90 protein-coding genes and 4 tRNA genes (2 of these 94 running past the window's edge) are annotated in these 115343 nt (G+C 57.7%); 22 read left to right on the top strand and 72 right to left on the bottom strand.

The features are described from left to right. The 3 genes in view from trpC to RDA78_RS21090 are tightly spaced (at most 6 nt apart) and all read left to right on the top strand, a layout consistent with a single transcriptional unit that may run on beyond the window. Window positions 1-234 carry the 3' portion of an indole-3-glycerol phosphate synthase TrpC gene (gene trpC / locus RDA78_RS21100; RefSeq protein ID WP_434051750.1) on the top strand. Its footprint begins 579 nt before the window's first position, so the window shows 234 of its 813 coding nt (coding positions 580-813); the start codon falls outside the window, past its left edge; its stop codon occupies window positions 232-234. Window positions 235-240: 6 nt separating this feature from the next. After that, the gene (gene moaC, locus RDA78_RS21095) at window positions 241-753 is read left to right on the top strand and encodes a cyclic pyranopterin monophosphate synthase MoaC (protein ID WP_434051749.1); all 513 of its coding nucleotides are present in this window, start codon (window positions 241-243) and stop codon (window positions 751-753) included. Then, a complete protein-coding gene (locus RDA78_RS21090; RefSeq protein ID WP_434051748.1) occupies window positions 753-1958 on the top strand; it encodes a molybdopterin molybdotransferase MoeA in 1206 nt (401 codons plus the stop codon). The genes moaC and RDA78_RS21090 overlap by 1 nt, the downstream gene beginning before the upstream one ends. 54 nt (window positions 1959-2012) lie before the next feature. On the opposite strand, the gene RDA78_RS21085 is transcribed toward RDA78_RS21090, so the two are convergent. From RDA78_RS21085 to RDA78_RS21050, 8 genes are all read right to left on the bottom strand, one after another. Next, window positions 2013-3341: an HlyD family type I secretion periplasmic adaptor subunit gene (locus RDA78_RS21085; protein ID WP_434051747.1), complete on the bottom strand. Its 1329-nt coding sequence runs from the start codon at window positions 3339-3341 to the stop codon at window positions 2013-2015. Beyond that, window positions 3338-5086, bottom strand: coding sequence for a type I secretion system permease/ATPase (locus RDA78_RS21080; RefSeq protein ID WP_434051746.1), 1749 nt, complete (start codon window positions 5084-5086; stop codon window positions 3338-3340). The genes RDA78_RS21085 and RDA78_RS21080 overlap by 4 nt, the downstream gene beginning before the upstream one ends. 272 nt (window positions 5087-5358) lie before the next feature. Then, window positions 5359-6159 carry an FAD binding domain-containing protein gene (locus RDA78_RS21075; protein WP_434051745.1) on the bottom strand — a complete coding sequence of 267 codons (801 nt, stop codon included), beginning with the start codon at window positions 6157-6159 and terminating at the stop codon, window positions 5359-5361. 75 nt (window positions 6160-6234) lie between these two features. Further along, window positions 6235-8595 (bottom strand): xanthine dehydrogenase family protein molybdopterin-binding subunit, encoded by a 2361-nt coding sequence (locus RDA78_RS21070; protein ID WP_434051744.1) that lies wholly within the window; start codon window positions 8593-8595, stop codon window positions 6235-6237. Between the two features lie 136 nt (window positions 8596-8731). Continuing rightward, window positions 8732-9223, bottom strand: coding sequence for a (2Fe-2S)-binding protein (locus RDA78_RS21065; RefSeq protein ID WP_434051743.1), 492 nt, complete (start codon window positions 9221-9223; stop codon window positions 8732-8734). A 114-nt stretch (window positions 9224-9337) separates the two neighbouring features. Further along, window positions 9338-10042, bottom strand: coding sequence for an SRPBCC family protein (locus RDA78_RS21060; protein ID WP_434051742.1), 705 nt, complete (start codon window positions 10040-10042; stop codon window positions 9338-9340). Window positions 10043-10265: 223 nt separating this feature from the next. Continuing rightward, window positions 10266-12509, bottom strand: a complete 2244-nt coding sequence (locus tag RDA78_RS21055; RefSeq protein ID WP_434051741.1) for a bifunctional diguanylate cyclase/phosphodiesterase — start codon at window positions 12507-12509, stop codon at window positions 10266-10268. Further along, window positions 12510-14111 (bottom strand): sensor histidine kinase, encoded by a 1602-nt coding sequence (locus RDA78_RS21050; RefSeq protein ID WP_434051740.1) that lies wholly within the window; start codon window positions 14109-14111, stop codon window positions 12510-12512. Window positions 14112-14564: 453 nt separating this feature from the next. Here RDA78_RS21050 and RDA78_RS21045 point away from each other — a divergent pair, with 453 nt between their 5' ends. After that, window positions 14565-15323 (top strand): FadR/GntR family transcriptional regulator, encoded by a 759-nt coding sequence (locus RDA78_RS21045; RefSeq protein WP_434051739.1) that lies wholly within the window; start codon window positions 14565-14567, stop codon window positions 15321-15323. Window positions 15324-15415: 92 nt separating this feature from the next. Here RDA78_RS21045 and RDA78_RS21040 read toward each other — a convergent pair whose 3' ends face one another. Beyond that, window positions 15416-16225: an alpha/beta hydrolase gene (locus RDA78_RS21040; RefSeq protein WP_434051738.1), complete on the bottom strand. Its 810-nt coding sequence runs from the start codon at window positions 16223-16225 to the stop codon at window positions 15416-15418. A gap of 151 nt (window positions 16226-16376) precedes the next feature. On the opposite strand from RDA78_RS21040, the gene RDA78_RS21035 reads away from it, so the two are divergent. Continuing rightward, a complete protein-coding gene (locus tag RDA78_RS21035) occupies window positions 16377-17957 on the top strand; it encodes an acyl-CoA synthetase (protein WP_434051737.1) in 1581 nt (526 codons plus the stop codon). Then, the gene (locus RDA78_RS21030; protein ID WP_434051736.1) at window positions 17954-18820 is read left to right on the top strand and encodes a hypothetical protein; all 867 of its coding nucleotides are present in this window, start codon (window positions 17954-17956) and stop codon (window positions 18818-18820) included. Before RDA78_RS21035 ends, RDA78_RS21030 begins: the two co-directional genes overlap by 4 nt. 915 nt (window positions 18821-19735) lie before the next feature. On the opposite strand, the gene RDA78_RS21025 is transcribed toward RDA78_RS21030, so the two are convergent. After that, a complete protein-coding gene (locus RDA78_RS21025; protein ID WP_434051735.1) occupies window positions 19736-20491 on the bottom strand; it encodes a helix-turn-helix transcriptional regulator in 756 nt (251 codons plus the stop codon). A 672-nt stretch (window positions 20492-21163) separates the two neighbouring features. Between RDA78_RS21025 and lexA the strand changes: the two genes are divergently transcribed. Continuing rightward, window positions 21164-21874 carry a transcriptional repressor LexA gene (gene lexA / locus RDA78_RS21020; protein WP_434051734.1) on the top strand — a complete coding sequence of 237 codons (711 nt, stop codon included), beginning with the start codon at window positions 21164-21166 and terminating at the stop codon, window positions 21872-21874. An 83-nt stretch (window positions 21875-21957) separates the two neighbouring features. On the opposite strand, the gene RDA78_RS21015 is transcribed toward lexA, so the two are convergent. Then, on the bottom strand, window positions 21958-24198 hold the full coding sequence (locus tag RDA78_RS21015) for a ComEC/Rec2 family competence protein (RefSeq protein WP_434051733.1): 2241 nt from the start codon (window positions 24196-24198) through the stop codon (window positions 21958-21960). Between the two features lie 274 nt (window positions 24199-24472). On the opposite strand from RDA78_RS21015, the gene gltX reads away from it, so the two are divergent. Beyond that, window positions 24473-25897, top strand: a complete 1425-nt coding sequence (gltX, locus tag RDA78_RS21010) for a glutamate--tRNA ligase (RefSeq protein ID WP_434051732.1) — start codon at window positions 24473-24475, stop codon at window positions 25895-25897. Window positions 25898-26141: 244 nt separating this feature from the next. Next, window positions 26142-27434 (top strand): citrate synthase, encoded by a 1293-nt coding sequence (gene gltA / locus RDA78_RS21005; RefSeq protein ID WP_434051731.1) that lies wholly within the window; start codon window positions 26142-26144, stop codon window positions 27432-27434. Between the two features lie 147 nt (window positions 27435-27581). Here the strand turns inward: gltA and lpxB are convergent, their stop codons facing one another. The 47 genes from lpxB to RDA78_RS20770 form a co-directional block, all read right to left on the bottom strand. Then, window positions 27582-28760, bottom strand: a complete 1179-nt coding sequence (lpxB, locus tag RDA78_RS21000; RefSeq protein WP_434051730.1) for a lipid-A-disaccharide synthase — start codon at window positions 28758-28760, stop codon at window positions 27582-27584. Continuing rightward, window positions 28753-29655, bottom strand: a complete 903-nt coding sequence (locus tag RDA78_RS20995; RefSeq protein WP_434051729.1) for an LpxI family protein — start codon at window positions 29653-29655, stop codon at window positions 28753-28755. Before RDA78_RS20995 ends, lpxB begins: the two co-directional genes overlap by 8 nt. Continuing rightward, window positions 29645-30442 carry an acyl-ACP--UDP-N-acetylglucosamine O-acyltransferase gene (lpxA, locus tag RDA78_RS20990; RefSeq protein WP_434051728.1) on the bottom strand — a complete coding sequence of 266 codons (798 nt, stop codon included), beginning with the start codon at window positions 30440-30442 and terminating at the stop codon, window positions 29645-29647. The genes RDA78_RS20995 and lpxA overlap by 11 nt, the downstream gene beginning before the upstream one ends. A gap of 6 nt (window positions 30443-30448) precedes the next feature. Beyond that, window positions 30449-30913, bottom strand: a complete 465-nt coding sequence (gene fabZ / locus RDA78_RS20985; protein WP_306143713.1) for a 3-hydroxyacyl-ACP dehydratase FabZ — start codon at window positions 30911-30913, stop codon at window positions 30449-30451. A 47-nt stretch (window positions 30914-30960) separates the two neighbouring features. Then, window positions 30961-31998: a UDP-3-O-(3-hydroxymyristoyl)glucosamine N-acyltransferase gene (lpxD, locus tag RDA78_RS20980; protein ID WP_434051727.1), complete on the bottom strand. Its 1038-nt coding sequence runs from the start codon at window positions 31996-31998 to the stop codon at window positions 30961-30963. An 80-nt stretch (window positions 31999-32078) separates the two neighbouring features. Continuing rightward, window positions 32079-34370, bottom strand: coding sequence for an outer membrane protein assembly factor BamA (bamA, locus tag RDA78_RS20975; protein WP_434051726.1), 2292 nt, complete (start codon window positions 34368-34370; stop codon window positions 32079-32081). Between the two features lie 253 nt (window positions 34371-34623). Further along, window positions 34624-35766: an RIP metalloprotease RseP gene (gene rseP, locus RDA78_RS20970; protein ID WP_434051725.1), complete on the bottom strand. Its 1143-nt coding sequence runs from the start codon at window positions 35764-35766 to the stop codon at window positions 34624-34626. 100 nt (window positions 35767-35866) lie between these two features. Beyond that, window positions 35867-37078, bottom strand: a complete 1212-nt coding sequence (locus RDA78_RS20965) for a 1-deoxy-D-xylulose-5-phosphate reductoisomerase (RefSeq protein ID WP_434051724.1) — start codon at window positions 37076-37078, stop codon at window positions 35867-35869. A 16-nt stretch (window positions 37079-37094) separates the two neighbouring features. Then, on the bottom strand, window positions 37095-37907 hold the full coding sequence (locus tag RDA78_RS20960) for a phosphatidate cytidylyltransferase (protein ID WP_434051723.1): 813 nt from the start codon (window positions 37905-37907) through the stop codon (window positions 37095-37097). A gap of 45 nt (window positions 37908-37952) precedes the next feature. After that, window positions 37953-38714, bottom strand: coding sequence for an isoprenyl transferase (locus RDA78_RS20955; protein ID WP_434051722.1), 762 nt, complete (start codon window positions 38712-38714; stop codon window positions 37953-37955). Window positions 38715-38746: 32 nt separating this feature from the next. Next, on the bottom strand, window positions 38747-39310 hold the full coding sequence (gene frr / locus RDA78_RS20950; protein WP_434051721.1) for a ribosome recycling factor: 564 nt from the start codon (window positions 39308-39310) through the stop codon (window positions 38747-38749). A gap of 111 nt (window positions 39311-39421) precedes the next feature. Then, window positions 39422-40141, bottom strand: a complete 720-nt coding sequence (pyrH, locus tag RDA78_RS20945; protein ID WP_306143721.1) for a UMP kinase — start codon at window positions 40139-40141, stop codon at window positions 39422-39424. A 67-nt stretch (window positions 40142-40208) separates the two neighbouring features. After that, on the bottom strand, window positions 40209-41126 hold the full coding sequence (gene tsf, locus RDA78_RS20940; protein WP_434051720.1) for a translation elongation factor Ts: 918 nt from the start codon (window positions 41124-41126) through the stop codon (window positions 40209-40211). 145 nt (window positions 41127-41271) lie between these two features. After that, entirely contained in the window at window positions 41272-42186 is a 915-nt protein-coding gene (rpsB, locus tag RDA78_RS20935) for a 30S ribosomal protein S2 (RefSeq protein WP_434051719.1), read from the bottom strand. A gap of 610 nt (window positions 42187-42796) precedes the next feature. After that, window positions 42797-43603: a Flp pilus assembly protein CpaB gene (cpaB, locus tag RDA78_RS20930; protein ID WP_434051718.1), complete on the bottom strand. Its 807-nt coding sequence runs from the start codon at window positions 43601-43603 to the stop codon at window positions 42797-42799. Between the two features lie 252 nt (window positions 43604-43855). Then, on the bottom strand, window positions 43856-47359 hold the full coding sequence (dnaE, locus tag RDA78_RS20925; protein WP_434051717.1) for a DNA polymerase III subunit alpha: 3504 nt from the start codon (window positions 47357-47359) through the stop codon (window positions 43856-43858). Window positions 47360-47812: 453 nt separating this feature from the next. Then, window positions 47813-48535 (bottom strand): ABC transporter ATP-binding protein, encoded by a 723-nt coding sequence (locus RDA78_RS20920; RefSeq protein WP_434051716.1) that lies wholly within the window; start codon window positions 48533-48535, stop codon window positions 47813-47815. 16 nt (window positions 48536-48551) lie between these two features. Next, window positions 48552-49856, bottom strand: coding sequence for a lipoprotein-releasing ABC transporter permease subunit (locus RDA78_RS20915; protein ID WP_434051715.1), 1305 nt, complete (start codon window positions 49854-49856; stop codon window positions 48552-48554). A gap of 78 nt (window positions 49857-49934) precedes the next feature. Further along, entirely contained in the window at window positions 49935-51263 is a 1329-nt protein-coding gene (proS, locus tag RDA78_RS20910; protein ID WP_434051714.1) for a proline--tRNA ligase, read from the bottom strand. A gap of 574 nt (window positions 51264-51837) precedes the next feature. Next, a complete protein-coding gene (locus RDA78_RS20905) occupies window positions 51838-52110 on the bottom strand; it encodes a DUF1467 family protein (RefSeq protein ID WP_434051713.1) in 273 nt (90 codons plus the stop codon). A gap of 3 nt (window positions 52111-52113) precedes the next feature. Then, the gene (gene mce / locus RDA78_RS20900) at window positions 52114-52518 is read right to left on the bottom strand and encodes a methylmalonyl-CoA epimerase (RefSeq protein WP_434051712.1); all 405 of its coding nucleotides are present in this window, start codon (window positions 52516-52518) and stop codon (window positions 52114-52116) included. Between the two features lie 44 nt (window positions 52519-52562). Continuing rightward, complete coding sequence (locus RDA78_RS20895) at window positions 52563-54242, bottom strand: ribonuclease J (protein WP_434051711.1); 1680 nt, start codon at window positions 54240-54242, stop codon at window positions 52563-52565. A gap of 42 nt (window positions 54243-54284) precedes the next feature. After that, on the bottom strand, window positions 54285-55058 hold the full coding sequence (locus RDA78_RS20890) for a biotin--[acetyl-CoA-carboxylase] ligase (protein WP_434051710.1): 774 nt from the start codon (window positions 55056-55058) through the stop codon (window positions 54285-54287). A gap of 8 nt (window positions 55059-55066) precedes the next feature. After that, window positions 55067-56506: an NADH-quinone oxidoreductase subunit NuoN gene (nuoN, locus tag RDA78_RS20885; RefSeq protein WP_434051709.1), complete on the bottom strand. Its 1440-nt coding sequence runs from the start codon at window positions 56504-56506 to the stop codon at window positions 55067-55069. A 22-nt stretch (window positions 56507-56528) separates the two neighbouring features. Further along, complete coding sequence (locus RDA78_RS20880; RefSeq protein ID WP_434051708.1) at window positions 56529-58055, bottom strand: NADH-quinone oxidoreductase subunit M; 1527 nt, start codon at window positions 58053-58055, stop codon at window positions 56529-56531. After that, window positions 58055-60073, bottom strand: coding sequence for an NADH-quinone oxidoreductase subunit L (nuoL, locus tag RDA78_RS20875; protein ID WP_434051707.1), 2019 nt, complete (start codon window positions 60071-60073; stop codon window positions 58055-58057). Before nuoL ends, RDA78_RS20880 begins: the two co-directional genes overlap by 1 nt. A 6-nt stretch (window positions 60074-60079) precedes the next feature. Beyond that, window positions 60080-60388: an NADH-quinone oxidoreductase subunit NuoK gene (gene nuoK, locus RDA78_RS20870; protein WP_029063407.1), complete on the bottom strand. Its 309-nt coding sequence runs from the start codon at window positions 60386-60388 to the stop codon at window positions 60080-60082. Window positions 60389-60487: 99 nt separating this feature from the next. Further along, a complete protein-coding gene (locus tag RDA78_RS20865; protein WP_434051706.1) occupies window positions 60488-61102 on the bottom strand; it encodes an NADH-quinone oxidoreductase subunit J in 615 nt (204 codons plus the stop codon). Between the two features lie 91 nt (window positions 61103-61193). After that, window positions 61194-61682, bottom strand: a complete 489-nt coding sequence (nuoI, locus tag RDA78_RS20860; RefSeq protein WP_434051705.1) for an NADH-quinone oxidoreductase subunit NuoI — start codon at window positions 61680-61682, stop codon at window positions 61194-61196. 19 nt (window positions 61683-61701) lie between these two features. Continuing rightward, complete coding sequence (locus RDA78_RS20855; protein ID WP_434051704.1) at window positions 61702-61938, bottom strand: hypothetical protein; 237 nt, start codon at window positions 61936-61938, stop codon at window positions 61702-61704. Further along, window positions 61935-62993 carry an NADH-quinone oxidoreductase subunit NuoH gene (nuoH, locus tag RDA78_RS20850; RefSeq protein WP_319382328.1) on the bottom strand — a complete coding sequence of 353 codons (1059 nt, stop codon included), beginning with the start codon at window positions 62991-62993 and terminating at the stop codon, window positions 61935-61937. Before nuoH ends, RDA78_RS20855 begins: the two co-directional genes overlap by 4 nt. A 15-nt stretch (window positions 62994-63008) precedes the next feature. Next, a complete protein-coding gene (gene nuoG, locus RDA78_RS20845) occupies window positions 63009-65072 on the bottom strand; it encodes an NADH-quinone oxidoreductase subunit NuoG (protein WP_434051703.1) in 2064 nt (687 codons plus the stop codon). 26 nt (window positions 65073-65098) lie between these two features. Next, a complete protein-coding gene (gene nuoF / locus RDA78_RS20840) occupies window positions 65099-66400 on the bottom strand; it encodes an NADH-quinone oxidoreductase subunit NuoF (RefSeq protein WP_434051702.1) in 1302 nt (433 codons plus the stop codon). Window positions 66401-66409: 9 nt separating this feature from the next. Further along, window positions 66410-67642, bottom strand: a complete 1233-nt coding sequence (locus RDA78_RS20835; RefSeq protein ID WP_434051701.1) for an NADH-quinone oxidoreductase subunit E — start codon at window positions 67640-67642, stop codon at window positions 66410-66412. Between the two features lie 81 nt (window positions 67643-67723). Further along, window positions 67724-68908, bottom strand: coding sequence for an NADH-quinone oxidoreductase subunit D (locus RDA78_RS20830; protein ID WP_306143743.1), 1185 nt, complete (start codon window positions 68906-68908; stop codon window positions 67724-67726). 11 nt (window positions 68909-68919) lie between these two features. Continuing rightward, window positions 68920-69525, bottom strand: coding sequence for an NADH-quinone oxidoreductase subunit C (locus RDA78_RS20825; protein WP_434051700.1), 606 nt, complete (start codon window positions 69523-69525; stop codon window positions 68920-68922). Between the two features lie 88 nt (window positions 69526-69613). Beyond that, window positions 69614-70192, bottom strand: coding sequence for a NuoB/complex I 20 kDa subunit family protein (locus RDA78_RS20820; protein ID WP_434051699.1), 579 nt, complete (start codon window positions 70190-70192; stop codon window positions 69614-69616). Next, window positions 70183-70548, bottom strand: a complete 366-nt coding sequence (locus RDA78_RS20815) for an NADH-quinone oxidoreductase subunit A (RefSeq protein WP_306143746.1) — start codon at window positions 70546-70548, stop codon at window positions 70183-70185. Before RDA78_RS20815 ends, RDA78_RS20820 begins: the two co-directional genes overlap by 10 nt. A gap of 469 nt (window positions 70549-71017) precedes the next feature. Continuing rightward, window positions 71018-71094, bottom strand: a tRNA-Asp gene (locus RDA78_RS20810). A 56-nt stretch (window positions 71095-71150) separates the two neighbouring features. Next, window positions 71151-71227: transfer RNA gene (locus RDA78_RS20805), tRNA-Asp, on the bottom strand. Between the two features lie 456 nt (window positions 71228-71683). Further along, a tRNA-Val gene (locus RDA78_RS20800) sits at window positions 71684-71759 on the bottom strand. Window positions 71760-72056: 297 nt separating this feature from the next. Next, a complete protein-coding gene (locus RDA78_RS20795; protein ID WP_306143749.1) occupies window positions 72057-72332 on the bottom strand; it encodes an HU family DNA-binding protein in 276 nt (91 codons plus the stop codon). A 187-nt stretch (window positions 72333-72519) separates the two neighbouring features. Continuing rightward, window positions 72520-74949 (bottom strand): endopeptidase La, encoded by a 2430-nt coding sequence (lon, locus tag RDA78_RS20790; RefSeq protein WP_434051698.1) that lies wholly within the window; start codon window positions 74947-74949, stop codon window positions 72520-72522. 328 nt (window positions 74950-75277) lie between these two features. Further along, a complete protein-coding gene (gene clpX, locus RDA78_RS20785) occupies window positions 75278-76543 on the bottom strand; it encodes an ATP-dependent Clp protease ATP-binding subunit ClpX (protein ID WP_434051697.1) in 1266 nt (421 codons plus the stop codon). Between the two features lie 234 nt (window positions 76544-76777). Further along, window positions 76778-77413, bottom strand: a complete 636-nt coding sequence (locus RDA78_RS20780) for an ATP-dependent Clp protease proteolytic subunit (protein ID WP_434051696.1) — start codon at window positions 77411-77413, stop codon at window positions 76778-76780. Window positions 77414-77612: 199 nt separating this feature from the next. After that, the gene (gene tig, locus RDA78_RS20775; protein WP_434051695.1) at window positions 77613-78962 is read right to left on the bottom strand and encodes a trigger factor; all 1350 of its coding nucleotides are present in this window, start codon (window positions 78960-78962) and stop codon (window positions 77613-77615) included. Between the two features lie 297 nt (window positions 78963-79259). Further along, complete coding sequence (locus RDA78_RS20770; protein WP_434051694.1) at window positions 79260-80633, bottom strand: peptidoglycan-binding domain-containing protein; 1374 nt, start codon at window positions 80631-80633, stop codon at window positions 79260-79262. A gap of 381 nt (window positions 80634-81014) precedes the next feature. Here RDA78_RS20770 and RDA78_RS20765 point away from each other — a divergent pair, with 381 nt between their 5' ends. Further along, window positions 81015-81953 (top strand): aldo/keto reductase, encoded by a 939-nt coding sequence (locus RDA78_RS20765; RefSeq protein WP_434051693.1) that lies wholly within the window; start codon window positions 81015-81017, stop codon window positions 81951-81953. A gap of 264 nt (window positions 81954-82217) precedes the next feature. Here the strand turns inward: RDA78_RS20765 and RDA78_RS20760 are convergent, their stop codons facing one another. The 4 genes from RDA78_RS20760 to RDA78_RS20745 all read right to left on the bottom strand — a co-directional run bounded on the left by RDA78_RS20760 (window position 82218) and on the right by RDA78_RS20745 (window position 85948). Continuing rightward, the gene (locus tag RDA78_RS20760; RefSeq protein WP_434051692.1) at window positions 82218-83270 is read right to left on the bottom strand and encodes a hypothetical protein; all 1053 of its coding nucleotides are present in this window, start codon (window positions 83268-83270) and stop codon (window positions 82218-82220) included. Between the two features lie 571 nt (window positions 83271-83841). Beyond that, window positions 83842-83926, bottom strand: a tRNA-Leu gene (locus RDA78_RS20755). Between the two features lie 82 nt (window positions 83927-84008). After that, window positions 84009-85562, bottom strand: coding sequence for an NAD(P)H-hydrate dehydratase (locus RDA78_RS20750; RefSeq protein WP_434051691.1), 1554 nt, complete (start codon window positions 85560-85562; stop codon window positions 84009-84011). Window positions 85563-85576: 14 nt separating this feature from the next. After that, entirely contained in the window at window positions 85577-85948 is a 372-nt protein-coding gene (locus RDA78_RS20745) for a hypothetical protein (protein ID WP_434051690.1), read from the bottom strand. Here RDA78_RS20745 and RDA78_RS20740 point away from each other — a divergent pair. Beyond that, complete coding sequence (locus RDA78_RS20740) at window positions 85926-86264, top strand: P-II family nitrogen regulator (RefSeq protein ID WP_006934743.1); 339 nt, start codon at window positions 85926-85928, stop codon at window positions 86262-86264. The genes RDA78_RS20745 and RDA78_RS20740 overlap by 23 nt on opposite strands. Before the next feature lie 124 nt (window positions 86265-86388). Then, window positions 86389-87798, top strand: a complete 1410-nt coding sequence (gene glnA / locus RDA78_RS20735) for a type I glutamate--ammonia ligase (protein ID WP_434051689.1) — start codon at window positions 86389-86391, stop codon at window positions 87796-87798. Window positions 87799-87855: 57 nt separating this feature from the next. Here the strand turns inward: glnA and RDA78_RS20730 are convergent, their stop codons facing one another. From RDA78_RS20730 to RDA78_RS20710, 5 genes are all read right to left on the bottom strand, one after another. After that, complete coding sequence (locus tag RDA78_RS20730) at window positions 87856-88902, bottom strand: P1 family peptidase (RefSeq protein ID WP_434051688.1); 1047 nt, start codon at window positions 88900-88902, stop codon at window positions 87856-87858. Between the two features lie 99 nt (window positions 88903-89001). Beyond that, window positions 89002-89910, bottom strand: coding sequence for a phosphonate ABC transporter, permease protein PhnE (phnE, locus tag RDA78_RS20725; protein ID WP_434051687.1), 909 nt, complete (start codon window positions 89908-89910; stop codon window positions 89002-89004). A gap of 75 nt (window positions 89911-89985) precedes the next feature. Next, entirely contained in the window at window positions 89986-90993 is a 1008-nt protein-coding gene (gene phnD / locus RDA78_RS20720; RefSeq protein ID WP_434051686.1) for a phosphonate ABC transporter substrate-binding protein, read from the bottom strand. A 22-nt stretch (window positions 90994-91015) separates the two neighbouring features. Then, on the bottom strand, window positions 91016-91840 hold the full coding sequence (gene phnC, locus RDA78_RS20715; RefSeq protein ID WP_434051685.1) for a phosphonate ABC transporter ATP-binding protein: 825 nt from the start codon (window positions 91838-91840) through the stop codon (window positions 91016-91018). Window positions 91841-92204: 364 nt separating this feature from the next. Further along, on the bottom strand, window positions 92205-92474 hold the full coding sequence (locus RDA78_RS20710) for a tyrosyl-tRNA synthetase (RefSeq protein ID WP_434051684.1): 270 nt from the start codon (window positions 92472-92474) through the stop codon (window positions 92205-92207). Between the two features lie 166 nt (window positions 92475-92640). Between RDA78_RS20710 and RDA78_RS20705 the strand changes: the two genes are divergently transcribed. Together RDA78_RS20705 and tyrS are read left to right on the top strand one after the other, a co-directional pair. After that, the gene (locus tag RDA78_RS20705; RefSeq protein ID WP_434051683.1) at window positions 92641-92859 is read left to right on the top strand and encodes a hypothetical protein; all 219 of its coding nucleotides are present in this window, start codon (window positions 92641-92643) and stop codon (window positions 92857-92859) included. Between the two features lie 232 nt (window positions 92860-93091). Beyond that, complete coding sequence (tyrS, locus tag RDA78_RS20700; RefSeq protein ID WP_434051682.1) at window positions 93092-94345, top strand: tyrosine--tRNA ligase; 1254 nt, start codon at window positions 93092-93094, stop codon at window positions 94343-94345. A 142-nt stretch (window positions 94346-94487) separates the two neighbouring features. Here tyrS and RDA78_RS20695 read toward each other — a convergent pair whose 3' ends face one another. After that, entirely contained in the window at window positions 94488-97745 is a 3258-nt protein-coding gene (locus RDA78_RS20695; RefSeq protein WP_434051681.1) for an AsmA-like C-terminal domain-containing protein, read from the bottom strand. A gap of 225 nt (window positions 97746-97970) precedes the next feature. Here RDA78_RS20695 and bcp point away from each other — a divergent pair, with 225 nt between their 5' ends. From bcp to RDA78_RS20680, 3 genes are all read left to right on the top strand, one after another. Next, window positions 97971-98438 (top strand): thioredoxin-dependent thiol peroxidase, encoded by a 468-nt coding sequence (bcp, locus tag RDA78_RS20690; RefSeq protein ID WP_434051680.1) that lies wholly within the window; start codon window positions 97971-97973, stop codon window positions 98436-98438. A gap of 34 nt (window positions 98439-98472) precedes the next feature. Further along, window positions 98473-99309, top strand: a complete 837-nt coding sequence (locus RDA78_RS20685) for a ferritin-like domain-containing protein (protein ID WP_434051679.1) — start codon at window positions 98473-98475, stop codon at window positions 99307-99309. 135 nt (window positions 99310-99444) lie between these two features. Further along, entirely contained in the window at window positions 99445-100749 is a 1305-nt protein-coding gene (locus RDA78_RS20680; protein WP_434051678.1) for a M23 family metallopeptidase, read from the top strand. Between the two features lie 47 nt (window positions 100750-100796). On the opposite strand, the gene prfB is transcribed toward RDA78_RS20680, so the two are convergent. The 3 genes from prfB to RDA78_RS20665 form a co-directional block, all read right to left on the bottom strand. Continuing rightward, window positions 100797-101928, bottom strand: a protein-coding gene (gene prfB / locus RDA78_RS20675) for a peptide chain release factor 2 (RefSeq protein ID WP_434051677.1) whose coding sequence is annotated in 2 segments (ribosomal slippage) — window positions 100797-101858 and window positions 101860-101928 — 1131 coding nt in all. Because the reading frame shifts where the segments join, the coding sequence is not laid out codon by codon here. Between the two features lie 150 nt (window positions 101929-102078). Beyond that, window positions 102079-104523 (bottom strand): penicillin-binding protein 1A, encoded by a 2445-nt coding sequence (locus RDA78_RS20670; protein WP_434056179.1) that lies wholly within the window; start codon window positions 104521-104523, stop codon window positions 102079-102081. A gap of 187 nt (window positions 104524-104710) precedes the next feature. Further along, a complete protein-coding gene (locus RDA78_RS20665) occupies window positions 104711-106015 on the bottom strand; it encodes an N-acetylmuramoyl-L-alanine amidase (protein ID WP_434051676.1) in 1305 nt (434 codons plus the stop codon). A gap of 673 nt (window positions 106016-106688) precedes the next feature. On the opposite strand from RDA78_RS20665, the gene RDA78_RS20660 reads away from it, so the two are divergent. Continuing rightward, the gene (locus RDA78_RS20660; RefSeq protein ID WP_434051675.1) at window positions 106689-109622 is read left to right on the top strand and encodes an Rne/Rng family ribonuclease; all 2934 of its coding nucleotides are present in this window, start codon (window positions 106689-106691) and stop codon (window positions 109620-109622) included. Window positions 109623-109712: 90 nt separating this feature from the next. Here the strand turns inward: RDA78_RS20660 and RDA78_RS20655 are convergent, their stop codons facing one another. Beyond that, window positions 109713-110876, bottom strand: coding sequence for a pyridoxal phosphate-dependent aminotransferase (locus RDA78_RS20655; RefSeq protein ID WP_434051674.1), 1164 nt, complete (start codon window positions 110874-110876; stop codon window positions 109713-109715). 234 nt (window positions 110877-111110) lie between these two features. Between RDA78_RS20655 and RDA78_RS20650 the strand changes: the two genes are divergently transcribed. The 4 genes from RDA78_RS20650 to accC all read left to right on the top strand — a co-directional run. Continuing rightward, window positions 111111-112526: a M48 family metalloprotease gene (locus tag RDA78_RS20650; RefSeq protein WP_434051673.1), complete on the top strand. Its 1416-nt coding sequence runs from the start codon at window positions 111111-111113 to the stop codon at window positions 112524-112526. Window positions 112527-112582: 56 nt separating this feature from the next. Beyond that, on the top strand, window positions 112583-113371 hold the full coding sequence (locus tag RDA78_RS20645) for a DsbA family protein (protein ID WP_434051672.1): 789 nt from the start codon (window positions 112583-112585) through the stop codon (window positions 113369-113371). Window positions 113372-113675: 304 nt separating this feature from the next. Next, window positions 113676-114149 carry an acetyl-CoA carboxylase biotin carboxyl carrier protein gene (accB, locus tag RDA78_RS20640; protein WP_434056178.1) on the top strand — a complete coding sequence of 158 codons (474 nt, stop codon included), beginning with the start codon at window positions 113676-113678 and terminating at the stop codon, window positions 114147-114149. Window positions 114150-114164: 15 nt separating this feature from the next. After that, window positions 114165-115343, top strand: the 5' portion of a protein-coding gene (gene accC / locus RDA78_RS20635) for an acetyl-CoA carboxylase biotin carboxylase subunit (RefSeq protein ID WP_434051671.1). 168 nt of this gene lie beyond the right edge of the window; the window shows 1179 of its 1347 coding nt (coding positions 1-1179); its start codon is at window positions 114165-114167; its stop codon lies off the right edge, out of view.

Below are 115343 nucleotides of genomic sequence, written 5' to 3'. Positions count from 1 at the left end.
AACCTGAAGACTTTTGAAACAAGGCTCGAGACCAGCGAGCAACTCGCCCCGCAGGTTCCCGCCGACCGGATCGTGGTCGGGGAGTCGGGGCTGTTCACACCGGACGACCTCGCAAGGATGAACAGGGTTGGAATATCAACATTCCTGATCGGAGAGAGCCTAATGCGCCAGAGCGATGTCGCCGGAGCCACCCGGGACCTGCTTGCCCGTTCACCCGTTTCGGCTACGGTCTGAGGCCTCATGTCCGGGGAAGATCAAAGACTGACGCATCTGGATGAGGCGGGCGCTGCCAACATGGTGGACGTCTCGCAAAAGGAAAACACGCACCGGATCGCGGTCGCACGCGGGTCGGTGACAATGCGTGCCGAGACACTCGAACTCATCCGGTCAGGCAACGCGAAAAAGGGCGACGTGATCGGGACCGCCAGGATTGCCGGCATACTCGCTGCCAAGAAAACCCATGAGTTGATCCCGCTGTGTCACCCCCTGATGCTGTCGAAGGTCAAGGTGGACATTGAACCTGACGACACATTGCCCGGACTGGTCGTCACCGCCACCACCAAGGTCAGTGGCCAGACCGGAGTGGAAATGGAAGCGTTGACCGCCTGTTCGCTCACTTGTCTGACGATCTATGACATGGCCAAGGCCGTGGACCGCGGCATGGTGATTGGCGACATTCGCCTGGTGGAAAAGGCTGGCGGGAAGTCCGGGCACTGGACACTCGAAAGAGACGGCAGCGAAGGCGGAACCTGATGAGCCTGATGCCGGTTGCCGAGGCGCTGCAAAAGCTCCTTTCGGATGTTGACACCATAGATACCGAACATGTGCCACTGGAGCAGGCAAACGGCCGGGTCCTTTCGCAGCACCTGGTTTCAAAGCGCACGCAGCCGCCTTTTGCGGCGTCCGCAATGGACGGCTACGCGGTACGGTATCAGGACATTTCCGCCGGCGGTGCTGTTCTGGAGGTCATCGGTGAAGCGTCTGCAGGTCACGGCTATTCAGAACGTGTGGAGAGCCGCCAGACGGTTCGCATATTCACCGGCGCGCCCTTGCCGGACGGGGCTGACACGATCCTCATCCAGGAAAATGCAGAGCGGGAAGACAGCAAGATAACGGTGCTTGAAGTTCCGCTTCAAGGCGCATTCGTGCGTCCGTCCGGTCTCGATTTCCAGGAAGACCAGGTTCTGCTGGAGCCTCCGCTGAAACTGACATATCGCCACCTTGCACTCGCGGCGGCCATGAACCACCCGGAACTGCCGGTCGTCAGGCGGCCGAAGGTTGCCATCCTTGCAACCGGCGACGAGTTGGTGCGGCCGGGTGCTGACCCGGGTCCGGATCAGATCATAGCGTCCAATCATGCCGGCATCGCAGGTCTTGTGGAAGATTGCGGCGGGTTTCCGCTTGATCTCGGCATTTCACCGGATGACCCGGTCGAACTGGCACATCATGTTCGCCGGGCGATTACGGAAAAAGCCGACATACTCGTGACCCTGGGCGGCGCGTCGGTTGGCGATCACGATCTGGTTCAGGACGTTCTTGGTCAGGAAGGAATGGACCTTGCCTTCTGGCGCATTGCCATGCGACCGGGCAAACCGCTGATGGCGGGCAGGCTCGGAACCACCAGGGTCCTCGGTCTTCCCGGAAATCCCGTTTCAAGTCTCGTCTGCGGACTATTGTTCCTGAAGCCGTTGATCCACAGGATGCTGGGTTCTGCTTCCGGTGCGACCGCTCCAAAGCACGCCATCCTCGGGGAGGATATTCCCGAAAACGACCGGCGCCAGGATTATGTACGTTCGACGTTGCACGAAGATACGGATGGGCGGCTTGTTGCGACACCTTTTTCAAAACAGGACAGTTCGATGCTTGCTCTCCTGGCAAGGTCGGGAGCCCTGATCGTCAGGCCGCCGCATGCCCCGGCGCTGAAGGCCGGCTCAATGGTAGACGTGCTCGTCCTTTAAAACCAAAAGGGAGGCCGGTTCGCCTCCCTCGTGTCTAAATCGTCTGTGCGGCAATTACCGCTCGCGCATCGCATGCGCAATCTGATCTGTCACCGGTTTCACCAGGTAACTCAGCACCGTTCTTTCCCCTGTCTGCAGGAACGTTTCGACGGGCATGCCGGGAACCAGTGTCTGGGACCCGAGTTTTTCGAGCTCGGTATCGTCGATGATCAGTTTGGCGGTGTAATAGCTCAAGCCTGTCCGTTCGTCCTGGGTGAGGTCGGCAGCAACGGTCAGAAGTTTCGCATTCAGCTCTGGGGTCGTTCTCTGATCGAAACTCGGAAACCGGATCCTAGCTACCTGTCCTGGCGCAAGCTGATCGATATCAACGGGTTGAACCTGCGCCTCGATGATAAGCTGGTCTTCGCGCGGAACGATCTGCATGACCGTTTCCCCTGGCGCAACAACGCCCCCGATCGTGTGAACGGAGAGCTGGTGAACAAACCCGCTACGCGGTGCCACAATATCAACACGTGTCAATTCGTCTTCGGCAGCGATTTTCTGTTCCTCGAGCTGGGCGATGCGCGAGCGGGCTTCCTGAAGCTGCTCAAGCACCTCGGCCCGGTAGGATTCCTCAATCTGAAGGATCTGGATCTGACGCTCGCTGATTGCCTCTTTGGTCCGCGCGATCTGTGCAATGAGATCGCCGTATTCACCCGATAGCCGTGCCTGTTCCCGGCGCAGCGCCGACACGCGGCTCTTGGATACCAACTGCTTGTTCAAGAGACCGTCGAGATCGGCAAGCTCTTCCTTGATCAGCTCGATTTCGGATTCTTTCGCCGTGACCTGCGCCTCCAGCCCCTCGGACTGTTTGTTGAACTGGCGGATCTGTTCCTCAAGCTGGTTCTTGCGCCCATCCTTGGAGTTCTGGCGCGCCTCGAGAAGTAGCTGCTGGCCTCGTTCGATATCGCCGAGGCTTTCAATACGTTCCTCAGGCCATGAAATAGCTTTTAACTCGTCGCGCTCAGCCTCCAGACGCAATTCCTGTGCCGTCAGTTCCCGCAGTTGCTTGGTGATGACAGCAAGGTTTGCCCGCGTCACGGTGTCGTCGAGACTGAGCAAAAGGTCTCCAGAACCCACAAGATCCCCGTCCTTGACATTGATCTGGCGGACGATGCCGCCTTCGCGGTGCTGCACCTGCTTGATATTGCTTTCCACGACGACCGTGCCGGAGGAAACAACAGCACCGGAGATCTCAGTAAAGGTCGCCCAGCCACCAATGCCGATAACAACGAAGATCGTGACAAAGAGGGAGAAGAACAGATGTTTGCGTACGGTCTTGCTGAGCTCTTCGTCGGCTGGATTGGTTGCAGCCGCTTGCTTCATGGAATCTGAGTTTTTCATCGGGCGGCTCCTGCTCCCTGACGCACGGGCTGAACGGGTTGAACAACTTGCCTCAGCACTTCTTCTTTCGGTCCGAAACCAGCCATCTTGCCGTCCTTGAGACACAGGATCTTGTCGACTGTTGCGATCGCGCTGGGTCTGTGGGCAATCACGACGACAATCGATCCTTTCTCTCGCATCGCTTTGATGGCGTTGGTCAACGCACTCTCACCGATCGCATCCAGATTGGAATTGGGTTCATCGAGAACGACAAGGAACGGGTTGTCGTAGAGCGCACGCGCAAGAGCGAGACGCTGCCGCTGGCCGGCGGACAAAGAGCGTCCGCTCCGGCCGATCACCGTGTTGTATCCCTCAGGCAGGGCGACGATCATCTCGTGGACGTCGGCCAGTTTCGCCGCCTCGATGATTTTCTCCGGTGCCGCGTCTTCGCGAAAACGGGCGACGTTTTCAGCGATCGTTCCATCGAAGAGCTGCAGATCCTGCGGCAGATAGCCTATAAATTCGCCCCGTTTCTTGCTTTCCCACTGGGAGAGCTCGGCACCGTCGAAGCGGATGACCCCGCGCAGCGGCGTCGTAACCCCGACAAGGGCTCGTGCGAAGGTCGATTTCCCCGATCCCGAAGGCCCGATGACACCCAGGCCGTCTCCCGCCTGAAGATCCAGGCTGACGTTCTGGACATAGGGCATCGTCTCGCCGAAGGGGCCGCAAAAGACCTGCTCGACCGTGATTCCTTTAGAAGGCTGCGGCAGATCCATCTTGTGCTCTTCCGCTTCGGAGATCTGCAGAATCTCCCGTAGACGGCGCAACGCCTGACGGCTGGCAACAAAACCGCGCCACTGGGCCACGGCCTGCTCGATGGGTGCCAGGGCGCGCGATGTCATGATCGACGCGGCAATCATGACGCCCGGTGTGATTTCCTGTTGAATCGCCAGCCAGGCCCCCACAGCCAGGATCGCGGATTGAAGGATGAAGCGGATTGTCTTGATCGCCGTGCCAAACACACCCGTCGTGTCGGAGGCCCGGCGCTGTGTCGCCAGATACTCCGTGTTCTGCGCATCCCAGCGGGCTGTCAAGGTCGACTGCATGCCCATCGCAGCCACAACTTCGGCATTGCGCTGACCGCTCTCAACCACCGCAGTCCTTCGGCCTGACTGACCGGCGGCATCCTCTGTCGGTCCGCGGGACATGTACTCGTTCACAACAATCAGTATCGAGATAATGATTGCGCCGGCGAGCCCGACGACACCCAGGAGCGGGTGAAACAGGAACACGATACCCAGATAAAGTGGCAGCCAGGGTATGTCGAAGATGGCGGCCGGACCGGGTCCGGACAGAAACTGCCGGATCGTATCAAGATCCTGCACGGGACGAAGCCGCGCCGACTTGCGCCCCAGGCGGACCGGCAAGCTGTTGGAGACCTTGTAGACGATGCCGGACAGCCTTGCGTCCACGCGCTGTCCAAGACGGGACAGAATGCGTCCGCGAACACCTTCCAGAATGCCGTAGAACATGTAGAGCACGATGGCCAGGGAGCCGATTACAACGAGTGTTGGAACGGATCCGCTCGCAAGGACACGGTCATAAATCTGAAGCATGAACACCGGGCCGGTGAGCATCAGGATGTTGATGACGAAACTGACGATCGCCACGCCCCAGAATGCAGACCGGATGGGCCGGAAAGCAACTGCGACAGGATTTTCCTGTCGCCCGCCGGTTTTGGGAGCCCGCTGATTTGATACCGCCATTTAAACCTCTGTCCCGCCTTTCGGCAACGTGCCGCCCGATCTTCAGGTCAACACTACGTCCTTATGCATCCATTAGACGAATTTGTGTTCTTTTATGGGCCCAAAAATATGGTTTTCCCAAACTCACTCATCGTTTTAGCACAAACACTGTTCTTGTTTCGTCGTCTATATCACACTTAGTTCGTGTCTTTTGTTGCATTCGCGGGAAAAACAGAAAACCCGGCTCGTTTACGAACCGGGCTTTCCAAAGGATGACATTGGTTCAGCTTTTGTCAGCCTGCTTTTTCGACGGCGCGTTTTGCCATGACGGTGACGAGGTTTGCGCGGTAGGCGGCGGAGCCGTGGATGTCGTGCAGCATGGAGCCGGCATCCACCTTGATGGCGGCGACCGCGTCCGGCGACCAGTTGCCGGCCAGTGCCGCTTCCATGCCGTCGACCCGGAAGACGCCGTAGTGGCCCGCCCCGGTCACCGCAACCCGGACCGAGCCGTCCAGGTGCCGGGCCACGTAGACCCCTGCCATGGCATAGCGCGAGGCCGGGTTCGGGTATTTGGCATAAGCCCCCTTCTCGATCAGCGGGAACGTCACCGACACGACGATCTCGTCCTCGTCCAGCGCCGTGTCGAACATGCCGACAAAAAAGTCCTCGGCGCTGAGCGAGCGCTTGCTCGTCACCACCGTTGCCCCCAGCGCGACCAGCGCCGCCGGATAGTCCGCTGCCGGGTCGTTGTTCGCAATCGAGCCCCCGATCGTGCCCATGTGCCGCACAGCCGGATCGCCGATGCCGCCCGCAAGTCCGGCAAGGCTCGGAAGCTTCGAGCGAACCAGATCCGAAGCGGCAACCTCCGCATGCGTCGTCGCAGCCCCGATCGACAGGCTGCCCTCGCCCTCGCAGATGCCGTTCATCTCCGCGATCTTCGTCACATCAACAAGATCGCTCGGCGACGCAAGACGCTGCTTCATCGTCGGCAGAAGCGTCTGGCCGCCGCCAAGAACCTTGCCGTCCTCCGCCTTCGACATCAGATCCGATGCGTCAGCGACCGAACCGGCGCGGTGATAGGTTGTTTCATACATGACGGGTCTCCCCAAACTCTCAATGTCAGATGAGCGGGCAGGCAACGCCTGCCCGAAGAACGTTTCTCTTCAACCTTATTCGGCCGCCTGCTTCTCCTGCGAGCGGCACAGCTGCCACACCTTCTCCGGCGTCGCAGGCATCGTCAGATCGTTCGACCCGATCGCATCCGTGATCGCGTTGATCACGGCCGGCGGTGACCCGATCGCACCGGCCTCGCCGCACCCCTTCATTCCAAGCGGATTGCCGGGGCAAAGCGTCTCGTGCGTCGACAGGCTGAACGAGGGAACATCATCCGCCCGCGGCATCGTGTAGTCCATGTAGGACGCCGTCAGAAGCTGACCGCTCTCGTCATAGGCCGCGTTCTCAAGAAGCGCCTGCCCGATCCCCTGAACAAGACCCCCGTGAACCTGGCCTTCCACGATCATCGGATTGATCACCTTGCCGAAGTCGTCGGCCGCGACAAAGCTCACGATCTCCGTCTTGCCCGTCTCCGGATCAACCTCGACCTCGCACACATAGGTGCCCGCCGGGAACGTGAAGTTCGACGGGTCGTAGAACGCCCCCTCCTTCAGACCAGGCTCCATGCCTTCGGGAAGATTGTGCGCCGTATAGGCCGCAAGCGCCACTTCCGTGAACGACAGCTTCTTGTCCGTGCCGGCGACCTTCAGCTCGCCGCCCTCGATCTGGATGTCGCCTTCCGACGCCTCCATCAGGTGCGCCGCGATCTTCTTCGCCTTGTCCTCCACCTTGTCCAGCGCCTTCACGATCGCGGACATGCCGACCGCTCCGGACCGCGACCCGTAGGTCCCCATCCCGAACTGGACCTTGTCCGTATCCCCGTGAACGATCGACACCGCATCGCTGTCAAGACCGAACCGCTCGCAGATCAGCTGCGCAAACGTCGTCTCGTGACCCTGGCCATGGCTGTGGGACCCCGTCAGGACCTCCACCGTGCCGACCGGGTTCACCCGCACCTCGGCCGATTCCCAAAGACCCACACCGGCCCCAAGCGACCCCACCGCAGCGGACGGCGCAATCCCGCACGCCTCGATGTAGCAGGAAAGACCGATCCCCCGCAGCTTGCCGCGCGAGGCCGCTTCCGCCTTGCGCGCCGCAAAGCCCGCATAGTCGGCTGCCGACAGCGCCGCATCCAGCGTCACGTCATAGTCGCCCGCGTCGTAGCACATGATCACCGGCGTCTGGTGCGGGAACTCCCGCACGAAGTTCTTGCGCCGGAAGTCCGCAGGCGACAGCCCCACCTCCCGCGCCGCCGTCTCCATGATCCGCTCAAGAAGATACGTCGCCTCCGGACGGCCCGCGCCCCGATAGGCGTCAACCGCCGTCGTGTTGGTATAGACCGTCTTCACATTCGCGTGGATCGCCGGGATGTTGTACTGGCCAGACAAGAGCGTTGCATAAAGATAGGTCGGCACCGCCGACGAGAACAGCGACATGTACGCGCCAAGATTGGCGACCGTGTTCACACGAAGTCCGACAATCCGGTTGTCCGCATCAAGCGCAAGCTCCGCCTCCGACACGTGGTCGCGCCCATGCGCATCCGTCAGGAACGCTTCGGTCCGGTCCGACACCCACTTCACCGGGCGGCCCACACGCTTGGACGCCCAAAGGCACACCATCTCTTCCGGGTAGATGTAGATCTTCGACCCGAAGCCGCCGCCCACATCCGGTGCGATCACACGCAGCTTGTGCTCCGGCGCCACATTGTAGAACGCCGACAGCACAAGACGCGCCACATGCGGGTTCTGCGAGGTCGTGTAGAGCGTGTGATGCTCTTCCGCATCGTCGTAACTGGCAAGCGCCGCCCGCGGCTCCATCGGGTTCGGAACAAGACGGTTGTTGCGGATCTCCATCTTCGTCACATGCGCGGCGCCCGCAAACGCCGCATCAACAGCCGCCCCATCCCCGATCTCCCAGTCGTAGATCAGGTTGCCTTCCGCCTCCGGATGCACCTGCGGCGCGCCGGGCGCAAGCGCGGCAACCGGATCGACAACAGCTGGAAGCTCCTCGTAGTCGACAACAACCGCATCCGCCGCATCGCGCGCCTGCGCAGCCGTATCGGCAACAACAACCGCAACAGCCTGGCCAACATGGCGCACAACCTCAGGCTCAAGCGCCCGCCAGCCGCCCATCTTCATCGGCGTGCCGTCCTTGGAATGGATCATCCAGCCGCAGATCAGATTGCCGATCCCGTCCCCGACAAGCTGGTCCCCCGTCAGAACCGCATCAACACCCGGCATCGCAAGCGCAGCGCTCGCATCAAGCCCCGTCACCTTCGCATGCGCATGCGGAGACCGCACAAACGCCGCATGACCCATCCCGGGAAGAACCATGTCGTCCGTATACCGGCCCTTGCCCGTGATGAAGCGCTTGTCTTCCTTGCGAAGCGCGCGTGCGCCAATCCCCTCAATCGCCATCTTCTCTCTCCCAAAACCTGAAGCCGGAAACACTCACCAGACACAAACGCACCCCCTCCTCAAGAGCTGCGCCGGCCGATCGGTCCCCTCGTCTCAAACACGCGGAAAACCCGCTCTCAAAACAAACCCGAAGACCCTATTCGGCCGCCTGCGCTATCCCCGCCATCTGGTCCGACGCCGCCTTGATCGCCTTGACAATGTTGTGATAGCCCGTGCACCGGCAGATGTTGCCCTCAAGCTCATCACGGATCGTCGCCTCGTCAAGATTGCCAGCACCGTGACGGCTGATCATGTCAACCGCGCTCATGATCATCCCCGGCGTGCAGAAACCGCACTGAAGTCCGTGATGCTCCCGGAACGCCGCCTGAACAGGATGAAGCGCATCCGCAGACCCGATCCCCTCAAGCGTCACAACCTCACACCCGTCCGCCTGCGCCGCCAACATCGTGCAGGACTTGACCGCCTTGCCGTCAACATGAACAACGCACGCACCGCACTGTGACGTGTCACACCCAACATGCGTCCCGGTCAGACCACGAACATCCCGGATAAACGATACAAGCAACGTCCGGTCCTCAACATCAGCAGACACTGACTTGCCGTTCAAAACAAACGATACCTTCGACATAAATTCCTCTCCCTCGTCAAATCAGCAGACGCGTCGTTCCGTCGTCATTTTGTTAGCGGCCCTCACCAGAAACGGCTGGCAGAGCCTTCATCAAATCAATCTGTCGCAGCGGGGTCAACTCGCAAGCGCAAGCACCAGAATAAGAATACCCAAAAGCGCCAATCCCCACACCATCGGTCCGCCGAACGCGCTGCGTCCCGCGGCAACTTCGAGATTTTCCTCAGCCTTGTGTAGCGTTTCCTCGACCGCGTGCTCTGCTTCTTCGATCGCATGCAGAACTTCGCCCGGCGTGTCCTCGATCGCTATTCTCTTGGCTTCCTCCGCAACACCGGCATCAAGCTCGTCATCGACAGCGGCGTCTTCGGCTGCCGGCTGTGCGGGTGATCCGACCTGTTCGGTGAACTTGGTGAAAAAGTCTTCCGCCATTTTCTTGGCAGTTGAGTCCACCAATCGGCTGCCAAGCTGCGCCAGCTTGCCACCAACCTGGGCCTTGGCTTCGTAAGTGAGTACGGTCTCGTCGCCCTCTTCCGCCAATCTGACGTCCGCCGATCCCTTTGCGAAACCGGCGACGCCACCCTTGCCCTCGCCCACGATCGTGTAGCTCTCCGGCGCGTTGATGTTTTCAAGCGTGACGGCGCCTTTGAACTTTGCCTTGACCGGCCCGATCTTCGTCGTGACCGAAGCGTTCATCTCGGTATCCGATGTCTTTTCCAGGCTCTCGCAGCCGGGAATGCTGGCTTTCAGAATCTCGGGATCGTTGAGGGCCTGCCAGACAACCTCTCTTTTTGCCGGGATTCGGCGGGTGCCGCTCATATCCATTTGCATCTCCCTTTCAGCCTTAGCGCTGCCCCGTTGCCTGCCGCATTTACCGTCGGGTGCACGCGGGGCGCAGTCTGGCATGCATTGCTATGAGAGCCTGCATTCGCCAGAAATTCAATCACTTATCGCAACAATAAAGGAAAAGCCGACTTGGTGCCCTCACCCTGAAGACAGTTTAGCTGGGAATCAGGCTCAGTTTCAGAGGGCGACCTTGTGTGTCTCGTCAGCCGGCCGCCAGATCGGGACCATTTGCGGCGTTGATGAAGCCATCCAGCTCGGTGCTGGGAATCGGCTTTGCGAACAGATAACCCTGCAGAAAGTCGCATTGCTGCTCCTGCATGATCTTCCTCTGATCGGCAGTCTCCACACCCTCGGCCGTAATGCTAAGGTCAAGCGCTTTGGCAACGGCGATGATGGACCTCACCACCGCCAGGGCATCCGGATCCTGTTCCATGTTCATGATGAAGCTGCGGTCGATCTTGATCCCGTCAAGCGGCAGTTTGCGGAGATAACTGAAAGAGGAGTAGCCGGTACCGAAATCATCGATGACCACCTTCGCACCCTTGCTTCGCAGCCATGTCAACAGCGAAAGGGTAACCTGATCGTTGTTGACGAAAAGGCCTTCGGTCACTTCGAAGACCAGCCGGTCCAGGCCAAGCCCGGCTGACGCGGCCGCATCTTCGATATCCTTGTAGATCCGGTTTGCCTGCACTTGTCTCGGCGACAGGTTCACGTTGAGCCGAACCCGTTCGGAAAGACCCTTGAGCCTGTTGAATTCGGTGAAGGCGGACCTGAACATCCATGCGCCTATCTCCACAATCAGGCCGCTCGTCTCGGCCGCTTCAATCATGCGGGTCGTGTTCAGCATTGCACCCGACGCCGTGCGGAAACGCATAAGCGCCTCGAACGACGCGATCGCTTCATCGGAAGCCTGCATGATCGGCTGATAGTTCAGTGAGAATTCCGCCTGTGCGCCTTTGCCTGTGAGCAGGGATGCGAGCCGCAATCTCTCCAATGCCGCTTCTTGCATGAGCGGATGGAATACGGCGTGATTTGTGAGCCCTTTCTGCCTGACATCATTCAACGCAATCGACGCATGGCGCACGCATTCCTCAGCGCTGCACTCAGCGCCCTCCACAGACGCAATCCCGCATCTCAACTTAAGTGAAATCTGGTTCTCCTCAATCGCAATAGGGTCCTGGAATGCGTCCTCGATCCGCGCAACGATATCCTGGATCCTCACATGCAATCCGCCTTTGAGAAGGATGAGAAACTCGTCTTTTTCCTTTCTTGCGATTGCCAGCGCATCGGGAAACGTCTGCGACAGCCGGTTGCCCGTCTGTTTCAGAACGGCACCGGCCTTTTCATCACCTATTCCATCAACAATGAACCGGAAGCGCTGGATATCGCAATGGATCACAAGAAGCGGACGTTCGGCCATGACCTGGCTCTGGAATGCTTCGAGAAAGCCGGAGAACGTCGACTGACCTGTGGTGCGATCAACATAGGCCAGGTTGCGGATATGCTCCAGAAGACCGGTTTTCTCGTAGCCAAGCGCAACATTGGAAACAAAAAGACGGATGATTTCCGAACCAATCTTTTCGTTCAGAACAGAGATCGGCAATCCAATGAAAATGGCGCCTGAGAGGCCGTTTCTGGTGAGCAGTGGCAGCGCGACACCCTGAGACGTGGAATACTCTGACATTTTGGCAATGCATTCGCTCACGCATTTTCGCACAAGATCTTCGCCGATGATATCAAGAGGCAGATCCAGTTTGTCTGCAAACATTCCCGATCCCGCCAGGACACGCACGTTGGACGAACCCGCTGCGCCCGCTTTGGGAGAAGACTCCATGCCGCACAGCAATCCGTCCACCGGCTCACCGGCCAGCTCTGAAAAATTTTTCAGAACAAGGTCGGCAAACTCATTCAACGCATTTTTCTCAACGATTGCCGAGAACTGTGCGTTCAGCTTCTTCAGTTTTTGCCGATTGCTCTCCAGTGATCGAACAAGCTTGTAGCCACGCAATGCGGTGACAATCGCAGTGATCAGTTTCGTGCGCGAAAGCTCCGCTTTCTCCGCATAACCATCGACATCGAATTTCATGATCACATCGGTCTGCGGGGCGTAACCCGGCTGACCCGTCCGAAGGATGAGCCGTGTGAAACTGTTGCCGAGCTCCGACCGGATCCAGCTCACCAGACCCAGTCCGGCCGTGTCATTTTCCATGACGACGTCGACCAGCGCGACAGCAATGTCATCGTGCTCTGACAGCAGCTCCCTTGCTTCCTGCGCAGACAGCGCATGGAGAAGCTGGAACGACCGGCCGTCGAACTCGCAGCCGTCGACCGCGATCCTGGTGACATCATGCACGTCGGGATCATCGTCAACGACAAGTATTTTCCAGGGTGTGTCTGAAACCCGATGGGATTTCGATTTGGGAGGTGCCAGAAAATCCATGCTCATTCAGGACACCTGCAGTTCTGTGACCTGCGTGCGCAGCTGCGGTGTTTTCAAGGGAATTTCAATCGTGAATTCCGTACCCGATCCAACCTTGGATACGACCGATATCGACCCGTCCAGGGCCTCGGTAACCAACTGGTAGCAAATGGCCATCCCAAGACCGGAACTTCCCTTGCCGAATTTTGTTGTAAAAAAAGGTTCAAACACCTTTTTGAGATTCTTCTCGGGTATCCCCACGCCAAGGTCCTTGCAGCTTAGAATTATTTTGGTCCGGCTCCGGCGGCTCTTCGCGTTGTCCTGCACGTCCAGCACGCGCGTGCGAATGACAACTTCCCCGGTGTTTCGCCCCTCGTAGCCATGTTTGATCGCGTTTTCCACGAAATTGGAGAGCACCTGGCTCACGGCGCCCGGATACCCCTCCAGATCGACATCGGCATCGAGATCGAGATCAAGGTTGAACGATGTCTTTTTCAGGGTTGGCTGGAGTGTGGCCAGCGTCTCGCGGATGATATGATCGAAATTGAAAGAGCGCATTTTCTCGCTCTGCCTGTCTACGGCAACCTGCCTGAAATTTCCGACGAGATCCCGCGCGCGGCCGAGAGTCTTTTCTATGATTTTCGCCGTATCACCGATGCGCCGTATTTCGTTTTCAAGGGAATCCTTGCTCAGGCTTTGTTTCTCGAGTTCGGACTTCAGGAGGTCCGTGGAATCATTGATCGTCGTAGCGGCCATGAGCGCATTGCCGAGCGGTGTGTTCAACTCGTGTGAAACACCTGCCACCAATGCACCGAGCGCGGCGAGGTTGTCTGCCTGGATGAGTTCTTCCTGCACCAGCTTGAGCTGCTCCGTGCGGCGAGCGACGAGTTCTTCCAGATTGGTCTGGTATTCCTGAATTTTCTGCAGATCATTGTGTCTGCGCTGAACCATCGACTGGAGGCTCGATGCCAGGATGCCGATCTCGTCTTCGCGCCCGGGCATGAGTTGCGTAACAGGAGGTTTCTCGATCAGTTTCGGTGTCGAAAGATAAGCGACAATGTCGGTGAGCGGGCGCCCGATCAGCCGTTTGAAGACCGTTCTGATGACGACGGTAAGCAACAGCAGATAGACGACGATGGCCGCCACGATGTAGCCGACGGTCGAAAAGATCTCCTGAGATATTGTATTCCTGTCGATGAGGATGAAGACTTGACCTATCGCATCCTTGTGCAGGATCGTGCTTGGCGATTGCAGCGTGTACGAGAGAGCACCCGCGCGCCGCGCGCCTGCAACGGGGTCACCAAAATTTCCCGTGTCGGGTGTTTCCACCCAAACGCGTTCCACCACTTCGAGGCTTTCAAGACCGCGAATCAACTGGAGCGTCGCTTCCGCGTTGACGGTCCATATGGCCCTCTCGAACGGACGTTTCGTGGCTTCGAAAAACGCTTCCGTCACGCGGATCGCGCGGGCATGCGAGGCATCCCACGTGATCTTGGTCAGAACCCCGATGAAAAGGACGCCCAGAAGTGCAAAAAGACCGAGCGTATAGAGGATAAACGTCCGGGACAAACTGACCCGGCCCGCCTTCTTGGGAGCATATGGCACCGACGCACTGCCGATAACACTCAAGACGTCTACCTCTAGGCTGAACGTGATCCAGTCGGAGACACAGGACAAGGACCGCCCGTTCGTGAGCCTGCATCCGCAGACAGATCACCAAACGGATTGCCAAACCACACCCCAACCCCGATTACAGATTTTGCTTAGGTTTTCTAAATTTTCCATAAAAATCAATTGTAAATTAAACCAGTCAAACCTGTCTTTTCTAAAGGTAATGGCACCGATCGGCAAAAAACAGCAGCCACCTACTTGGTGAAGACAGAAAAATTGTTGAAGCTGATTTCTGGTTCTTTTTCTCAAAAATGAACTTACTCTGAATTGAATGAACTTAAATAATAAAAACACTTTTTTGCTGCTATTTATCTACGTGATTTTCTGTCCCGTTTATGTATAATATTCCATTAGTTCTTGCTCAAGATCCGGTGGACATGAGCGTTTGCTTCGATCAGCCGAGTAGGCGCAATGAAAGAAGAAGACGGACCTCGTTTCGAGCTACCAGACAAGGCCCTCACGGCTCTGCCGACCGGGGCCGTCAAAGACACTGTCGAGCATTTGGGACACAGAATCGCACTTGGACACTATCCCGTCGGTGACGTTCTTCCCAAAGAGGATGAACTTGTCGCGTCGCTTCGCGTTTCACGGACTGTCATTCGCGAAGCGGTCAAGGTTCTGTGCGGCAAGGGGCTGGTGCGAACGGCACGAAGATATGGTTCCCGCGTTTGCCCCTTCACGGACTGGAACCTTCTGGATCCCGACGTCATCCGCTGGCATACGCCCGACTGCCCCATGACCGCGCGGATCTTCGCCGAAGCATCGCAGCTGAGATTCATTTTCGAGCCGGAGGCTGCGGCCCTCGCCGCCGTGAACGGGTCGCGCAACCAGCACGAACGGATCCTGCAGGCGGCAAGAAACGTGCATGGGGATTATGGTGAAGCCGCAATGATCGGTGCTGTCTTCGCGTTTCATTCCACAATACTTCAGGCAACCGGGAACCTGATGCTGACGCATTTCCAGAACCTGATCCACGCGGTTCTTGTTTCGTCCTATGCATCAGGTGACGGCAATTTGCCGGGCGAACCTGCTTTTCGCGAACACCATATCGCTGTCGCCCTGGCAATCCGCGCACAGGAACCCGACGCTGCCCGCAGAAAAATGCGGGACCTGCTCAACTTCGGCGGCGGCGCCGCGCCGTCGGCGGATACCGGTCGCAACATGCTTTAACAGCTGCGGTTGCCCGCTCCGCCCGGCTCCTTCCGGTCACGGAGCGCAAGACACCGGGACCGGTGATCAGCCTCAAGCGGCGTGAGCCGGTATCAAGTGGCAATGAGCGCACGGACCAATTCGCTTTCCAGATCTTTCAGCGCATCGATCACGTCGAAATGGTGCCGACCGGGTTCCACATGAAAATGCGTTCCCGGCCAGGCCTCCGCCAAAAGCCTTGACTGACGCACAAATTCCGGGCGCTCCTGCGCTCCGACCCAGGCAGTGACGGAACAGTTCGAGATCTTGGTTCGAAGCGCCGGGCTCTCGGCGGCTGCAGCGGTGTCGGACAAGGAGAAGTCTTCGTTCATCTTTGTCTTTCGCAACGGTCGCAAGTCATGAAGCCCGCTGATCGAGACAACATTTTCCACCCTGCCCGACGTATCCCCATCAAGCGGCGTGTCATCGCATATCATTCGTGTGACCAGATGTCCGCCTGCCGAGTGCCCTGCCAAGCGAATTGGACCTGCATTGTTTTGCGCGGCAAACGTCACGGCCGAGCCAATCTGTTGCGTGATATCGGCAATGCCGACGGTCGGCGCCAGATCGTAGCTCGGCAGTACTACCGTCCAGCCTTGCATCAAGGCACCAGCAGCGAAGTGCGACCAGAAAGACTTGTCGAACCTCAGCCAGTAACCGCCATGCACGAAGATCACGAGACCGCGCGACGTCCCGTGCGGGTAAAACTGATCGAGTTTCTGCCGTTCGGACGGCCCGTAAGCGGCATCCAGGGACTTGTCCGGCCACCCTGACCGGAAGGCGTTCGCCGCACTTGCCCACTCCTCCGGATAGTCAGCGGCACCCGGAATGTGAGCGCCGTTGGCATACGCATCGTCCCAGTCTGTGGTTTCCGTTTCCGTCATGAAAAATCCTGCATGCAATGAATCTCCGGCGCACATAGTTGCATAAATCTGCCTGCAGGAGGACCGCGAAGCTGACTGACCGGCTTGTCAAGCAAGGCCGGACCGGCCTAACGTCGCAGCGCAACTCCCGAGCCCGGAAACAAGTCGATCCATGATGCAGCGCTGCTCCAACCGCGTCCCAAACCTGTCCCACTACCTGACGAGGAACGCGAGGCGCTGGCCGCTGCGGCCCGCGCTTCACTGGGAAGACAGGAGCTGGAGCTGGGCGGAGCTTGACCGCCGTGTCTCGGCGCTTAGCACAGCGCTGCGCGGCGAGTTCGGGATTTTAAAAGGTGACGCAATCCTGGTCCAGGCGCAGAACTCCAACCAGATGGTGGAAACCATGCTCGCTGCGTTTCGGCTCGGCGCCGTCTGGGTTCCCTGCAATTTTCGCCAAGCACCCGGCGAAACCGCCTTTGCCAGCGTCAAGGCAAAGGCGAAGGTCTTTGTCTGCGACGCGGAATTCAGGGAGCAGGCAGAAGCTGTCAAACAGGAAAGACCGGAGCTCACCGGTGTCATCACGATCGGCGAGAGCGATTTCGGTCTCGACTATGAAAGTCTGGTTTCCGCGCATTCAGGATCCGACTTTGTCAATGAACCCGTCACCTACGATGATCCCTGCTGGCTCTTCTTCACCTCCGGATCGACGGGCCGGCCGAAAGCCGTTGTCCTGACCCATGGCCAGATCGGCTTTGTCGTCGTCAACTATCTGGCCGACCTCTTGCCTGGAACGAACGAGCAGGATGCCTCCCTCGTCATAGCGCCGCTTTCCCATGGCGCCGGCCTTCAGCAGATTGCGCAGCTGCCGGCCGGGACCGCGCATGTCCTGATGCCGCACGACGGATTCAACCCGGCAGTCGCTTTCGAACTGATCGAAAAACACCGCGTGAGCAACCTCTTCACCGTGCCGACGATCGTAAAACGGCTTGTGGAAGATCCGGCAGTGGACAGATACGACCATTCAAGCTTGCGTCACGTGATCTATGCGGGGGCGCCCATGTACCGGGATGACCAGAAAAGAGCGCTCGAAAAACTGGGGCCTGTCCTGGTGCAATACTACGGGCTTGGCGAGGTCACCGGAAACATCACGGTTCTGCGACCGCAGGACCATTCTCTGGAGGACGGACCGCAAGCGCGAATCGGAACGTGTGGCACCGAGCGCACCGGCATCGAAATCAGCATTCAGGATGATGATGGAAACTTGCTGAAACCCGGAGAGACCGGCGAGGTCTGCGTTGTCGGCGCAGCTGTTTGCGCCGGATATCTTGAAGACAAGGCTGCGAACTCCAAGTCTTTCCGCAAAGGTTGGTTCCGCACCGGCGATATCGGCCACATGGACGAAGAACGGTTTTTATACCTCACCGGGCGGGCCTCCGACATGTACATTTCCGGGGGCTCGAACGTCTATCCGAAGGAAATAGAAGAAGTACTTCTCGCGCACCCGGACGTTTCCGAAGTTGCAATTCTCGGAATCCCGGATGCGCAATGGGGAGAGATCGGGCTTGCCGTTTGCGTTGCCAGCACCGGGAAAACCGTGTCGGAGACGGAACTTTCAGCGTTCCTGACCGGCAAAATCGCACGGTACAAGATGCCGGCACGCTATCTGTTCATCGATGAAATGCCGACGAGCGCCTATGGAAAGATTACAAAAAAACTCGTCCGTGAGCACTTGCAGGAAACGGGTTTGATATGAGACGCCCGGCTCCCGAACGACTGGCAGACATCAGCCACCCGGGACCCCGATGCACCGACAGACGTCCCTACCGGCTTTGCAACGCCGAGAAGATTTCGGTTGTCTTGCCGTCCGGTATTCCGTTTCTCGAATCGATTGCAAACTGGATCGAACCGGCCGGTTACGATTCCGCCGTGCTCGACCTTGCGGGGCTGACCCTTGCCCCCTTTGAATATGTCATGCCGGACAGGGCAATCGACGACAGACATGCCGCCTGGTACAGCGACACGAAGCACTCTGTTGGAACTGTTCTTTCGGAAGCGGTCGCGATCGTCGGCCAAAGAGACGGTCACTGGTTCGCCCACATTCACGCCTATTGGACCGAAAACGGCGGGGACCATCTGGGACACCTCCTCCCCGATACCTTGATTGTCGGCGAAGAAAGCCAGATCACCGGCTTCGGCATCAGCGGCGCGATGTTTGTCGCTCGGCCTGATCCTGAAACGGAGTTCACACTTTTTCGGGTTGCCGGCTCACGAGAAGAGGCGAGAAACGCACGTTTCAATGCGCTCATCACGACGCTCGCCCCTTTCGAAGACCTTTCGACAAGTATCCAGGGATTGGGACAAACACTGGGCGCTGCAAGCGTGAAAGTGGCCGGTCTTGGCAGCCTTGCAGGTGCACAGTTTGGGGATGCGCAGCCCATGCGCGGACTTGTCTCGGAAATCCTGCTTCAGAAGGGCTGCAGCGTTGACGCCGGAGGCGGCATGAATCTGCCCGTGCGATGCGTCGACCTGAACGGCCAACTGCATGCCGGCCATTTGCAGGCCGGAGCCGCTCCGACGCTCATTACGTGTGAGCTCCTCCTGATCGCAGATAGATAGCGCGGTTCGCCCGGACATATGCCTCAGACGCGATTCGCGGAGAGATTTGCATGAAAGATGAAAGGTGAAATACGTAACATCACATGCGATATCGCCAATAACAAACAAAGGAATGAAGTAAATAATTGTTTTTCTTGGTTTTCATGTAATTGGCAGCTTCATCAAGTCGATTATTGAGTAATTTTATTTACTTAATATCATGATTTACTAAGAAAACTGACGACAAAATTGAGACCTTCCCTCGAGTCCAGAGCTATTTCCGACCAACTTTGATCATTTGATGAGGATATCCGGATCACGAGGTGATGGGCTGGATATCCTCACCCGTTGCGGAACGCGTTCTAGCGACAAGCATCAAGATTGGCTTGGCCCTGTTTCGTGATCGGTCCGAGTTCCTTGGGCTGGCCAAAGCACCGTTCGAATTGCTTCGCAAGTTGATCGGGATTGAGGATGTGCCGCGACCGATGAGGACGAACAGATTTGCCCCGATCTCCGCGTCGAACTGATCAATGCAGTCCTCGGAGACTGTGTTGCGCTTTTTCCCGATCTGCGGGTTGGTCCTCTCTTTGCCCGCCTTTGCTCATGAGCTGACAGCACCGGCAAGTGTTGATGCAACGGAAACAGGCTCGAGCGATCGACTTCAAACTCTTGGCAAAAAAACACACCGGAAAATTGTTTCACGGCCTTCTGGCGGAAAAATGTCTAGAAAAATTCCGTATCAGTCAGAGCCAATTTGTATTTTCTGGCTTTAAACAATTCAAATTTCGTCCCGAACGGAAGTTGGCCCAGGCATTCGCGTCCAAGATGATGTTCCAAACCAAAATTATGTTACGAAACACCCATTTCTTTGCATGTGATCTTTCGCAGGGTGTCCGATGGCTGACAAGTTGGCCGGTATTCCGAGGCAATGGAATGTCAGCGCAGACCGACATTTGCGTTCGAGATCAGACCGAGTTCATATGCAATTGCAATCATTTGCGTCTTGTTCTGGGCATGCAGTTTGCGATTGAGGGACGCTATGTACCCGGCTACCGTCGATTCGGCGACGCCAAGGATCGTTGCGCATTCGGACGAGGTCTTGCCGCGAGCCGACCAGACCAGGCATTCAATCTCTCTGGTACTGAGCACAAGTTTCTCGCCAAGGTCCCCCATGAGCGCATAAAGGCGGGAGAAGATGTGCTGGCTGATCAGGTGCAAGGTCGCCATTTCCGCTGCTGTTGGCAACGATCGGTTTCCCGAGAATCCGATTGCCCCCCGGCGCCCGGTCTTGTCGTGACATCCGAAGTAGACACCGCGCGGCATTTCATGCTCCATGAACAGGTCGATCGCGGCGTTTTGCTCATGTTCCGGTCTGTCTGTTCCCAGCGTCTCGAGATCATACTCAACCGGAACATCCGTTTTTCGCAACCCGGCGATGATCGGACTGCTTTCCAATAACTTCAGCCGGTCATAAGCCGCCAACAGGGCACCACTCCAGTTGGAAGCAACGATGCAGGGGCGAATCTCTTCGTCCGTCACCTGGGGGAGAAACAGAACCACATAGCTTGCGAAACTGAGATCTTCAGCAATGCGGCGCAGTTTCGAATACAGTTCCGAGGGATTTTTTACGGCGTTGATGGATCTGTAAAGCTCAGACAGATAACCCGATTTTTCTACAGTTGCATCCGCCATAAGAGCCTTCTGGTTTGGTCTTTATCGGTAGCCGAGGATACAAATCAATGAGTTGAATCTGTCGCAACATCCTAAGAGGAAGCGTCGGCACGCAAGACAAACATTAGTGTTTTGTTCTGCTCCGGTCCCCGTCAGAACGGTTTGCCGGGAACCGGCGCAACGCATGCGCAACTGATAATTGCATGACTTAATTAGCCGTGCCAAACGAAATCCAAAAAACCCTATAAAGTTGTTTTCTGATTATGCACCCTTAAGACGTGCTGGTTACAGACCCTGATTTGGGATGTATGCCGGTCGATATCGAGAGCGATGAGCACGGACTTGCAGAGCAAACTCACGCCCAGTTCCGGATAGCGGCGGTTTCAACAGGCTTTCTGCTTCCTGCGCTTTTCGAACCTTCTCCCTAAAGTCGCAACACTCGCCTCGGAACAATCAGGACACGCATGCAGGGTCACGACCGGCCGCAGCCAGCGGGTCGCGAGGAACTGCGACATGAGAGCAAAACCTATTGGCCAATCAACCGGACCTTACCGCCGACGCAAGCCCGGAAGAAACAATCGACCGACCCACCAAGAACAGTAAGAGAACATTTACCCTTGCAGAACACAATAGGAACAGGTACTGTGTTCTTGATTTGTACCAGCCCTCATTTGTGGTCAGGGAGAGCCGAAAATGCTCACGCGCAAGCAGTATGAACTGCTCATGTTCATTCACGAACGTCTGAAGGAAACCGGCGTTCCGCCATCATTTGATGAAATGAAGGATGCGCTGGATCTGCGGTCAAAGTCAGGCATACACCGCCTGATCACGGCGCTCGAAGAACGCGGGTTTATCCGGAGACTGCCGAATCGGGCACGCGCGATGGAGGTGGTTCGCCTGCCCGATTCGATCGCTCCCGGTTTGGGGACCGCGCGGCAACGCGGCAGCTTCTCACCTGAGGTCATCGAGGGATCACTTGGGAAACAGGAGCCGGAGCGCTCCGTGCCCGTGAAGCCGGAGACGGGAACGGAAATCCCGGTTATGGGACGCATTGCGGCGGGCGTGCCGATTGAGGCTATCCAGACGCACAGTCACTCGATCAGCGTTCCGCAGGAGCTTCTCGGAAAAGGCGAGCACTATGCCCTTGAGGTGCGCGGCGACTCGATGATTGAAGCCGGTATCCTGGACGGCGATACCGTTCTCATCCGCAGAACGGAGAGTGCGGATAGCGGAGACATCGTGGTTGCTCTCGTCGACGAGGAAGAAGCGACTTTGAAACGGCTGCGAAAAAAAGGCGCGTCAATTGCGCTTGAAGCTGCGAACCCCGCGTATGAAACTCGGATTTTCGGACCAGGCAGAGTGCGTGTTCAAGGACGTCTGGTCGCCCTCTTCAGACAGTATTGAGCCGGCGACAAGCGCCGGCTGCAAGCGCAGAGGATGCCTCGTCTGGACGGCGTCTCTGATCGTACAGAGTTCGGGTAGCACGGCTATTTCAGCGAGGCGCGTGTCACATCTCCCTGCCGGTGCCACGCACGGGGGGACTCATCGACCGCGAACTCGATCCTGACGACTTCGGTCCTGACTTGGTCCTCGTGAGGACGGTCTGCAACGTTTCCGCCTGATCGGGTCGTCAGAAGCTCACGTGTTTCTGCAGAGAGCCAGAGTGATATGGCACCTCTGACCTGGCGAACGCTCTTGTCCAAAACGATTGGGGCAGAGCAATTCCCGGATACGATCAGGTCGCTCACGATCAGGTCAGCGTAACGGCAATCCTGATAAAGTGCATCCAGTGTCCTGGGCGTCGCAATCAACAGGGGTTTGGCTGGGCTTGAAGTAGGTCGTGCCTGCTCAGACCGGGCATAAGCTTTCACAACGCACCCGAGGTCGTCGCAATGCAGTTGCGGCGATTTTGTCTTGTGCGACTTTATCTGGTGTGGCGGCACCCCCTCGGCTTGATACCAGCTCTCGGTCTGAAAGGATCCGCCGCGGCCCGTCCACTTCAGGGTGCCGCCGGCGTCTCTGGCCGCGATCCGGTAACCTGAAGCTGCGATGTGAACGTCCGGAGAAGGCGAAGCCCAGACCAAACCCGCCCCAAGCGCGAGCGGCACCGCTGCAAGAAGCCGCGACCGGCCGCGCAGCAGGAAGACAGCAAAAACGGCGGCGACAAGGGCCAGCATCTCGAACGTGGTGAGCTGCCCGATCGCGCCGCTTCCTCCGTCCAGCTCTGCCACGAATTGCGCGATGTTCAGAAGAACGTTCAGTCCGAAGGCCATGACGGCAAGTGGCAGCGAAGACAGCCCGAACGGCATCAGGACAAACGCAAGCACGCCCATTGGCATCACCAGAAGCGAAAACACCGGCATCCCGAGCATGTTTCCGACAATCCCAAATGGCGCAACGCGTCCGAAGTGATGCGCGGCGATGATCCCCGTCGCGATCCCTGCCACTAGCGCGGTGACGAAGAGACCGAGCAGCCACCTGCCCGTCGATCGCAGGAACCGGCGTTTCCAACCGGTCTGAGACACACTCTTCAAGCTTGTCCGTTCGGCTTGTTCCCGCCAGGTTTCATAGACTGCGACCAGACAAATGACGGCTGCGAACGACATTTGAAAACCTGGATAAAAAAGGCGCTCGGGAGCCAGCGTCAGGAGGAACAGCGCAGCGAGCGCAACGCTTCGCAGGGTTAGCCCCCTGCGTCCTGTTAGCACTCCGAGAAAAACCAGGGCGATCATGAGGAAAGATCTCTGCGTGGCAATCGACCCACCCGAAATCAGCAAGTAAAAGGCCGCGGCCATCAATGCACATACCGCAGCGAGTTTGTGGGTCGGCATTCGAAGGCTGAGAGCCGGAAAGAGAGACAGAAAGAACAGGAACGCCCCGTAGGTGCCTCCCGCGAACAGCGCCATGTGGAGACCGGAAATTGCGAGGATATGCGCAAGTCCCGCGGCGCGGAGATTGTCTTGTTGATGTTCGCTGATCGCACCTCGATCACCGACGAGAAGCGCAACAGCGAGAGCAGCTTCCGGAGCATCTGCGAGATCGGCCTTGATGCGTGCGGCCAACTTGTCTCTGATCGATTGCACATACGCCGCAATCTGCAATCGGACCGAAATGCCTCCGTGGTCTTTGACGTCCGGCACACCGAAACTGAAACCCGTTGCCCCGATTTGCGAAAAATAGGCCCGGAAAGAAAAATCATAGCCTCCGGGCATCACTGGACCGGACGGTGGAAACAAACGCGCCCGGAACTGGACTTTGTCACCGATCACCGCAGCGGTCGTCGCGGGCACGCGGACGCGAACCCGGGTCGGAAAGACAACGTCTTGCAGGGAGTGTTCATTCACGGTTTCGACGCTGACAAGCAGTCGTGTTCCATTGAGCCGATCTGCCCGTTCGAGCACAAATCCGGTCAGATCGACGGTCATTTCATCTGCCAGGCGCGGGGCAGCGACATATGCCGTCCGGATCGAAGAGAGAGCCCCTCCTGCGCAGAATGCGAGAACAAACAGAACCAGCGGCGTAACGCCTCTTGTCCGGCTTCTCAGAAGTGCCAATCCCGTGACTGCGCAGAACACGACCGAAACGGCTTGCCAGGAAGGCTCGTCCGGGAGCATTGCATAGACGGCGATACCGGCAGCATACGAGAAACTGATCCACAACAACGCGCGGTCTTCCCAGGTTCCGCGTTTCGCTGCACTGACGCCATTGTCCCGGGTACGTGAAAGCAATGTATGAACGGAACGGTTCGCTTCGTTTGAACTGTTGGCCTTGCGCGCGGGATCTACATAAGGGTCAGAAGCACGCGCCGCGTTCCCCAACACGTTGCTGCGTATTTTGACCTGACCTGCCCCGTCATTGCCCGGCATGGATGGACCATCGTCGCCGGACAGCGGGAAGAAACCGCTCGAGCACTGTTTTGCCCCGTTTTCCTGTGCTAAGACCGCGCCACATTGACGGCGCACTCCGCGCAGTTCACCCGATAGAGACTTTCAAAAATACACCATGGCAAAAGAGATCGTTACGCGTTTCGCTCCTTCCCCGACCGGATTTCTCCATATAGGCGGTGCCCGGACAGCCTTGTTCAACTGGCTCTTCGCCAAACACAACAACGGCAAGATGCTGCTGCGGATCGAGGACACCGACAGGGCGCGATCGACCGAGGAGGCGGTTGATGCCCTGATCGACGGACTTACGTGGCTGGGGCTTGACTGGGAGGGCGACCCGATCTCCCAGTTCTCGCGCGTCGAACGGCACAAGGAAGCAGTCGCGCAAATGCTCCGGTCCGGTAACGCATACAAGTGTTACAGCACGCCTGAAGAAATCGAAGCCATGCGCGAAAAAGCGCGCGCTGAAGGCCGCCCCCCGAGATATGACGGAACCTGGCGGGACAGGGATCCGTCCGAAGCACCTGCGGGCATTGATCCCGTTGTGCGGCTCAAAGCCCCCAGTGAAGGTGAAACGGTCATCGAGGATCAGGTTCAGGGACGGGTCGTCATACCCAACAAGGATCTCGACGATCTCATCCTGTTGCGCTCTGATGGCACACCGACCTACATGCTTGCCGTCGTCGTCGACGACCACGACATGGGAGTGACCCATATCATTCGCGGCGTCGACCATCTAACCAATGCGGCGAGGCAGATGTTGATCTTTCAGGCACTCGGGTGGGAAACGCCAGTAATGGCCCACATACCCCTCATTCACGGACCGGATGGGGCCAAGCTTTCCAAACGGCACGGTGCGACGGGCGCCGAAGCCTACCGCGCTCTGGGTTACCTGCCGCAGGCAATGAGGAACTACCTCGCCCGGCTTGGCTGGAGCCACGGCGACGAGGAGATCATGTCGCTGGACGACATGATCAGGTGGTTCGGACTGGACGCGGTTGGACAGTCCGCTGCCCGTTTCGATTTCAAGAAACTGGAAAACCTGAACGGTCACTACATGCGTTCAACGGATGATGCTGAACTCATGGAACACTGGAAGACCTATCTGCGGCATGCGGACAATGGCGAAGCAGTACTCGCCTGGCTGTCGGCAGGCGAAAACGAAATGACCGCGCTGGCCGCCCTGCCAGGTTTGAAGGAACGCGCCAAGACGCTTGTGGAACTGACGGAAAGCGCATCGTATCTCTGGCGCCAAAGGCCACTCGACCTCGATGAGAAGGCGCTGAAAATCCTCAGCGACGATGCAAAGTCCATCCTTCGGGAGCTGCACACCGTTCTGGAACTAGTGAATGGATGGGACGCCGATGCACTCGAAGCAGCCGTCAAGTCCTTTGCCGAACAGAAAGATTTGAAGCTCGGCAAGGTCGCCCAGCCCATTCGCGCTGCCTTGACAGGGCGCGGAACCTCGCCAGGCATCTACGACGTTCTGGTGGCGTTGGGCAGAGAGGAATCGCTTGCCCGCATCAAGGAACAGACAAGCTGACAGGTTTCCACGTACTTGCCTTGTCGGTACATCTGCCAAAGGAGTGTTCCGGCTAGGGTAAGTGGATGCGCAGCTTGCGCGAGCGTCTTTGACCAAAGCGTTATGCCGGGCTGCTTGCGGCACTGCGGTAAATGGGCTACGCAAGACGCGAAAATTTCTCAAGTGCCGTCCGGCGCAGGCTTTGCAGAAGCAAAATCAAGTCTGTTCTGAACAGCACATCAGGATAACACGAAGGGGTTTCTGTATGGCCGAAAACAACGCCAAGCTAAACGTTGGTGGTGGCGACCACGATTTCAACGTTCTTGACGGATCCATCGGGCCGTCAGTCATGAACATCTCGTCCATGTACAAAGACACGGGCATGTTCACCTACGACCCTGGGTTCACTTCAACAGCTTCCTGCGAATCCAAGATCACCTATATTGACGGTGACGAAGGCACCCTGCTTTATCGGGGTTACCCCATCGAGCAGCTCGCGGATCACGGCGACTTCCTCGAGTCGTGCTATCTGCTCCTCTATGGCGAACTGCCGACGAAGGTTCAAAAGGACGATTTCGTAAACCGTGTGACCTATCACACGATGATCCACGAACAGATGAACCGGTTCTTTTCCGGGTTCCGCCGTGACGCCCACCCGATGGCGATCATGGTCGGGACAGTCGGCGCCCTGTCGGCCTTTTATCATGACAGCACAGACATCACCGATCCGCACCAGCGCATGGTCGCCTCGCTTCGCATGATCGCGAAAATGCCGACGATCGCTGCCATGGCCTATAAGTATCACGTTGGCCAGCCGTTCGTTTACCCGCGCAACGATCTGGGATACGCCGCCAACTTCCTGCATATGTGTTTTGCGGTACCGTGCGAGGAATACAAGGTGAACCCTGTTCTCGCCCGTGCCATGGACCGTATCTTCATCCTGCATGCGGACCATGAGCAGAATGCCTCCACATCAACGGTTCGCCTTGCCGGCTCTTCCGGCGCCAACCCGTTCGCCTGCATCGCGGCCGGCATCGCCTGCCTCTGGGGACCCGCACACGGCGGCGCTAACGAAGCGGCGCTGAACATGCTGTCCGAAATCGGCTCCGTCGACAACATTCCCGAATATGTGGAGCGCGCCAAGGACAAGGACGATCCGTTCCGACTGATGGGCTTCGGGCACCGCGTCTACAAGAACTACGACCCGCGTGCGCGGATCATGCAGAAGACGACCCACGAAGTGCTCGGAGAACTCGGCATCAAGGACGATCCGCTCCTCGACGTCGCAATCGAACTGGAAAAGATTGCTTTGAACGATGAGTATTTCATCGACAAGAAGCTCTATCCGAACATCGATTTCTATTCGGGTATCACGCTACGCGCGCTTGGCTTCCCGACGACGATGTTCACGGTGCTATTCGCGCTTGCACGCACGGTTGGCTGGATCGCGCAGTGGAAGGAAATGGTCGAGGATCCGTCACAGAGAATTGGCCGTCCGCGCCAGCTCTATACCGGTGCGACCAAACGCGATTACACGCCGATCGATCAGCGCCGCTAGGGACTGCCTGCCAAAACAAGAAACACCGAATACCCCCGTTTATCCGGGGGTATTTTTTTGACGCTACCTGGCGCTGGGGCGTTGAGATGGCGGCAGAAAGATCATTGAAGTCAATTCGTTAAACCAGAATGGCACACTACCGAAGAGTCATTTTCGCATTGTGTTCATGACCACGTCGGCGGCAGCATCCCGCTGGCTGTGTCCATCCGGTAGTCGCATCAGATCATCAAGACGCGCCAGTTCCGAAAGCTGTGCCTCGCGCTCGGGGCTGTCTTCAAGCAGCAACTCCAGATGCGATGCGAGCACCCGGGCGTCAACCTCCTCGTCCAGGAATTCCGGAATTGTCTTGTTTCCAAGAATGATGTTGGGAAGGACGAAAGAGTCCACGTTCGCCAGTTTGAGAACCCGGTTGAGCTCCTTGAGCCGGCGGAAAAACCAGTCCACACGATACGCAACAACCATCGGCACTCCGGAAAGCGCAAGTTCAAGCGAGACGGTGCCTGATGCAGCGAGAGCGGCATGTGCGCGGCGGAACGCGGCATGTTTGGCCTCCAGGCCGACCACGATCTCCGGTTTGTACCGCCAGTGGGCGGTGCCTTCCCGGATCCTGTCCTCCAGATGCGCCACCGCCGGCAAGAGCACCTCAACATCCGGCAACTCGTCCTTTACAAGCGCAACCGTTTCACCGAAATCGGACAAGAGACGATTGATCTCGCTACCGCGGCTGCCAGGCAGCACAAGAAGAACCTTGTTGGGCGCATCAATGGCGGTTCTTTCATCTTGCGAAGGGCGAAGATGAGCAAGGTTTTCGCTCAAGGGATGGCCGACATAATGGGTGCGCGGTCCGCCCAGCCTCCCGTGCACGTCAGGTTCGAACGGCAAGAGTGCAAGAAGTTCGTCCACATAGGCACTCATCTTTTTTGCGCGACCTGAACGCCAGGCCCAGACGGAAGGAGACACGTAACCGACGATCGCAATATGTGGAGCCCGTTTCCGCACACGCTTGGCCACGTTGTGGGTAAAATCGGGACTGTCGATGATCACAAGCACCGACGGATCTTGCGCAATGATAGCATCGACCGTCTGATAGACGCGCCGGACAATGAGTGGCAAACGTGCCAGGACGGCACTCAATCCCATGACGGATACGTCGGTCATGTCAAAAAAACTCGTGAGACCGAGAGACGCCATCCGCTCCCCGCCGACACCGCAATACCGCACATCGGACCCAAGTCGGCTGCTCAGCGCTTTCATCAGCTCGGAGCCCAGCTGATCACCCGACTCCTCACCCGCAACGAGGCAGATCGTCGGCACGGCCTCACTCATTCGCCGGCCCATCTGAGAGAAGCGAACGATCGACACCGACCACGAACAATCCCGCAGCATCCGCTTTTTGCAGCGTATCTGCCTTGTCCGCTATCAGCGCTCCCCGGGCTTCGACCGCTATTCCGGAAAGGCCCGCGGCGAGTGCAAGATCAATAGTCTTCGGTCCCACTGTCGGCAGGTCCACGCGCAGATCCTGGTTGGGTTTGGCGGTTTTGACCAGAACGCCTGTCCGGCCACGCGCCCGAACTCGGCCACTGGACCTCAACTCAGCGCAGCGCTGAAGCATGGCATCGGTTCCCTCCGCCCCTTCCAGCGCGATTACGCGGCCGCCGACCGCAACCGCCGCCTGCCCGATATCCAGTTCGCCCAGTCTCTCGGTTGCTTTCAGAGCGAGCTCCAGATCATGCCAGTCGGTCTTTGAAGGTTTGACCCGTCCAAGAACTCCGCTGGAAGCAAGCAGCTGCGGTGCCACATCCCTGATACCCACGACGAGAAACCCTTCCTCTTCAAAGAGACGGATGACCTTGGTCAGAAGGCTGTCGTCTCCGCCTGCCAGTGCCCGGATGATCTTGGGCAGTCTTTTCAGAGTACCGAAATCGGCAATAAAGGACATGAAGTCAGGCCTTTTGGAAACGCCGCCGATCAGCAGAACTTCTCTGCAGCCCGTCTTTTTCAGAAAAGCATAAAGGCGGCCGACTTCACCCCAGCCGAGTTCGGCATTCGCCTTGCGTCTGGTTTCCTCGTCGGCCTCACCCTTGATCGCGACAATTCGAAAGTCACGGCCAGCTGTTTCCAGCGCAGCCGCGATTTGCCGCGGAATGACGCCGTTTCCCGCGATGAGGGCCAGGCGCGCATATTGCACATCAGCCCCTTCTGGCATTTCGTCAGTCTTCATTGCGTGGCGTGCAAAACCGCCTGTCTTCCTTTTCAAGGATGAAATCGGTAACGGTTTTTACGAGCGGCTGCTCCGCTGCTTCCGCTGCGACTGCCTCCGCCCTGCTGCGAAGTGTCCCGTCTTCGCTCTCAAACAGGGCACGATAGGCCGCTCGCAGCGCATGGATCTGTTCTCGCGGCAATCCCTTGCGCTTCAATCCGATGAGATTAAGGCCGGCAAGGCGAGCGCGGTCTCCAATGACCGACCCGTAGGGGATGACATCAAACTCGACGCCGGTCATGCCACCGACAATTGCCCCGATCCCAATGCGCGACCATTGTCGGACGGCACTAAGTCCACCCAAAATCACGAAATCGGAGAGTTCCACGTGACCGGCCAGCGTTGCGTTGTTTGCAAGTATGACGTTGTTCCCGACAATGCAGTCGTGCCCCACATGGGAACCCATCATGAAAAGGCCGTTATCACCGACCTTGGTGACGCCGCCGCCGCCTTCGGTTCCGGGACTCATTGTGACGTGCTCGCGGATCTGATTGTTCGTGCCGATTTCAAGGCGCGTTACCTCTCCGGCGAATTTCAGATCCTGCGGCTTGTGACCGATGCTGGCAAAAGGAAAGATATGCGTTCCGGACCCGATGCTGGTGTGTCCTGCGACAACGGCATGCGACTCCAGAACCACTCCATCAGCGAGTTCAACGTTCGGTCCGACGATCGAGTATGGACCGATACGAGTTCCCTCGCCGATCACGGCCCCGTCTTCAACGATGGCCGTTGGATGAATTTCTGTCATTTTTCCTCACGCATCTATCAGCATCGCACTGACTTCCGCTTCTGCTACCTTTTTGCCGTCCACCTGAGCGACCGCGTCGAATTTCCAGATGTTGGCGCGTTGCTTGATTTTCTTGACATGAAAATGCACCTGATCGCCCGGCTCGACCGGCTTGCGGAACTTCGCCTTGTCGATCGTCATGAAGTAGACCAGTTGCGGCGGTGCATCGTCGCCGCGCGCATGAACACAGAGCGCACCTGCCGTCTGCGCCATCGCCTCAATGAGCAGAACACCTGGAAATACCGGCCTTTCCGGAAAGTGACCGGTAAAATGGGGTTCGTTGATCGTGACGTTCTTGATTCCGATACAGCTGTTATCGCCATCCATCTCGATGATCTTGTCGATAAGCAGGAAAGGATACCTGTGCGGCAGAAGCTTCATGATTTTCATGATGTCTGCGCTTGCAAGTGTCTTTTTTTCTTCGTCTTCCATGAGTGCCCCTCGGCGGATTAACTCCGAAACATTCAATCTATCGCGGTTTACGGCTCGTTGCCGCGTTCTGCAAGTTTTCTGACAGCGGCGACTTCCCTGAACCACTGTTTCACCGGTTTTGCTGGCGTTCCGCCATAACGTCCACCAGGTGCCAGGTCCTCGCTTACCACGCTTACGGCGGCGATTTGGGCGCCCATTCCAATGGTAACGTGCCCGCGAACGCCTGTTTGTCCCCCAATCGCTACGAAGTCCTCAAGCGTACAGCTTCCGGACAAGCCGACTTGCGAGACCAGAACACAATGCCGCCCCACAACGACGTTGTGGCCAATCTGTACCTGGTTGTCGATCTTGGTCCCCTCACCAATGACCGTATCCCGGTTCGCACCCCGGTCGATCGTGGTATTGGCGCCGATTTCGACATCGTCCTGGATGATCACGCGCCCGACCTGCGGCACCTTCAGATGTCCCTGCGGCCCCATTGCGTACCCAAAACCATCCTGGCCGCAACAAACGCCCGGGTGGAAGGTGACGCGATTTCCCAGAACGGAATGTTGGACGGTGCAATTGGGGCCGACCACACAATCCCGGCCGATCTTCACACCGTAGCCGATCACGGCATTTGACCGGATGACGGATCCAGAGCCGATTTCAACGCCCGCACCAACGACCGCGCCGGCTTCGATTGTCACGTTTTCCTCCAGCGTTGCCGTCTGATCGACCACCGCCCTGTCGGAGGTCCCGGAGCTCGCCGGCTCTCTGGATGTCATGGCATCCGGAAAGAGGTTTGCCAGCACTTTCGCCCATGAACGATAGGCATCATCACAAACAAGAACCGCCACGTTATCCGGCACCTTGTCCTTGTGCCGTTTACTGACGAGACAGGCAGCAGCACCCGTCGCTTCCAGTTGTTTCAGGTAAGCGGTGTTGTCGAAAAAAACGAGTGCCCCTGGGCCAGCGTCTTCCAGTGGTGCTACGTCCGAAATTTCCAGATCGTCTTCGCCCCGGTAAATTTCAGCCTCTGCCCATTCGGCAACAACTTTGAGCACGACGGATTCTGGAAATTCGAAGAACCTGGGCTTGGACATGTTTTCATCCTTGTTGCAAGCCAACAAAAAAGGCCGCCGTAGAGACCCGGCGGCCGTTTTCTAACTCAATTGACCGCGATTTAGAAGCGGGTACCGCCGCTCAATCTGAACAACTGGGTCTTGTCGGAGTCTTCCTTCACGAGCGGATACGCAAAGTCTGCGCGAATCGGGCCAAATGGCGATCTCCAGCGCACACCCGCACCCACAGACGCGCGGATTGCGAGGTCGTTGGAATCGACCCTGCCGCCGTTGTTTTCAACCAGGCTCACCAAGTCGCTGTCGGCATCCCAGAGCGAGCCTGCATCGGCAAAGACAGCGCCGCTCAGACCGAGTTCCTTCGGAATGATCGGGAACGGGAATGTTCCCTCCGCGGTCGCGGCAAAGAAGAACCGTCCACCGATGGCGTCATCCGTCGTCGCATCGCGAGGACCGATACCCTGGTTTTCAAAACCGCGCACGAGGTTGCCGCCAAGCATGAACTGCTCGGACACCCGCAGCCGTTCGTCTCCGAGCGCCATGATGTTACCGCCGCGCACCTGCAGACTACCGACCAGACCGTAATCGGCCAGGATTTCCTTGTAGGCACGGGCCTGGGCTTCGGTCTTGATGTAGTAGCTGTCACCGCCAAGGCCGGCAAACTGCTGTCCGAAGGACGCGAAAATACCGTCTGTCGGGTCAAGGTTCCGATCGAGCGTGTTGTAGCGCAAATCGTAACCGACGAGCGATGTCAGATAGGTACCGAGCGAGTCACAGACAGCAAGAGACAGATTGCTGGTGTTACAGTCGTTGATGTTCGTCGACTGGTTGTCGGGATCGGAGTTGTCTTCCTGGAAGATGTTGTAGAACAAACGCAGTGTCAGCTCTTCCTCGCGGAGCGGGAGCGTGAAGCCAAAACCACCGCCGGTTCTCTCCTGGTCGAACGACCGGTAGTCGTTCGCATCGTCCACTCTTCTATAGAGGTCGACATCGAAGGCCACACGGCGCCCCATGAAGAACGGCTCTACGAAACGGAATTCATAAGACTGGGTATCCGTGCCGCCACCGATCGAGAGCTTCACGAACTGGCCGCGGCCGAGGAAGTTCTTCTCAGTGAGCGACACGTCACCGACAATGCCGTCAACAGTCGAATAGCCGACGCCGAACGAGATCTCGCCAGTCGGCTTTTCCTCAACGCGGACATTGACCACAACACGGTCAGGCGCACTGCCCTGCTGCGTCGTGATTGAAACGTTTTCGAAGAAACCGAGGTTCCGCAGACGCCTTTCGGCTTTGTCAACGAGCGCCCGGTTGAATGCGTCACCTTCCACGATGTCGAATTCGCGGCGGATTACGTATTCACGAGTCCTTTCGTTACCGACGATATTGATGCGCTCGATATAGGCGCGCGGACCTTCCTCGATATAATAAATCAGGGAGATCGTGTTGTCGTCGTAATTACGAGAACCTCTTGGGCGAACGCGCGCGAAGGCATAACCTTCTTCGGAAACACGCAGCGTGATCTCTTCAACCGACTGCTCGACCCGCAAGGAGTTGAACGTCTGGCCGCTTCGCGTGCGTACAAGCCTGCGCAGGTCCTCAGGATCAACTTCGGCAATGGTCGAAACCAGCTCGACGTCGCCGATCTTGTAGCGCTCACCCTCATCAACAGTGAAGGTGACATAGAAAATGTTCTGCTCGCGATCGAGATCCGCGCTTACCGAAACGATCCGGAAGTCAGCGTAGCCCTTTTGGTTATAATATCTGCGAAGCAGTTCTTCATCGGCTGCCAGACGGTCGGGATCATAGGTGTCCGTGCTGCGCAGGAAGCTCAGCAGACCGGTTTCACGGGTCCGGATTACGTCGCGCAAACGGCCGTCGCTGAATGCCGTGTTGCCAATGAAGCTGATGCGTTCAACACCTGTCTTGGCACCTTCATTGATTTCGAAGACCAGATCGACACGGTTCTGCCCGCGATCAATAATCTTCGGCTCGACGGATGCGCCGAAGCGACCGGAGCGGCGATAAGACTCGAGAATGTTCTGAACATCTGTCTGAACGCGAGCGCGCGACAGCGTCGTGCGGGGCTGCGAACGAACCGCGGTCTCAAGGGCATCGTCCTTGATCTTGCGGTTACCCTCAAATGAGACGCGATTGATGATCGGATTTTCCGAAACCGTTACGATGACAGTGCTGCCGCGGGGGGTGATATCAACCGTGGCAAAAAGACCCGTCGCGTAGAGCGCTTTCAGGGATTCATCAACATCAAAAGCACTGTAGGACCGACCGGGAACGATGGTCATGTAACTGATGACGGTCTCGTCCTCGATGCGGGTATTGCCCTGCACCTGAATGCTTCTGGCCACGGCTGCCTCGGCAACCGAAACGAAGGACATAGGACCTGCCATTCGCGGCACGACCGACCCTACTGAAAACACGGCCGCCGCCAAACATACGGCCCGTATAAGTCTCTGCAATCGCTGCATTATTGCGCTATGCCTTTTTCATAGTACCCCATCCGAAAACCTGCGCTCACCCTTGCGGATTCTCGGAACCGACGAACGTTGTATAGGTTTTTACCGATAACGCAACCGCACTTCGCGCCTGAAAGCGATTTAGTCTGAAGACGTTGCGTCAATGTCACGGCTGCTAGGAATCGTTTGATACGAGACGCAAAATATCCCTCCACGTTACGAAGACCATTAGCATTAATACCAAGCCTAAACCAATGCGGAAGCCGACATCTTGAACGCGTTCGCTCAGGGGCTTCCCACGCAGCGCTTCGGCCGCAAAGAAAACAAGATGCCCGCCATCCAGAATCGGAACCGGCGCAAGATTGATCAGGCCGATGCTCACCGACAACACTGCCGCGAGTGAGATCAGCGGAATCAGACCATGTTCTGCCACTTTGCCTGAAATTTCAGCGACACGGATTGGGCCACCAAGCTGATCCGCGGACTGGCGCTGGGTTATGACACCCCAGATATAACTGACGGTGCCATCCATGATCCTCCAGGTTTCCCTTGCACCCTCGGCTACCGCTCCGATCGGACCATACTGGATGCTGATAACATTTTCGGGATCAGCGCTGCCCCGAAGTCCGATGTCTCCCGCCATTTGCCGTTCGCCCAGGAACACTTCCTTTTCCTTGGCATCCGGCGTGACCGTCAACGACACCAGGTCGCCCCCGCGCTCGACCTCGAAAACAAGAGGATTGTTTGCATTCATCAAGACGATCTGGCGAAGCTCACCGAATGTGTGAATGTCTCGTCCGTCGATTTGCTTCACGACGTCGCCGGCGACAATACCGCCCCGCGCAGCCGCACCGTCCGGGAACACTTCTTCAACGACCGGAACCAGTCCCTGCTTGCCCGCGGACACGAAGAGGGCAGCAAATATGACGATGGCAAGAAGGAAATTTGCAAGTGGGCCCGCTGCAACAATCGCCGCACGCTGCCAGACTGGCTTCGCGATAAAGGCGGTCTTGCGCTCTTCTTCGCTCATCTTCGCGATCATTTCGCGGCTGGGAACGCTTGCAGCATTCTCGTCGCCAGCGAATTTCACGTAGCCACCGAGCGGGATCATGCACAGTTTCCAGCGCGTTCCCTTGGCATCATTCCAGCCAAAGATCTCGCGTCCGAACCCGACAGCGAACGCGTCCACCTTCACGTTGCACCAGCGCGCAACGGCGAAATGCCCAAGTTCGTGGAAAAACACCACGATCGTCAGGACAAACAGGAAGGGAATGATCGTTCCGACTACGAGGGAATAAGCAGATACTAAAAGATCCATGAAGGGGTCCGATCTAAACGCAACGAGGCACTTATTGCATCACATTATTAATAAGAGAATTACGGCGCGTTAATGGTAAGATACTTTTTTTGCTGCAGCATCAATGCCATGACGTCCGGCTTCCAATCCATTCTAGGGTTTTTTTCCGCGCTTCGGAATCCAGATCAAGCACGTCTTCAACACATTTTGCAGGTTTGAGCATGTCCGACGCGGCAAGACGTTCAAGAACGGCTTCGATCGCGGCAGGGATATCCAGGAATCCGATGCGCTCCTTCAGGAATGCGTCGACCGCGACTTCGTCCGCCGCATTGAGTGCAGCCGGCGCACCGCCGCCTGCTTCCAATGCGGCCAGCGCGATTCCCAGACATGGAAATCGCTCCGCATCCGGAGCTTCGAAGGTCAATTTACCAAGTTCAGCAAGGTTCAGCCGCGTCACCGGCACGGGCATGCGCCCTGGATACGCGAGGCAATGCGCGATCGGCGTTCGCATGTCCGGGCTTCCAAGTTGGGCCAGCAGCGAGCCATCCTTGTATTGAACCAACCCGTGGATCGTCGATTGAGGATGCACCAGAACATCCAACTGATCATTCGAAACAGGAAAAAGATGTGCGGCTTCAATGACTTCAAAGCCTTTGTTCATCATGGTTGCGCTGTCGATCGTGATCCGTGAGCCCATGTCCCAATTCGGATGCTTCAGGGCCTGCGCCGGCGTGACGTCGTTCATCTTCGCCAAGGGCCAGGTTCTGAAAGGACCGCCTGAAGCGGTCAGGATGACTTTCTCAATCTGGTCAGTCTGGTCTTTCTCGAAAACCTGAAAGATCGCGTTGTGCTCGCTGTCAACGGGCAGCAGTTCCACACCGGTCGCGCGGACCTTGTCTACAAAAAGGTCACCGGCACAAACAAGGCACTCCTTGTTGGCAAGCGCGATACGCCGTCCGGGTTTGATGGCCCTGAATGTCGGAACAAGCCCCGCAGCACCGACGATCGCGCCCACAACCAGGTCAGTCTCCATATCGACCGCTTCTTCGATCGCCGCCTGCCCGCTTGCCGCGGTGATGCCTGTTCCGTTCAGTCTTTCAGTCAGAACAGGAAAAGACTCATCATCTGCCAGAACCGCAATCGATGCCTTGAGTTTGATGGCCATGTCGGCGAGCGCATGCGCATTGCGATTGGCAACGAGCGCAACGACGTCAAAACGGTCGGGATTTTTTTCCAGCAGATCGGCGAGGCTTTGGCCGATGGAGCCCGTGGCTCCAAGAACAGTAATTCTGGTCGGGGCGCGCCCGGTAACTGTTTCGGCTTCGACCGGCATCGAACTTCCCCCAAGCTTAACCAAGTCCAAGGCCCGCAATGGGGTCCGAAAGAGGCCCTCCGAGCAATACACCGGCGAAAACGGCAAAAATCGCGGCCGCGACAAGTCCATCGATCCGGTCCATGATGCCGCCATGCCCCGGGATCAGCTGACTTGAATCCTTCACGTTAAATCGCCGCTTGATTGCCGATTCCAGCAAATCACCTGCCTGGGATATCACGGAAAGCACAATTGCGACCGAGGCCCAGCCCAACAGTCCTTGCGCGTTCGCCAGCGCAGCCACTCCCGTGCCGAAAACGGTCGCAAAGATCAGACCGCCAAGCGCACCTGACCAAGTCTTTTTTGGCGAAATGCGCGCCCAGAGTTTCGGTCCGCCAAGAGCGCGTCCAACGAAATAGGCGAAGATATCCGTCGCCCAAACGACGAACATGAGGAAAAACGCGAAAAGCAGACCATCGCTGCCCGCGCGGATCGACAGAAGCGAAAACAAAGCCAGTCCGCTGAACAGCACACCCTCCGCACCCCATCGGCCAGTCTGTCCGCCGCCGGAGCAAAGGAACACGGACACCGCTCCCGCAACCAGCACGAGAAGCGAAATCTCCGGCATTGCGAGCACCTGGCAAAGCGTAAGCGCAGGCAGCGTCACGAAACTCAGGAAAGCTGGAAGAAGAGCGTCGCGGGTCCCCGTGATCGTCATCCATTCCCACAAGAACAAAGTTGCCGCAACCAGCACCAGGATCGCAAAGAGAAACCCGCCCCAGAAGGTGAAAAGCAACACGAGCGGCCCCAGGATGACCGCAGAAATCAACCGCAGTCGCAAGTCGGACATTTTGCGCTGTTTTGATCCGGTCTCTTCCATTACCAGCGCCGCACGTCAGAGCGCTTTGGCATCGACACCGCCATAACGCCGATCGCGTTTGCAAAAGCAGTCAAGGGCTTCGTCGAGTGCGGCTTCGTCAAAATCAGGCCAATTGAGGTCACAAAAATAGAATTCGGTATATGCGGCCTGCCAGAGCAGAAAATTGGAAAGACGGATTTCCCCGCTGGTCCGGATAATGAGATCAGGGTCCGGCAAGCCACCTGTATCCAGGCTTAGCGAAATCGTATCCTCTGCAATGTCCTCTACCCGCAACTCTCCGTCTTTCACGCGCTGCGCGATATGTTGCGTGGCCCGGACAATTTCGTCGCGCGCCCCGTAATTGAAAGCAACGACGAGTTCCAGACCCGTGTTCCTGCGGGTCAGGTCCTCTGCCTCTTCCAGCAAAGACAGAATGCCAGGTTCCAGATCACTGCGCCCGCCAATCACACGGATGCGAACATTCGCATCATGGAGTTCGCTGAGATCTCGCTGGACGAACCGTTTCAACAAACCCATCAGGAACGAGACTTCGGTTGCCGGCCGGTTCCAGTTTTCGGAGGAAAAGCTGTAGATCGTGACAATCCTGACGCCGACTTTTCCCGCATGCCGGATTGTCTTTCTGAGTGCCTCAAGGCCCTGACGGTGCCCCTCGGTTCTCGGCAGGCCGCGCGCAGTCGCCCAACGTCCGTTGCCGTCCATGATGAAGGCGACATGCCTGGGTATCTTGCTGATCGGCCCGCTATCGGCCGGTGCTTGCGGGTTCGGGCTGACGCTCATAGGCTCCCCCTGCACTCAGGTCCATTCACCGCTCAGACCTGCGAAATTTCCTGTTCTTTTCTTTCAAGCATGCTGTCGACTTCTCCGATCATTTGATCGGTAAGCTTCTGCACCTCGTCCGACGCAGCCCTGCTGTCGTCCTGGGAGATATCGCCGTCTTTTTCAGCTTTCTTGGCATCGTCCATTCCGTCACGGCGCACATGCCTGATCGCCACCTTGGCCTGTTCGGCGTATTTGTGGGCAACCTTGATGAGTTCCTGGCGGCGCTCCTGGTTGAGCTCAGGAATCGGAAGTCGGAGCAGTTGACCGTCGACGACCGGATTCAGTCCGAGGTTCGACTCGCGGATCGCCTTCTCGACCGCGGCGACCATGCTCTTGTCCCACACCTGAACCGCGACCATGCGCGGTTCCGGCACCGACACGGTGGCGACCTGATTGATCGGCATGGCCTGGCCATAGGCGTCGACGGAAACAGGGTCCAGCATGGATGCGGACGCTCGGCCGGTACGCAGACCTGCAAAATCGGTTTTCAGAACCGATAGGGCACCTTGCATGCGGCGCTTCAAATCATCCAGATCGACACCTTCTACCGACATTTTGTCCTCACTCGTCTTTTTTGCGTGGCTAAATGGAGTCTCAGCGCGCGCCAACATGGCACAAACGCGCCGAAACACAAGGGCTTGAAGAAAAGATCAGGCTGAAAAGTGTCAGTCGCCCACGACTGTGTAAGTGCCCGTTTCCTGAAGCACGCTTACAAGCGCTCCCGGAGTGTGGATTGAAAAAACGATGACAGGAATGGAGTTGTCACGCGCCAGGGCAATTGCCGTTGTATCCATGACCTTCAGGTTGCGCGTGATGACTTCTTCATAACCGAGGGTCACATACCGTTCGGCATCAGGGTTTTCCTTCGGATCATCAGAATAAACGCCATCGACCTGGGTGCCTTTCAGGAAGGCATCGCACTTCATTTCTGCCGCACGCAGTGCCGCTCCGCTGTCGGTTGTGAAAAACGGGTTCCCCGTCCCGCCTGCAAAGATGATCACATCGCCGTCTTCCATGTAGCGGTCGGCAACGCGCTGTGAAAACGTCTCGCAGATGGACGGCACGGCAACGGCAGACAGAACACGAGCGTTGACCTTCAGGCGCCTCAGCGCATCGGCAAGCGTCAGGCTGTTCATGATGGTCGCGAGCATGCCCATGTGGTCGCCCGTGACCCGGTTGCCGCCCTTCGCCGCAACGGCGACGCCCCGGAAGATATTGCCGCCACCGACGACGACGCCAACCTGCGCACCGAGAGCCACGGCATCAGCGATTTCCTTTGCGATCCTTTGCACTATGGCCGGGTCAATTCCAAAAGCCTGCGATCCCATCAGGGCCTCACCGGAGAGCTTCAGAAGGATCCGTTTCCACCGCAAAGAATTCGTCATGTTTTCACCTGGCCTAGAATTGTCTTTCTAAAAAAAAAGCGCCGGACTTGCCGGCGCTTTCGTGAGCTTATTGCCCGGTGGCTGCCGCCACCTCCGCGGCGAAGTCCTGCTCTTCCTTCTCGATCCCCTCGCCCAGGGCGAGGCGAACAAAGCCGGTGAGCTTGACCTCGGTTCCGAGTTCTTTCGCAAGCGCCTCAACAGCCTGTTCAACCGTTTGGTCGGGGTTGATGACAAAGGCCTGTTTGACGAGGGTAACTTCCTCGTAGAATTTGCGCAAACGACCTTCCACCATCTTTTCGATGATGTTGTCCGGCTTGCCTGACTCACGCGCCTGCTCGGAGAATACGGACTTCTCGCGTTCGACGACCGTCGGGTCCAACTCTTCCGTGTTGAGAGCAAGCGGGCTTGTTGCCGCTACGTGCATCGCGATCTGGCGGCCAAGGCCATCGAGCTTTGCAGCGTCTGCAGACGATTCCAGCGCAACCAGCACGCCGATCTTGCCAAGCCCTTCGGCAACCTTGCCGTGGACATAGGTCGAAACGACACCTCCGTTGACCGCAAGCAGCGCGGAGCGGCGAAGTGTCATGTTTTCGCCGATGGTCGCAATCGCGTCGGTGATCGCGTCGGCAACGGACTTGCCGTCGAGATCGGCAGCAGCCAGTGCCTCCACCGAACCGTCAGTCGATGTTGCGACCTTGGCTACCTTGGCGACCAGTTCCTGGAAGCCTTCGTTGCGTGCCACAAAGTCCGTCTCGGAGTTAAGTTCGATCACGGCGGCCTTGGTGCCATCTGCTGCGACACCGACCAGGCCTTCAGCGGCAACGCGTCCGGCTTTCTTGGCGGCCTTTGCCAGGCCCTTGGTGCGCAGCCAGTCAACAGCTGCCTCCATGTCACCGCCAGATTCATTCAAAGCGGTCTTGCAGTCCATCATGCCAGCGCCGGATTTCTCACGGAGCTCTTTTACCATCGCAGCGGTAATGCTCATCGATTGCCTCGTGGATGGGGGGTTTCAGATATGACACGGTTTAGCTGATTGCTGCCCGCATCTTTATGACGGGACTGCAACTAAGTGCAGCCCGCCTTGCGAATTCAACATGTAATCTGCCGCAAAAGTCCGCGGCAGAATCGCATCAGGCCTGCGCTGCAGCCGTTTCGCTTTCAGCTTCAACCGCGTCTGCGACCGGTGCTGCTTCTGCAGCCGGTGCTTCCTCAGCAGCCGGTGCTTCTTCGGCAGCCGGAGCTTCTTCGGCAGGTGTAGTCTCTTCCGCCGGAGCGGCTTCTTCTGCCGCTGCGACCAGGACCTCTTCAACCGGAGCCTCTTCCGACTCGCCAAGATCTACGCCGGCAGCGCCCTGTGCACGGGAGATCCCGTCGATTGCAGCGCGCGCGATGAGATCGCAGTAAAGCGAAATGGCACGGCCTGCATCGTCGTTACCCGGCACCGGAAAGGTGATGCCATCCGGATTGGAGTTGGAGTCGAGGATCGCGGCGACAGGGATGCCCAGGCGGCGTGCTTCCTGAATGGCGATGGCCTCGCGGTTTGTGTCGACCACAAATATAAGGTCCGGAATACCGCCCATATCCTTGATACCGCCCAGGTTCCGCTCAAGCTTCTCGCGCTCGCGGTCCATGAACAGGCGCTCTTTCTTCGTCAGAGCGTTTGCCGCATCCGAAGACAGGGTCTCTTCCAGCTTGCGAAGGCGCTGAATGGACTGTGAAATGGTTTTCCAGTTGGTCAGCATGCCGCCGAGCCAGCGCGCATTGACGAAATACTGCGCCGAGTTGCGGGCAGAAGAAGCAACAGCGTCCTGCGCCTGACGCTTCGTGCCGACGATCAGAACGCGGCCACCACCGGCAACGGTGTCGGACACCGCCTTGAGTGCCTGGTGAAGAAGCGGCACTGTCTGCGACAGGTCCATGATGTGAACATCGTTGCGTACACCAAAGATGTACTGACCCATACGCGGGTTCCAACGGTGCTTCTGGTGACCAAAGTGAACGCCGGCTTCGAGCAGCTGACGCATGGTGAAATCGGGCAAAGCCATGGCCCTTAATCTCCTGAGTTTTCCGGTTTAACCTCCGCAAGAGGAGTATGGGCCGGAGGATCTCTCCTGTCAGCCACCGGATGGACCCCGATAAGCTCAGGTTCCGCCCCTTGCGTGTGGAATGCGCGCCTTATAGTTGGCAGCGAAATTTATTTCAAGAGAAAAACCCGCTTTTCTTTCCGAGATCGGGCAATCTCCGGCACCCCTGAAACAGAATGCGTTTGGCTTTGCTATCGCGGGAGACTCGTATGGTCGGTCCGATGACGCTTAAAAGCCTTGAAGCCCTAGAGCAGCACGCAATTTTCAGGACACCAAAACAAGGGTCGCTGTGCCGAAGCGGTGTTTAGGTGATGGACCCATAAATGAGGCCGTAATGGTTTGAGGCGGCTTGCTTCTTCTCAAGGCGCGGAAGCGCAGGAAATGTCCCGCATTTTCAATGCCTTTCGCAACGCGGAGGAGGCGCAAGCCGGTCAAATCCGAAGGACATGGAAATGGCTTCACCCCGTGGCGTCAGCGTGCTTGACCGGGCAAGAAGCCCGCTCCGCACACCCTTCCTAATGGGATTTCGCCATTTCGCATGCCATTTCAGTCTCATTTATGGGTCCATCACCTAGTCCAGTCGGCCACCGCCTTGCGCTGAACCGACCGACCAATGGTCCGGATTCACGCGCACGAAGATCTGGGCGCGCTGGCGCTCCGTGACTTCGGCGTTCTCCGCCGAATCCTCAACACTGCGCAGCGCAAGTGCAAGCGAACCCACCTGCTGCGCCTGAACAACCACTTCAGACTGGAACAGTGTCAGCTCGAGCGTGGCCGTTCGTTTGGGAGAAAGGTTTTTTCCATCCTGCTCACCTGCCGTTGTGCTGTCGATGGCAAGAACGCGGATGTTTTCCAGAATGGTTTCACTCGTGACCCCGACACCTTCGAGTTCACGGGTCAGAATGAGATCGACCTTGTCACCCGGCAGGATGAACCCGCCTGCAGACGTTTCCTGACCGACGAGGACCGCGATGGCACGCTTTCCCTTCGGCAACATGGTGGCCATGTATCCCTTGTCTGTCTGGATCAACCGTTCGCCGCGGATCGGTTCGCCGGAAAAAATGGCGGTTCTGGCAATGCTGCCGATGATTTCCTGGCTCTTCTTCGAATCCTTTGCCCTGGTCATGACACCTCGCGGGACGGCGTCTTTCGGCCATTCGACCCAGGCGAAGTCCCGGTCCGAGATCTTTCCGCCCTGGGGAATATCTTTGGCCGCAACAAGCACCTTTGCTTGCTCAACGGGCGCAGGCGGCGGAGGAGCTGCGACCGCCACTTCTGTATCCCTGACAAAATGAAACGCCTGATAACCTGCGCCAAGGGATACTAAAAGTACAAATATCCTAGCGAGTTTCGTCCACAATTTGCATATTCCCAGCACATGTCATGTTTATTTGAGCCAAGAATACATGCAAAACACCCAATTCATAAGCAATCGCGAAGGGAAACTCATAGTACTATTAACAAGATGCCAAAATTCTCTCTCACGTTCAAAGCATTAAGAAATCAAAAGATAAAGTTTCATAAAATTAGGTTGTTTTTGTTACAGAGTTTCTCAATATTTCAAGAAACTGTCGACGGAACCGGAAATACGCCTGCCCTGACAGCTGCCGGGCACGCTGGCTGCGGAGGGTCATGCCATCTGAACGTCCGTTACTCCCGGCACTGCCTTGAGTGCGCCGGCAATCTCCGGCGACAGCCTGAACCGGCCCGGTAACTTCACTTCGACTTCGCGCGAACCGTTTTCGAGCAGCACGATCACCGTGACGTCCCCCTCGCCTCTCACGGTGAGCTGCCTTGCAAGGCTCTGTATCGGGCGCTCGTCACGCACAAAAACACGCATGCTTTTCTGGAGCCGCGCGGCCACCTGGTCAATCGGATCAACCTGCTCGATGCGAAGTGACGGTTCTTCGTCTCTCATGTCGGCACCGACGAGAACAACGACCGAGCGGCCGGGCTGCAGCACATCCCGGTACTGTTCGAGTCTTTCGCGAAAAAGGAGCGCCTCATACTGTCCGCTCGCGTCCGAAAGCCGCGCGATTCCCATCCTTGTACCTGTTCGCGTCTTGCGTTCCTGAAGCGAGATGACCGTTCCGGCAAGTCTTCCGTGAGATGCGCCCTGCTTGACTGCATCGGCAAACTGGGTCCAGGGCTGCGCCCGCATCTTTTCAAGCACCTTCGCGTATTCATCGATCGGGTGCGCCGACAGATAAAAGCCAATCGCAGCGTGCTCGCGCTGAAGCTTTTCGTCATTCGTCCAGCTGAGCACCTCGTCAAGCTGAAGCGGCTCTTCACTGTCGCTGCCCCCGAACAGCTCATCCTGTCCAAGCGTCCGGTTCTCCTCGGTCCGTTGGGCCAGTCCCATGATCCGGTCGATCCCTTCAAAGATGCGTGCCCGGTCCGGTTCGAGCTCATCGAAGGCCCCGGCGGCGACGAGGTTCTCCAGGGTACGCTTGTTGAGAAACTTCGGTGATATGCGGCGGGCGAATTCACCCACGCTCTTGAACGGCGTGTCTCCGCGCACCTCGACGATGTGCTCTACCGCCTGTTCACCGACGCCCTTGATTGCGCCCATCGCGTAAAGGATTTTTCCGTCCGAAACGTCGAAGACAACGCCGCTGCGGTTGATGGATGGCGGCACGATCTCAATCTTCATACGCCTTGCTTCCTGGCGGAAGTCACCCAGCTTGTCCGTGTTGCCGAGATCAAGCGTCATCGACGCGGCCATGAACTCGACCGGATGGTTCGCCTTCAGCCAGGCGGTGTGATAGGACACCAGCGCATAAGCTGCCGCGTGCGATTTGTTGAAGCCGTAATTCGCGAATTTCGCGACGAGATCGAAGATCGTTCCCGCCTGCGTCTTGTTGATGCCGCGCTCAACCGCGCCATCCACGAAACGAGCCCGCTGCACTTCCATCTCAGCCGCGATCTTCTTGCCCATGGCGCGGCGCAGCAGGTCCGCCTCTCCGAGCGAATACCCGGACAGCACCTGCGCGATCTGCATGACCTGTTCCTGATAGACGATGATCCCGTTCGTCTCCATCAGGATCGGTTCAAGCAGCGGATGCAGGCAATCCGGATCCTGTTCGCCGTGTTTCACAGCGTTGTAGACGGGAATGTTCTCCATCGGTCCCGGACGATACAGGGCCACAAGCGCAATGATGTCTTCGAACCTGTCCGGCTTCATGCCCGCAATCGCCCGGCGCATACCCTGGCTTTCCAGCTGGAAGACGCCAAAGGTCTCCCCTCGCGCAAGCATCTCATAGGTCCCGGTATCGTCGATCGGAAGACCGGCGACATCCACCGAAACGCCTCGCCGCTCAATCAGCGCAACCGCCGTGTCTATCACCGTCAGTGTCTTCAGGCCCAGAAAGTCGAATTTCACGAGCCCGGCGTCTTCGACCATTTTCATGTTGAACTGGGCGACCGGCATGTCGGAACGGGGATCGCGGTAAAGCGGGACCAGCTGTTCCAGCGGGCGATCGCCGATCACGACACCGGCAGCATGCGTAGACGCATGCCTGTAGAGGCCCTCCAGCTTCTGCGCCATGGAGAGCAGTTTTTCAACGATCTCCTCTTCCCTGGCCGCTTCGCTCAAGCGGGGTTCGTCAGCGATCGCCTGCGCGAGAGTAACGGGATTAGCGGGGTTTGCCGGCACCAGCTTGCAGAGCCGGTCGACTTGCCCGTAGGGCATCTGCAGAACGCGACCCACGTCACGCAGCACGGCGCGTGCCTGAAGCGATCCGAAGGTGATGATCTGCGCGACCTGCTGACGGCCGTACTTCTCCTGAACATAGCGGATGACTTCTTCGCGTCTGCTCTGGCAGAAATCGATATCGAAGTCGGGCATCGAGACACGTTCCGGGTTGAGGAAACGCTCGAACAGCAGTGAAAACCGCATCGGATCAAGATCGGTGATGGTCAGTGACCAGGCGACGAGCGACCCGGCACCCGACCCCCTGCCCGGACCGACCGGGATATCCTTGGCCTTTGCCCACTTGATGAAGTCCGCAACGATCAGGAAGTATCCGGGAAACTTCATGCGTTCGATAATGCCCGTTTCGTAGTCTAGACGCTCCCAATAATCCTTTTCCTCAAGCCCCGGAGCCAGACCATGCTCGTCAAGACGTGCACGCAGCCCTTCGCGGGCCTGACGCTCGAGTTCGTCCGCCTCGGCCTGCTCGGCGGCCTCCGGATCCGCATCCGCCGCCGCAAAGCGCGGCAGGATCGGGGCTCGCCGCTCCGGCCGGAAACTGCATCGCTGCGCGATTTCAATCGTCGCAGAGAGTGCTTCTGGCAAATCGGCAAATAGAGCACACATCTCTGCACGGCTTTTGAAACTATGCTCCGGTGTCAGCCGTCTGCGATCCGCTTCGATGAGAACGCGTCCCTCGGAGATACAGATCAGTGCATCATGTGCCTCATAGTCTTCCCGCTTTGCAAAGAAGGCCTCGTTCGTCGCGACGATCGGCAGGCCGTATTCATAGGCAAACTCGAGAAACGTGTTTTCCGTCTTTCGCTGCTCTTCCAGGCCATGGCGCTGGATCTCGACATAACATCGGCCCGCGAAGGCTTCCGAAAGCCTCTCAAGCCGGTTCCGGGCAATCGGTTTCTGGCCAGCTAGCAGAGCAGCGCCGACCGGTCCCAGATGCCCGCCCGTAAGAACGATCAGATCCTCGGATTTCGAGAAAAGATAAGGTGCGCTGACGTGCGGTTTCAGTCCGGTCTCGGTATCGAGAAAGGCCCTGGAAGTCAGCTCCATGAGATTTCCGTAGCCAGCCTCGGTCATCGCGATCAGGACGACATCGGCGAGTGCGACTTCCCCTCGGCGCGCCCCTTCGAGCCGGTCATCGAAAAAGACGGACAGCTGGCAGGCGGTAATGGGCTGAATACCGGCGCCCCAGGCTTTCGATGAGAACTCCTGGGCACCGAACAGATTGTTCGTGTCGGCAATGGCGAGCGCCGGCTGATTGTCCTCTTTGGCCAGTTCAAGAAGTTTCTTGATCGGCAACGCGCCTTCTAGAAGCGACAACGCCGAGTGCACTCTCAGGTGCACGAAACCCGGGTCGTTTGAACCGGCCCCATGCGCACCTGACGTGTTTTCTGACTGTGCGGATCGACCTTCTGTCACGGACATGCCGAGGCTCTTTTCTGCTACTGGAATCAGAGCCTAGTCAATCGTGTCTTCCTGCTGCTGTCGAGACGCTGTCGGAGTTGTACCCGTTGTTCTTCGCCGGCACCGCGCGCTCTCAAACGGTCCGGTCGAAACTCTCTTCGAACCCCGCATTGCAAATGCCGCCAGGACCGCGTTGTTGAGAGAAATCAGGCCGCAGCGAAAAGGACGTCGCCCCAGACGGCAAGCGTGGTGCAGAAACAGACCAGGGAAGCAAAAGCTGCAAAATCACGAGCGATATGGATCATAACATCCTCCAACGTCTTACCCTTGAATGAAAACACTATGTTCCATTTTTGTTCCCATTGCAAGCTCTTTTTGTTCACGCACTCCGCCATAGGTGTGCCACAATTTTAAACAGCGCGTATTTGGTTTGTTCTCAATGCAGAAAAGCAGATACGACGGGAATTGCAAACGTCAGACAATCGTCTTGAGGTCTTTCACCAGGCCGTCTTCCAGCGTGATCGCCCGATCCATGCGTCCCGCGAGTTCCAGATTATGGGTTGCAAAAAGGGTCGCCACTCCCGAAGCCCGCACAAGTGCTGAAAGTGCATCAAACACATAGTTTGCTGTATTGGGGTCAAGGTTGCCCGTGGGCTCATCAAGCAACAGGATGCGCGGAGCATTCGCGACGGCCCGTGCCACGGCGACACGTTGCTGCTCACCGCCGGAAAGTTCCGACGGTCTGTGAGTTCCCCTGTCCCCAAGTCGCAGGTAGGCCAGCAGTTCATCGGCCCGCTCGGCCGCGACACTCTTTGACAGTCCGCGTATCATTTGCGGCATCATCACATTCTCCTGCGCGGTGAACTCCGGCAAGAGATGATGAAACTGGTAGACAAAGCCGATGTCGTTTCGTCTGATCGCCGTGCGTTCATCGTCCGACAGATCAGAGCAATTGATCGGTCCGAGAAAGACATCTCCTTCGTCGGGGCGTTCCAAGAGACCGGCAAGATGAAGCAGCGTTGATTTGCCGGTTCCGGAAGGAGCGACCAGCGCAACCATCTCGCCCGCTTCAATCCTGAGATTCGCCCCCTTCAGGATATGCAGTTTCTTCTCGCCTTCGTCGAAGCTCCTGACGATGCCGGAAAGTTCAAGAGCCGCGGGAGCGGTTTCGGGCCTCGGATCTGTGTTCACGGCCATGTCCATCTCCCGTTCCTCACTCATATCTGAGCGCTTCGACAGGATCGAGGCGAGCCGCGCGCCACGCAGGGTAGAGTGTTGCCAGCAGCGACAGGGCAAGCGCCATCAGAAGCACGGTGATTGTTTCACCACTGTCTATCTCCGCCGGCAATTTCGACAGGAAATAGAGCGTCGGATCAAACAGCTGTGTCGATGTGAGCCACGAGACAAACTGCCGGATGCTTTCAATGTTGAGGCAGATGATCAGTCCAAGGAAAAACCCGGCTATCGTTCCGACACAGCCGATGCTCGCGCCCGTAATCAGGAAGATCCTCATGATGGCACCCCGGGTTGCCCCCATGGTGCGCAGGATGGCGATGTCCCTGCCCTTGTCTTTCACAAGCATGATCAGACCGGAGATGATGTTCAGTGCGGCAACGAGAACGATCAGCGTCAAAATGATGAACATCACGTTGCGCTCCACCTCCAGAGCGGAGAAGAACGTCGCGTTGCGCTGGGTCCAGTCAGTGACCAGCGTGGGCCGCGCCGCGCCCTCCTCGATCGCGTTGCGCATCACGGCGACGTTGTCCGGATCGACAACGTAGATCTCGATCCCGGTCGCCCGGTCCCCCATGTTGAAGTAGGCCTGCGCCTCTTCCAGAGGCATGAACAGGAAGGTGGCATCATATTCGCTCATGCCGATCTCGAAGATGGCCGAGACCGGATACGCCTTGACACGGGGTGTAACGCCCATTGGTGTGACGCTGCCCCTTGGCGAAATGATCGTGATGTTGTCGCCAACCGTGAGGCCGAGCTGTTGCGCCATGCGTGTGCCGATGACGACGCCCTCGCCTGCGTCAAATCCGTCAATGGTGCCTGGGCTGATATTGTCGGCAACAAGTGGCATCCGGCGGAGATCGCTCTCGTAGACGCCGCGCACGAGCGCGCCCAGGTTGCCGGCGGGACCGGACACCAGGGCCTGGCCCTCGATGAAGGGAAACGCGGCGACGACATCGGGAACACCTTCGAGTCGTTCCGATACCGCATCATAGTCATTGAGCGGCATGTCGATCGGCTGCACGAGCATGTGCCCGTTGATGCCGAGAATCTTGTCGAGCAGTTCGGAGCGGAAACCGTTCATCACGGCCATGACAATGATAAGCGTGGCGACACCGAGCATGATTCCGGCAAACGAGAACCCTGCAATCACCGAAATGAAGGTCTCTCGCCGCCTCGACCGCAGGTACCGGCCCGCGATCATCCATTCGAAGGCGGAAAAAGGCCGGGTCGGAGAAGCCGCCGTCTGGCTTTCGCCAACATCCGCCATGTCTGCTGTCGTCATGATCAATCCACTTCAGCAATGCCCTGACGGCCGCAGAACTGCAACCGAATCCCCGTTCGTAAGGATCACCGCACAGGTTCAGTCCGTCAATGCCGCCGTCAGCTTGTTGAGCGCAGCTTCCGGGGTCATCATTTCCTTTTCCCCAGTTGAGCGCTCCTTCACTTCCAGAAGCCCGTCTTTCAGCCCCCTGGGTCCGGCGACGACCTGGTAGGGCAGACCGATCAGATCCATCGTGGCGAATTTCGCTCCGGCGCGCGTATCAGTGTCGTCGTACAGAACCTCAAGGCCTGCAGCTTCGAGTTTTGCATAGAGGTCTTCAGACACACTGTCCGTCAATGTGTCACCCGGCTTCAGATTCACCAGTCCGACATGGAAAGGTGCCACGGACTTCGGCCAGATGATTCCGTTCTCGTCATGATTTGCTTCAATCAGGGCACCAAGAAGGCGGGAGACCCCGACGCCGTAGGACCCCATGTGAACGGGAACTTCCGTGCCTTCGGCGGTCGCGACCTTCGCGCCCATGGCATCGGAGTATTTGGTGCCAAAATAGAAGATATGGCCGACCTCGATGCCGCGCGCGGAAACACGATCGGTCTCGGCAAGTTTGTCGAATGCAGCCGCATCGTGCATTTCGTCCGTTGCTGCGTAGGGCGTCGTCCATTGTGTGACGATCGGTGTGAGATCCGAAAGGAAGTCGGTTCCCTCTTCCGGGATCGGCAACTCGAGCAGCGACTTGTCGCAGAAGACTTCGCTTTCTCCGGTGTCGGCGAGAATGATGAATTCGTGGCTCATGTCGCCGCCGATCGGGCCCGTCTCGGCCTTCATCGGGATCGCCTTCAATCCCATGCGGTCAAATGTGCGCAGATAGGCGACAAACATGCGGTTATAAGCATGCCGCGCCGCTTCCTTGTCGAGATCGAAGGAATAGGCGTCCTTCATCAGAAACTCGCGTCCGCGCATGATCCCGAAACGCGGGCGCACCTCGTCCCGGAATTTCCACTGGATATGATAGAGATTGAGCGGCAGATCCTTGTAGGAACGCACATACCCCCGGAAGATGTCCGTGATCATCTCCTCGTTGGTCGGTCCGAACAGCATGTCGCGCTCGTGCCTGTCGGTGATGCGCAGCATTTCCCTGCCATAAGCATCGTAGCGGCCGCTCTCCCGCCACAGGTCGGCAGACTGTATCGTCGGCATCAGAAGCTGAATGGCACCGGCGCGCGCCTGCTCTTCTTCGACGATGCGCTCGATCTTGCGCAGGACTTTGAAACCGAGCGGCAGCCAGGAATAGATACCGGCGGATTGCTGCCGGATCATGCCGGCGCGCAGCATCAGGCGGTGCGAGACAATTTCTGCCTCTTTGGGGGTCTCTTTCAGGATCGGCAGAAAGTATCTGGACAGACGCATTTATGTTCTCTCGAATTGGCGAGTAGCTCGAATTATGCGCAGTCAAACCGCATGCCGCGCCTAAAAACAAGTCCCTTGGCTGAACCACACCCGCTTTTGCAATCTTTGCTTTATTGAACGGACAAAAACGTGGCATTTCCGTTTGTTTGCCAGCAAAATTGACCGGCCTTTTCAGGCAACTGGTGAACCAATTACCATGCAGACGAATTAGGCAAGCAAAAAAAATAGGCTCTTTGCGACAAACAGGTGACAAGCGTGAATTGTTCCGCTAGGTTCCATTTCAATAACAAAAAGATGCTTCAGCAGAAATGCTAGGATGCTCAAGGACATCGCGGTCTGAGTCTTGGGAGGAAGGACCTTCTGGCGCATCGCAAGATCCGCAGCCGCCCGGCCAGGTTGTCAAACAATCGGCCAGGGTACGGGGGTCAGTTTAGACGCGGAACTCATCAAAGGCAGAGCTCGCTCTGCCTTTTTCTTTTGTGAATCTACAACCGGAAACCTTTCAAACCAGCCGGGACATTGGCGTTACCGCATTCGACCGGCGGCACATTTCCGGATTCATTGCTCAAACGGCTCAGCTTTGCGAAGGCGGCCTGAAAAACGGAATGTCATCCAGCCCGAATCCGGACTGGCGCAAGGCCAGGTAGGCACCGAACACCACCGCCGCAATCAAGGTTGTCAGGATGATGACTTTCAAGAACTGCGGTTTGTGCGGCGCGCTCGGTTCACTTCCGGGAACGACCTCCCCGGCTTCCTCCTGCGTCCGGTGCAGTCCGAACGGCAGGATTGCGAACAGAATGATCCACCAGATCATGAAAAAGATGGCAAGGCCAAACGCGACCGACATTGATCAGGCCTCTTCCAGCTCGGTCAACGTCCCGAGAAAATCCTTCGGGTGCAGGAAAAGGACAGGCTTGCCATGAGCACCGATCTTTGGCTCTCCGTCGCCAAGCACCCGTGCGCCGTCAGAAACAAGCTTGTCGCGGGCGGCAATGATGTCGTCCACCTCGTAACACACGTGGTGAATGCCGCCTGACGGGTTCTTTTCCAGGAACTTGGCGATCGGGGAATTGCCGCCGAGCGGCTCAAGCAATTCGATCTTGGTGTTCGGAAGATTGATGAACACGGTGCTTACACCGTGATCAGGCTGCTCTTCCTTTGCCGAAACTTCGGCGCCAAGCGTGTCGCGGTACACGGCGGTCGCCGCCTCGATATCCGAGACCGCTATGGCAACATGGTTCAATCGTCCGATCATTTCAGCTCCTTCGCGCAGGCACCGCCCTTGGGCCGCAGGCTTGATTATAGTTGGGTCACCATAACCTTGCAGAGCGTCTTTTTGCCCCACACGTCGAGTATCTCCGCGCGTGTTGCCCGCCGCGCTGCTTCGCCGACAAGGTCTTTGTCCTTGCGCCGCGCCTTTGGAATGCTTGTTACGGCACCGATCACGGCCTTGATGACAATGTCTTCCATCGGTTCTCCGTCGTCGTCCGTGTCCGGCAAGCCCATCAGCGCAACGTCCGGATCGCTCAACAGATCTCCGGCTCGATTGACCACGAGTGCCACAATGGCCGCACCGGCGAACGAAAGCTTGCGCCGTTCCTTCACACCGGTCACCTCTGGATCGTCGAGAACGCTCCCGTCCTTGACCAGTATCCCCGACGGGGCTTCGTCGATGACAGCTGCCCTTCCCTCGTTAAGGCGTATGATATCCCCGTTTTTGCCGCGGACCACTTCCGGAACACCCAGCTCCCTTGCAAACGCGGCATGCGCGGCAAGATGCAACGGTTCGCCATGAACGGGAAGCACGACTTTCGGGTTGAGCACTTTGTATAACTGTTCCAGTTCGCCCCGGCGCGGATGGCCGGAAACATGCACGAGCGCATCCTTGTCCGTGACAATGCTGATGTCGTTGTCAGCAAGATTGTTGAGCACCTCGGCGACCGCCTTTTCGTTCCCGGGAATGGTGCGGGAAGAGAATATGACGGTATCGTCGCGCGACAGCGCGACGTTGCGATGGTCCCCCGCCGCGATGCGGGCAAGCGCGGCCCGGCTTTCGCCTTGCGACCCGGTGCACAGAAGAACCGTCTTGTTGCGGGGCAGATACCCAAATGCCTCTTCGTCGTGGAATTGCGGCAGGCCGTCCATGTAGCCGAGCTCGCTTGCCACAGCAATCACCCGGTGCATCGAACGCCCGACGATCACGACATCACGGCCATTGGCTGCTGCCGCCTCGGCAACGGCGCGGATCCGCGCGACGTTGGATGCGAAGGTGGTTACGGCCACGCGCTGTTTGGCCCCGGCAATCACCTTCTTGAGTTCAGCGGCAACATCCCGTTCGCTGGGGCTGATACCGTCACGAACCGCGTTGGTGCTGTCGCAGACAAGCGCCATAACGCCTTCACGCCCGATTTCCGCAAGGCGGTCAAGATCGATCGGCAAGCCGACACCCGGCGTCGGATCGATCTTCCAGTCGCCCGTGTGCAGGACCAGACCAGCCGGTGTCCGGATCGCAAGGGCACAGGGTTCGGGGATCGAGTGCGCCATCGCCACGAATTCGACATCGAACGGACCGATCTTGTGCCGCTCACCCTGGTTCACGATTGTGACGGGCACCTCTTCCGCACCCGGTTCGCTCTCCGCCTTGGCGGCCAGGAGACCGGCGGTAAACGCGGTCGCATAGACCGGCACCTTTAAAAAAGGCCACAGGTGCAAAATGCCGCCGTAGTGATCCTCGTGTGCATGGGTAATGACCATGCCTGCAATGTTGTCGACCTCGTCTTCGAGAAACTTGATATCGGGGAGGATCACATCGATCCCTGGCAGGTCTGGCCCAGCAAAGCTCACCCCGCAATCAACAATAAGCCACGTTCTGTCCTCTTCAGGGCCGTAGCCGTAGAGACCGAGATTCATCCCGATTTCACCAACGCCGCCAAGCGGCAGGAACACGATTTCTTTTTTGTTTTTATTGGCCGAAGCCATGGATTGCTCCTTCAAATCTGTGAGCAGGTGGTTCACCGGAATTCACTCTCCGGGAAAGAAAACATCACCTGCATAGATGGTGCGCACACCGCCGTCTTCCTGCTTGAGGACAAGATGGCCACGCGCATCCAGATCGGCAAAAATGCCGGAAATTTCTTCTCTGGCCGTTTTGACGGAAATCACTTTGCCCAGATGGGCTGCCCGATTGAGCCAGTTCTTTCGGGTTGTTTCAAATCCGCCCTGTTGCCGCCAGCCCTCAAGTTGCGATGAAAGGGAACTGGCGAGCGCCTCGAACATGCGTTCGGCCGAAACGTTAAATCCCAGGCTCCTGAGATCGGTCGCCTGATACATGGTGAGCGGCGGATGGGAGATACAATTGACACCGAAACCGATAACGACCGCCTGACGGCCATCAGCGAGAAGTTCCGCTTCCAGCAGGATGCCAGACAGCTTCGCTCCATCGACCAGCAGGTCATTCGGCCATTTCAGCTGCACCAGATGGAGTGTTCCGGCCGCTTTGTCAACCGATTCGGCAAGGGCGACCGCTGCAACGAGCGGGAGTTCACCGATCCTTTCAACCGGTTTCGGATCGATCAGCAGGAGACTCGCGAAAAGGTTGCCGACAGGAGACGACCAGTCCCGCCCCCTGCGTCCCCGGCCCTCCGTCTGTTCGCCGGCACGGATCCAGAGATTACCGGCATGTCCTGCGCGGGCGCGTTCAAAACAAAGCGCATTTGTCGAACCGACACTGTCGCGCTCTTCAAAAAGAAAGTCCGGCGCACCCGGCGCCGGACGTTCAGAATAATCCCGTGTCATGGGTCCCGTCAGAACAGCGACTGCGCTGCTGCGCTTGCCGCGTTGACCACCTGTCCCGGAGCCAGCCAGAACAGAACGACGAAAACGCTCGACAGACCCAAAACGACCCGCAGTTCCATCGGCATCGCTTCGAAGCCTTCAACAGGCTCATCGAAGAACATCACCTTGACGATCCGGAGGTAATAGTAAGCGCCAACGACGGACATGAGAACGCCAATGATTGCGAGTGGGTAAAGACCCGCCTCGACAGCGGCGACGAAGACGTACCACTTGCCGAAGAATCCGACCAGGGGCGGAATACCCGCCAGCGAAAACATCAGAAGCGCCAGAAGGATCGCCATTGGCAGATTCGTCTGCGACAGCCCGGACAGGTCTTCTATCTCTTCGACCATGCCGTCTTTGCGCCGCATGGACAGGATGCAGGCGAACACGCCGAGGGTCATGCCGAGATAGGCCATCATGTAGAAGATGACGCCTTCGACACCGGTTTGCGTGCCTGCGGAAAGCCCGACAAGGGCGTAGCCCATGTGCCCGATGGAGGAATAGGCCATCAGCCGTTTCAGGTTCCGCTGCCCGATCGCCGCAAAGGCACCAAGCGCCATGGACGCAATCGAGACGAAGACAACGATCTGCTGCCAGTCGCTGGTGACCGGCTGAAAAGCCTCGATCACGATCCGGACCATCATGCCCATCGCCGCGACCTTCGGAGCAGCCGCGAGGAATGCTGTGACCGGTGTCGGAGCACCCTCATATACATCCGGTGTCCACATGTGGAACGGTACGGCAGAAATCTTGAAGGCAAGACCTGCCAGGATAAAGGTGAGACCGATCACGAGACCGATCGAAGCGCCGTCATGTGCCAGCACCTCGGCAATCGCCGCAAAGGAAATCTGGCCCGTGAAGCCGTAGACCAGCGACATGCCGTAAAGCAGCATCCCCGAAGAGAGCGCACCCAGGACGAAGTATTTGAGGCCGGCTTCCGTGGACCGGACGCTGTCCCTGTTGATGGCCGCAACCACGTAAAGCGCAAGGCTCTGCAGTTCCAGGCCCATGTAAAGCGCGATCATGTCGTTTGCCGACAGCATCAGCATCATGCCGAGCGTGGCCAGAACGATGAGGATCGGGTATTCAAAATGATCGAAGGACTGGCTCTTGGCATAGGCCCACGACATGGCAATCGCGAAGAACGACCCTGCCAGCACCAGCAGTTTCAGGAGATAGGCGAAATCGTCGAGCACGAATGAGCCGCCAAACGTTTCGCCGAAGCTCGGTACGAGCATGAGCACCAGAAAGCCGGTTCCGAGCAGGCCCATGGCCCCGCCGAAGACGACGTAGCTGACGCCTTTCCCGCCGAAGGCTCCGATCATCAGAAGCACCATCGCTCCGACGGCAAGGATGATCTCCGGCAAGACCGGCATGAGATCTGGCAATTGGCTCACATCTGACATAGCTCTGTCTCGTCCTCGAAACCTATTGTGCCGCCGCAGCGGCGGCTGCGTGCTGGGTCACCCCGGCCGCTTCAAGCGCCGCAGTGTACTGATTGATGAGATTGTCCACCGACCCTTGCGTCACATCGAGGATCGCCATCGGATAGAAGCCAAAAAAGATCGTCAGGATGATCATCGGGAACAGGATGACCTTTTCCCTGAGGTTCAGGTCCAGCATCGACTTCAGGCTTTCCTTTTCCAGCGCGCCAAAGACGACGCGGCGGTAGAGATAGAGCGCATAGGCCGCGGACAGGATCACGCCCGTGGTGGCAAAGAAGGCAACCCATGTATTGACCTGGAAGGCGCCCATCAGCGTCAGGATCTCACCGACGAAACCGGATGTACCCGGTAGGCCGACATTGGCCATCGTGAAGATGAGGAAGGCGACCGCGTATTTGGGCATCCGGTTGACGAGACCGCCATAAGCGGAAATCTCGCGCGTGTGCATCCGGTCATAGATCACGCCCACGCACAGGAAGAGCGCACCGGAGACGATGCCGTGGGACAGCATCTGGAAGATACCGCCCTGCACGCCCTGCTCCGTCATCGTGAAGATGCCCATGGTGACATAGCCCATGTGCGCGACCGAGGAATAAGCGATCAGCTTCTTGATGTCTTCCTGGGCAAGGGCAACCAGAGACGTGTAGATGATCGCGACCACCGACAGCGTGAACACGAAGGGTGCGAACATGTCGGATGCGATGGGGAACATCGGCAACGAGAACCGCAAGAAACCGTAGCCGCCGAGCTTCAGGAGAATACCCGCCAGAATGACAGAGCCGGCCGTCGGCGCTTCCACGTGCGCGTCCGGCAGCCAGGTGTGCACCGGCCACATCGGCATCTTCACGGCGAAGGAGGCAAAGAAAGCCAGCCAAAGCCAGGTCTGCATCCCGCTCGGGAACGTGTGCGCCAGCAGTTTCTCGATATCGGTCGTGCCCGCGTTCCAGTACATCGCCATGATCGCGATCAGCATCAGGACCGAGCCGAGCAGCGTGTACAAGAAGAACTTGTACGACGCGTAGACTCGGCGCTTTCCGCCCCACACACCGATGATCAGGAACATCGGAATGAGGCCGGCCTCGAAGAAGATGTAGAACACGAAAAGATCAAGCGCACAGAACACGCCGATCATGAGCGTTTCCAGCACAAGGAACGCGATCATGTATTCCTTGACCCGGTTCTGAATGCTCTCCCAGGAGGCAAGAACGCAGAACGGCATCAGGAATGTCGTCAGGATCACGAACAGTACCGAAATTCCGTCGACACCCATCTTGTAGCTGATGTCGCCGCCGAGCCAGTCGCGGTTTTCCACGAACTGGAAACCGGGGTTGGCATAGTCGAAATTGCCCCAGATAAACAGCGACAGCAGGAACGTCACGCCGGTCGTGACGAGCGCCACCATCCGGATATTGCGTTTGCTGCCCTCGTCGTCGCCCGGCACAAGGAGAATGAACAGGACGCCGAGCAGCGGCAGGAAGGTCGTGAGTGACAGTATTGGCCAGTCGATCATTAGTGTGCACCCCCGCCGGTGCCAGTACCGGTGAACATCGACCAGGTGATGAGCGCAGCCACACCGATCAGCATCGCAAATGCGTAGTGATAAAGATATCCGGTCTGCAGCCGGACGACCCAGGACGTGACGTTCTGAACCCGCGCGGAAATGCCGTCTGGGCCAAAGCCGTCAATCACCGTCCCGTCACCCTTCTTCCAGAGCGCGCGGCCGATCCACATGCACGGACGGACAAACAGGAAATCGTACACTTCGTCGAAATACCATTTGTTGAGCAGGAACTTGTAGAGCCCGTGGTGCCGTTCAGCGAGTTTCTTCGGCATATCAGGCGACCGGATGTAGAACTGATACGCGACGAGGAAGCCAATCACCATCATGACAAAGGGTGAAACTTTCACCCATTTCGGGAACTCATCCTCTTTGTGCAGGACGCCCAAAACATCGCTGCTCTCAAATGACGGCAACGCTCCGCCCCAGAAGGCGTTATAAGCCGCTGGATCGTAGTAGAACCATTTGTAGAATACCATGCCCGCCAGAACCGCCCCGATCGACAGAACGAACAGCGGCACGGTCATCACCAGCGGCGACTCATGGACGTGTTTCATCACGTCGACCGGTGCGCGCGGTTTGCCGTGGAACGTCATGAAGGTCAGGCGCCAGGAGTAGAAGGACGTCAGCGCCGCGGCGATGACTGTCATCCAGAAGCCGTAAAGCGCCATTGGGTTTGCGTTCTCAATCATCGAGCCTGCGTAAGCTGCTTCGATAATCGCGTCTTTGGAAACAAACCCGGCAAAACCTATATGGATCAACGGAATGCCGACGCCGGTCAGGGCAAGCGTGCCGATCATCATCGTCCAGTAGGTGATCGGTATGTGTTTCCGGAGCCCACCCATCTTGCGCATGTCCTGTTCGTCGGACACGGCATGGATCACGGAACCCGCACACAAGAACAGGAGCGCCTTGAAGAAGGCGTGCGTGAACAGGTGGAAGATGCCGATCGAATAGGCGCCGACACCAAGTGCAACAAACATGTAGCCGAGCTGTGAACAGGTCGAATACGCGATCACCCGCTTGATGTCGTTCTGAACCAGACCGACGGTTGCCGCGAAGAACGCCGTCGTTGCACCGAAGAAGACAATCACGGTCTGGGCCGTTTGCGACAGCTCCATCAGCGGCGACAGACGCGCCACCATGAAGACACCGGCGGTCACCATGGTTGCCGCGTGGATGAGAGCGGAAACCGGCGTCGGGCCTTCCATAGCGTCCGGCAGCCAGGTGTGCAGCAGGAACTGCGCCGACTTGCCCATCGCGCCCATGAACAGCAACAGGCAGACGATGGTCATCGCGCCTTGCGGATCGAGCTGGTAGCCGAGGAATGTCATGACCGGCTCCTGGCCCTCGATGAAGGACGGAGCGTCATTGAAGATTGTCGTGAATTCGATGCTCTGGAAAAGGTAGAATACACCGAAGATACCGAGCGCAAAGCCGAAGTCGCCCACGCGGTTGACAACGAATGCCTTGATCGCCGCCGCGTTCGCGGACGGTTTCTTGTACCAGAAACCGATCAGCAAATACGACGCCAGACCTACGCCCTCCCAGCCAAAGAACATCTGCAGGAGGTTGTCGGCAGTCACGAGCGACAGCATGGCAAAGGTGAACAGCGACAGGTACGCAAAGAAACGTGGCCGGTGCGGATCGTGATGCATGTAGCCGATGGAATAGACGTGCACCAGTGCGGACACGGTATTGACCACAACCAGCATGACGACGGTCAGCGTGTCGATCCTGAGCGACCAGGACACGTTCAGATCACCGACATTCATCCAGCGGAATAGATCGTAAGTTCCGGCCTGCGCGCCACCGAGCCAGAAACCGAAGAAGGCGATCCAGGAAAGAACCGCCGCAACAATCAGAAGACCGCTTGTGACATACTCACAGGCCTTGTCCCCAATGGCGCGGCCGAAAAGGCCGGCAATCAGGAAGCCGATGAGCGGCAGGAACAGGATTGCGGAATACATCAGGTCCTACCCCTTCATCACGTTGACGTCTTCCACGGCAATGGAGCCGCGGTTTCGGTGAAACACCACCAGGATCGCAAGTCCGATCGCCGCTTCGGCGGCGGCCACGGTCAGAACCAGCATCGTGAAGATCTGCCCCATCAGGTCACCGAGGAACGAGGAGAAGGCGACAAAATTGATGTTGACCGAAAGCAGCAGCAATTCGATCGACATCAGAATGACAATCACGTTCTTTCTGTTCAGAAAGATCCCGAAAATCCCGATTGTGAACAGGATCGCCGCGACCGAAAGATAATGCGACAGACCGATTTCCATGGGCGCCTCGCCGTGCTCCCCTCTATTACCCCAACCGGGAACCGCACGGAGGAGCGTGCCGGTTTCCGGACTATTCTTAAGTGACGCGAAATCCCCGCGTCAGATTCCCTTGCCCGTCTCCACCTTGCGGACTTCGATGGCAGCTTCGCGCGTGCGCCCAACCTGGTCCGGAATGCTTTGACGTTTCACATTTGGCTTGTGGCGAAGCGTCAGGACGATTGCCCCGATCATGGCCACAAGCAGCACCAGGCCCGCCACCTGGAAGAAATAGATGTACTTGGTGTAGAGCACCGAGCCGATCGCCTCGATGTTGGTTGTCTGCGCGAGATCCGGCGTCGGTTCGGCCCCTTGGCCGAGTACACCCGGAGCGATGAACCAGGCCCCCAGCGCCATCAGCAGCTCGACCATAAGAATCAGGCCAACCAGACTTCCGATCGGCAGATACTGCAGGAAACCCTGCCTAAGCTCGACGAAATCGACGTCCAGCATCATGACGACGAACAGGAACAGCACGGCAACAGCGCCCACATAGACAACCACGAGAAGCATGGCGAGGTATTCCGCGCCCAGCAACACGAATAGTCCGGCAGAATTCACGAAGGCCAGGATCAGGAACAACACCGATGTAACCGGGTTGCGGGCAGCAATCACCATTAACCCAGACGCCAGCGTGACGCCGGCAAACAGGTAGAAAAAGAGGGCTTTAAGGATCATATCAAAGACCTGCCTGTCGTGTGGCCTTGTCGGCCGAAGATGCGCGGTCCAACCGGATTGCCGGACCAGCGCAGAAGTATTCGGTTAGCTCCTAACGGTAAGGAGCGTCTATTTCAATGTTGCGCGCAATCTCGCGCTCCCAGCGGTCCCCGTTGGCGAGCAGCTTTTCCTTGTCGTAGTAAAGCTCTTCGCGGGTCTCCGTGGCGAATTCGAAATTCGGTCCCTCGACGATCGCGTCCACCGGACAGGCTTCCTGGCAGAAACCGCAATAGATGCACTTGACCATGTCGATATCGTATCGGGTTGTCCGCCGCGTGCCGTCATTTCGGCGCGGGCCTGCCTCGATCGTGATTGCCTGCGCGGGACAGATCGCCTCGCACAGCTTGCACGCGATACAGCGTTCCTCGCCGTTCGGGTACCGGCGCAGTGCGTGTTCCCCCCGGAAGCGCGGGCTGACTGGCCCCTTCTCGAACGGATAGTTCAAGGTCGGCTTCGGTTTGAAGAAGTAACGCATCGCCAAAAAGAACGCCGATACGAACTCCTGCAGAAACAGCGATTTGACGGTCTGGTTAAGTCCCATCGCGTTTGCCTCTCCTTCATCAACCAGCCAGTTGGCTGGCGGCCCAATAGCCGATAATCGGCAGGCCGATTATCGAAACTCCAAAAATCAGCGCGCCAAGCGGCGCCTTGCATCTGGCTGCGGCGCCACCGTCGCCGCCGGCCTGCCTGTTTTTCATTTCCGTCGCCTGAAGAATTCCCTTCAGGATCTTGTAGTCAATCCAGCCGACATAAAGACCGACCAACGCACCGATCACACCGGCAATCGACACGCTCACGCCGCGCCGGGCGCCCAGCCCGTTGCCATCAGGACAGCGGCAACCACAACGACCATCGCCAGCGACAGCGGCAGGAACACTTTCCAGCCGAGACGCATCAGCTGGTCATAGCGGTAGCGCGGTACCATCGCCTTGACCATCGCGAACATGAAGAACCCGAGAAGACACTTCAAAATGAACCAGACGACGCCCGGAACCCAGGTGAACGGTGCAAAATCAAATGGCGGCAGCCACCCACCCATGAAGAAGATGGTCATCAGGGCGCACATCAGACAGATGGCGACATATTCCCCGAGCATGAACATCATGTATGGCGTCGATCCGTACTCGACCATGAAGCCCGCAACGAGTTCCGATTCCGCTTCCGCGAGGTCGAAAGGCGGCCGGTTCGTCTCGGCAAGCGCCGAAACGAAGAACACCACGAACATCGGGAACAGCGGCAGCCAGTACCAGTTCAGGAAGGACAGCCAGGGCACACCGAGCATGGTTGCGAGGCCGGTCTGTTGCGCCTCGACGATACCGGTGAGGTTCAAGGTGCCGGCGCAGAGCAGAACAGTGACAATCACGAAACCGATCGAGACTTCGTAGGACACCATCTGCGCTGCTGAACGAAGCGCGGACAGGAACGGGTACTTCGAGTTGGACGCCCAGCCACCGATGATCACGCCGTAGACTTCAAGGGACGAGACCGCGAAAACGAACAGAACGCCGACATTGATGTTGGCGATAACCCATCCGTCAGCAACGGGAATGACGGCCCAGGCCGACAGTGCCAGCAGGACCGAAATCAACGGCGCCAGCAGGAACAGGATCTTGTTGGACCCGTCCGGTATCACCGGTTCCTTGAGCACGAATTTCAGGAGATCGGCAAAACTTTGCAGCAAGCCCCAAGGCCCGACCACGTTCGGGCCGCGGCGGATCTGAACGGCTGCCCAGATTTTGCGATCCGCGTACAGAATGTAGGCGACGATCACAAGAAGCACGACCATCAGCAAAATGCTTTGGAAGGCGATCCATAGGAACGGCCATCCATAGGTCGTCATGAAATCAGCCATATCGGTCCCCTGCCCCTATTCAGCTGCTTCTGCGGCGCGCGATTGCGCGAGCGCCGAGCACTCGGCCATCGTCTTGGACGCGCGAGCAATCGGGTTGGTCAAGTAAAAGTCACGGATCACGTTGGCAAATCCGGCGCTGTCCATTTTCGCCGACGCGTTCGCCAGCTTGTCCAGGTCCGCTGCATCGCCTGCCTCGATTGCGTCGATCCCCGTCATGTGAGGATGTGCCTCGAACAGTTTGGCGCGCAGCTCGGAAAGTGAATCGAAGTCGAGCGTCTGGCCGAGGTTCGCGGAGAGCGCCCGCAGGATCGCCCAGTCTTCGCGTGCGTCTCCAGGAGGAAACGCTGCCCGATCAGCCATCTGGACCCGGCCTTCCGTGTTCACATAGATCGCGGACTTTTCGGTATAGGCCGCACCCGGCAGGATCACGTCCGCGCGATGCGCACCCCGATCTCCATGCGTACCCTGGTAAACCACGAACGCGCCATCGGGCACCTCGACTTCGTCAAACCCGAGCAGGAACAGAACGTCAAGCGCGCCGCCTTCCAGCATTGCTCCGGTGTCCTTGCCACCTTCACCCGGCACGAAACCGATATCGAGCGCGCCGACCTGGGAGGCTTCGGTATGCAGGATGTTGAAGCCGTTCCAGCCGTCCTTGATAACCCCGAGGGACTTGGCAGCCGCCAGGATGTTCGCCAGAACCGCCGCACCGTCAGGACGGTTCAGGGCGCCCTGCCCGACGATGAACATCGGCCGCTCGGCCTTTGCCGGAGCGAGGTCGATGAACTGCTTGAGACTGTCCGGCCCCGCGCCGAGATAGGTGACCGGATAGGTCAGGTCCGCATTCTCGCCAATCAGGCCGATCTGGATGTCACCATGTGTCCACCGCTTGCGGATCCGGGCATTCAGAACCGGCGCTTCCTGCCGCGGATTTGTGCCGATCAGCATGATCGCGTCCGCGTCTTCTATTCCCTGAATGGAGGAATTGAAGATGTAACTCGCGCGGCCGTTCTTCGGATGAAGCGGAGATCTCGGGAAGCGGCTGTCGATGTTTTCAACACCGAGCTTGCCCATCAGGCTCTTCAGGGCAAACATGTCCTCCACGCCTGCCAATTGACCGGCGAGTGCGCCAATCTTGTCCGCGGTCGTGCCCTTGACCTTCTCGGAGATGATCTGAAACGCTTCAGGCCAGGACACAGCCTGCAGCTTTCCGTCCTTGCGCGCATAGGGGCGATCGAGGCGCTGTGTCTTCAGACCGTCCCAGATGTAACGCGACTTGTCCGAGATCCACTCTTCGTTGACGTCCTCGTTCAGCCGCGGCATGACGCGCATGACTTCCTTGCCGCGTGAATCGACCCGGATCGCGGAGCCGACCGCATCCATGACGTCGACGCTTTCGGTCTTGGTCAGTTCCCACGGACGCGCGTGAAACTCGTAAGGCTTGTGGGTCAGCGCACCGACGGGGCAAAGATCAGCCACGTTGCCCTGCATTTCGGAAGAGAGCGCGGCTTCCAGGTAGGTCGTGATCTCGGCATTCTCGCCACGCCCGACAAGACCCATGTCGGTCACACCGCACACCTCGGTGGTGAAGCGGACGCAACGCGTGCAATGAATACACCGCGTCATGATCGTCTTGATAAGCGGGCCGATTTCCTTGTTCTCAACCGCACGCTTGTTCTCGTGGAAGCGGGACCCGTCGACACCATAGGCCATGGCCTGGTCCTGCAGGTCACACTCGCCGCCCTGATCGCAGATCGGGCAATCCAGCGGATGGTTGATCAGCAGGAACTCCATGACGCCTTCGCGCGCCTGCTTGACCATCTCCGACTTGGTTTCAACGACGGGAGGTTCACCGTTCGGACCAGGACGCAGATCCTTGACACCCATCGCACAGGATGCGGTCGGTTTCGGCGGTCCGCCCTTCACCTCGACGAGGCACATGCGGCAGTTGCCGGCAATCGACAGCCTGTCGTGATAGCAGAAACGCGGAACTTCAGCGCCCGCCTCTTCGCAGGCCTGCAGCAGCGTGTAGTCCGCCGGAACTTCCACTTCCTTGCCATCAATGATGAGCTTCGTCATCCGTTGCTCTCCAAATCCCGTTCCGCTTACTCAGCCGCCACCATGGTCGAAGAACACTTCGACTTGGCGACATAGTCATCGATGCGCTGCTCGATGACAGGCCGGAAATTCTTGATCAAACCCTGGATCGGCCACGCAGCCGCGTCGCCAAGCGCGCAGATAGTATGGCCTTCGACCTGCTTGGTCACCTTGAAGAGCATGTCGATTTCCTCGTAGGAGGATTCGCCCTTCACCATGCGTTCCATCACGCGCCACATCCAGCCCGTGCCTTCGCGGCACGGCGTGCACTGTCCGCAGCTTTCGTGCTTGTAGAAATAGGACAGCCGCGCAATCGCCTTGATGATGTCCGTCGACTTGTCCATCACGATCACTGCAGCGGTTCCAAGGCCCGAGCCCATGCCCCGCAACGTGTCGAAGTCCATCGGCGCATCCTTGATTTCGTCCGCCGTGCAGCACGGAACAGACGACCCGCCGGGGATCACCGCGAGAAGATTGTCCCAGCCACCGCGAATGCCACCGCAATGTTTGTCGATCATCTCGGAAAACGGAACGCCCAACTCTTCTTCGAAGGTGGCCGGCTGATTGACGTGTCCGGATACGCAGAAAAGCTTGGTTCCGGTGTTGTTCGGACGGCCAAGAGCGGAGAACCACGCTGCACCCCGGCGCAGGATCGTCGGCGCGACTGCAATCGATTCCACATTGTTCACGGTCGTAGGGCAGCCATAAAGCCCAACATTGGCCGGAAAAGGCGGTTTCAGGCGCGGTTGACCCTTCTTGCCTTCAAGGCTTTCCAGAAGCGCGGTTTCTTCGCCGCAGATATACGCCCCGGCGCCGTGATGCACGTAGATGTCGAAGTCGTAGCCGTTCTTGTTGTTCTTGCCGATGAGACCCGCGTCATAGGCCTGGTCGATCGCCGACTGCAGGCGTTCGCGTTCACGGATGAACTCGCCGCGCACATAAATGTAGGCGGCAACGGCATTCATGGCGAAACCTGCCACAAGACACCCTTCAACAAGCGTGTGCGGATCATGGCGCAGAATTTCGCGGTCCTTGCACGTTCCGGGCTCGGATTCGTCCGCATTCACGACCAGATAAGCTGGCCTGCCATCGGATTCCTTGGGCATGAACGACCACTTGAGGCCGGTCGGAAAACCCGCGCCGCCGCGGCCGCGCAGTCCCGAATCTTTCATTTCCTGAATGATCCAGTCGCGTCCCTTGTCGAGAAGCGCCTTGGTGTTGTCCCACTGGCCGCGCTGTTTTGCGCCTTCAAGACCCCAGTCGTGCAGACCGTATATGTTGGTGAAGATCCGATCCTGATCTTTCAGCATCTCTTCCCCCTAATCTTCGCTTTTCGAGGAAGCCACTTCACCGGCTTCCACACGCTTGGAAAATTCAGTGTCTTCGCCGGTGGCAAGCAGCTTTGCCTGCTCGATCCAGCCATCCCGCTCGATGCGGCCCTTGAACTTGAGGCGGCTGTCGACCCAGGCGACCTCGGCCGGTCCCCACTTTGCGACCTGATCGAAGTGGTAGAAGCCCAACTCATGAAGCGTTGCTTCAAGTTTTGGCCCTACACCCTTCAATTTCTTCAAATCATCTGCTTTTCCGTCTCGCGGGGCAGAGAGTGTTTCAGGTGCTTTTTCGTCCACGGATTCGGACGTTGTGTCGTTCGCCGGGGCCTTTGCCTTTTTGGCGGTTGGTTTGGTATCCGCAGCTTTCGGTGCTTCAGGCTCTTTCTTTGCTGGAGCTTTCGCCTTTGGCTCAGCTTTCTTGGCCGGTGCTGGCTCAGCCTTCACCTCGGACTTCGCCGCAAAGGCTGCCCTGACCTTTTCAACAGCATCTTCCGCCGGGGTCGGAACACCGTCATAGTCGTTTCCGCCGGAATTGATCGGCGCACCGGCAAACGCATGGGACGCCTTCTCAGCACCGTCAACAACATGTGCAACCGGGCGCGTGCCCTCGCTCGTGTCTTCAAGCTCGGTGAGGCTCGTCAGACCGCCTTCCGCCATCGCGAAGCGGCGACCATTCTGCGGTCCGGGCGTCACTTCATTGCCTGCAGCGATATCGTCGATCAGCTTCTCGAAACTTTCCGGGGTCAGATCCTCATAGGTGTCCTTGAAGATCTGCACCATCGGCGCGTTGACGCAGGCACCGAGACACTCCACCTCTTCCCAGGAGAACATGCCGTCTTCGGAAATCTCGTGCATGTGCTTGGCGATGCGGGACTTGCACACCTTGATCAGGTCTTCCGATCCGCGCAGCTGGCAAGGGGTTGTTCCGCACACCTGGATGTGCGCCTTCTTCCCGACCGGCTGCAGTTGGAACATGGTGTAGAAGGTTGCGACTTCCAGAACGCGAATATTCGGCATGTCGAGCAGGTCGGCAACACAGCGGATCGCAGGCTCGCTTACCCAGCCGTCATTCTGCTCCTGCGCACGCCACAACAGCGGGATCACCGCCGAGGCCTGACGGCCTGCCGGATACCGGTCGATCAGTTTCTTTGCCCACGAAAGGTTCTTTTCCGTGAACGCGAAGCTGTCTGGTTGTTCCGCGGCAAGTCGGCGAACTGCCATGGTGTCATCCCCGTTCTAAAAATCTGACCGCGACCGGCATCCCGGCCACCAGGGTCGTAATCTGCTGAAGAAGCAGCCGCATCAGCGGTCCACCTCGCCAAAAACGATATCCATCGAGCCCAGTACCGCCGAAACATCGGCCAGCATGTGACCACGGCACAGGAAGTCCATGGCCTGCAGATGGGCGTACCCGGGCGCCTTGATCTTGCACCGGTACGGCTTGTTTGTGCCATCGGATACGAGATAGACGCCAAACTCGCCTTTCGGCGCTTCAACGGCGGCGTAAACCTCGCCGGCAGGCACGTGGTAGCCTTCGGTATAGAGCTTGAAGTGGTGAATGAGTGCTTCCATGGAGCGCTTCATTTCACCACGCTTCGGCGGCACGATCTTGCCGTCGACGGATGAGACAGGACCGGTCTCAACCGTCAGTTTCTCCAGGCACTGTTTCATGATCCGGATCGACTGGCGCATCTCTTCCATACGGATCAGGTAACGGTCGTAGCAATCGCCGTTTTTGCCGATCGGGATATCGAATTCAAGGTCCGAGTAGCACTCATACGGCTGCGATTTGCGCAGATCCCACGCAGCGCCCGATCCACGCACCATGACACCCGAGAAGCCCCAGGCCCAGGCATCGTCCAGATCGACCACGCCGATGTCGACGTTGCGCTGTTTGAAAATCCGGTTGTCGGTCAAAAGCCCTTCGATATCATCGAGCGTCTGCAAAAACGGATCGCAGAAATCCCAGATATCATCGAGAAGGTCTCGCGGCAGATCTTGGTGCACCCCGCCCGGGCGCACGTAAGCGGCGTGCATGCGCGCCCCGCAGGCACGCTCGTAGAACACCATCAGTTCTTCGCGCGGCTCGAAGCCCCACAGCGGCGGCGTAAGCGCGCCAACATCCATTGCCTGCGTCGTGACGTTCAACAGATGCGACAGGATACGTCCGATTTCAGAGTAAAGGACTCGCACAAGCTGTCCGCGCTTCGGCACCTCGATGTCCAGCAGACGCTCCACGGCCATCGCGAATGCGTGCTCCTGGTTCATGGGTGCGACATAGTCGAGCCGGTCGAAGTAAGGCACTGCCTGAAGATAGGTCTTCTGCTCGATGAGCTTTTCCGTACCCCGATGCAGAAGTCCGATATGCGGATCGACGCGCGTCACCACTTCGCCGTCCAGTTCCAGAACAAGGCGCAGAACGCCGTGCGCTGCCGGGTGTTGCGGGCCGAAGTTGATATTGAAGTTTCTGACCTGAGCCTCAGCCATCTGGACCAGCCTTAGTTCGTCGTTGCTTTTTCATCACCGGGAAGCACGTATTCGGTGCCTTCCCAGGGAGAAAGAAAGTCGAATGTACGCATTTCCTGGTTCAGGCGTACCGGCTCGTAAACCACGCGCTTCTTCTCGTCGTCGTACCGGACTTCAACAAAACCGGTGACCGGAAAGTCCTTGCGCAGCGGATGACCATCGAAGCCATAATCCGTCAGGATCCGGCGCAGATCAGGATGTCCCGTGAAGAGAATGCCATACATGTCGTAGGCTTCGCGCTCGAACCACTCGGCGCCGGGGAAAAGCGGGGTCAGCGATGCCACCTGCGTGCTTTCGTCGGTCGCAAGCTTGACGCGAATTCGCTGGTTCTGAACGGGTGACAGAAAGTGATACACAACATCGAACCGCTTTTCGCGTTCAGGATAGTCGACCCCGCAAATGTCGGTAAGGTTCACGAACTTGCATGAACTGTTGTCACGCAGGAACCGCACGACATCGAGAATATCGGTCGCGTTTACCGTCAGCGTGAGCTCGCCGTATTGCAGTTGCCAGGACACGAGCGACTCGCCCAGGCCAAGCTCGATATGCTCAGCGAGTTCCGTTAGCGTCTCGTCCATCGTGTTCAACCTCACTCATCAGGCGTCAGCTGCAAGAGCGTTCAACACCCGCCCACCAAACGTCAGCCACGGACCGCGGCCGAAGTCATCAGCGTTCAATTGTTCCGGTTCGCCGGATTTTCTTCTGCAGAAGCAGGACGCCATAAAGAAGCGCCTCCGCCGTCGGCGGGCACCCGGGAACGTAAATGTCGACCGGCACCACTCGATCGCAGCCGCGCACCACAGAATAGGAATAGTGGTAATAGCCACCGCCATTCGCACACGATCCCATGGAAATCACGTAACGCGGCTCGGGCATCTGATCATAGACCTTGCGCAGCGCGGGTGCCATTTTGTTTGTCAACGTTCCGGCGACAATCATGACGTCAGATTGACGGGGGGACGCGCGCGGAGCAAAGCCGAAACGCTCCGCATCGTATCGCGGCATGGACATCTGCATCATCTCAACGGCGCAGCAAGCCAGCCCGAACGTCATCCACATCAGTGAGCCCGTACGCGCCCACTGGATCAGGTTGTCGGTGGACGTAACAAGGAAGCCCTTGTCCGCGAGTTCATTGTTCACTTCCAGAAAGAACGCATCGTCATCGCCGACCGGTTTCCCGGTATTGGGATCAATGATGCCCTTGGACTTCGGCGCAACAAGCGGCTCGTTTGTTGTCAGTCCCATTCCAAGGCTCCCTTTTTCCACTCGTAAATGAACCCGACGGTCAACACCCCGAGAAACACCATCATCGACCAGAAACCGTACCAGCCAAGTTCACCGAAAACGGTCGACCAGGGAAACAGGAAGGCAACCTCGAGGTCAAAAATGATGAACAGGATCGCAACGAGATAAAACCGCACGTCGAATTTCATACGCGCGTCGTCAAATGCGTTGAAGCCACACTCGTATGCGGAGAGTTTTTCGGGGTCCGGATTCTTGTAAGCCAGAAGGAAAGGAGAAATCAGCAGGGCGAGCCCGATAACGAGCGCAATGCCGATGAACACGACGATCGGGACATATTCCCGCAAGAGTTCTTCCATATCTTTCGCGTCCTTGCATCTGGAGTGGATCAGGACTTGATCCGGAGCCAGGGCCCACCCACTGCCTGAAATGCCGTCAGACCGGAACAGACCCGTCAGTCGATAAAACCAACATGCGAGCGCACGCTTATCTTACGACTTGTTGCAGCGCAAGACCCCTGAGTGGTCAAAGTCTTGCCACACTCGAACCAAATTCCCGGCGACCCCTGTCATCACCTGCATTCTAGCCAGTTTGCACCGGCGGTAAAACATTGCACAAGAGGAGCGCAATTATGCCGCACCTGCATTGAAATGCCAGCCAAAACGAGAATCGAATTCAAGCCCGAAGCGACCGCTTTTTGGGTCCGCACCGACTTTTCAGATCAAATTCAGGTCAGTTGAATGATGCGCGCACGGGATCAAGGCCGCAGACAGGCGGCTTCCGCGCTTTAAGGGAGAAGAAAAGATAACTTTGGAAGGGAACCGTGAGTGGCGCGAGTGACGGGGCTCGAACCCGCGACCTCCGGCGTGACAGGCCGGCACTCTAACCAACTGAGCTACACCCGCACATTCACGGTATATCGCCACTCGCCTTGACCGATACCGCTGTACCTTTAAGAGAGTGGCGCGAGTGACGGGGCTCGAACCCGCGACCTCCGGCGTGACAGGCCGGCACTCTAACCAACTGAGCTACACCCGCTTCGCGCGGCAACAACGTGTTGCCGTGAAGTGGCGCTGATGTACGGCGGCTGAGATGCGAAGTCAAGCACCCACGTGTACGAAACATGCCGTTTTTGCGAAAGCTGACCAAAACCCAGAGCGGGACACGTGAATGCGTCCGCCAATGATGTGGATAAACCCTCGTTCCAACAAGGCACCGTGCAAGTGCAGACAGATAAAGGGCATCCTGGAAACCGTTGAGAAAAAAAGAATTTCCATTGCCTGGACCGTTCGTCACGGCAATCACAACCAGATGCCGCCGCGAATACGGTCTGCCGTCCCGCCGCGCTCTGGTCGAGCAGTCAAAGCGGAGCGTTCGCGGACGCCTGGGTGCTGCGGCAACGGCAAATCCCGAACCAAAAGTCGTTCCGGTCTCACAGAGCACGCGTACCCACGATTGGACGCAGGTGCACTTGATAGAAATTTTCAAGGAGAATGGTGGGCGATGAGAGACTCGAACTCCCGACATCTTCGGTGTAAACGAAGCGCTCTACCAACTGAGCTAATCGCCCTCAACGAGGTGAAACGCCTTTTAGGTGGTCCCTTCTCTCTTGGCAAGAGCAAAAATATCATAATTTTTGGCATGCACGGAGCTTGTGCATGACTTGCGCGCCCGCCTTGAAAGAGGCGGACGTCAGTTGGTTCGCATCAACGTGACGAAATCCGTGTTTCCGGCCTGGTTAGCTTGTCTGGCCTCTCCGCCTGACGCCGCAGGGCCATCCTCCATGATAGGTGGACGACGACATGCAAAAGCCCCGCTCCTGAAAATCGGGGACGGGGCTTTCAAGACGAATCTTGCGCGTGTGAACTTATGCGTTCACAGCGTCTTTCAGGCCCTTGCCGGCCTTGAACTTCGGCGTCTTGGAAGCCGGGATCTGAATCGTTTCGCCAGTCCGCGGATTGCGGCCTTCAGTTGCAGCACGCGCTGAAACGGTGAAGTTGCCGAAACCGATGATGCGCACTTCGTCGCCGCTTTTCAGCGTTTCAGTGACAGCTTCAAAAGTCGCGTCAACTGCTTCGCCCGCCTGCGCCTTGGTGAGGCCGGTCTTTTCTGCAACAGCTGCGACCAGATCGTTCTTATTCATAGCAGATACCTTTCTGAGAAACGGCAGAGTGCCGACGATTCCTGTCAGCGCCGTTGCGCGAAATTCGGTCGAATTGACGCGAAACGCAAGTGGTTTTTTCGCAGAAAACCGCCATTTCTACCGATTTTTCAAAAGAAAAGCCCCGGAAACTCCGGGGCTCGTCATTTTGTGCGATGCAATCTGGCCTTTAATGAGCCAAAACGCCCGACTTGTCCTTGTCCGACTCACTCGCCTTGGCGGCAGCTTCAGCGGCACTTTCGTCCCACTCGATCGGCTCCGGAAGGCGCACAAGTGCGTTTTTAAGAACCTCTTCCATGCCGGAAACCGGGATGATTTCGAGCGAGTTCTTCACCGAATCCGGTATGTCGGCAAGGTCCTTTGCATTGTCTTCCGGGATCATCACGAGCTTGATTCCGCCACGCAAGGCAGCCAGCAATTTCTCCTTCAGACCGCCGATCGGAAGCACCCTGCCCCGAAGCGTGATTTCACCGGTCATGGCCACATCCCTGCGCACAGGAATACCGGTCATGGTCGAGATGACAGCCGCTGCCATGGCGATACCCGCAGACGGGCCATCCTTCGGGGTCGCCCCTTCGGGCACGTGCACGTGGATGTCCTTCTTGTCGAAATTCGGCGGTTCGATGCCGAAGTCGACTGCCCGCGAACGCACATAGGACGCTGCCGCAGAGATAGACTCCTTCATGACGTCCTTCAGGTTGCCGGTGACGGTCATTTTGCCCTTGCCGGGCATCATCACGCCTTCAATCGTGAGGAGCTCGCCGCCAACTTCCGTCCACGCCAGCCCGGTTACGACGCCGACCTGATCTTCCAGCTCTGCTTCGCCGTAGCGATACCGCGGGACACCAAGGTAGTCCTCGACCACCTCCGGCGTTACGGTGATGCTCTCCTTGTCGCTCATGAGGATGTCCTTGACAGCCTTACGGGCAAGGGTGGCCATTTCGCGCTCAAGGTTACGGACGCCGGCTTCGCGGGTGTAGCGGCGCACGACAAATTGCAGCGCGTCGTCTTCTATCGCGAATTCGCCTTCGCGCAGGCCGTGATCCTTCTCGGCCTTCGGAATCAGGTGACGGCGGCAGATCTCAACCTTCTCTTCCTCGGTGTATCCGGCAATACGGATGATCTCCATCCGGTCCATCAAGGGGCCCGGAATGTTGAGCGTGTTTGCCGTCGTCACGAACATCACGTCGGACAGGTCGTACTCAACCTCCAGGTAATGATCCATGAAGGACGAGTTCTGTTCCGGATCGAGGACCTCGAGCAATGCCGAAGAAGGGTCTCCGCGGAAGTCCATGCCCATCTTGTCGATCTCGTCGAGCAGGAACAGCGGGTTGGACTTTTTCGCCTTTTTCATCGACTGGATGACTTTGCCGGGCATCGAACCAATATAGGTCCGGCGGTGTCCTCTGATCTCCGCTTCGTCGCGCACGCCGCCAAGCGACATGCGCACGAACTCACGCCCGGTCGCCTTCGCGATCGACTTTCCAAGCGACGTCTTACCGACACCCGGAGGTCCGACGAGGCAAAGGATCGGGCCGCGCAGCTTGTTGGCGCGGCTCTGGACCGCGAGATACTCGACAATCCGTTCCTTGACCTTGTCCAGGCCATAGTGATCGGTGTCGAGCACCTTCTCGGCCAGCGCAAGGTCGTGCTTCACCTTTGATTTCTTGTTCCAGGGGATGCCGATCAGCCAATCAAGGTAATTGCGGACAACCGTTGCTTCCGCAGACATCGGGCTCATCTGCTTGAGCTTCTTGATTTCCGCGGCGGCGCGCTCCCGCGCTTCCTTGGTCAGCTTGGTCTTCTTGATCTTTTCTTCAAGTTCAGCGACTTCGTCGCGGCCGTCTTCGCTGTCGCCGAGTTCCTTCTGAATGGCTTTCATCTGCTCGTTCAGATAGTACTCGCGCTGGGTCTTCTCCATCTGGCGCTTGACGCGCGAACGGATCCGCTTTTCGACCTGGAGCACGGAGATTTCACTCTCCATCATGCCGAGCACGCGCTCAAGGCGCTCTGCAACCGAGACCACGCCAAGAATTTCCTGCTTCTCGGGGATCTTGATCGCCAGGTGCGACGCGATGGTGTCTGCCAGTTTCGAATAGTCGTCGATCTGGTTCACGGCACCAAGAACCTCAGGTGAAACTTTCTTGTTCAGCTTCACGTAGTTCTCGAATTCCGAGACCACCGAACGCGCCAGTGCCTCAACTTCGATGTTTTCGCCGTCGCGTTCGGGCAGCACCGTGGCGGAGGCTTCGAAATAGTCCGTCCGGTCGGTGTACTGTCCAATCTGCGCACGGGCGCCGCCTTCCACAAGCACCTTCACGGTGTTGTCAGGCAGTTTCAGGAGCTGCAGCACGGTCGCCAGCGTACCGACGTCGTAAATCTGGTCCGAATTGGGATCATCGTCCGCTGCATTCTTCTGCGTTGCCAGCAGGATATGCTTGTCGGTCGTCATGACCTCTTCGAGCGCCTTGATCGATTTTTCACGACCGACGAACAGCGGGACGATCATGTGCGGAAACACGACAATGTCGCGCAATGGCAGAACGGGGTAGACAGACGTGCTGTCTGCTTCGGTGGCGCGGATTTCTGCGTCGCTCATTTTTTATCCTTTCTCAGCGTGCTCCGGCCCCATTCAAGAAAGCAACCGAAACACTGAAAAACGGCTTTCGGAAAAGTTCCGACTGGCCGAACCGCAGCACCCCAAGCGAGCGTCCTGCAATTCGCACGAGCCGTCGTCAGTCCTATTAGGTGGACACCTGCACTGCTGGTGTCAAGGCAGGTTGTGCTCGCAAATTGGTCTAGTCTGTTGACGACGTGCACATCCGGTGGAAAACGCCGCAGCAGTCCGGGAACGATTAACAAAAAGCAAAATGCCGCTCGTCTTGAGCGGCATTTCTTCTTTGCTTTCCAAGGTTCAGGAACCGGTCTCAGGCACTGGTTGCTGAGGTTTCTTCGCGATCCTCGTAGATGTAAAGCGGTCTAGCTTCGCCTTTGACGACCTCAGGTGAGATCACCACTTCCTTGACGCCTTTCAGACCGGGCAGTTCGTACATGGTATCCAGCAGAATGGATTCCAGGATGGACCGCAATCCGCGTGCACCTGTCTTGCGCTCAATTGCCTTGCGCGCAATTGCCTTCAGCGCTTCATCGTGGAACGCAAGTTCGACCTGCTCCATCTCGAACAGGCGCTGATACTGTTTCACGAGCGCATTTTTCGGCTCTGTCAGGATCGTTACAAGTGCTTCTTCATCGAGATCTTCGAGCGTCGCGATGACCGGAAGACGCCCGACGAATTCCGGAATGAGACCGAATTTCAACAGATCTTCAGGTTCGAGTTCCGCGAACAACTCACCGATCCGCCGGTCTTCCGGAGCTTCGACCCGTGCCTGGAAGCCGATGGACGTCTGGGTACCGCGATCGGAAATGATCTTGTCGAGGCCCGCGAACGCACCGCCGCAGATGAACAGGATGTTCGTGGTGTCCACCTGCAGGAATTCCTGCTGCGGGTGTTTTCTGCCACCTTGTGGCGGAACCGAGGCGACCGTTCCTTCCATGATCTTCAGGAGCGCCTGCTGCACACCTTCACCGGAAACGTCACGCGTGATCGACGGATTGTCGGCCTTGCGGCTGATCTTGTCGACCTCATCGATGTAGACGATGCCGCGCTGCGCCCGCTCCACGTTGTAGTCGGCTGACTGGAGAAGCTTCAGGATGATGTTCTCGACATCTTCGCCGACATAGCCGGCTTCCGTCAGCGTGGTCGCATCGGCCATCGTGAAGGGCACATCCAGGATGCGTGCAAGCGTCTGCGCCAGAAGCGTCTTGCCGCATCCGGTCGGTCCTACGAGCAGAATGTTGGACTTTGCCAGTTCCACATCGTTGTTCTTGGACGCGTGGTTCAGACGTTTGTAATGGTTGTGAACGGCGACCGACAGAACCTTCTTCGCACTGCCCTGCCCGATGACGTAATCATCCAGAACATCACGAATTTCCTGAGGGGTCGGGATTCCGTCCCGTGACTTCACCAGAGAGGATTTGTTTTCCTCACGGATGATATCCATGCACAGCTCGACACATTCATCGCAAATGAAAACAGTCGGGCCGGCGATCAGCTTGCGAACCTCATGCTGGCTTTTGCCGCAGAAGGAGCAGTAGAGCGTATTCTTGGAATCGCTGCCGCTGGCCTTGGTCATGTAGTCAACCTCGCGTTTGTGGGGCCTATCCCCTTATCGATTCCGTCACGGCCAAAGTGTGGCGGAACCGGATTGAAGACGCTGCTAGAGCGCTGCTTCGCAATATAAGTCATCATGCTTCACCAATAAAAATCAATATAGGTTTAAGGTGAAGATGAAAACCCGGCATTAATCTGCCGGATCGCGATCTTTGGGAAGGATTCTCCATCCTTCCTTAAGACCGTTTTACCCAACTCAGCTCTCGCCTTCCCCGCCAAGCGTGGTGCGATCGCTGATCACATTGTCTACGATACCGAATTCCTTGGCCTTTTCGGCGGTCATGAAGTTATCGCGCTCAAGCGCTTCTTCGACCTGGTCAAGGCTCTGACCGGTGTGCTTCACGTAGATTTCATTGAGCCTGCGCTTCATTGCCAGGATTTCCTGTGCATGAAGCATGATGTCTGCCGCCTGCCCTCTGAACCCGCCTGAGGGCTGATGCACCATCACACGGGCATTGGGAAGAATGAATCGCATGTCCTTCTGGCCGGCCGCCAGAAGAAGCGATCCCATGGAGGCCGCCTGCCCGATGCAGAGCGTGGAAACAGCCGGGCGGATGAATTGCATCGTGTCGTAGATCGCAAGACCGGACGTGACCAGGCCGCCCGGGGAATTGATGTAAATTGCGATTTCCTTGCTCGGGTTATCAGCTTCCAGATAGAGAAGCTGCGCGCTGACGAGGGTTGCCATGTGATCCTCAACCGGACCGGTGAGGAAAATGATGCGCTCCTTCAGCAGGCGCGAAAAGATATCGAAGGCCCTCTCGCCGCGATTCGTCTGCTCGACGACCATCGGCACGAGAGTGTTCATGTAGATATCGACAGGATCCTTCATACCTCATCCATATGCTTGAGATGATGTCCGGCGTTGCCGGACTGTAAACGGGCCCTTGAAGCGCATCGATCAGGGGCCCGACTCGAAAAAAGCGACATCCCGTATATATGGGATGTCGCCCTCAACGCAAATTCATGGCAGATGCGACATGAAGGCAAGGTTAAGGCCTGTGCCGCATCTGGGGATATCGGGACGACGCTCAGGCGTCGTCTTCGTCTTCCGCAACCAGCTTTTCCAGCTCTTCCTTGGTCACCGTCTTGTCGGAAACCTTGGCAAGCTCCAGCATGAAATCGACGACTTTTTCCTCGTAGATCGGTGCGCGCAGCGACGCCAGGGCCTGCTGGTTGTTCTTGTAGTATTCGAACACCTGCTGTTCCTGGCCCGGGAACTGGCGGACGCGGTCATAGAGCGCACGCTGCAGTTCTTCGTCGGTGACCTGGATTTCGTTCTTCTCGCCTATTTCGGAAAGAACAAGCCCGAGACGGACGCGCCGTTCGGCGATCTTGCGGTATTCCGCCTTCGCCTCTTCTTCGGTCGTGTCTTCGTCCTCGAAGGTCTTTTCATTCCGCTTCATGTCGTCTTCGACCTGGCGCCAGACGATCTCGAATTCGGAATCCAGAAGTTTCTCCGGAAGTTCGAACGCGTAGTGTTCGTCGAGCTTGTCGAGCAGTTGGCGCTTGACGCGCTGACGGGTCATCTGGCCGAACTGGCTCTCGATCTGACCGCGAACGATTTCCTTCAGCTTTTCGAGCGACTCAAGGCCAAGACCGGTGGCGAATTCATCGTCGATCTTGACTTCGCCAGGTGCTGCCACTTCCTTGACCTCAACATCGAATGTTGCGGCTTTGCCGGCAAGATGAGCCGCCGGATAGTCCTCGGGGAAGCTGACTTCAACAACTTTCGTGTCGCCAGCCTTCAGACCGGCAAGCTGCTCTTCAAAGCCCGGAATGAATTGACCGGACCCCAGAACCAGCTGTCCGTTTTCGTCGGCACCGCCATCGAAGGGTTCGCCGTCGATCTTGCCGAGATAGGACATCGTCACCCGGTCGCCGTCTTCGGCAGCGCCGTCCTTGGTGTCGAACGGCGTGTTGTTCTTGGCGATGTCTGCAACCTGGGTGTCGACTTCCTCTTCGGCAATCTCGACCACCGGACGCTCGATTTCGAAACCGGCAAAATCGACGATTTCAAATTCCGGCAGCACGTCGTAGCTCATCTTGAACGAAAGGTCTGCATCGCCGGCCATGATCTTTTCGGCTTCTTCTTCCGGCAGATCGATTTCGGGAGTCAAAGCCGGGCGCTCAGAGCGCTCTTCAACAGCTTTCTGCGTGGTTTCCTGGATGGTGTTCGACAGGATTTCCGCCATGGCCTGGCGGCCATACATCTTCTTCAGGTGTGCGACCGGCACTTTGCCCGGACGAAAACCTTTGATGTTGGCCTTGGACTTCATGTCCGCCATGTAGTCTTCGAGCTTGGTGGCGAGATCGCCAGCCGGAATATCGATTTTGAGCTCTCGCTTGAGGCCCTCGGAGAGGGTTTCGGTTACCTGCATGGGTTTTTCGTCCTCGATCCCGAGCGGCAATTCGCTCCGGAGGTTTTGTTTTGAATTCCGTGTGCCGCGCCGCCCGCGCCTTCCTTTTTCCAAAAGCGTCCACATGGCAGCCGCTCACCCCGAAGCAGACTCCGGGGCGCACGATGGGAGCGCGATAAAGCGTGGGGCTGAAAGTGTCAAGGGCAGACAGCCGAAATTGCCCGCAAATGCCGCCGATTCAGCGCTAGCAATCAATGCACAGCGCCAAGTCATCACCGGAGGCCTCTCACCTCCCTCTTCGCGCCAGCGGACCGCCTGTCAGAGAACAAGCGGCGGCGGCCGGTGACGGGTCGGGTTCATGGCTTCTATCTCGACGCGATAGAGCTTGTTGCCCTTGCCGCCCGAGAACATGAGCGCATCAGTAAAGGGATTGTGGGACTCAGCCTGAACGATCTCATGGCCATGGACATAGATCTGACCAATAAGCATGTGCCCGAGTTCGTGGCAAAGCGTGTGCGCCAGACCGTTCACGCCGGTAAAACGACCGATTGAGCGATCACGCATGACACACATCCCCGAGTTGCTGTCCATGGCTCCCCAGACCGAGACGGGACGCTTGCCCTCTTCAACCACGTTCCTCATGTTGCGGACAATGAACAGATTGACTGTTTTGACAGGATCGGCTCCGTGCGGCTGCGGAAAGGATCCGTTCTTCACGAACGGCCTCAGGTACTTCCATTCGTCCTTTTTACTGTTGTGAGTGTCGCCGCGCACAATCGCCCCCAGGTGCTTGCCGATCTCCTTGTGCGAAAGTTCTGTCTGACCTTTCAGCTCAAGCTCGACATTGCACTCTGGCCGGAGAATCTCGGAGTTGGCTATTTTCAGAACCGTTCTGAGTTCACTTGAGGACACGCGGGACTTCATGCCCGGTCCGTGTTCGACGTGAAACACGAACAGGGGCACGATCCGTAACGGCTTCACGGACACATAGATCCGCAAATGTCTGCCTCCCTGAACAATGTCCAGCTCGCAGTTTTTGCAAGGATTCAGGCCCTTGATTTTGAGGGTCTGACCGGTCACGGACACCTTTATCAGATCTTCATTGTTGAACGAGCGGATGATCCCGTCTTCGCCGGCGCCCTTGCTGACAATCTGAACGGCTTCATCGGCAGACAGCCCAAGGCGTATCGATCTTTCGCTGCCGCTCGGAACCATGATCCACGCGCCATCACGGTCGACGGGTATCGAAACAAGTGAAGGGCCAAGCACCTGCGCCGGCGGGGGGTAAGTGTCGAATCCGCCCGACAGATCGGTCGGACCAAGCACCGGAATTTTCGGCATGTCTTCCGGCGAAATTGGCTTGACCGGATCAGGCTTGTCCGGATTGACGGGCCGTGGCCTGTCGGGAGACCCTTTCCATTTCTGCTTCGAAGCGGGATCGTTCAGCGCCCGGATGGTCTTTGCGCCCGGATCGACTCGGAAATCGGGGACCTGAAATCCCAGAACATGGCTCTGAAAGTCTCCGATTCTTTCCTTGGTGTTCGGCCCGTAGAACCCATCTTCGACCAACCTGATCCTTTGCGGATCAAGCAACAGGTTCAGCTGGGTCTGGACTTTTCTCACATCCGCAATGTTGTTCTTTGCCCGGTATCCGACAGAACGTTCAATCTGTATTTTCGGCAGGCTGCTCATGACAGGCTCCAGATAGTGGTTCGCCCCCACAACCCGAAGGAATTCCGCAATATGAGGACACTCTTAATCGAGGTGCACTCTGCAAGGGGTGATGAAGATCACGCATCGTCGACCTGCCGAGCATGTTGCATCCAAACAGCACACGGACGGATCGCGCCCGGCACGGCAAAGGTTTGACCTGTGCTCGGTTTGGCTTAGAAAAGGGGCGTGTGAGGTCCTGAGTCTGCCGGGTCCGACGGTCGCTTCTGTCTCGGCATCTGAGATGCGGGTAACAAGGTAGACCTCATGAAACTCTTTTTTTTCAAGCGCTTAGAGGCTAATATGGAACAAAGACGATTGGGGACCAACGGGCCGGAAATAAGCGCAATCGGTTATGGCGCAATGTCCTTTTCCGATATGTACGGCGCAACCAACGAGATGGAGAGTCATGCGGTCCTGGATGCCTGCCGCGATCTAGGTGTCACACATCTTGATACCGCAAACATTTACGGCATGGGCAAATCGGAAAACGCCATCGGCACCTATCTCAAGGCCAACCCGGGAGCCCGGAACGAGTTCGCCATCGCAACAAAGGCGACGATTACCAAGGATCAGGACGGCAACCGGGTCTTCGACAATTCGGCAGAGCACCTGGAAGCTGAACTCGACAAATCCCTGCAGCGGCTGGGCCTTGACTGTGTCGACCTTTTCTATGCGCATCGCCGCGACACGCGCTTCACGCCGGAAGAAACCGCTGCCAACCTCGGCAGGCTGGTCGAAAAGGGCAAGACACGCGCCATCGGGCTTTCGGAAATTTCACCTTCGACACTTCGGCGCGCCGTGACCGCGTTTCCGGTGGCAGCCGTTCAGTCGGAATATTCTCTTTCCACGCGCGCACCCGAACTCGGGCTCGTGCAGGCGTGCGCCGAACTCGGTGTGGCCATGGTCGCCTTCTCGCCGGTCGGGCGATCACTGCTGACGGATCATCCCATTCCGGCCGAACGGATCAGGCAAATCCCCTTTCTTGCCGGCAACCCGCGTTTCATGGAGCCCAACCTCTCGGAAAATCTTCGCATCATGCAAGGGTTCCGAAAGCTCGCGGCCGACATGGGTACGACAGCAGCAGGGCTGGCCAACGCCTGGCTGCTGGCACGCGGTCCCCATGTCATCCCGATCCCCGGCACCCGCTCTGTCGAACATCTTCGAGAGTGCATTTCAGGGGCGACCCTGGCCCTCACGGAAACAGATCTGGAAAGGATCGAGACCACCCTTCCCGTCGGCTGGGCCCACGGCGACCGGTACTCTGAGCAGCAATGGATCGGACCGGAACGGTATTGTTAGTCGGCGTGGAAACTAAACACATTTGGCATGCGCATTCGGTCTGGCAAACAGTGCTGCGGCCCCTGCTTTCTTCTGCCCTTTGCAACAGCGCAATAGCGATAGTCGTTTGAGTTGAAATCAAAACCCAGAAATCACCACCTGATGTCTTTCTCATGGTTTCTTGGAGATCTTCAGATCACTCAGGACAAAGCTTGATTTCAATCGGCGCGAGACTGCGTCAGTCGAAATGCAAACAAAGGAACGGGTAATCAGCGAAATTCAGCGCTAATCATCGCTGGATGTCGTAGTCGAACAAACGCGGTCGTCCAGTCCGTGTTCAATCTGGCAGATCATACTGCAAGCAAGTGCACCCATACTATGCTGTCCTATAGGCCCGTCCGTGCCGTTTCGCTTGTAGAACGCATGCTTAAATGAAAACAGAAGCTCAACGACTTTTGTGCTAGAAGGTGAGATTAGTTTGCGCTGCAGGTAGCGTGGTCCGGCCATGACTTCCCCTGATTCATTCAATCTGAAAACCTCAAGATTTTCTGATGCCCGGGGATCTGTCTCCTGAATAAAATCAAACCTGCCGGTCACAGGTGAAGAAGCAAAAGCATAAACAGTTGAAACATACTCTGAACTATAGCCTGCGTGCTGCGCAAGCCCGCCGCCGAGCGAGTGTCCGACTGCGATAACCACAAGATCGGAACCAAACCTTGCCACAAGTTCTGGCACCAGTTCCGCCACCAGATTTCTCGTCTGATCGTACTGATCAAGCGTTACCGGATTGAGCTTGGTGATCCATCTAAGATTGGAGTACCAATCGCCAAACTCGGTAAAGTTTGTGCCCCTAAAGACGATTGCCACCTTGCTGGGACGATTGGCATATTGATCGACCCAGACGCTATAACTGTAGCCAGGTACGGTGAGCTTCCCAGAGGGCTTCTCCCACTGAAATCCCTCAATCGAGTATTCGGGAAGACGACGCCAACGTTCTGTGTAGCGGCTCTTGTATGGACAACTGGACCCCAATTGCGCGGTTTGCTGACCAGGCTCTGCATAAGACGCCTCTGCCAACAAGCCATATTGCCAAACGCCCTTCAATGCAGAACTGACAGTCTGCGTTCTCAAAAGTTGCACAGGCTTGTATTCTTCAGTGATACCCGCCGCTGACCCCGGACCTATCGTCCTGACAAGCATGTGGTCAGGCTTGTTCTTGTGCTCTTCACCCTTGATGGTCTTACAGCCAGAAACCACAAAACAGAGAACAACGAAAAAGAAAAATCGATTGGTTGACGACATCGGCGCGAGGATTGTCAGTTCATGGATTGCTTGCAAATTACGCTTTGGAAAAATACCACGGCGACCAAATCTGCTCGACCCAGGCAGCTCTTGTTATGGAGAGGATCGTCTCGAAGAACACTTTCAAGCAGAGTATCTATGATTTCGCGTTTTCTCAACCCAGGGCTTCTTGGCTGAGTGAAGGTAAAAGTTTTAGCAAGCCACAACGGTTGATCCACCTCGCATAATCGGTTCGGATTGCTCGGTCCTGAACAGTCTCATCACAGCATATCACCACGTCCGTACATGGCACGGGCCACAGGATCACACCGCTGTCGATCATAGGTGATGCGAAAAAACTTTCCAAACTTTCGTATTCGTTCTGTCTGCAAACAGCGTTGGACAGGCGAAGTTCGAGACTGACGCTGACCCGGTCGCTCTGATCCCTCAGGGGCCGGGCGGATATGTCGACATCTATCTTTGTCGTACGGCAACCAATGAAACCACGCGGTTCAGGAAGGCCATTCGGAGACCTTACAAAAGAAGGGGAACAATAGGCACGGATGAACTGGGTGGACGCCAGTGTCCACAGCATACATAGCTAGATTGAAGTCCGATGGTCATGGTTTGGTGCGGATGGAGGGACTTGAACCCCCACGCCTTGCGGCACCAGAACCTAAATCTGGCGTGTCTGCCAATTTCACCACATCCGCGTCGCGACAGGCCGGAAGTCCTGCGCTCAAGGCGGGGCTTCTATAGCACCACAGGTTTTTCCGTCAAAGGAAAAAGATATCTTCAACAAGATCCTTCGCCGCGCTTGTCCACAAGCAATGTGATCGCCCGACTGAGTGCGGAACCCAGATCTTCCGCGATCAGTCCAGGCCCGGCACGAGAGCCCGCTTCTGCGTGCAGCCAGACGGCCTGGCACGCCGCCTCGAATGCCGGTACGTTCTGAGCAAGCAGACCGGTGACGATGCCGGCAAGAACGTCGCCGGACCCGGCTGTCGCCAGCCAGGGCGGCGCGTTTGAATTGATCGCGGCGCGGCCATCCGGCGCTGCGATCACAGTATCAGGCCCTTTCAGAATGACGATCGCGCCGGACACCGTCGCTGCCTGTCGGGCGCGCAGAAGTTTGTCTCCGCTTAGATCCGGAAACAGGCGGGAAAACTCGCCTTCATGCGGCGTCAGAACAACCGGTCCAGGCGTTTTCGAGATCTGCGCGAACAGATTTTGAGGATCTTCGGAAAAACTGGTCAGCGCATCGGCATCCAGCACCAGTGCTCGTGCCGAATTCAAAAGCTCCGCTGCAACGTCTCGCGTGTGCGCACCAACGCCGAACCCCGGTCCGACAAGAAGGGCGTTCAATCTCGCGTCTGCAAGAAAGTCTTTGATTGCGTCGGCATCACCGAGCTTTTTCAGCATAACGGCCGTCAGGTGGCACGCATTGACCATCATCGCATCAGGTGGCGAAGCGAGGGTCACAAGCCCGGCTCCTGCCCTGAGCGCGGCAGTCGCCGACAATCTTGCAGCGCCGGTGGCCGATATGGGCCCGCCGAAGACCACGGCATGTCCTCTGGAATACTTGTGCCCGTCCACGGAGGGCATCGGCCACAAGTCCAACCAGAGGTCAGGCCCGTTTTCGAACGTATTCGGGCTTATCTCTTTAAGCGTTTCCGGCTTGATACCGATGTCCGCGACGATCACCGGACCGCATAGATGCCGGCCGGGGTAAAGGAGATGTCCGGGCTTTTTCCTGAAGAAAGTAACGGTTGCACGCGATTTGAGCGCATCACCCAGAACATCTCCCGTAGCCCCGCTCAATCCTGTGGGAAGATCGACGGCAAGCACGGGAACGCCTGACTGATTGATCCTGCCGACAATGTCGAGGACATGTCCGGAAAGCGAACGATCCAGGCCGGCCCCGAACAGGGCATCAATCACAAGGTCTGCTGAGCCAAGTGCATCCAGAAATTCATCTGAAATGCGTTCTCCGGACGACAGATATGATATCGAGCTGCGCATGCCGGAATTCATGCGCTTGAATGCCTCAAGCGCGTCACCCTTGAGCGCGTGCGGATCTTTCAAGAAAAAGACGTTGACGCTGTGACCCGACATATCCAGACAGCGCGCGGCGATGAAGCCATCGCCCCCGTTGTTCCCCGGACCGCATAACACGAGCACTTTCGCCCCGGCAGAGACCAGTCCGGACGCCGCCCTTGCAACGGCCTGGCCCGCGCGCTCCATGAGGACGATCCCCGGCACGCCGCCTTCAATGGTCAGTCTGTCGGCACGGCCCATCTCTTCCGGCGTGAGCAGGACGGCAGCCGATTTTCCGTTTTCTGATGTCATGACATGCACGCTCTCTACGCCAAAATGGCCTGTCGGCCAGCACGTCTTTTTATGGAATTTCCTCCACGCAATGACAAGCCGGTCAGGAAGTTGCACACTCTTTCATCAGATTGCCTATCTTTTAATCCATTTTTCGCCAGCGCACGATGAGCTTCACGATTTTTGGCACACTGATTGCCGCTTTTCTTGGCTGTTTTCCCAGACTTCCAAATTGGCGTGAGAGGCGACGGCCGGTTGGCACGCATCGTGCTTAACGACGGCATCGGTTTTCGCCGGTGTACGGGAGCGCTCGCCTTCAAGTCATCGGCCAAAAATGAGCCTGCCGAGATGTCCGGCATGTAATTTGGAGAGAGAAACAAGGTGATGAAAAAGATCGAAGCGATCATCAAGCCCTTCAAGCTGGATGAGGTCAAAGAGGCTTTGCAGGAAGTCGGCCTTCAGGGCATCACCGTGACCGAAGCGAAGGGTTTCGGTCGTCAGAAAGGCCATACTGAGCTGTACAGAGGCGCCGAATACGTCGTCGATTTTCTTCCGAAAGTGAAAGTCGAAATCGTCCTGGGTGACGATATGGTCGAAAAAGCGGTTGACGCCATCCGCTCGGCTGCGCAAACAGGGCGCATTGGCGACGGCAAGATCTTCGTCTCGAACATTGAAGAAGCTGTTCGCATCCGTACCGGCGAATCCGGTATCGACGCCATCTGACCCACCTAATTCCGGCAACCGCCGGCAATCCGAACTCCGGCCTTGTCAAACAGAGAAAAATGGAAACCTCTGAAGGCCCGGACCCAAACCCACCGTTCACAAGATAATCAAAGGGATGGACATAATGACCACTGCCGCTGACGTCCTTAAGGAAATTCAGGAAAAGGACGTGAAATTCGTCGACCTGCGCTTTACAGACCCGCGCGGAAAGATGCAGCACGTCACGATGGATGTCGCGCTCGTTGACGAAGACATGTTCGCAGAAGGCGTTGCATTCGATGGATCGTCGATTGCCGGCTGGAAAGCCATCAACGAGTCCGACATGATGCTGATCCTTGATCCTGATTCCGCCCACATGGATCCGTTCTTCGCGCAATCCACCATGGCGATTTTCTGCGACATCATCGACCCGATCACCGGCGAAGGCTACAATCGCGACCCACGCATGACGGCCAAGAAAGCCGAAGCTTACGTCAAGTCCGGCGGTTTCGGTGACACGATCTATGTCGGTCCGGAAGCGGAATTCTTCATGTTCGACGACGTCCGTTTCACGGCTGACCCGTACAACACGGGCTTCATCCTGGACAGCTCCGAACTGCCGTCCAACATGGGTTCCGAGTATGAGACCGGCAACCTCGGTCACCGTCCGCGCACCAAGGGCGGCTACTTCCCGGTCCCGCCGGTCGACAGCGCACAGGACATCCGCTCCGAAATGCTCTCTGTCATGGGCGAAATGGGCGTTCCGACCGAAAAGCACCACCACGAGGTGGCGGCTGCACAGCACGAACTCGGCATGAAGTTCGAGAAACTGACCTCTTGTGCCGACAACATGCAGGTCTACAAGTACGTTGTTCACCAGGTTGCACACGCTTACGGCAAGACGTCTACGTTCATGCCGAAGCCGGTCTTTGGTGACAATGGCACGGGCATGCACTGCCACCTTTCCATCTGGAACGGCGGCGAACCTGTCTTTGCCGGTAACCAGTATGCGGATCTCTCCGAGACCTGCCTCTACTTCATTGGTGGAATTCTGAAACACGCAAAGGCGCTGAACGCGTTCACCAACCCGTCAACCAACTCCTACAAGCGTCTGGTTCCGGGCTACGAAGCGCCTGTTCTTCTGGCCTACTCGTCGCGCAACAGGTCCGCGTCCTGCCGCATTCCGTTTACCGCTTCGCCGAAAGCAAAGCGCGTTGAGGTTCGCTTCCCGGATCCGACGGCAAACCCGTATCTCTGCTTCTCAGCCCTGCTGATGGCTGGCCTCGACGGCATCAAGAACAAGACCCATCCGGGCGATGCAATGGACAAGAACCTTTACGATCTTCCGGCTGAAGAGTTGGCCGAAATCCCGACGGTTTGCGGTTCTCTGCGCGAAGCACTCGAGTCCGTCGATGCAGACCGCGACTTCCTCAAAGCCGGTGGTGTCTTCGACGACGACCAGATCGACGCTTACATCGACCTGAAGATGGAAGAAGTCGAGCGTTTCGAAATGACCCCGCACCCGGTCGAGTTCGACATGTACTACTCTGTCTAAGAGTCTTGCCCTTTTCGACACGAAGACCCCGGCCGGACGGCCGGGGTTTTTTGTTGTTCAGATCCTATTGGCGTCTAGCCAATCCGCCAGCGACGGGCGAGCCCGCCCTTTGAACCCTTGAGTTGCGGGCGATGCGATCATGGCATTCAGGACCGCTTCCTGCGTTGTCTCCGCCGCCGCCTTGAACAGGAGATCGATTTTGTCTTCCTTGAGAATATCGTGCGCGACGAAGTCGGCATCACCGAAATGCTGCATGCGCTGTGCGGTGGAAAACGCCAGGGCGATGTCGCCGCTGCCGTTGCCATAGTAGGCCCCCAAGCGACCGAGACCGGCAGCTGCACGTCTTGCGACCCGCTTCAGCTGCCGGCTTTCCAGGGGCACGTCGGTTGCCAGAACGACGATCACCGAGCCTCGCTCGACGGTCTGGTCCCCGGTCGCCGGTCGAGGTTTGCGGCCATCGGGAAGTATCAGGTCGCCAGGTTTGCCGAAGTTTGCCTGCACCAGAGCCCCGAGCGTAAACTCTGCACCATTGATCGCAAAGACGCGCGACGCGGACCCGATCCCGCCCTTGAAGCCGAACGCACTGATGCCCGTTCCGGCACCGACACTGCCTTGTTCAAAATCTGTGGCAGCAGCATCAAGCGCCGCGAACGCGTCTGCTTCGCTCAGAACCATCGCATTGATATCGCTCAGATAGCCGTCATTGCATTCCATGACGACCGGATTGACCGTACCGCCGGACCGGTCGATATCGGGGTTTATCGAAAGCTCGTGCCTGATCAGCGCGTTGATGCCGGTCCCCACTCCAAAGGTGTTGGTCAGAAGGATCGGCGTTTCCAGTGTCCCCAGTTCCTCCACCTGGATCAGGCCGGCGCTCTTGCCGAACCCGTTGATCACATCCACCGCAGCAGGCAATTTTTCGAGGAACAGGTTCCCCGCGTGCGGAAGAACAGCCGTGAACCCGGTTCTGAAACCACCATGGCGCACCGTTTGATGCCCGACCGTCACACCCCTCACATCCGTGATCCTGTTGGACCCGCCTGGCTGCAGGTCGCCGCACAAGAGACCGCGGGCGCGTGCCGGTGATGTTGAATGCGACGACATGAGGCTATCCGTTCTGCGAGAATCGATCGGCTCTCATAGAAAGTGATTGTCCGGCCGCACACAACACCGGAACGTGGCTGCGGTGAACAAACCCGCGCGTCAGGTTCTGGACAGCAGAACCTCAAGGCCGATGACAAGCAGCGCGAGAAACAGGAAATAGGCGGCAAACCGCCCGTGATCCGTTCCGTCGATCACGACCTTGCGCAGCAGCGATCCGAACACGTCAAGAAGTGAAACGGTCACCAGGATGATAAGCAGAATTGCAGCCCCTGACGAATAGTCGAAGCCCCGCAAGGACTCCGACAACGACATTCCAATCCCGCCCGCTCCGACGATGCCCAGAACGGTGGCCGAGCGGACATTGGCCTCAAACCTGTAGAGCGAATAGGAAATCCAGAGGGGCAGAACCTGCGGAACGACACCGTAGATAATTTCCTGGATAACCGGAGCACCGGTGGCCTTGATGCCTTCGACCGGCCTCGGATCGATTGCCTCGACCGCCTCGGAAAACAGTTTCGCCAACGTCCCTGTCGTGTGAATTGTGAGCGCAAGCACGCCCGCAAGCGGACCGAGCCCCACGGCCGCAACGAAAATCAGCGCAAACACAAGTTCGTTGATCGCGCGGAAGGCGTCCATCAGCCGACGGACCGGGAATACGATCCAGAAAGGGGCGATGTTGGACGAGGACAAAAGGCCGAAAGGAATTGCCAACGCAACGGACAGGAACGACCCCCAGACCGCCATCTGGACCGTCTCGAGCATGAGATCGAAGTAACTGTGCCAATACCGGAAGTTCGGCTCAAGGAAGTCCTTCAACAGGAGCGCCATGTTGCCGCCACCCGTCAAAACATCGCCCAGGCGATGCATATCCGCCGGTCTGAAGCTCCAGACCAGCATGACGAGCAACCCGCCCCAGATCAGAACATCGAAGACCTTTTCCTGCGTTTCGCGGCCGGGAATCCGAAGGTCTGGCTCGGGTTTGTTTATCAGATCGACATTGCTCGACATGGGACTGCTTCCGTGGGAGAGACGAAACCGGCGCAAGAGCTGTGCGGTCTCGCGCCGGCCGGATATCAGGCGGTGTTACTTGCGCGGACGGGCGGCCGCGGCTGCACGGATTTCCTCAATCTTGGCGTTGATTTCCACGATCTTCTTGGTCCGCTCGTCGTCGGAATAGGTGTCGTCACCTTCTATCGACATGCGCTGACGGATCTGGTCCATCTCATAGAACGGCCACAGCTGTGCGTTGGACGAGGGAATGAAAGGTCCCATGTCGATCAGGGCAAGGTTTTCACGTGCCTGCGCGACTTCCTCGTCGGTTCCCTGACGGCCATAGGTCATGAAGAAATACATGATCTTCGACTTGATCTTGCTGTCCAGTTCCGGACGCCATGCCATCGGGTCGGACGCGATCAGCGGTGACCGCCAGATTTCCTTCAGCTCGGCGAACAGCTCCGGCTTGGCGTTCTTGAGGCGGGAATACATTCCCGTGGAGGATGCAACAGCCGCGTCGACCTGTTTCGTTGCGACTGAAATCAGGTTGGTCTCGTGGTTTGCGTTGCGGACCGTTTTGAAACAGTCCTTCGGGTTCACGCCTTCCTTGGCAAAGATAAAGGTAGACGGGACCAGGAACCCGGATGTCGAATTCGGATCGCCGATGCCGAAATCGAGGTCCTTGCCGCACTTCATGACATCTTCATAGGTCAGACCGGAATCCTTGTGCGTGATCATCACCGACCAATAGCCGCGATCGCCGGTTGCCTCGGTCGTTTGAGCGAAGATCTCGGCTCCGGCACGATCAACGGCGACCATCGCCGATTTGTTGCCGTACCAGACGACATCGACCTTGTCGAAGCGCATGCCTTCGATCACACCGGCATAGTCGGCGGCAAAGAATGGCCTGACCGGCATGCCAAGCGACGCTTCCATCGCCTCAAGAAAAGGGCCCCATTTTTCCCGCTGCGCCGAACTGGATTCAGTCGACAGAATACCAAAAAACAATTCTTCGGGATTTTCACGTTCAGCCAGAGCCGGAGAGGCAAGGCCAGCCATGATGGCTGCAGACGCAGCTATACGCGCAAAAAACTTCATGTCATGTCTCCCAGGGGGTGTATCAGGCCGTCGCCGACATTGGCTCGGTCCCGAAGTCGTCGGCATCGGGCAGAACGAGTTCCTCGCTCGCCTCGCCATAGATCTCGCGAAGAAACTGTGTCGTCAGTGCGTGGCTTGGTCCGTCGAAAACGATCTGGCCTGCCCGCATCGCTATGGTTCGCTTGCAATAGCGCCGCGCGTATTCGACCTGGTGCAACGACACCAGGATCGTCGTTCCGTCTTCTTCATTGATCCGCGACAGAATGCCCATGACACGCTTGGCGGACGCCGGGTCCAAAGACGCGATCGGCTCGTCGGCCAGAATGACCCTGGCACCCTGAACCAGTGTTCTTGCGATTGCTGCACGCTGTTGTTGTCCGCCGGACAGCGTCGCTGCCCGTTGACGCGCCGTTTGATCAATGCCGACCCGATGAAGCGCCCGCATCGCCAGCTGCTTTTCCTCAGCCGTAAACAGCCCGAGCATGCCGCGCCACGTCGGCACACGGCCCAAAAGACCCGCCAGCACGTTCATGAGGACGCTCAGACGCGGAACGAGATTGAATTGCTGGAAGACAACGCCGACCCCGGTTCTGGTAGACGTAATGCTCTTGGCAACCTTTCCGCCTTCCTGGACCTTCTGTCCTGTTACGGAAATCGAGCAGCAGCCAGCGTCCCGGTCACCTGCAACAAGACCGCTGACATGGCGAATAAGCGTCGATTTGCCCGATCCCGATGCGCCGATGAGCGCAACAAATTCTCCCTCGGCCACATCGACACTCACCTTGTCGAGCGCCCGGGTGCCACCGGGAAAGGTCTTCGATAACTTGTCGATTTCGATCGCGTACATCGCCACCCCCAACGTTGGTAAGGTGGTAACAAATCGATGTCCGTCAGAGATGAAGGATATGTGTCAGATTGACGAAAATCGGGTACGGCCCCATAAATGAAGCCGATTTGGCGGCAGAAACGGCAGGATCTCGGGAGGAAGCGTATGCGGCGCGGGCTCTCTGCCCGGTCAAGCACGCTGACGCTGCGAGGTACAGCCATTTTGCATGCCATTTCAGTCTCATTTATGGGTTCATCACCTAGACATGAATGGCTGAAAACGTGACTTTGCCAACGGGTGCGCGCCACGGTGTCCGGGTTTCAGAAAAACGAAAGGCCTCCGAATTCGGAGGCCTTCGTTGATGAGGTTGACTTGTTCGCGGGTCTTAGTAACAAACCTGACGATATCCGACGACCACGTAACGGCCGTAGTAGGGGCTCCAGCGGCGAACCGGTTGGTTGTGGCAGCGGACGGGATGGTAATGGCGGCGCTGTGCCTGCGAAGCAATGATGGCACCGGTGGCCAGACCAATGATGGCACCGGCTGCGACTGCACCTGCGCGATTTTTGGCGTGAGCCTGCGTCGGAGCGACGGCAACGGCGGTTGTGGCAATTGTTGCGACGGTCAAGGCTGCGATAGCAAATTTACGAAACATAACGGGTCCTCTCAACTGGTGTTCAACTGTGTCTGCGTCTTGATGTACCCAACATAGGACCGTCCCTCTCACGCTGCTGTGATCACCATCACGCAACGTCACATTCGTATGTTTTCGCAAAAGTCCCGGTATAGTCGGCGTTAAACACCAGCACAGGATCGAGCAAATGTGGGTGATACTGGCCGTTTCAATTCAAGTGCTTTCAGGTCCGAATGTCTGGCCTGTTCTGGACGAAGGAACCTTCGTATCGGAGGCCGAGTGTCAGGCCGTGCTGGACGAAGCCGTTCCGCGCACCCTTTCCGAACAGATGCGCATCGCCTGGGAACAGGGCGAGCTCAAATACATCTGCATCAAGGCCCGGGAACCTGCATCTTCCGCCAACTGACCATACCGGGCGGCGCGTCTGCGCATGGAGTGAACCGCCACGCATGTTCGGGCATGGTTCCCGGCACAGCGCCATCGATCCCGGACACGGCATCGTTTGCTTCCGCCAAAAAGCCGGGGCCTTGCCTGCAGAGTTTTTCTGACAGGTGCAATTTACAACGCACCAGTCTCGCGCTAGAGCACGTCCGCAGAAGAGACATCCCTCAAGACGACAGACGGGTACGGACGAGACAATGAGCGAGTTCAAATCGGATTTCCTGAACGTTCTCTCAGAACGCGGCTTTATCCATCAGATATCCGATCCGAAGGGCCTTGATGATCTGTGCGCGACAGAAACCGCTACGGCCTATATCGGATTTGATTGCACCGCTCCCAGCCTGCATGCCGGATCTCTGGTTCCGATCATGATGCTGCATTGGTTCCAGCAGACCGGACATCGGCCCATTGCGCTCATGGGTGGCGGAACCACTCGAGTCGGAGACCCTTCCGGCAAGGATGAAAGCCGCAAGATCCTCACCGAAGAGGCAATCGAGGAAAACAAGGCCGGGATCCGGAAGGTATTCGAGAAACTGCTGCATTTCGGTGACGGACCCGGCGATGCCATCATGCTCGACAACGCCGACTGGCTCATGAAGCTGAACTACGTCGATTTCCTGCGCGACATCGGCCGGCACTTTTCGGTCAATCAGATGATCCAGCGCGACTCCGTGCGCCTGCGCCTGGAACGCGAGCAGCATCTTTCCTTCCTGGAGTTCAACTACATGCTGCTTCAGGGATACGATTACCTGGAGCTCTACAGGCGTACAGGCTGCCGACTGCAAATGGGTGGATCGGACCAGTGGGGCAACATTCTTTCCGGCACCGATCTCGTTCGCAGACTTGCAGACAAAGAAGCGTTTGCCCTCACCTCACCCCTGCTGACAACGGCTTCGGGCGCAAAGATGGGCAAGACCGCAGCCGGTGCGGTCTGGCTCAACGAAGAACAGCTTTCCGCCTATGACTACTGGCAATACTGGCGCAACACGGAAGACGCCGATGTCGAGCGGTTCCTGAAACTCTTCACCGTCATTCCCATGGATGAAATCGCCAGGCTGTCCGCCTTGCAGGGATCCGAAATCAACGACGCGAAAAAGATCCTCGCAACGGAAGCAACAGCCCTGATACACGGGCGGGAAAAGGCGGAAGAGGCTGCGGAAACTGCGCGCAAGGCGTTTGAGGAGGGCCAGTCCGCCGAAGGCCTGCCAACCGTCGAGATTGCCAGAAGCGAGCTCGAAGCCGGTATCGGCGTTCTGTCGGCCTTCGTCACGGCGGGACTTTGCAGCTCAAACGGCGAAGTGCGCAGGAACATCAAGGGCGGCGCGGTAAGGATCAACGACAAGGGCGAGCAGAACGACAAACGCATGCTGGGCATGGGCGACCTGTCCGAAGACGGCATCGTCAAGCTTTCGCTCGGCAAGAAGAAGCATGTGTTGCTGAAGCCGGTCTGAGACCGCAAGCGGGCACTCTGCTGCGGGTTGTTCATTCCATCGATCCTGAAACTGATTGTGTTTGGTCACCGACCAGTCTCAGATCTTCAATGCGAGTGAACAACCTTAGTGGAGTCTACACCTAGGGGCCTGAGCGCCGCAGTCAGTTCTGCTGAAACTCGAACATCCTGCGGAAAATGCCCGGCGCGATCGCGGAGATCGGATTGACGGAAAGAACCGGATCGGACACTGACCCTGACAGACGGTAGGTCACGCCGATCAGGCCTTCGCCGGAATTACCGCCAAGCGCAAACCCCAGGATCGGTATCTTGGCAAAGAAGTTGTTCAACGCGTAGATCGGCACGAATGTGCCGCTCAGATTGAGCGTCTGTTCCTTCAGGTTCACCGTTCCGCTGACCGTGCCCCCAAGAACGTTTCCCTGAAGCGCTCCGCGCAGGATCGTCATGATGTCACCGTCACGGGTGAAGTTGATGTCCATCGTGTCGAAATTCGCCGATCCTTCCGATGTCCTGGCCGTCACCATCCTTGCATCCGGATCCGGATTGGACCGCTCCCTTTCCCTGATGCTCTTGATGGCAGGGTCTTCCGTGATCCGCAGTGACCGCACCTTGAAATCACCGGCCCAGCTGTCCTCATCAGCCATGGCAACGCTGATGACACCGCGGCCGCCTTCCATGCGCTCGTAAAAGTCGAGGAACTTGAGCGTTGCGCCGGTATCGGCAAATTGCCCGGTGGCGAGCTGGCTTCCGGTCTGCTCAACGATTTTGAATTCCAGATCGGAACGGCCATTGATTTTTCCGCTAAGGTCGGCGGTCCGAATGCCCTCGGGTCCCGTTTCGATCTTTCCCGTAACGTTCGCCAGTGTTTGCTTGTTGAAGCCGGTCACGCTCTGAAGCGAAACGGCGATCCGCGCGCCTTCGGAGAAATCACCTGCGCCCTGGCTGCCCCCCGGGCTCGTTAAGCTCTGTATCAGGCCACGCCCATCGAACACCGATCCGGAAAATATGATGTCGTAGCGGCCGTTCGCAGTGCGTTGGATGTCGACCTCGGCATTGTCACCTGGCCGGAGCTTGAACGTTCCGAAGGAGGCATTGAGCAATTCGCCCGCTTTGGACAACTGCATCGATCCGGAAATGCTCGCCCCTTCCGAGGTGAGCCTGAAATCGCGAACCTGCTGGTTGTCATCGGTCTCGACCAGCATGAAAGTCGCCGTTGCCGGCACTCCCCTGGCCTTTTCCCAGCCAAGTGCCTCCAGAACGACGGTGCACTTGGTCAGATCAACCGAGAATTCCTGACCATCACTCTTGCCTGTCACGCTCAAGACAAGGTCGCCATCGAGGAAGGCGGTCAGGTCTATCCCCTTCTCTTTCAGCTTTGCGGCCGTTACCGAAACAACAACATCCTGCTTGCCGGCTATGCCTGATTCCCCGAGAGGCACAACAAGATCGATATCCGCATTCAGACCATCGAGAACCCCGCTCCCCGCAATGGCAACCTGTTCAGGCGTTGCGTCAATCTCGACATCCGCATTTTCAATCGTCCGGCCCATAATGGGGTTTTCGTCGGTGAAGTCGCCGAGTTCGCCCGTCACACGCCATTGGACATCGTCAAGTCCGATACCCTTGGCGAGTGGAAAGCCCGCGACGACGTCGATGCTGCCCTCTCCGCTCGCACCGCCCGTCTTGAGCCCGGCTCGATCGATCACATTCAATGGATTGCTGTTTGCCACAGCTGCAAGTTCGCCGATGCCACCTTCGACCTTAGCCTCGATCTTGGCGGTTTTTCCTTCCCGCAGCGGCAGATTATAGATTTCAAAGACGCTTTGCGGCACGGTGACCTGACCACCTTCGACGGTCTGCGCCACGCCGCCGTCCGAGCGCACGGTCAGAACCTCACCAGCCACCTTGAGGGATCCGGTCAGGCCCGACACTTGCGGAAGGTCTCCGAACGGCGTGACTGCGCCCCCGCTGAACGTGGCGTCCATGAGCATGTCGTCACCGGACCACCCTGCGTCCGGATCACGGTGGTTGAACGCCGGGGGCCGGATCGCGGCGCTATAGGCGAAGTCCTCGATCAGCCCGGCTTTGATGTTGTCGGCAACCCAGCGGCGTGCGGGCGGAACAAGCGTGATCGGCCAAACTTGCTTTACCACTGCAATGGGAATGTTTTCGCCCGACGCGGCAATGGCCAAATAGGGCCCCTCGTTGGTGAGCTGTATGGACGCAACCAGTTGCGCAATCGCTTTCCCGGACTTTGCGATAAAACGATCGACCGATACCAGGCGGTCGATCGGATCGAAGCGCGCCCTGATCTTTACACCGTCCAGCATCTGCGGCGCTTCGCGAACATCCGCCGAACCGAATTGCGGATAATCCGAAGAAAGACTGATCAGCCAGTCATTGGTGCCCTCATCTCCTGGTTCGACAAGCCCGGAAAAAAAGATCCGCGTATTCCCGCGGATGACATGCGACTTCGTGATTTCGATCGCATCCTGTCCTGCCTTGAACAGGAGCGACAAGGCCGCGTCATCAAAAGCAACGAGTGTCTTCCCGAGTTGGAACCAGCCGTTCTGCACGCGTGCAACGGCGTTCGCGGAAACGAACTTGCCGTCACCATCAAGCTTGGTCTCCACTTTCGCCGAAGCCGGCAGTCCAAACCCCTTGCCATGCTTGTCGAGTTTGGCCGGTCCGAGCAATTCTGCAAGCGTGATCCCGTTGACAACGATCCCGATATTCTTTTCAGCCCCGTCTTCGGGCGCGCTGCGCACGAGCTGCAGGCGCCACGTGGACACGTTGCCGGACACCTTCGCGTCCGCCCGGATAACCCGTCGGTCACTGCGCACGACATCGGCATCAATCCCGTCAAACAACCGGGGATTTGCGCCCGTAAGCTCGAACGTTCCGTTCCGTATCGACACATGCCTCAATCCGCGCCGGGCAAACTGATCGTCCACGACATCGCTCATGCGATCTACCGCCTCCATGAGCGGCCCGATCTCGGGCAATTTCGCCGGACCACCGCTGAGGGCAACCGCCACGCGTGGCTGCATCAGTTGCAGAGACGAAAAACGGAGCTTGCCATCAAGCAGGGCATCGGGATCTAGGGGAACAACCAGTTTCGGAAAACGGATTGTCACCGGGGCAGGCCCTGCGATTTCCAGAACCGCTTCTTCCAGTATGAATTCGATACCGTCCTGCGCGGTGAAATCGACACTGCCGTGCTTGACTGAAAGTTCCAGCGCGCCGCGTGTGCCTTGAGAGGCCAGGATACTCGCAAGAAAAGGGACCCGGACAGGACCCGAAGCGAGCAAAACGGCAAGACCGGCCGAGACGCAAACAAGAAGCCCCAGAGCGGCAAACCAGTAGCGCCTGCGAACGGTCTTTCGCGCCGTTTTCTTCAAGTGACTGCCGCCAGATCTTCCCAACAAGTTCGGTCCATTCTCCTGACATGCGAAAGCGGGCAGCCGCTGCTGCACGGCGCAGATACAAATACTGTTCTAGCGCACATTGAACGAGTCGCAACGCGACCTATGATACTTCGAAAGCCGGGACAAAATCGACCGCTGCTTGCAAGCCGCGTCCCTGTTCCGGCAAGAACGCACAAATTGTGACAGAAGGATGACAAGATGCAGGACCTCGCCATCGCAGATGCGGCACCGGACTTCGACCTTGTGGGTGACGGAGGTGGACGGATCGCATTGAGCGAACTCAAGGGAAAACCGGTGGTTTTGTATTTCTATCCGAAGGACAACACGCCCGGCTGCACAAAGGAAGCAATTGCTTTTTCGGAACTGATAGAAGAGTTCGGAAACCTAGGGGTGACGATTGTGGGTGTGTCACCCGACTCCGCCAAGAAACACGACAATTTTATTGCCAAACACAATTTGGCGGTCAGGCTTGGCGCCGATACGGAAACGCACACCGCTGAGGCCTACGGAGTGTGGGTGGAGAAGTCCATGTACGGCAAGAAATACATGGGTGTGGAGCGCTCCACCTTTCTGATAGACAAAGATGGAAAGATCGCCCAGATCTGGCGCAAAGTGAAAGTGCCGGGCCATGCTGAGGCTGTTCTGGAAGCTGCAAGGGCACTTTGAAAACCAACACGACATTGATGCCGCCGGGATCCCAATGAAGCCTGAAAAAACGCCGCCAGCCCCGTCGACCCTTGTTGCCGGAGCAAGAGCCATCGTGACGGCGTCCGATGTCTCGGAAAAAGTGAGGTTGGCCTACCAGGTCTCGAAAGCCTGGTTCAGCAGGGACCTTGCCATCGGCGCACCTTCAATGGACGGGCCGATGCCGCATCGTCCTGGCCGTCCTGCGAAGCCGGAGCTTCTGGCTCCGCGCGATATGCCCAAGCGGAAGGTGACCGGAAAGGCGGGGCGTCTTGCGCTTCTTCATTCACTGGCACACATCGAACTGAACGCCGTCGACCTGACCTGGGACCTCGTCGGGCGCTTCGCGCACATTCGGCTGCCGCGCACCTACTATGATGATTGGGTCCGCGTTGGCCTGGAAGAAGCAAAGCACTTTTCGATGCTTCGTGACCGGCTCGCGAGACTGGATGCAGCATATGGCGATCTGCCGGCCCATGACGGGCTTTGGCAGGCAGCCCAGGACACAGGACATGATCTCGCTGCGCGGCTTGCGATCATTCCGCTTGTGCTGGAAGCACGCGGCCTGGACATCACGCCGCCAATGATCGAAAAGGCGCGCGCATCGGGAGATGAAGACACGGCAAAGTGCCTTGAAGTCATCTACCGGGACGAAAAAAACCATGTTGCGTTCGGTGCAAAGTGGTTCCGATTCTTGTGTGACAGGCAGGGAATCACCCCTGAACCGGCATTTCATGCATTCGTCAGAAAGCACTTTCGTGGCAATTTGAAACCGCCATTTAATGATCGGGCCAGATCAGAAGCGGGGCTAACCCCCGGATTTTACAAGCCTCTCGCCCCAATTGCGGGTTAAAATTAATCCTGTTGCAGACGATTTATTAACCTTACCAAATTCTAATCACCCTCAGTTCATTTGCAGAATGCAGACAGTGACTGAGTGATCATGCAACAAAGTCAGAAATCGCAGCGACCGCTTAACGGGCCAAGGATGGCAACGCATCATGCGCCATTGAAGCAGGTCGAAAAGTCCACAACGTATACCGTGCGCCCCTTGCACCTGATTTGCGGGGCACTGGCATGTGTCGCCGTAACGCTCGGTGTCAGCGGAACGGCAGCATACTACCTGATGCGCAGCGACGTGATGGCGGAAGCCACCGCCGAGCGCACCGAGCTTGTGCTTGAATATCAGGACCATATCGACAGGCTGAGAGCAGAGATCGAAAAGCTCACCAGCCGTCAGATGGTTGATCGCGAGACTGTCGAAATCCAGGTCATGGATGTGCTTCGCCGCCAGCAGGACCTCAATCAGAGACATGCGATCGTTGCGGACCTTGTCGCGCGGGCAGAAAGTGTCGGCATTTACCTCAGCAACGACAAACCCCTTCCCCAGCCAAAGCCGTCACTGGACGCGCGAGAGCTTGCGACCATCGGAACCAGCGACAAGTCTGCAATCGGCGGCGAGAGCGAGTTGATCGATGAACCGGTGAAGGCTCTTGGGCTTCGTGAAACCACGTCCAGAAGCGTCGATCCGCTCTCGATCCTGCAGCAGGCGGCACCACAGCCTGAAGCGCAGACCACCGTAAAAAAAAACACTGAAAAGCGGGCGGCGCTTGATGCCGTGAAGGCCGACATTTCCGAAATGGATGTCGAAAGCACGGCAGCCGTCGACACGATAACGGTTGCGACGGAAAGCCGGATCGACGAGATCCTGAGCATCACCAAGTCGATTGCTCCGTCAATAAATGACGCGTTGCGCGGCAACAGCTCGATCGGCGGACCGTTCACGCCGATCTCGCACAAAACCTTTCCCCAGCGCCTGCGACGCGCGGACAGTGCACTTGAAACACTGCGCCGCGTGAAATTCGCCGCACTCAGGCTCCCTGTAAAACGCCCCGTCCGAAACGGCACGATTTCGAGCAACTACGGTCCGCGCGTCGATCCGTTCCTGCGGCGGCTTGCGATGCATACGGGGATTGATTTCAAGGCCCCGTACGGCGCACGTGTCTATGCGACAGCGCCCGGCACTGTCGCGAGCGCCAAATGGAACGGGGGTTACGGCAAGATGGTCGAAATCAGGCATGCCAACGGTTTCGTTACCCGTTATGCGCATCTGAGCCGTATGCAGGTTGCAGAGGGCGACCACGTGCTTGCCGGCGACCTGATTGGCAATATCGGATCAACGGGCCGCTCGACAGGTCCGCACCTTCATTACGAGATCCGTCGGCACGACAAGCCACACAACCCGGGAGCGTTCCTGACAGCGGGCAGCAAGCTCCAGGAACTGTCTCTTTGAAAAAACGGGGCTGCTTGCCCCGTGGTTTCGCTTTCCGGTCACCTGCATCAGTCGATATCGTCGACTTCCACCGGTTCACCGCCAAAGACGCGTTGCGCCAGAGCAGCCTCCATGAACTTGTCGAGGTCCCCGTCCAGAACGTCGCCGGGAGACGTACTCTCCACGCCGGTGCGCAGGTCCTTCACAAGCTGGTAGGGCTGCAAAACGTAGGAGCGGATCTGATGTCCCCAGCCGATATCCGTTTTGGAAGCTGCTTCGGCGTTCGCGGCTTCCTCGCGTTTTTTGAGTTCGGCTTCATAGAGGCGCGCCTTCAGCATGCCCCATGCCGTGGCCCGGTTCTTGTGCTGCGATCGCTCTGACTGGCACTGGACAACGATACCGGTCGGCTGGTGCGTGATGCGCACCGCCGAATCCGTCGTGTTGACGTGCTGTCCACCCGCACCCGAGGCGCGATAGGTATCGATCCGGCAATCGCTCTCGTTGACGTCAATCTCGATCGAATCGTCGATCACCGGGTAGACCCAGGCGCTTGAGAAGCTTGTGTGCCGGCGCGCGTTGCTGTCGTAGGGCGAGATACGGACGAGGCGATGGACGCCTGATTCCGTTTTCAGCCAGCCATAGGCATTCTCGCCCTTGATCAAAAGCGTCGCAGACTTGATGCCGGCTTCTTCGCCATCGCTGTAGGCGGGAACTTCGACCTTGAAGCCGTGCTTCTCGGCCCATCTCCTGTACATCCGCAGAAGCATCGATGCCCAATCCTGGCTTTCCGTACCACCGGCACCGGAATTGATCTCCAGATAAGCATCATTGCCGTCGGCCTCGCCGGACAGGAGCGAGTTGAGCTGAAGCTGGTTGACCTTGTCCTTCAACCCGCGCAGAGCATCTTCGGCGTCTGCGATGACGTCCTTGTCATCTTCCATCTCGCCGAGTTCGATCAGCTCGATATTGTCCGCCAGGTCCTGCTCCAGCCCCTTGACCCCGGAAATGCCGTCATCGAGTTGCTGGCGCTCGCGCATGAGTTTCTGCGCCTTCGCCGGGTCGTTCCACAGCTCGGGATCTTCCGAGAGGGCGTTCAGTTCTTCCAGACGGACAAGAGCCTGATCCCAGTCAAAGATGCCTCCTCAGCAGGCTTATGGCCTGCTTGATTTCATCGACGATCGCTTCCATTTCGGCGCGCATCGGATACCTCGCTGTAGTGTGAGACGGCCCGGTTTTCCTGAACAGGACCGGGCCGTGAATTGGAGCGGGACATTAGCCGTGCAGCTGGGCGGTGTAAACCGTCTTTGAACAAGACCCGTTGTTCGGAAATCCGTTTGGTTCCGGCAGATATCAGTAGAGGCCGCCGGTACCCACGGTAACCGCTTGCTGCGCCTCTGGCGACACGGCTGTCGGAACGCCGAGCTGGCTTTGAAAATCAATCACGGCGTAGCTGTCATTCGGTGTCATTCCCGGCTTGAAAGCTTCCAGGATTGCTCCGGGAGACCCTGGTGACGCGCGTCCACCGGTTCTCCGGTTGATGGCAATCAGCTGAAGGCCCCGGGGAACCCGGAATTCGACCGGCGGCTTGTCGGCCAGCGCTTTCTTCACGAAATCAGTGAAGATCGGTGCTGAAACCTGGCCACCGGTTGCGCCACGTCCCATGGGTTTGGGATTGTCGAAGCCAACAAAAACGCCGACGGCCAGATCCGGCGTGAAGCCCATGAACCAGGCGTCCTTCTCGTCGTTCGTGGTACCTGTCTTGCCGGCCACCGGACGCTCGACGGCGCGCACGGAGGTCGCAGTACCGCGCTGGACGACGCCTTCCATCATCGAGGTGATCTGATAGGCGGTCATGGGATCGAGAACCTGTTCCCGGTCATCGATCAACATCGGTTCCTGCTGGCCTTCCCAGGCGTTCTGGGTACAGCCGTCGCAGATGCGGCTGTCATGCTTGTAGATTGTCCGGCCATAGCGGTCCTGTATCCGGTCGATCAGCGTGGGCCGCACCTTGCGGCCGCCATTCGCGATCGTCGCATAAGCCGTGGTCATCCGCAGGACCGTGGTTTCCCCCGCCCCCAGAGACATGGACAGAACCGGCAGCATGTTGTCGTAGATCCCGAACCGTTTGGAATATTCGGCAACAAGAGGCATTCCCATGTCCTGGGCAAGACGGACTGTCATGACATTCCTGGACAACTCGACACCGGTCCGGAGTGTCGAGGGTCCATAAAACTTGCCGCCATAGTTTTGCGGCCGCCATGTTCCAAGACCTGGCCCCTGGCTGATTTCCAGCGGCGCGTCCATGATCACCGAGGACGGCGTGTAGCCATTGTCCAGTGCCGCCGCATAGAGGAACGGTTTGAACGAAGACCCCGGTTGCCGGTAGGCCTGCGTCGCGCGGTTGAATTCGCTTTGCGCAAAACTGAACCCGCCAACCAGCGCCAGCACCCGGCCCGTATAGGGGTCCATCGCGACAAGTGCTCCGGAGACCTTCGGGATCTGCCGCAGTTCATATGTACCCGGAGCAACCTGGCTTTCCTGGACATAGACAACGTCGCCCGGTGCGAGCACATCGGACACTGAGCCCGGCGCACGGCCGTTGACGCGCGCCCACTTCATCGTTTCCAGGAACAGCGGGCCGCTTGTTCTTTCTTCCGAGAGTTTGCCGCTCACAAGCTTGTCCGGCTGGACACCGACCGTCGCCTGCTCGCCACCGCTCTCCAGCACGACTGCAAGCGTCCATTCCGGAATGTCACTGAGCCCCTCGATCTTGGCAAGATCGACACCCCAGTCGGCACCGAGCGCGATCCGGTCAATGGGTCCATTCCAGCTGCCGCGCTTGCGGTCGAAATCGATAAGCCCGTCCATGAGCGATTTGCGGGCCATTTTCTGCAATTCGGGATCAAGCGTGGATCGAACGGAAAGGCCGCCTTCGTAAAGACGTGTGGTGCCGAAGATTTCGGCGACTTCCCTGCGCACTTCTTCGGTGAAGTACTCCGCAGCAAACAGGCGGGAGCCGGATTTCCGCGGCTTGACGTCGATCGGCTTCTTTTTCGCCTCCTCGCCTTCCTCGAAAGTCACGTATCCGTCGGCAACCATCCGGTCGAGAACATAGTTGCGGCGCGCGATCGCGCGGTCCGTGTGCCTGAACGGGTGATAATTGTTCGGCGCCTTCAGGAGCGCGGCCATGTAGGCGACTTCATCGAGTTCCAGCTCATGGACCGACTTGTCGTAGTAAATCAGCGCAGCGGCTGCGATGCCGTAGGCTCCCAGACCGAAGAAGTTTTCGTTCAGGTAAAGCTCGAGAATCTCGTCTTTCGTGTAGGCCTGCTCGATACGCAGGGAAAGGATTGCCTCTTTGATCTTGCGGACGATTGAGAGGTCGTTCGTCAAAAGGAAGTTCTTGGCAACCTGCTGCGTGATCGTCGATGCACCTTCCGGACGCCTGCCGGAGCCGTAATTCTGCACGAACCGGACAGCCGCACGGGCAATGCCCTCCGGATCGACGCCTATATGAGAGTAGAAGTTCTTGTCTTCCGCGGAAATGAAGGCCTGTTTCACGCGATCCGGCATCGCCTGTATAGGCAGGAACATGCGCCGCTCGGTGGCGTATTCGGCCATGAGACTGCCGTCAGCCGCATGAACGCGCGTCATGACGGGCGGTTCGTAGTTCTTCAGGGCCGTGTAGTCCGGCAAATCCTCATCAAGGTGCTCCAGATACATCCACACGCCCGCTGCGACCAAAAGCGCGAGCGCTGCCCCGATACCGAACAGATAGCCAAAAAATTTAACCAAGAATTTCATACTGCGGGCTCGTCTTTCCCCGTCATTGCTGCTTGTCGCTTTCTAGCACGGAAACTCTGACACAGCACTCCCGGGCGCAGATTGTCACAATCACCTGACTGTTACCTCCTGCACCAATATGGCGATGCTGAGGCAATAGCCTTCCAAGACGCTCAATTTGCGTGACAATTCACCAACATTACTGCGATACCGTCCCTTTCTGGCGGGCCAGTCTTGGCCTGAAAAAGCCGTGTATGGCATCGCTCATGGCGTTTGCCATACGTTCCCGCCACTCTTCGGTAATCAGCAGTTTTTCGTCGTGCTCGTTCGAGAGGTATCCCAACTCGACCAGAACCGACGGCACATCATGTGCCTTGAGAACCCGGAAACCTGCGGATCGATGCGGGTTGTTGATCAGCCGCACAGCACTTTTCAGCTCGGTCACGAGGGTCTTTGCAAAGTAGTTGGAGAAGGATCGCGTCTCGCGTTTGGCAAGATCGAGAAGAATGTCGGTTACGTCCGTTGGCTCTTCGTCAAGCTCGACCCCGGCAATGATGTCGGACATGTTTTCGACTTCCGCCAATTCTTCGGACAACTGGTCCGATGCCTTGTCCGATAGCGTATAAACTGTCGCCCCGCGCGCATATTTCCTGCCCCGCCGAACCGAATCGGCATGGATGGAGATAAAAAGATCGGCCTCCAGTTCGTGACCGATCTCAACACGCCTGGAAAGGGACACGAAGGTGTCATCCTCCCGCGTCAGACGCACGTCATAGAGATCGCTCTCCTCAAGCTTTTCCTTCAGCAGATTGGCAAAGGCCAGGACGATTGCCTTTTCAAGCGTCCCTCCGACACCCGTCGCCCCGTTGTCGATGCCGCCGTGGCCGGGGTCCAGCACGATCAGGGGTTTGTCGCCTTTCCTGGCGTCTCCGCTCAGGCGGTCGGTCTTAGGCACAGGCTTTGAAGCTGTCGTCTTGCTGGCTTTGCGCGTGTTCAGAACAAATGTATCAAACTCCTCCGGCGAGGATTTTACGAGATCAACAACCAGTCTTGCGGGCTGGTCGTCAACTGCCGGCAGGAAGAAGGTCTTGTCGACGCTGACCGGACCGTTCAGATCCATCACGATCCGGGATTTACCGGGAGCGAAAAGCCCATATCGCCAGGTCGTCACCATGCCGCGACCGGATTGCCCCGCGTCATCCGCCAATTGGAATTCGACCTCCGGCAGATCGATGATCAGGCGATAAGGTTGTGCCAGACCCGAAATGGCAGGTTTGATCTGCGTGTCGAGATCAAGAACGAATCGGGTTCGCTCATCGTCACCGGCAACCCTGGCCCCGATGACCTTGGCAGCCGCTGCAAATGCAGAATTTGCCGGTGCGCCCCCGAGCAGTATCAAAAAAGTGAAAAAAATCAGCGTGGTCGCGGATTGGACAAGCCTCCCTGCCCTCGTAAAGGCCGCCGCCGCAAGCTCCACCTCAGGTTTTGGCACGTTTTTGTTCACAATTTCTCCGGCCAAATGCTGCATGTTCAGTTCGTTTCCGCTTCCAGCTGTGCCGTTCTAGACCGAACACAGGATCAGGAAAATAGTTCTGTGTGTTTCACATTGCTTGCAAAGCAGAGCGACGGATCGTAAAAGTACCTTACGGATTTCGGTTCAAGACCGATACCTGCCCGGGTGGTGTTTCAGGGTAGCTATCCACAGCACCATCTAAAATCGTGGTCTTCTTGCGACAGAACAGAGGCCGTTCGGTCGCAAAAAAGACGGACCCGATAACAGAGGATCAGGTAACGGAACCCCTTTGAATACGACCTGTATTGCAGTTTTGTGGCCTGAATTGGAAACAGCGCCTGATGCGATGCAGAGAACGGAAAGCAAAGGTGAACCCTTCCGGCACCGGTTGCAGATGAAGCGGCACTCCCCTCCCTGTCATACCGGTCAAGGTACAAAGACTTAACTCGAGGGCCTGCGTTGCCCCGAAGGACCCGCGCGATGCACACAGTGATCAATACGAAACAAGGCCCCGCTCACGCGGAAGGTTTCGCTGATCAGACGACCGCGCCGGGCGCAGACGCCCTTCTCATTCTTAGCAAAAACAATACGGCAGCTTCTCTCCTTTCGGGCGATGCGCGCTTGCTACGCGCGCTGAGCACTGCTGCCGTGGAGACGTTCAATAATGGCAAACAAAATGCTGATCGACGCGGGCCACCCGGAAGAGACCCGGGTTGTCGTCGTACGTGGCAATCGTGTTGAAGAATTCGACTTTGAAGCGGCAAACAGGAAGCAACTACGCGGAAACATATATCTGGCGAAAGTGACCCGGGTCGAGCCGTCTCTGCAGGCGGCCTTCGTCGAATATGGCGGAAACCGGCACGGCTTCCTGGCTTTTAGCGAGATTCATCCGGACTACTACCAGATCCCGGTCGCGGACAGGGAAGCCCTGTTGGCAGCGGAAGCGGCCGAGCGTCAGAAAGACGATCAGGACGCGGATGAAAAGCCGAAGCGCCGGCGCAAGTCCCGTGCAGCCAAAAACGAATCCGCCGAAACCGTTGCCAGCGAGAAGGTGGAGAGCGAGGCATCGTCTGAAGCGGTTGATGCCGCCGAGGAAGGGTCCGACGAGGACACCCGCACTCCCGATGACGTGGACGCAGCCGCGGAGAGCGGCGTTGATGCATCTGCCGAAGCAGAAGAAACAACGGACATCAGTACTGAAAGCGAATCAGACGATGCGGGCGACGATGATGAGGCCGCAGATCAACTGACCGCAAAATCTGCTGTTGACCCCGAAGAAGACGGCACGTCGGAAGCAGCGGTTGACACGGTTGGCGACGCCTCAGACGAGGACGAAACGGACACCGGTTCGGATGACAACGACGAAGTTGCTGCTGAAGCGGATTCAAAACCTGCTAGGTCGCGCAGCCGCCGGCGGCGTCGGAGCCGCGACGACGACGACGATGCCGACAGCGAAGACGACGAGGTCGAATCCGTCGGCGCAGAAGATGCGATGGAAGAAGTGCCGGAACGCGTTGTCCCGTTGCGCAAGCAGTACAAGATCCAGGAAGTCATTAAGCGCCGCCAGATCATTCTGGTTCAGGTCGTGAAAGAAGAACGCGGCAACAAGGGAGCTGCGCTGACCACCTATCTGTCCCTGGCCGGGCGTTACTCGGTCCTGATGCCGAATACTGCCCGCGGCGGCGGCATCTCGAGAAAGATCACACAGCCGACAGACCGCAAGCGCCTCAAGAAGATCGCCTCCGAACTGGAAGTGCCGGAAGGCATGGGCGTCATACTGCGAACCGCCGGAGCAAGCCGCACAAAGGCCGAAATCAAGCGCGACTTCGAGTACCTGATGCGTCTATGGGAAAACGTTCGGGAACTGACGCTGAAATCGAGTGCTCCCAGTCTGGTGTATGAGGAAGGCAGCCTGGTAAAGCGATCGATCCGTGATCTCTATAATAAGGACATAAACGAGGTTCTTGTTTCCGGTGACGACGGCTATCGCGAAGCCAAGGACTTCATGCGCATGCTCATGCCGAGCCACGCAAAGAATGTTCAGCCTTACCGGGACCCCTCGCCGCTCTTCATCCGCTACGGTGTTGAACCCCAGCTCGATGCCATGTTCTCGCCGCAGGTGACGCTCAAGTCGGGCGGATACATCGTCATCAACCAGACGGAAGCTCTGGTATCGATTGACGTGAACTCCGGCAAGTCCACGAGAGAGCACAATATCGAGGACACGGCGCTCCAGACAAACCTGGAAGCGGCAGAAGAGGTGACACGGCAGTTGCGCCTGAGGGATCTCGCGGGCCTTGTCGTTATCGACTTCATCGACATGGAAGAGTCGAAGAACAACCGTGCCGTCGAACGGAAACTGAAAGACTGTCTCAAGAACGATCGCGCGCGCATTCAGGTTGGACGGATTTCCCATTTCGGTCTGCTGGAAATGTCGCGTCAGCGGATTCGCACCGGCGTGCTGGAGAGCTCGACCACCCCCTGCCCGCACTGTCAGGGCACGGGCATGATCCGCTCTGTGGAGTCGGTCGCCCTGCACGTCCTCCGCTCCATTGAAGACAACCTTCTGAAGGGCGCTTCTCACGATCTCATCATTCGCACGACGACCCAGGTCGCGCTTTACATCCTGAACCAGAAGCGTTCAAACCTGTCAGACCTCGAGACCCGGTTCGCCGTCGAAATCGAGGTCAACGCCGACGAAATGGTCAATGGCCAGCTCTACGTTCTGGAACGTGGTGCGCCGATTGACCGTGACCGCATACCTGCACCGGCACCAACCGTACACCCGGATACCGTCGAGATCATTGACGAAGACACCGACCAGCCGGAGATTGAAGAACAGGCACAGGACGAAGACGGCGGTGATCGCCGCCGCAGACGTCGCCGGAAAAGGAGACGCGGCGGCTCGGACGCCGGTCAGGAGAATCAGGACAATCGGCAGTCTGCGGCCGAAACGGACGAGTCGGACAACGACGATCAGAAATCCCTGGACGTTGCCTCCGAAGACGAAGACGGCGATTCCGACGAACCCCGCCGCAAGCGTCGCCGCGGGCGCCGGGGTGGTCGTCGCGGCCGTAAGAACGGCGAAGGCGCGGAGTTCCAGAACGACGAGCAGCTCGAGGCGGATGCTGAGCGAGATGTAGACGACGGATCTGCGGAAGACAGTGTAGAATCAGCCGAAACCGGTGCCGTTGAGGAAGATACAATCGCTTCTGCTGAGCCTGCGATGGAAGCCTCCGACAACAGCGAAACAGATGCTGTGGCCGCCGAAGACGAACCGACGTCAGAAACAGATGACGTACAAGCCGATGCGGAAACGGAAAATGCTCCGGATGCAAATGGCGAGGCAGACGACGTCAGTAGCGCCGGATCCGGGGAACAGGCGGTTCAGGCCGAGGAAGATGCTTCGAAAGAGGACATCGTGGTTGAAACGCCAACCTCCGAGCAGCCCGTGCCGAACGAAGCTTCAGGTGACCACTCGGCCACCGAACCGGTTGCTCCGGCGGAACCGGTCGTGACGAGCGAGACGTCCGGAGACGAGGAAGAAGACAAGCCAAAGCGCGTCGGCTGGTGGCAGCGTGGCAGGTCGTTCTTCTGATCGTTCATCAAGTCCAGATGCAGAAAAGGCGGCCACCGGCCGCCTTTTTTGTTATCCGGGATATGAGCAGGAGAGCGCGTCGTTTTGGGGTCAGTCCAGGAAGTCCGAGAGCCGCACCAGTGCTTCCTTCATGTGCTCGTGTGCACCGGCGAACGAGAAACGCAAATAAGCGTTGCCATTCAATGGATCGAAATCCACGCCAGGTGTCGCCGCAATTCCGGTCTGGTGCAGCATCGTGCGCGCAAATTCGAGGCTGTTACGGCTGTACCTGCTGATATCGGCATAAATGTAAAAGGCGCCGTCCACAGGCAGCAACCTGTCCAACCCGACCTTTGGCAAACCGTCCAGCAGGAGCGACCGGTTGTTGACATAGCCGGCTTTCACGGCCTCCAGTTCCTGGATGGAACCCAGCGCTGCGGTTGCCGCAATCTGGGAGATTTCAGGAGCCGAAATATAAAGATTCTGCGCGATCCGCTCGACCGGGCGCACCAGTTGTTCAGGCAGGACCATCCATCCGATCCGCCAGCCCGTCATGCAGTAGTATTTCGAAAAGCTGTTTATGATGATGGCGTTGTCTGAAATCTGAAGAGCGGTTTTCTGGTCCGTCGCATAATCGAGGCCATGGTAGATCTCGTCCGATATGAACCAGATGTTCTCCGCATCGCAATAGGCGACAAGTTCGCTCAAGGCGTCGGCGGCCATCATTGTCCCGGTTGGGTTCGCGGGACTTGCCACCAGAACCCCCTTGATCGGACCGTCTTTTTGCGCCTCCTCAAGATGTTCCGGCGTCAGACACCAGCGCGTTTCCGGACCAATAGGAAGTTCGACCGGCACCAGTCCGAGCGATTTCAGTATGTTGCGGTAAGCAGGATATCCCGGCACCGTCAGAACAATCCGGTCGCCGGCATCGAAAGCAGCAAGGAAGGCAAGATTGAAACCCGCGGAAGATCCGGTCGTCACCGTAATCCTGTCTTCTGGAACTTCGACACCGTGTTCGCGCCGGTAATGCTGTGCCAGCGCAGCGCGAAGCGGCCGAATTCCGAGTGCTTCAGTGTACCCCAAACGTCCGTGCTCGAGCGCGGCGCGCGCAGCCTCGAGCGCCGCCTTCGGAGCAGGCGCAGAGGGTTGACCGACCTCCATGTGAATGATGGACCGGCCACCGGCTTCCAGTTTTGCCGCCTCGGCAAGGACATCCATCGCAATGAACGGCGACACGTCGCTGCGCATGGAAGGGCGAAAGGCATCATTTGTCATGTCTGGTCTTATCGTCCGGTGGGTTTCGCTTTTGGATCGTATTGCGGATTTTGGTCAGCGTGGCAATGCACTGACCGCACCGGAGTGCGCGTTTGCAATGCGTGTGAGAAGAACCTTTCCGATTTGTTATGCAGGATTTCTTGACCGGAACCGGACACATCCATAACTTCGCCACACGATCGACTATCCATAGCATAGTCAAGAGACTGCAAATATCAGGACGAACTGCATTCAATGCCCGTTACCTCAGGATCAAGCAGGAAAGCCCTGCGTCGTTCAATACGCAAGACGGTTGCATGCCTGTGTTCTGCCGCGATTGCCATTCCACTCGTTGTCACACCGGCTCAGGCGCAGCGCGGTAAAATTCCGATCGTACGCGATGCGGAAACGGAAGATCTTCTTCGGGACTATGCCAAACCGATTTTCAAGGCTGCGGGGATCGCCCAATCCGAGCCTCAGATCATTCTTGTGAACAACAAGTCCTTCAACGCCTTCGTGCCCGACTCCCGGCGGATGTTCATCAATATCGGCGTCCTCATGGACGCCGAAACCCCCAATGAAGTCATCGGGGTGATCGCCCACGAAACCGGACATATTGCCGGCCGGCACCTGGTGAGGCTTCGGGCCGCTGCATCGAATGCGCAGATCATTGCTGTGATCGGGATGCTGCTCGGTGCCGGTGCCGCGGCGGCCGGTGCCGCGTCCGGATCCGGCCGTGCCGCGTCAGGCGGTGCCGCGGCTGCCCTGAGCGCGCCGGAAGTCGGCAGGCGATCATTGCTTGCCTATCAGCGTGGTGAGGAAGCGGCCGCCGACCGCGCTGCACTCAGGTACCTCAACGCGACCGGACAGAGCGCGCGCGGCATGCTGAAGACATTTCAGCGCATGTCCGAGCAGCAGCTTTTTTCAAGTCAGTTCGCCGACCCTTATGCGCAAAGCCATCCGATGGCACAGGAACGGTATAGCGGACTACTGCGCGAAGCCCAGAAGTCGAAATACTTCGATCAGCCTGACGACTACGTTCTCCAGTACCGGCACGAACAGGTCCGTGCCAAGCTCTTTGCCTTCTCGAGCCACCCGTCGGCAACGCTGCGTGCCTATCCGCGAAGCGACAAGAGCCCCGCCGCCCGATATGCGCGGGCGATCGCCGCGATGAAGAGCCGGGGAAAGGGTGCGGTCAAGGAGATCGATGCACTGATCCGCACGCAGCCGAACAATCCTCATTATTACGAACTCAAGGGCCAGGCACTGATGGAGGGCGGCGACCCGAAAAGCGCAATCGCGCCTTTCCGCAAGGCCCTCTCCTTTAAGCCGAACGAACCGCAATTCCTAGTCTGGCTCGGGTATGCACTCGTTGGAGCGAACAATCCAGCCTATTTGCAAGAGGCGGAACGCGTGCTGAAACGGGCGATTTCGCTGGATGAGAATTCCGGCGTTGCCTACAGCCAGCTCGCAATAGCACACGGGCGTCAGGGAGAGCGTGCGGAAGCCGATCTCGCCACCGCAAAGGGCCTGATGGTGCGCGGGGATTTCGACGCAGCCAAGCGATATGCGGCGCGTGCTCAAAAAAGTTTGAAGCGCGGATCGCCGGCATGGGTTCAAGCGGACGACATTGTAGCGTACAAACCTCCTAATGTGGGGAATCGCCGGTAACGCCTGATAGACGCGCGGCCGCTGGTTCCCGTGCGGCGTTGCCAGAGGAGCTTTTGATGATCACCCCCTACACATACCCGCAACGGCTCCTGTCGGCTGCGTTCCTGCGTATTGCCTCCGCGACCGCAGTCGTCCTGGCGCTCTTGGCCGGGCCTGTCACCGCTCAGGATCTCAGCCGCAGCGACGTGGAAAACATCGTTCGCGAATACCTTCTGGAAAATCCGGAGATCATCGCCGAAGCCTTCAACGAACTTCAGCGCCGTGAACAGGCCGCTGAGGAGGCTGCACGGCTCCAGGCGCTCAGCGACAGCGCTGATGTGCTTTTCAATTCAACGCGGCAGGTGGTTCTTGGAAATCCCGAGGGCTCCGTCACCCTGGTCGAATTCTTCGACTACAATTGCGGATACTGCAAACGGGCTTATGGCGACATGGTGCGTCTCATTGATGAAAATCCCGAACTCAAGGTCGTCCTGAAAGAATTCCCGGTGCTCGGACAGGGGTCTGTTGAAGCCGCCCAGGTGGCGGTCGCCGTCAACTCCATCGCGCCTGAAAAATACGGCGAATTTCACGAGGCCCTCCTGATGAGCCGCGGCCAGGCCAATCTGTCGAGCGCCCTTGCCGCCGCGACTGAAATCGGGCTGTCGGAAGCGGAACTGCAAGCAGCGCTCGCAACAGATGAAGCCGGTCAGACGATCGAAGAGGTCTACTCGCTGGCAAACCGTCTCGGTCTGACGGGCACGCCCTCATACGTCGTCGGAAACGAGGTTGTCATGGGTGCGGTCGGTTATGAGCAGCTGCGGTCGAAAATCGAGGCCTTGAAGGATTGCGATCAGGCGACCTGCTAAGCTTTGGAGGCTGAAGCCTGTTGGAAACCGAGGGGTCGGAAAATCAATGAACCTTCGGGGCTTTTCCTGACACAATTGAATCCCTATAAGAAGTTTGGCTCGTATTCGGTCGAATGCGGGCCTAACAATTATATCCGCTGCATTATGGCGGGACAAAAAGTGCGGATGGAACGGGCTTCTACCAGGATTTCACCTTGTAAAAGTCAAGAATGGCCGGGATCTCGACACAGACGTGTCAAACCTGCGACCGGCCAACCCAGAGCTCATGCTTTTTGTGGATCGAGTACGAGAGCCAAATGATATGATGCGTAACGATAACAAGAAATTCGACACGGCCCTGATCCGCGATCTCGCGGTCCTGCTGGACGAGACGAACCTCTCCGAGATTGAGCTGGAACAGGGCGACACCCGGATCCGCGTCGCGCGCCAGATGTCGATAAGTGCTCCCGTCAACGTCGCATCACCGGCCGTCGCCGCGGCTCCCGTGGTCTCCGAACCAGTTGCGAAATCCGTTGAGGTGGTCGAGGAAAAACCGGCCCAGGCAGGCTCTTCGGTGACGTCGCCGATGGTGGGAACGGCGTATCTTTCTCCCGAACCGGGCGCAGCGTCCTTCATTCAGGTAGGCGACAAGGTGAGCGAAGGCCAGACGATCCTGATCATCGAAGCGATGAAAACAATGAACAACATTCCCTCCACGAAATCCGGCACTGTGAAACAGATCCTGGTCGACGATGCGCAGCCGGTGGAATTCGGCGAGCCGCTCATCGTCGTCGAATAAGGAGCCGCCAGGGTCATGTTCTCCAAAATACTTATCGCCAATCGGGGCGAAATCGCGCTGCGAATTCTTCGCGCCTGTAAAGAGCTCGGCATATCAACCGTTGCGGTCCATTCCACCGCCGATGCCGACGCCATGCATGTCCGCCTTGCCGATGAAAGCGTCTGTATCGGTCCGCCCGCAGCACGGGACAGTTATCTGAACATTCCGCAATTGCTGGCCGCGTGCGAGATCACCGGCGCGGACGCGGTTCATCCGGGCTACGGTTTCCTGTCCGAAAACGCCCGTTTTGCAGAGATACTCGAAGCACACAACATCGAGTTCATCGGTCCGACCGCCGAACACATCCGCATCATGGGCGACAAGATCCAGGCCAAACAGACAGCCAAGGATCTCGGGATACCGGTCGTTCCGGGATCAGACGGTGAAGTCACCACGAGCGATGACGCCCACGCGATCGCACGGGAAATCGGCTATCCGGTTCTTGTGAAGGCGGCCTCAGGCGGCGGCGGGCGCGGCATGAAAGTCGCGCAGACTGAAGCAGATCTGGACACCGCCCTTGCGACGGCCCGCTCAGAGGCCAAGGCTGCCTTTGGTGATGACGCCCTTTACATGGAAAAGTACCTCGGCAAACCGAGACACATCGAAATTCAGGTTCTGGGGGACGGCAAGGGCAATGCAGTCCATCTCGGTGAGCGCGATTGTTCACTGCAGCGCCGCCACCAGAAGGTGCTGGAGGAGGCCCCTTCACCCAGCCTGAATGCCGAGCAGCGCGAACGCATCGGGGAAGTCGTCGCAAACGCAATGCGCAAGCTGAAGTATCGCGGTGTTGGCACGGTGGAATTTCTCTACGAGAACGGTGAATTCTACTTCATCGAGATGAACACCCGTCTTCAGGTCGAACACCCGGTGACAGAAATGATCACGGGCATTGACCTCGTCAATGAGCAGATCCGCATTGCCGCCGGCGGCGACCTGGACATGACCCAGGGCGACATCAGGTTCGAAGGCCACGCCATCGAGTGCCGGATCAACGCCGAAGATCCCGTCACGTTTGCCCCCTCTCCCGGGACAATCACCTATTACCACCCGCCGGGTGGATTGGGCGTCCGGGTCGATTCCGGCGTCTATCAGGGCTATAAGATCCCGCCCTATTACGACAGCCTGATCGGTAAGCTGATCGTTCATGGGCGAAAC

The organism is Roseibium sp., assembly GCF_051016195.1.
GTDB lineage: Bacteria > Pseudomonadota > Alphaproteobacteria > Rhizobiales > Stappiaceae > Roseibium.
The sequence above is the reverse complement of the archived record's forward strand: the minus strand, read 5'-3'. Positions and strand labels throughout refer to the sequence as shown.

What these genes read in the sequence shown, in the direction of transcription:
- moaC (WP_434051749.1), top strand. Translation starts at nt 241, where the DNA reads ATGTCCGGGGAAGATCAAAGACTGACGCATCTGGATGAGGCGGGCGCT.
- RDA78_RS21090 (WP_434051748.1), top strand. Translation starts at nt 753, where the DNA reads ATGAGCCTGATGCCGGTTGCCGAGGCGCTGCAAAAGCTCCTTTCGGAT.
- RDA78_RS21085 (WP_434051747.1), bottom strand. Translation starts at nt 3,341, where the DNA reads ATGAAAAACTCAGATTCCATGAAGCAAGCGGCTGCAACCAATCCAGCC.
- RDA78_RS21080 (WP_434051746.1), bottom strand. Translation starts at nt 5,086, where the DNA reads ATGGCGGTATCAAATCAGCGGGCTCCCAAAACCGGCGGGCGACAGGAA.
- RDA78_RS21075 (WP_434051745.1), bottom strand. Translation starts at nt 6,159, where the DNA reads ATGTATGAAACAACCTATCACCGCGCCGGTTCGGTCGCTGACGCATCG.
- RDA78_RS21070 (WP_434051744.1), bottom strand. Translation starts at nt 8,595, where the DNA reads ATGGCGATTGAGGGGATTGGCGCACGCGCGCTTCGCAAGGAAGACAAG.
- RDA78_RS21065 (WP_434051743.1), bottom strand. Translation starts at nt 9,223, where the DNA reads ATGTCGAAGGTATCGTTTGTTTTGAACGGCAAGTCAGTGTCTGCTGAT.
- RDA78_RS21060 (WP_434051742.1), bottom strand. Translation starts at nt 10,042, where the DNA reads ATGGATATGAGCGGCACCCGCCGAATCCCGGCAAAAAGAGAGGTTGTC.
- RDA78_RS21055 (WP_434051741.1), bottom strand. Translation starts at nt 12,509, where the DNA reads ATGAGCATGGATTTTCTGGCACCTCCCAAATCGAAATCCCATCGGGTT.
- RDA78_RS21045 (WP_434051739.1), top strand. Translation starts at nt 14,565, where the DNA reads ATGAAAGAAGAAGACGGACCTCGTTTCGAGCTACCAGACAAGGCCCTC.
- RDA78_RS21040 (WP_434051738.1), bottom strand. Translation starts at nt 16,225, where the DNA reads ATGACGGAAACGGAAACCACAGACTGGGACGATGCGTATGCCAACGGC.
- RDA78_RS21035 (WP_434051737.1), top strand. Translation starts at nt 16,377, where the DNA reads ATGATGCAGCGCTGCTCCAACCGCGTCCCAAACCTGTCCCACTACCTG.
- RDA78_RS21030 (WP_434051736.1), top strand. Translation starts at nt 17,954, where the DNA reads ATGAGACGCCCGGCTCCCGAACGACTGGCAGACATCAGCCACCCGGGA.
- RDA78_RS21025 (WP_434051735.1), bottom strand. Translation starts at nt 20,491, where the DNA reads ATGGCGGATGCAACTGTAGAAAAATCGGGTTATCTGTCTGAGCTTTAC.
- lexA (WP_434051734.1), top strand. Translation starts at nt 21,164, where the DNA reads ATGCTCACGCGCAAGCAGTATGAACTGCTCATGTTCATTCACGAACGT.
- gltX (WP_434051732.1), top strand. Translation starts at nt 24,473, where the DNA reads ATGGCAAAAGAGATCGTTACGCGTTTCGCTCCTTCCCCGACCGGATTT.
- gltA (WP_434051731.1), top strand. Translation starts at nt 26,142, where the DNA reads ATGGCCGAAAACAACGCCAAGCTAAACGTTGGTGGTGGCGACCACGAT.
- lpxB (WP_434051730.1), bottom strand. Translation starts at nt 28,760, where the DNA reads ATGAGTGAGGCCGTGCCGACGATCTGCCTCGTTGCGGGTGAGGAGTCG.
- RDA78_RS20995 (WP_434051729.1), bottom strand. Translation starts at nt 29,655, where the DNA reads ATGAAGACTGACGAAATGCCAGAAGGGGCTGATGTGCAATATGCGCGC.
- lpxA (WP_434051728.1), bottom strand. Translation starts at nt 30,442, where the DNA reads ATGACAGAAATTCATCCAACGGCCATCGTTGAAGACGGGGCCGTGATC.
- fabZ (WP_306143713.1), bottom strand. Translation starts at nt 30,913, where the DNA reads ATGGAAGACGAAGAAAAAAAGACACTTGCAAGCGCAGACATCATGAAA.
- lpxD (WP_434051727.1), bottom strand. Translation starts at nt 31,998, where the DNA reads ATGTCCAAGCCCAGGTTCTTCGAATTTCCAGAATCCGTCGTGCTCAAA.
- bamA (WP_434051726.1), bottom strand. Translation starts at nt 34,370, where the DNA reads ATGTCCTTCGTTTCGGTTGCCGAGGCAGCCGTGGCCAGAAGCATTCAG.
- rseP (WP_434051725.1), bottom strand. Translation starts at nt 35,766, where the DNA reads ATGGATCTTTTAGTATCTGCTTATTCCCTCGTAGTCGGAACGATCATT.
- RDA78_RS20965 (WP_434051724.1), bottom strand. Translation starts at nt 37,078, where the DNA reads ATGCCGGTCGAAGCCGAAACAGTTACCGGGCGCGCCCCGACCAGAATT.
- RDA78_RS20960 (WP_434051723.1), bottom strand. Translation starts at nt 37,907, where the DNA reads ATGTCCGACTTGCGACTGCGGTTGATTTCTGCGGTCATCCTGGGGCCG.
- RDA78_RS20955 (WP_434051722.1), bottom strand. Translation starts at nt 38,714, where the DNA reads ATGAGCGTCAGCCCGAACCCGCAAGCACCGGCCGATAGCGGGCCGATC.
- frr (WP_434051721.1), bottom strand. Translation starts at nt 39,310, where the DNA reads ATGTCGGTAGAAGGTGTCGATCTGGATGATTTGAAGCGCCGCATGCAA.
- pyrH (WP_306143721.1), bottom strand. Translation starts at nt 40,141, where the DNA reads ATGACGAATTCTTTGCGGTGGAAACGGATCCTTCTGAAGCTCTCCGGT.
- tsf (WP_434051720.1), bottom strand. Translation starts at nt 41,126, where the DNA reads ATGAGCATTACCGCTGCGATGGTAAAAGAGCTCCGTGAGAAATCCGGC.
- rpsB (WP_434051719.1), bottom strand. Translation starts at nt 42,186, where the DNA reads ATGGCTTTGCCCGATTTCACCATGCGTCAGCTGCTCGAAGCCGGCGTT.
- dnaE (WP_434051717.1), bottom strand. Translation starts at nt 47,359, where the DNA reads ATGTCCGTGACAGAAGGTCGATCCGCACAGTCAGAAAACACGTCAGGT.
- RDA78_RS20920 (WP_434051716.1), bottom strand. Translation starts at nt 48,535, where the DNA reads ATGGCCGTGAACACAGATCCGAGGCCCGAAACCGCTCCCGCGGCTCTT.
- RDA78_RS20915 (WP_434051715.1), bottom strand. Translation starts at nt 49,856, where the DNA reads ATGACGACAGCAGACATGGCGGATGTTGGCGAAAGCCAGACGGCGGCT.
- proS (WP_434051714.1), bottom strand. Translation starts at nt 51,263, where the DNA reads ATGCGTCTGTCCAGATACTTTCTGCCGATCCTGAAAGAGACCCCCAAA.
- RDA78_RS20905 (WP_434051713.1), bottom strand. Translation starts at nt 52,110, where the DNA reads ATGTCGGTCGCGTTTGGCCTTGCCATCTTTTTCATGATCTGGTGGATC.
- mce (WP_434051712.1), bottom strand. Translation starts at nt 52,518, where the DNA reads ATGATCGGACGATTGAACCATGTTGCCATAGCGGTCTCGGATATCGAG.
- RDA78_RS20895 (WP_434051711.1), bottom strand. Translation starts at nt 54,242, where the DNA reads ATGGCTTCGGCCAATAAAAACAAAAAAGAAATCGTGTTCCTGCCGCTT.
- RDA78_RS20890 (WP_434051710.1), bottom strand. Translation starts at nt 55,058, where the DNA reads ATGACACGGGATTATTCTGAACGTCCGGCGCCGGGTGCGCCGGACTTT.
- nuoN (WP_434051709.1), bottom strand. Translation starts at nt 56,506, where the DNA reads ATGTCAGATGTGAGCCAATTGCCAGATCTCATGCCGGTCTTGCCGGAG.
- RDA78_RS20880 (WP_434051708.1), bottom strand. Translation starts at nt 58,055, where the DNA reads ATGATCGACTGGCCAATACTGTCACTCACGACCTTCCTGCCGCTGCTC.
- nuoL (WP_434051707.1), bottom strand. Translation starts at nt 60,073, where the DNA reads ATGTATTCCGCAATCCTGTTCCTGCCGCTCATCGGCTTCCTGATTGCC.
- nuoK (WP_029063407.1), bottom strand. Translation starts at nt 60,388, where the DNA reads ATGGAAATCGGTCTGTCGCATTATCTTTCGGTCGCGGCGATCCTGTTC.
- RDA78_RS20865 (WP_434051706.1), bottom strand. Translation starts at nt 61,102, where the DNA reads ATGATCCTTAAAGCCCTCTTTTTCTACCTGTTTGCCGGCGTCACGCTG.
- nuoI (WP_434051705.1), bottom strand. Translation starts at nt 61,682, where the DNA reads ATGGGACTTAACCAGACCGTCAAATCGCTGTTTCTGCAGGAGTTCGTA.
- nuoH (WP_319382328.1), bottom strand. Translation starts at nt 62,993, where the DNA reads ATGGCTGATTTCATGACGACCTATGGATGGCCGTTCCTATGGATCGCC.
- nuoG (WP_434051703.1), bottom strand. Translation starts at nt 65,072, where the DNA reads ATGACGAAGCTCATCATTGATGGCAAGGAAGTGGAAGTTCCGGCGGAC.
- nuoF (WP_434051702.1), bottom strand. Translation starts at nt 66,400, where the DNA reads ATGCTGAAAGATCAGGATCGGATCTTCACCAACATATACGGTCTGCAC.
- RDA78_RS20835 (WP_434051701.1), bottom strand. Translation starts at nt 67,642, where the DNA reads ATGGCAGTTCGCCGACTTGCCGCGGAACAACCAGACAGCTTCGCGTTC.
- RDA78_RS20830 (WP_306143743.1), bottom strand. Translation starts at nt 68,908, where the DNA reads ATGGCTGAGGCTCAGGTCAGAAACTTCAATATCAACTTCGGCCCGCAA.
- RDA78_RS20825 (WP_434051700.1), bottom strand. Translation starts at nt 69,525, where the DNA reads ATGGACGAGACGCTAACGGAACTCGCTGAGCATATCGAGCTTGGCCTG.
- RDA78_RS20820 (WP_434051699.1), bottom strand. Translation starts at nt 70,192, where the DNA reads ATGGGACTGACAACAAACGAGCCGCTTGTTGCGCCGAAGTCCAAGGGC.
- RDA78_RS20815 (WP_306143746.1), bottom strand. Translation starts at nt 70,548, where the DNA reads ATGGAAGAACTCTTGCGGGAATATGTCCCGATCGTCGTGTTCATCGGC.
- RDA78_RS20795 (WP_306143749.1), bottom strand. Translation starts at nt 72,332, where the DNA reads ATGAATAAGAACGATCTGGTCGCAGCTGTTGCAGAAAAGACCGGCCTC.
- lon (WP_434051698.1), bottom strand. Translation starts at nt 74,949, where the DNA reads ATGAGCGACGCAGAAATCCGCGCCACCGAAGCAGACAGCACGTCTGTC.
- clpX (WP_434051697.1), bottom strand. Translation starts at nt 76,543, where the DNA reads ATGACCAAGGCCAGCGGCAGCGATTCCAAGAATACGCTCTACTGCTCC.
- RDA78_RS20780 (WP_434051696.1), bottom strand. Translation starts at nt 77,413, where the DNA reads ATGAAGGATCCTGTCGATATCTACATGAACACTCTCGTGCCGATGGTC.
- tig (WP_434051695.1), bottom strand. Translation starts at nt 78,962, where the DNA reads ATGCAGGTAACCGAAACCCTCTCCGAGGGCCTCAAGCGAGAGCTCAAA.
- RDA78_RS20770 (WP_434051694.1), bottom strand. Translation starts at nt 80,633, where the DNA reads ATGAGCAGCCTGCCGAAAATACAGATTGAACGTTCTGTCGGATACCGG.
- RDA78_RS20765 (WP_434051693.1), top strand. Translation starts at nt 81,015, where the DNA reads ATGTCCTTTTCCGATATGTACGGCGCAACCAACGAGATGGAGAGTCAT.
- RDA78_RS20750 (WP_434051691.1), bottom strand. Translation starts at nt 85,562, where the DNA reads ATGACATCAGAAAACGGAAAATCGGCTGCCGTCCTGCTCACGCCGGAA.
- RDA78_RS20740 (WP_006934743.1), top strand. Translation starts at nt 85,926, where the DNA reads ATGAAAAAGATCGAAGCGATCATCAAGCCCTTCAAGCTGGATGAGGTC.
- RDA78_RS20745 (WP_434051690.1), bottom strand. Translation starts at nt 85,948, where the DNA reads ATGATCGCTTCGATCTTTTTCATCACCTTGTTTCTCTCTCCAAATTAC.
- glnA (WP_434051689.1), top strand. Translation starts at nt 86,389, where the DNA reads ATGACCACTGCCGCTGACGTCCTTAAGGAAATTCAGGAAAAGGACGTG.
- RDA78_RS20730 (WP_434051688.1), bottom strand. Translation starts at nt 88,902, where the DNA reads ATGTCGTCGCATTCAACATCACCGGCACGCGCCCGCGGTCTCTTGTGC.
- phnE (WP_434051687.1), bottom strand. Translation starts at nt 89,910, where the DNA reads ATGTCGAGCAATGTCGATCTGATAAACAAACCCGAGCCAGACCTTCGG.
- phnD (WP_434051686.1), bottom strand. Translation starts at nt 90,993, where the DNA reads ATGAAGTTTTTTGCGCGTATAGCTGCGTCTGCAGCCATCATGGCTGGC.
- phnC (WP_434051685.1), bottom strand. Translation starts at nt 91,840, where the DNA reads ATGTACGCGATCGAAATCGACAAGTTATCGAAGACCTTTCCCGGTGGC.
- RDA78_RS20710 (WP_434051684.1), bottom strand. Translation starts at nt 92,474, where the DNA reads ATGTTTCGTAAATTTGCTATCGCAGCCTTGACCGTCGCAACAATTGCC.
- RDA78_RS20705 (WP_434051683.1), top strand. Translation starts at nt 92,641, where the DNA reads ATGTGGGTGATACTGGCCGTTTCAATTCAAGTGCTTTCAGGTCCGAAT.
- tyrS (WP_434051682.1), top strand. Translation starts at nt 93,092, where the DNA reads ATGAGCGAGTTCAAATCGGATTTCCTGAACGTTCTCTCAGAACGCGGC.
- bcp (WP_434051680.1), top strand. Translation starts at nt 97,971, where the DNA reads ATGCAGGACCTCGCCATCGCAGATGCGGCACCGGACTTCGACCTTGTG.
- RDA78_RS20685 (WP_434051679.1), top strand. Translation starts at nt 98,473, where the DNA reads ATGAAGCCTGAAAAAACGCCGCCAGCCCCGTCGACCCTTGTTGCCGGA.
- RDA78_RS20680 (WP_434051678.1), top strand. Translation starts at nt 99,445, where the DNA reads ATGGCAACGCATCATGCGCCATTGAAGCAGGTCGAAAAGTCCACAACG.
- RDA78_RS20660 (WP_434051675.1), top strand. Translation starts at nt 106,689, where the DNA reads ATGGCAAACAAAATGCTGATCGACGCGGGCCACCCGGAAGAGACCCGG.
- RDA78_RS20655 (WP_434051674.1), bottom strand. Translation starts at nt 110,876, where the DNA reads ATGACAAATGATGCCTTTCGCCCTTCCATGCGCAGCGACGTGTCGCCG.
- RDA78_RS20650 (WP_434051673.1), top strand. Translation starts at nt 111,111, where the DNA reads ATGCCCGTTACCTCAGGATCAAGCAGGAAAGCCCTGCGTCGTTCAATA.
- RDA78_RS20645 (WP_434051672.1), top strand. Translation starts at nt 112,583, where the DNA reads ATGATCACCCCCTACACATACCCGCAACGGCTCCTGTCGGCTGCGTTC.
- accB (WP_434056178.1), top strand. Translation starts at nt 113,676, where the DNA reads ATGCGTAACGATAACAAGAAATTCGACACGGCCCTGATCCGCGATCTC.